General features: G+C 61.2%; 108 protein-coding genes (1 of these 108 only partly in view). 43 read left to right on the forward strand and 65 right to left on the reverse strand.

Annotated features, from left to right (window positions below):
* On the reverse strand, nt 1–298 hold a 298-nt coding region (locus AC097N_RS10115; RefSeq protein WP_479580833.1), incomplete at its 3' end, for a glyceraldehyde 3-phosphate dehydrogenase NAD-binding domain-containing protein.
* Nucleotides 299–366: 68 nt separating this feature from the next.
* The gene (tkt, locus tag AC097N_RS10120) at nt 367–2,364 is read right to left on the reverse strand and encodes a transketolase (RefSeq protein WP_479581068.1); all 1,998 of its coding nucleotides are present in this window, start codon (nt 2,362–2,364) and stop codon (nt 367–369) included.
* A 278-nt stretch (nt 2,365–2,642) separates the two neighbouring features.
* Between tkt and AC097N_RS10125 the strand changes: the two genes are divergently transcribed.
* Both AC097N_RS10125 and AC097N_RS10130 read left to right on the forward strand, forming a co-directional pair.
* Nucleotides 2,643–3,452, forward strand: a complete 810-nt coding sequence (locus AC097N_RS10125; protein ID WP_479581069.1) for a nucleotidyltransferase family protein — start codon at nt 2,643–2,645, stop codon at nt 3,450–3,452.
* Nucleotides 3,449–4,846 (forward strand): aminopeptidase P N-terminal domain-containing protein, encoded by a 1,398-nt coding sequence (locus AC097N_RS10130; protein WP_479580834.1) that lies wholly within the window; start codon nt 3,449–3,451, stop codon nt 4,844–4,846. Before AC097N_RS10125 ends, AC097N_RS10130 begins: the two co-directional genes overlap by 4 nt.
* Here the strand turns inward: AC097N_RS10130 and AC097N_RS10135 are convergent.
* On the reverse strand, nt 4,815–5,078 hold the full coding sequence (locus AC097N_RS10135; RefSeq protein ID WP_479580835.1) for a hypothetical protein: 264 nt from the start codon (nt 5,076–5,078) through the stop codon (nt 4,815–4,817). The two genes, AC097N_RS10130 and AC097N_RS10135, sit on opposite strands and share 32 nt — an antisense overlap.
* A gap of 214 nt (nt 5,079–5,292) precedes the next feature.
* Here AC097N_RS10135 and AC097N_RS10140 point away from each other — a divergent pair, with 214 nt between their 5' ends.
* Both AC097N_RS10140 and trhA read left to right on the forward strand, forming a co-directional pair.
* A complete protein-coding gene (locus AC097N_RS10140; protein ID WP_479580836.1) occupies nt 5,293–5,607 on the forward strand; it encodes an HU family DNA-binding protein in 315 nt (104 codons plus the stop codon).
* 177 nt (nt 5,608–5,784) lie between these two features.
* Nucleotides 5,785–6,420, forward strand: coding sequence for a PAQR family membrane homeostasis protein TrhA (trhA, locus tag AC097N_RS10145; protein WP_479580837.1), 636 nt, complete (start codon nt 5,785–5,787; stop codon nt 6,418–6,420).
* A 6-nt stretch (nt 6,421–6,426) separates the two neighbouring features.
* Here trhA and AC097N_RS10150 read toward each other — a convergent pair whose 3' ends face one another.
* Nucleotides 6,427–6,867 carry a DUF4864 domain-containing protein gene (locus AC097N_RS10150; protein WP_479580838.1) on the reverse strand — a complete coding sequence of 147 codons (441 nt, stop codon included), beginning with the start codon at nt 6,865–6,867 and terminating at the stop codon, nt 6,427–6,429.
* Nucleotides 6,868–7,362: 495 nt separating this feature from the next.
* Here AC097N_RS10150 and AC097N_RS10155 point away from each other — a divergent pair, with 495 nt between their 5' ends.
* Nucleotides 7,363–7,809, forward strand: a complete 447-nt coding sequence (locus tag AC097N_RS10155) for a hypothetical protein (protein ID WP_479580839.1) — start codon at nt 7,363–7,365, stop codon at nt 7,807–7,809.
* Nucleotides 7,810–7,813: 4 nt separating this feature from the next.
* Here the strand turns inward: AC097N_RS10155 and AC097N_RS10160 are convergent, their stop codons facing one another.
* Entirely contained in the window at nt 7,814–11,533 is a 3,720-nt protein-coding gene (locus AC097N_RS10160) for a response regulator (RefSeq protein WP_479580840.1), read from the reverse strand.
* Between the two features lie 73 nt (nt 11,534–11,606).
* Nucleotides 11,607–12,317: an aspartate/glutamate racemase family protein gene (locus tag AC097N_RS10165; RefSeq protein WP_479580841.1), complete on the reverse strand. Its 711-nt coding sequence runs from the start codon at nt 12,315–12,317 to the stop codon at nt 11,607–11,609.
* A 240-nt stretch (nt 12,318–12,557) separates the two neighbouring features.
* On the opposite strand from AC097N_RS10165, the gene AC097N_RS10170 reads away from it, so the two are divergent.
* Nucleotides 12,558–13,583, forward strand: coding sequence for a PEP-CTERM sorting domain-containing protein (locus AC097N_RS10170; protein ID WP_479580842.1), 1,026 nt, complete (start codon nt 12,558–12,560; stop codon nt 13,581–13,583).
* A gap of 71 nt (nt 13,584–13,654) precedes the next feature.
* Nucleotides 13,655–14,206 (forward strand): hypothetical protein, encoded by a 552-nt coding sequence (locus AC097N_RS10175; protein WP_479580843.1) that lies wholly within the window; start codon nt 13,655–13,657, stop codon nt 14,204–14,206.
* Here AC097N_RS10175 and AC097N_RS10180 read toward each other — a convergent pair.
* From AC097N_RS10180 to AC097N_RS10200, 5 genes are all read right to left on the reverse strand, one after another.
* On the reverse strand, nt 14,181–15,797 hold the full coding sequence (locus tag AC097N_RS10180) for an FAD-dependent oxidoreductase (RefSeq protein ID WP_479580844.1): 1,617 nt from the start codon (nt 15,795–15,797) through the stop codon (nt 14,181–14,183). The genes AC097N_RS10175 and AC097N_RS10180 overlap by 26 nt on opposite strands.
* A gap of 290 nt (nt 15,798–16,087) precedes the next feature.
* On the reverse strand, nt 16,088–18,625 hold the full coding sequence (locus tag AC097N_RS10185) for an NAD-dependent epimerase/dehydratase family protein (RefSeq protein ID WP_479580845.1): 2,538 nt from the start codon (nt 18,623–18,625) through the stop codon (nt 16,088–16,090).
* Nucleotides 18,626–18,636: 11 nt separating this feature from the next.
* Nucleotides 18,637–19,164 carry a CBS domain-containing protein gene (locus AC097N_RS10190; protein WP_479580846.1) on the reverse strand — a complete coding sequence of 176 codons (528 nt, stop codon included), beginning with the start codon at nt 19,162–19,164 and terminating at the stop codon, nt 18,637–18,639.
* Entirely contained in the window at nt 19,161–19,487 is a 327-nt protein-coding gene (locus tag AC097N_RS10195; RefSeq protein WP_479580847.1) for a plasmid stabilization protein, read from the reverse strand. The genes AC097N_RS10190 and AC097N_RS10195 overlap by 4 nt, the downstream gene beginning before the upstream one ends.
* 84 nt (nt 19,488–19,571) lie before the next feature.
* Complete coding sequence (locus AC097N_RS10200; RefSeq protein ID WP_479580848.1) at nt 19,572–19,931, reverse strand: hypothetical protein; 360 nt, start codon at nt 19,929–19,931, stop codon at nt 19,572–19,574.
* A gap of 497 nt (nt 19,932–20,428) precedes the next feature.
* Between AC097N_RS10200 and AC097N_RS10205 the strand changes: the two genes are divergently transcribed.
* Nucleotides 20,429–21,067 carry an alternative oxidase gene (locus AC097N_RS10205; protein WP_479580849.1) on the forward strand — a complete coding sequence of 213 codons (639 nt, stop codon included), beginning with the start codon at nt 20,429–20,431 and terminating at the stop codon, nt 21,065–21,067.
* Between the two features lie 163 nt (nt 21,068–21,230).
* Here the strand turns inward: AC097N_RS10205 and AC097N_RS10210 are convergent, their stop codons facing one another.
* The 5 genes from AC097N_RS10210 to AC097N_RS10230 all read right to left on the reverse strand — a co-directional run bounded on the left by AC097N_RS10210 (nt 21,231) and on the right by AC097N_RS10230 (nt 26,629).
* A complete protein-coding gene (locus AC097N_RS10210) occupies nt 21,231–22,787 on the reverse strand; it encodes a polyamine aminopropyltransferase (RefSeq protein WP_479580850.1) in 1,557 nt (518 codons plus the stop codon).
* Nucleotides 22,784–23,005, reverse strand: a complete 222-nt coding sequence (locus AC097N_RS10215; RefSeq protein WP_479580851.1) for a DUF350 domain-containing protein — start codon at nt 23,003–23,005, stop codon at nt 22,784–22,786. Before AC097N_RS10215 ends, AC097N_RS10210 begins: the two co-directional genes overlap by 4 nt.
* A 61-nt stretch (nt 23,006–23,066) precedes the next feature.
* Nucleotides 23,067–24,584, reverse strand: coding sequence for a DUF4178 domain-containing protein (locus AC097N_RS10220; protein WP_479580852.1), 1,518 nt, complete (start codon nt 24,582–24,584; stop codon nt 23,067–23,069).
* A 105-nt stretch (nt 24,585–24,689) separates the two neighbouring features.
* A complete protein-coding gene (locus tag AC097N_RS10225; protein WP_479581070.1) occupies nt 24,690–25,739 on the reverse strand; it encodes an SPFH domain-containing protein in 1,050 nt (349 codons plus the stop codon).
* Between the two features lie 65 nt (nt 25,740–25,804).
* Complete coding sequence (locus AC097N_RS10230; protein ID WP_479580853.1) at nt 25,805–26,629, reverse strand: GGDEF domain-containing protein; 825 nt, start codon at nt 26,627–26,629, stop codon at nt 25,805–25,807.
* Nucleotides 26,630–26,819: 190 nt separating this feature from the next.
* On the opposite strand from AC097N_RS10230, the gene AC097N_RS10235 reads away from it, so the two are divergent.
* The 7 genes from AC097N_RS10235 to AC097N_RS10265 all read left to right on the forward strand — a co-directional run bounded on the left by AC097N_RS10235 (nt 26,820) and on the right by AC097N_RS10265 (nt 32,509).
* Nucleotides 26,820–27,302, forward strand: coding sequence for a rubrerythrin family protein (locus AC097N_RS10235; RefSeq protein ID WP_479580854.1), 483 nt, complete (start codon nt 26,820–26,822; stop codon nt 27,300–27,302).
* Nucleotides 27,303–27,401: 99 nt separating this feature from the next.
* Complete coding sequence (locus AC097N_RS10240; protein ID WP_479580855.1) at nt 27,402–27,566, forward strand: rubredoxin; 165 nt, start codon at nt 27,402–27,404, stop codon at nt 27,564–27,566.
* Between the two features lie 18 nt (nt 27,567–27,584).
* On the forward strand, nt 27,585–28,778 hold the full coding sequence (locus AC097N_RS10245) for an FAD-dependent oxidoreductase (RefSeq protein WP_479580856.1): 1,194 nt from the start codon (nt 27,585–27,587) through the stop codon (nt 28,776–28,778).
* Between the two features lie 163 nt (nt 28,779–28,941).
* Nucleotides 28,942–31,275: an NADP-dependent malic enzyme gene (locus tag AC097N_RS10250; protein WP_479580857.1), complete on the forward strand. Its 2,334-nt coding sequence runs from the start codon at nt 28,942–28,944 to the stop codon at nt 31,273–31,275.
* A gap of 158 nt (nt 31,276–31,433) precedes the next feature.
* On the forward strand, nt 31,434–31,826 hold the full coding sequence (locus AC097N_RS10255; protein ID WP_479580858.1) for a guanyl-specific ribonuclease: 393 nt from the start codon (nt 31,434–31,436) through the stop codon (nt 31,824–31,826).
* A 39-nt stretch (nt 31,827–31,865) separates the two neighbouring features.
* Nucleotides 31,866–32,309 carry a barstar family protein gene (locus AC097N_RS10260; protein ID WP_479580859.1) on the forward strand — a complete coding sequence of 148 codons (444 nt, stop codon included), beginning with the start codon at nt 31,866–31,868 and terminating at the stop codon, nt 32,307–32,309.
* Nucleotides 32,288–32,509 carry a hypothetical protein gene (locus AC097N_RS10265; protein ID WP_479580860.1) on the forward strand — a complete coding sequence of 74 codons (222 nt, stop codon included), beginning with the start codon at nt 32,288–32,290 and terminating at the stop codon, nt 32,507–32,509. Before AC097N_RS10260 ends, AC097N_RS10265 begins: the two co-directional genes overlap by 22 nt.
* An 82-nt stretch (nt 32,510–32,591) precedes the next feature.
* Here the strand turns inward: AC097N_RS10265 and rsmA are convergent, their stop codons facing one another.
* The 3 genes from rsmA to AC097N_RS10280 are packed head-to-tail and all read right to left on the reverse strand — an operon-like array spanning nt 32,592 to nt 37,063.
* Nucleotides 32,592–33,374, reverse strand: coding sequence for a 16S rRNA (adenine(1518)-N(6)/adenine(1519)-N(6))-dimethyltransferase RsmA (gene rsmA, locus AC097N_RS10270; RefSeq protein WP_479580861.1), 783 nt, complete (start codon nt 33,372–33,374; stop codon nt 32,592–32,594).
* 11 nt (nt 33,375–33,385) lie between these two features.
* Nucleotides 33,386–34,720, reverse strand: coding sequence for a peptidylprolyl isomerase (locus AC097N_RS10275; protein ID WP_479580862.1), 1,335 nt, complete (start codon nt 34,718–34,720; stop codon nt 33,386–33,388).
* Between the two features lie 6 nt (nt 34,721–34,726).
* Entirely contained in the window at nt 34,727–37,063 is a 2,337-nt protein-coding gene (locus AC097N_RS10280; protein ID WP_479580863.1) for an LPS-assembly protein LptD, read from the reverse strand.
* Nucleotides 37,064–37,140: 77 nt separating this feature from the next.
* Here AC097N_RS10280 and AC097N_RS10285 point away from each other — a divergent pair, with 77 nt between their 5' ends.
* From AC097N_RS10285 to AC097N_RS10295, 3 genes are all read left to right on the forward strand, one after another.
* The gene (locus tag AC097N_RS10285; RefSeq protein WP_479580864.1) at nt 37,141–38,217 is read left to right on the forward strand and encodes an aminoglycoside phosphotransferase family protein; all 1,077 of its coding nucleotides are present in this window, start codon (nt 37,141–37,143) and stop codon (nt 38,215–38,217) included.
* A gap of 65 nt (nt 38,218–38,282) precedes the next feature.
* Nucleotides 38,283–39,029, forward strand: coding sequence for a 16S rRNA (uracil(1498)-N(3))-methyltransferase (locus AC097N_RS10290; RefSeq protein WP_479580865.1), 747 nt, complete (start codon nt 38,283–38,285; stop codon nt 39,027–39,029).
* Between the two features lie 98 nt (nt 39,030–39,127).
* Nucleotides 39,128–39,298: a hypothetical protein gene (locus tag AC097N_RS10295; protein WP_479580866.1), complete on the forward strand. Its 171-nt coding sequence runs from the start codon at nt 39,128–39,130 to the stop codon at nt 39,296–39,298.
* Nucleotides 39,299–39,458: 160 nt separating this feature from the next.
* Here AC097N_RS10295 and AC097N_RS10300 read toward each other — a convergent pair whose 3' ends face one another.
* Nucleotides 39,459–39,752: a DUF2249 domain-containing protein gene (locus AC097N_RS10300; RefSeq protein ID WP_479580867.1), complete on the reverse strand. Its 294-nt coding sequence runs from the start codon at nt 39,750–39,752 to the stop codon at nt 39,459–39,461.
* Nucleotides 39,753–39,858: 106 nt separating this feature from the next.
* On the opposite strand from AC097N_RS10300, the gene AC097N_RS10305 reads away from it, so the two are divergent.
* Entirely contained in the window at nt 39,859–41,028 is a 1,170-nt protein-coding gene (locus tag AC097N_RS10305) for an MFS transporter (protein ID WP_479580868.1), read from the forward strand.
* On the opposite strand, the gene AC097N_RS10310 is transcribed toward AC097N_RS10305, so the two are convergent.
* The 12 genes from AC097N_RS10310 to AC097N_RS10365 all read right to left on the reverse strand — a co-directional run bounded on the left by AC097N_RS10310 (nt 41,025) and on the right by AC097N_RS10365 (nt 53,775).
* Nucleotides 41,025–41,867, reverse strand: coding sequence for a lysophospholipase (locus AC097N_RS10310; RefSeq protein WP_479580869.1), 843 nt, complete (start codon nt 41,865–41,867; stop codon nt 41,025–41,027). The two genes, AC097N_RS10305 and AC097N_RS10310, sit on opposite strands and share 4 nt — an antisense overlap.
* Nucleotides 41,868–41,884: 17 nt before the next feature.
* Nucleotides 41,885–43,372: a M20 family metallopeptidase gene (locus tag AC097N_RS10315; protein WP_479580870.1), complete on the reverse strand. Its 1,488-nt coding sequence runs from the start codon at nt 43,370–43,372 to the stop codon at nt 41,885–41,887.
* 52 nt (nt 43,373–43,424) lie between these two features.
* Nucleotides 43,425–44,222, reverse strand: coding sequence for a 2-oxo-tetronate isomerase (gene otnI / locus AC097N_RS10320; protein WP_479580871.1), 798 nt, complete (start codon nt 44,220–44,222; stop codon nt 43,425–43,427).
* Nucleotides 44,223–44,228: 6 nt separating this feature from the next.
* Complete coding sequence (locus tag AC097N_RS10325; protein WP_479580872.1) at nt 44,229–44,921, reverse strand: class II aldolase/adducin family protein; 693 nt, start codon at nt 44,919–44,921, stop codon at nt 44,229–44,231.
* The gene (gene otnK, locus AC097N_RS10330; protein WP_479580873.1) at nt 44,918–46,201 is read right to left on the reverse strand and encodes a 3-oxo-tetronate kinase; all 1,284 of its coding nucleotides are present in this window, start codon (nt 46,199–46,201) and stop codon (nt 44,918–44,920) included. The genes AC097N_RS10325 and otnK overlap by 4 nt, the downstream gene beginning before the upstream one ends.
* Nucleotides 46,198–47,088 carry an L-threonate dehydrogenase gene (gene ltnD / locus AC097N_RS10335; RefSeq protein ID WP_479580874.1) on the reverse strand — a complete coding sequence of 297 codons (891 nt, stop codon included), beginning with the start codon at nt 47,086–47,088 and terminating at the stop codon, nt 46,198–46,200. The genes otnK and ltnD overlap by 4 nt, the downstream gene beginning before the upstream one ends.
* Before the next feature lie 104 nt (nt 47,089–47,192).
* Nucleotides 47,193–47,969: a FadR/GntR family transcriptional regulator gene (locus AC097N_RS10340; protein WP_479580875.1), complete on the reverse strand. Its 777-nt coding sequence runs from the start codon at nt 47,967–47,969 to the stop codon at nt 47,193–47,195.
* Nucleotides 47,970–47,997: 28 nt separating this feature from the next.
* On the reverse strand, nt 47,998–49,290 hold the full coding sequence (locus AC097N_RS10345) for a TRAP transporter large permease (RefSeq protein WP_479580876.1): 1,293 nt from the start codon (nt 49,288–49,290) through the stop codon (nt 47,998–48,000).
* Complete coding sequence (locus AC097N_RS10350; protein WP_479580877.1) at nt 49,287–49,799, reverse strand: TRAP transporter small permease; 513 nt, start codon at nt 49,797–49,799, stop codon at nt 49,287–49,289. The genes AC097N_RS10345 and AC097N_RS10350 overlap by 4 nt, the downstream gene beginning before the upstream one ends.
* Before the next feature lie 81 nt (nt 49,800–49,880).
* Nucleotides 49,881–50,852: a TRAP transporter substrate-binding protein gene (locus tag AC097N_RS10355; protein ID WP_479580878.1), complete on the reverse strand. Its 972-nt coding sequence runs from the start codon at nt 50,850–50,852 to the stop codon at nt 49,881–49,883.
* A 47-nt stretch (nt 50,853–50,899) separates the two neighbouring features.
* The gene (gene denD / locus AC097N_RS10360) at nt 50,900–51,961 is read right to left on the reverse strand and encodes a D-erythronate dehydrogenase (protein WP_479580879.1); all 1,062 of its coding nucleotides are present in this window, start codon (nt 51,959–51,961) and stop codon (nt 50,900–50,902) included.
* Nucleotides 51,962–52,026: 65 nt separating this feature from the next.
* Nucleotides 52,027–53,775, reverse strand: a complete 1,749-nt coding sequence (locus AC097N_RS10365; protein ID WP_479580880.1) for an IlvD/Edd family dehydratase — start codon at nt 53,773–53,775, stop codon at nt 52,027–52,029.
* Between the two features lie 132 nt (nt 53,776–53,907).
* Between AC097N_RS10365 and AC097N_RS10370 the strand changes: the two genes are divergently transcribed.
* Nucleotides 53,908–54,849, forward strand: coding sequence for a LysR family transcriptional regulator (locus tag AC097N_RS10370; RefSeq protein ID WP_479580881.1), 942 nt, complete (start codon nt 53,908–53,910; stop codon nt 54,847–54,849).
* 17 nt (nt 54,850–54,866) lie between these two features.
* On the opposite strand, the gene chrA is transcribed toward AC097N_RS10370, so the two are convergent.
* Entirely contained in the window at nt 54,867–56,261 is a 1,395-nt protein-coding gene (gene chrA / locus AC097N_RS10375) for a chromate efflux transporter (RefSeq protein ID WP_479580882.1), read from the reverse strand.
* Complete coding sequence (locus AC097N_RS10380) at nt 56,258–57,109, reverse strand: chromate resistance protein ChrB domain-containing protein (RefSeq protein ID WP_479580883.1); 852 nt, start codon at nt 57,107–57,109, stop codon at nt 56,258–56,260. Before AC097N_RS10380 ends, chrA begins: the two co-directional genes overlap by 4 nt.
* 330 nt (nt 57,110–57,439) lie before the next feature.
* Between AC097N_RS10380 and AC097N_RS10385 the strand changes: the two genes are divergently transcribed.
* Nucleotides 57,440–58,537, forward strand: coding sequence for a type I restriction endonuclease (locus AC097N_RS10385; protein WP_479580884.1), 1,098 nt, complete (start codon nt 57,440–57,442; stop codon nt 58,535–58,537).
* A 92-nt stretch (nt 58,538–58,629) separates the two neighbouring features.
* Here the strand turns inward: AC097N_RS10385 and metW are convergent, their stop codons facing one another.
* Both metW and metX read right to left on the reverse strand, forming a co-directional pair.
* Nucleotides 58,630–59,211: a methionine biosynthesis protein MetW gene (gene metW, locus AC097N_RS10390; RefSeq protein ID WP_479580885.1), complete on the reverse strand. Its 582-nt coding sequence runs from the start codon at nt 59,209–59,211 to the stop codon at nt 58,630–58,632.
* Nucleotides 59,208–60,398, reverse strand: coding sequence for a homoserine O-succinyltransferase MetX (gene metX / locus AC097N_RS10395; RefSeq protein WP_479580886.1), 1,191 nt, complete (start codon nt 60,396–60,398; stop codon nt 59,208–59,210). Before metX ends, metW begins: the two co-directional genes overlap by 4 nt.
* 320 nt (nt 60,399–60,718) lie before the next feature.
* Here metX and AC097N_RS10400 point away from each other — a divergent pair, with 320 nt between their 5' ends.
* From AC097N_RS10400 to AC097N_RS10410, 3 genes are all read left to right on the forward strand, one after another.
* Nucleotides 60,719–61,921 (forward strand): ammonium transporter, encoded by a 1,203-nt coding sequence (locus AC097N_RS10400; protein ID WP_479580887.1) that lies wholly within the window; start codon nt 60,719–60,721, stop codon nt 61,919–61,921.
* Between the two features lie 181 nt (nt 61,922–62,102).
* A complete protein-coding gene (locus tag AC097N_RS10405; RefSeq protein ID WP_479580889.1) occupies nt 62,103–62,228 on the forward strand; it encodes a hypothetical protein in 126 nt (41 codons plus the stop codon).
* 373 nt (nt 62,229–62,601) lie between these two features.
* Nucleotides 62,602–63,048 (forward strand): RNA recognition motif domain-containing protein, encoded by a 447-nt coding sequence (locus tag AC097N_RS10410; RefSeq protein ID WP_479580891.1) that lies wholly within the window; start codon nt 62,602–62,604, stop codon nt 63,046–63,048.
* Between the two features lie 110 nt (nt 63,049–63,158).
* Here AC097N_RS10410 and AC097N_RS10415 read toward each other — a convergent pair whose 3' ends face one another.
* The 4 genes from AC097N_RS10415 to AC097N_RS10430 are packed head-to-tail and all read right to left on the reverse strand — an operon-like array spanning nt 63,159 to nt 66,120.
* Entirely contained in the window at nt 63,159–63,935 is a 777-nt protein-coding gene (locus AC097N_RS10415) for an SDR family oxidoreductase (protein WP_479580893.1), read from the reverse strand.
* A gap of 24 nt (nt 63,936–63,959) precedes the next feature.
* On the reverse strand, nt 63,960–64,577 hold the full coding sequence (gene lptC / locus AC097N_RS10420) for an LPS export ABC transporter periplasmic protein LptC (RefSeq protein WP_479580894.1): 618 nt from the start codon (nt 64,575–64,577) through the stop codon (nt 63,960–63,962).
* The gene (locus AC097N_RS10425; RefSeq protein WP_479580895.1) at nt 64,574–65,119 is read right to left on the reverse strand and encodes a KdsC family phosphatase; all 546 of its coding nucleotides are present in this window, start codon (nt 65,117–65,119) and stop codon (nt 64,574–64,576) included. Before AC097N_RS10425 ends, lptC begins: the two co-directional genes overlap by 4 nt.
* Nucleotides 65,119–66,120, reverse strand: coding sequence for a KpsF/GutQ family sugar-phosphate isomerase (locus AC097N_RS10430; RefSeq protein ID WP_479580896.1), 1,002 nt, complete (start codon nt 66,118–66,120; stop codon nt 65,119–65,121). The genes AC097N_RS10425 and AC097N_RS10430 overlap by 1 nt, the downstream gene beginning before the upstream one ends.
* Nucleotides 66,121–66,164: 44 nt before the next feature.
* Between AC097N_RS10430 and AC097N_RS10435 the strand changes: the two genes are divergently transcribed.
* Both AC097N_RS10435 and AC097N_RS10440 read left to right on the forward strand, forming a co-directional pair.
* Nucleotides 66,165–68,150 (forward strand): monovalent cation:proton antiporter family protein, encoded by a 1,986-nt coding sequence (locus tag AC097N_RS10435; RefSeq protein WP_479580898.1) that lies wholly within the window; start codon nt 66,165–66,167, stop codon nt 68,148–68,150.
* A gap of 66 nt (nt 68,151–68,216) precedes the next feature.
* Nucleotides 68,217–68,771, forward strand: coding sequence for an adenine phosphoribosyltransferase (locus AC097N_RS10440; protein ID WP_479580900.1), 555 nt, complete (start codon nt 68,217–68,219; stop codon nt 68,769–68,771).
* Between the two features lie 15 nt (nt 68,772–68,786).
* Here AC097N_RS10440 and AC097N_RS10445 read toward each other — a convergent pair whose 3' ends face one another.
* From AC097N_RS10445 to rpmH, 6 genes are read right to left on the reverse strand one after another with little or no spacing between them, the layout of a single operon-like run.
* Nucleotides 68,787–69,485 carry a hypothetical protein gene (locus AC097N_RS10445; protein ID WP_479580902.1) on the reverse strand — a complete coding sequence of 233 codons (699 nt, stop codon included), beginning with the start codon at nt 69,483–69,485 and terminating at the stop codon, nt 68,787–68,789.
* Between the two features lie 46 nt (nt 69,486–69,531).
* The gene (gene mnmE / locus AC097N_RS10450) at nt 69,532–70,944 is read right to left on the reverse strand and encodes a tRNA uridine-5-carboxymethylaminomethyl(34) synthesis GTPase MnmE (protein ID WP_479580904.1); all 1,413 of its coding nucleotides are present in this window, start codon (nt 70,942–70,944) and stop codon (nt 69,532–69,534) included.
* A gap of 32 nt (nt 70,945–70,976) precedes the next feature.
* Entirely contained in the window at nt 70,977–72,689 is a 1,713-nt protein-coding gene (yidC, locus tag AC097N_RS10455; protein ID WP_479580906.1) for a membrane protein insertase YidC, read from the reverse strand.
* Nucleotides 72,686–72,958 (reverse strand): membrane protein insertion efficiency factor YidD, encoded by a 273-nt coding sequence (gene yidD / locus AC097N_RS10460; protein ID WP_479580908.1) that lies wholly within the window; start codon nt 72,956–72,958, stop codon nt 72,686–72,688. Before yidD ends, yidC begins: the two co-directional genes overlap by 4 nt.
* Nucleotides 72,955–73,389: a ribonuclease P protein component gene (locus AC097N_RS10465; protein WP_479580909.1), complete on the reverse strand. Its 435-nt coding sequence runs from the start codon at nt 73,387–73,389 to the stop codon at nt 72,955–72,957. The genes yidD and AC097N_RS10465 overlap by 4 nt, the downstream gene beginning before the upstream one ends.
* A 54-nt stretch (nt 73,390–73,443) precedes the next feature.
* Nucleotides 73,444–73,578, reverse strand: a complete 135-nt coding sequence (gene rpmH / locus AC097N_RS10470; protein ID WP_066096666.1) for a 50S ribosomal protein L34 — start codon at nt 73,576–73,578, stop codon at nt 73,444–73,446.
* A 265-nt stretch (nt 73,579–73,843) separates the two neighbouring features.
* Between rpmH and dnaA the strand changes: the two genes are divergently transcribed.
* The 7 genes from dnaA (at nt 73,844) to AC097N_RS10505 (ending at nt 82,374) form a co-directional block, all read left to right on the forward strand.
* Nucleotides 73,844–75,256: a chromosomal replication initiator protein DnaA gene (gene dnaA / locus AC097N_RS10475; protein ID WP_479580911.1), complete on the forward strand. Its 1,413-nt coding sequence runs from the start codon at nt 73,844–73,846 to the stop codon at nt 75,254–75,256.
* 95 nt (nt 75,257–75,351) lie between these two features.
* Entirely contained in the window at nt 75,352–76,458 is a 1,107-nt protein-coding gene (dnaN, locus tag AC097N_RS10480) for a DNA polymerase III subunit beta (protein ID WP_479580913.1), read from the forward strand.
* A 105-nt stretch (nt 76,459–76,563) separates the two neighbouring features.
* Nucleotides 76,564–79,167 (forward strand): DNA topoisomerase (ATP-hydrolyzing) subunit B, encoded by a 2,604-nt coding sequence (gene gyrB / locus AC097N_RS10485; RefSeq protein ID WP_479580915.1) that lies wholly within the window; start codon nt 76,564–76,566, stop codon nt 79,165–79,167.
* 97 nt (nt 79,168–79,264) lie between these two features.
* Nucleotides 79,265–79,636: a histone protein gene (locus AC097N_RS10490; RefSeq protein ID WP_479580917.1), complete on the forward strand. Its 372-nt coding sequence runs from the start codon at nt 79,265–79,267 to the stop codon at nt 79,634–79,636.
* Between the two features lie 206 nt (nt 79,637–79,842).
* On the forward strand, nt 79,843–80,727 hold the full coding sequence (locus AC097N_RS10495; protein WP_479580919.1) for a transglutaminase-like domain-containing protein: 885 nt from the start codon (nt 79,843–79,845) through the stop codon (nt 80,725–80,727).
* Nucleotides 80,728–80,777: 50 nt separating this feature from the next.
* The gene (locus AC097N_RS10500) at nt 80,778–81,203 is read left to right on the forward strand and encodes a CopG family transcriptional regulator (RefSeq protein ID WP_479580921.1); all 426 of its coding nucleotides are present in this window, start codon (nt 80,778–80,780) and stop codon (nt 81,201–81,203) included.
* Between the two features lie 61 nt (nt 81,204–81,264).
* Nucleotides 81,265–82,374 carry an extracellular catalytic domain type 1 short-chain-length polyhydroxyalkanoate depolymerase gene (locus AC097N_RS10505; RefSeq protein ID WP_479580922.1) on the forward strand — a complete coding sequence of 370 codons (1,110 nt, stop codon included), beginning with the start codon at nt 81,265–81,267 and terminating at the stop codon, nt 82,372–82,374.
* 118 nt (nt 82,375–82,492) lie between these two features.
* Here the strand turns inward: AC097N_RS10505 and kdpE are convergent, their stop codons facing one another.
* From kdpE to katG, 7 genes are all read right to left on the reverse strand, one after another.
* The gene (gene kdpE / locus AC097N_RS10510) at nt 82,493–83,209 is read right to left on the reverse strand and encodes a two-component system response regulator KdpE (protein ID WP_479580924.1); all 717 of its coding nucleotides are present in this window, start codon (nt 83,207–83,209) and stop codon (nt 82,493–82,495) included.
* Between the two features lie 27 nt (nt 83,210–83,236).
* Entirely contained in the window at nt 83,237–86,002 is a 2,766-nt protein-coding gene (locus AC097N_RS10515; protein ID WP_479580926.1) for a DUF4118 domain-containing protein, read from the reverse strand.
* A 69-nt stretch (nt 86,003–86,071) separates the two neighbouring features.
* On the reverse strand, nt 86,072–86,644 hold the full coding sequence (gene kdpC, locus AC097N_RS10520; RefSeq protein WP_479580928.1) for a potassium-transporting ATPase subunit KdpC: 573 nt from the start codon (nt 86,642–86,644) through the stop codon (nt 86,072–86,074).
* A gap of 38 nt (nt 86,645–86,682) precedes the next feature.
* Complete coding sequence (kdpB, locus tag AC097N_RS10525; RefSeq protein WP_479580930.1) at nt 86,683–88,770, reverse strand: potassium-transporting ATPase subunit KdpB; 2,088 nt, start codon at nt 88,768–88,770, stop codon at nt 86,683–86,685.
* A gap of 25 nt (nt 88,771–88,795) precedes the next feature.
* On the reverse strand, nt 88,796–90,595 hold the full coding sequence (gene kdpA, locus AC097N_RS10530) for a potassium-transporting ATPase subunit KdpA (protein WP_479580932.1): 1,800 nt from the start codon (nt 90,593–90,595) through the stop codon (nt 88,796–88,798).
* A complete protein-coding gene (gene kdpF, locus AC097N_RS10535) occupies nt 90,595–90,693 on the reverse strand; it encodes a K(+)-transporting ATPase subunit F (protein ID WP_422299164.1) in 99 nt (32 codons plus the stop codon). The genes kdpA and kdpF overlap by 1 nt, the downstream gene beginning before the upstream one ends.
* A gap of 235 nt (nt 90,694–90,928) precedes the next feature.
* Nucleotides 90,929–93,103 (reverse strand): catalase/peroxidase HPI, encoded by a 2,175-nt coding sequence (gene katG, locus AC097N_RS10540; protein WP_479580934.1) that lies wholly within the window; start codon nt 93,101–93,103, stop codon nt 90,929–90,931.
* Nucleotides 93,104–93,500: 397 nt separating this feature from the next.
* On the opposite strand from katG, the gene AC097N_RS10545 reads away from it, so the two are divergent.
* Nucleotides 93,501–93,968 (forward strand): CreA family protein, encoded by a 468-nt coding sequence (locus tag AC097N_RS10545; protein ID WP_479580936.1) that lies wholly within the window; start codon nt 93,501–93,503, stop codon nt 93,966–93,968.
* A 15-nt stretch (nt 93,969–93,983) separates the two neighbouring features.
* On the opposite strand, the gene AC097N_RS10550 is transcribed toward AC097N_RS10545, so the two are convergent.
* Nucleotides 93,984–94,412: a CBS domain-containing protein gene (locus AC097N_RS10550; protein WP_479580938.1), complete on the reverse strand. Its 429-nt coding sequence runs from the start codon at nt 94,410–94,412 to the stop codon at nt 93,984–93,986.
* Nucleotides 94,413–94,598: 186 nt separating this feature from the next.
* On the opposite strand from AC097N_RS10550, the gene AC097N_RS10555 reads away from it, so the two are divergent.
* From AC097N_RS10555 to AC097N_RS10565, 3 genes are read left to right on the forward strand one after another with little or no spacing between them, the layout of a single operon-like run.
* Nucleotides 94,599–96,185: a GGDEF domain-containing protein gene (locus AC097N_RS10555; protein ID WP_479580940.1), complete on the forward strand. Its 1,587-nt coding sequence runs from the start codon at nt 94,599–94,601 to the stop codon at nt 96,183–96,185.
* Nucleotides 96,186–96,201: 16 nt separating this feature from the next.
* On the forward strand, nt 96,202–96,780 hold the full coding sequence (locus tag AC097N_RS10560; RefSeq protein WP_479580943.1) for an NnrU family protein: 579 nt from the start codon (nt 96,202–96,204) through the stop codon (nt 96,778–96,780).
* Between the two features lie 27 nt (nt 96,781–96,807).
* The gene (locus tag AC097N_RS10565) at nt 96,808–99,480 is read left to right on the forward strand and encodes a bifunctional acetate--CoA ligase family protein/GNAT family N-acetyltransferase (RefSeq protein ID WP_479580945.1); all 2,673 of its coding nucleotides are present in this window, start codon (nt 96,808–96,810) and stop codon (nt 99,478–99,480) included.
* On the opposite strand, the gene AC097N_RS10570 is transcribed toward AC097N_RS10565, so the two are convergent.
* Together AC097N_RS10570 and AC097N_RS10575 are read right to left on the reverse strand one after the other, a co-directional pair.
* Nucleotides 99,473–99,685, reverse strand: a complete 213-nt coding sequence (locus tag AC097N_RS10570) for a DUF2788 domain-containing protein (RefSeq protein WP_479580947.1) — start codon at nt 99,683–99,685, stop codon at nt 99,473–99,475. The two genes, AC097N_RS10565 and AC097N_RS10570, sit on opposite strands and share 8 nt — an antisense overlap.
* Nucleotides 99,685–100,542, reverse strand: a complete 858-nt coding sequence (locus AC097N_RS10575) for a DUF2189 domain-containing protein (RefSeq protein WP_479580949.1) — start codon at nt 100,540–100,542, stop codon at nt 99,685–99,687. Before AC097N_RS10575 ends, AC097N_RS10570 begins: the two co-directional genes overlap by 1 nt.
* Nucleotides 100,543–100,672: 130 nt before the next feature.
* Here AC097N_RS10575 and AC097N_RS10580 point away from each other — a divergent pair, with 130 nt between their 5' ends.
* Entirely contained in the window at nt 100,673–101,038 is a 366-nt protein-coding gene (locus AC097N_RS10580; protein ID WP_479580951.1) for a glutaredoxin, read from the forward strand.
* Nucleotides 101,039–101,113: 75 nt separating this feature from the next.
* Here the strand turns inward: AC097N_RS10580 and AC097N_RS10585 are convergent, their stop codons facing one another.
* The gene (locus AC097N_RS10585) at nt 101,114–101,653 is read right to left on the reverse strand and encodes a Spy/CpxP family protein refolding chaperone (protein WP_479580953.1); all 540 of its coding nucleotides are present in this window, start codon (nt 101,651–101,653) and stop codon (nt 101,114–101,116) included.
* Between the two features lie 189 nt (nt 101,654–101,842).
* Between AC097N_RS10585 and AC097N_RS10590 the strand changes: the two genes are divergently transcribed.
* The 4 genes from AC097N_RS10590 to AC097N_RS10605 all read left to right on the forward strand — a co-directional run bounded on the left by AC097N_RS10590 (nt 101,843) and on the right by AC097N_RS10605 (nt 105,444).
* Nucleotides 101,843–102,739, forward strand: coding sequence for a recombination-associated protein RdgC (locus AC097N_RS10590; protein ID WP_479580955.1), 897 nt, complete (start codon nt 101,843–101,845; stop codon nt 102,737–102,739).
* Between the two features lie 110 nt (nt 102,740–102,849).
* Nucleotides 102,850–103,470 (forward strand): TetR/AcrR family transcriptional regulator, encoded by a 621-nt coding sequence (locus AC097N_RS10595; RefSeq protein WP_479580957.1) that lies wholly within the window; start codon nt 102,850–102,852, stop codon nt 103,468–103,470.
* A 96-nt stretch (nt 103,471–103,566) separates the two neighbouring features.
* Nucleotides 103,567–104,727, forward strand: a complete 1,161-nt coding sequence (locus tag AC097N_RS10600; protein ID WP_479580959.1) for an iron-containing alcohol dehydrogenase — start codon at nt 103,567–103,569, stop codon at nt 104,725–104,727.
* Between the two features lie 36 nt (nt 104,728–104,763).
* Nucleotides 104,764–105,444: a type 1 glutamine amidotransferase domain-containing protein gene (locus tag AC097N_RS10605; protein WP_479580961.1), complete on the forward strand. Its 681-nt coding sequence runs from the start codon at nt 104,764–104,766 to the stop codon at nt 105,442–105,444.
* Between the two features lie 101 nt (nt 105,445–105,545).
* On the opposite strand, the gene AC097N_RS10610 is transcribed toward AC097N_RS10605, so the two are convergent.
* The 8 genes from AC097N_RS10610 to AC097N_RS10645 all read right to left on the reverse strand — a co-directional run bounded on the left by AC097N_RS10610 (nt 105,546) and on the right by AC097N_RS10645 (nt 113,418).
* Complete coding sequence (locus AC097N_RS10610; RefSeq protein WP_479580963.1) at nt 105,546–106,361, reverse strand: GntR family transcriptional regulator; 816 nt, start codon at nt 106,359–106,361, stop codon at nt 105,546–105,548.
* Between the two features lie 329 nt (nt 106,362–106,690).
* Nucleotides 106,691–107,431, reverse strand: coding sequence for an aspartate/glutamate racemase family protein (locus AC097N_RS10615; protein ID WP_479580966.1), 741 nt, complete (start codon nt 107,429–107,431; stop codon nt 106,691–106,693).
* A 7-nt stretch (nt 107,432–107,438) separates the two neighbouring features.
* Entirely contained in the window at nt 107,439–108,146 is a 708-nt protein-coding gene (locus AC097N_RS10620; RefSeq protein WP_479580968.1) for a GntR family transcriptional regulator, read from the reverse strand.
* The gene (locus AC097N_RS10625; RefSeq protein ID WP_479580972.1) at nt 108,143–109,030 is read right to left on the reverse strand and encodes an ABC transporter permease; all 888 of its coding nucleotides are present in this window, start codon (nt 109,028–109,030) and stop codon (nt 108,143–108,145) included. The genes AC097N_RS10620 and AC097N_RS10625 overlap by 4 nt, the downstream gene beginning before the upstream one ends.
* Nucleotides 109,031–109,945 carry an ABC transporter permease gene (locus AC097N_RS10630; RefSeq protein WP_479580974.1) on the reverse strand — a complete coding sequence of 305 codons (915 nt, stop codon included), beginning with the start codon at nt 109,943–109,945 and terminating at the stop codon, nt 109,031–109,033.
* A 29-nt stretch (nt 109,946–109,974) separates the two neighbouring features.
* The gene (locus AC097N_RS10635; RefSeq protein WP_479580976.1) at nt 109,975–111,258 is read right to left on the reverse strand and encodes an ABC transporter substrate-binding protein; all 1,284 of its coding nucleotides are present in this window, start codon (nt 111,256–111,258) and stop codon (nt 109,975–109,977) included.
* A gap of 63 nt (nt 111,259–111,321) precedes the next feature.
* Nucleotides 111,322–112,365, reverse strand: a complete 1,044-nt coding sequence (locus tag AC097N_RS10640; RefSeq protein ID WP_479580979.1) for an ABC transporter ATP-binding protein — start codon at nt 112,363–112,365, stop codon at nt 111,322–111,324.
* Between the two features lie 147 nt (nt 112,366–112,512).
* On the reverse strand, nt 112,513–113,418 hold the full coding sequence (locus AC097N_RS10645; protein ID WP_479580981.1) for a LysR family transcriptional regulator: 906 nt from the start codon (nt 113,416–113,418) through the stop codon (nt 112,513–112,515).
* A gap of 160 nt (nt 113,419–113,578) precedes the next feature.
* Between AC097N_RS10645 and AC097N_RS10650 the strand changes: the two genes are divergently transcribed.
* Nucleotides 113,579–113,625, forward strand: the start of a protein-coding gene (locus tag AC097N_RS10650) for a Bug family tripartite tricarboxylate transporter substrate binding protein (RefSeq protein WP_479580983.1). 916 nt of this gene lie beyond the right edge of the window; only the first 47 of its 963 coding nucleotides appear in the window; it begins with the start codon at nt 113,579–113,581; its stop codon lies beyond the right edge, outside the window.

Raw genomic sequence — 113,625 nt, forward strand, 5'->3', positions numbered from 1 at the left:
GGCCGGTGGACTCCAACACGATGTCGGCGCCGATTTCGTTCCACTTCAGGTTGGCGGGGTCACGCTCTTGCGTCAGGCGGATTTTTTTGCCGTTGACGATGAGGGTGTTGCCGTCAACAGCGATGTCGCCCTTGAAGCGGCCGTGCACGGAGTCGTACTGCAGCATGTAGGCCAGGTACTCGGGCTCCAACAAGTCGTTGATGCCGACAATTTCGATGTCGCTGAAGTTTTGCACGGCGGCGCGCAACACGTTGCGGCCGATGCGGCCGAAGCCGTTGATACCAATCTTGATCGTCATCATTTTCTCCAAAAAGTTAAAAATTAAAACCTGAGCGGCCTACATAGCCCTGACTAAACGGAAACCACTTATTTGCGCAACACCTTTTCCACCGTGTCGGCCACATTCTCGGGCGTGAAACCAAAGAGCTTGAACAACACGGGGGCGGGGGCAGACTCGCCGTAGGTGTCGATGCCGACCACGGCGGCGCAACCGTATTTCCACCAGCCCTCAGACACCCCCATCTCAACCGCAATGCGGGGCACACCGGCCGGCAGCACGCTGATCTTGTAGGCGTCGCTTTGCTTGTCAAAGGTCGTGTTGCTGGGCATGGAGACCACGCGCACGGCAATGTTGCGGGTGGCCAGCACTTCTTGCGCCTTGAGCGCCAGTTGCACTTCGGAGCCGGTGGCAATGATGACGGCCTGGGTCTTTTTCTTCATGCCGACTTCAGACGGCTCAGCCAGCACGTAAGCGCCCTTGCTGATGTCAGCCAGGTTGGACTTGGGTGCGTAGTTGATGTTCTGGCGGCTCAAGAGCAGCGCGGTCGGCTTGGTCTTGTTCGACAGGGCCACGGTCCACGCCACGGCGGTCTCGGCCGTGTCACCCGGACGCCACACGTCCAGGTTGGGGATGAGGCGCAGGGAGGCCGCGTGCTCGATCGACTGGTGGGTCGGGCCGTCTTCGCCCAGACCGATGGAGTCGTGGGTGAAGACGTGGATGACCCGAAGCTTCATCAGCGCAGCCATGCGGATGGCGTTGCGGCTGTAGTCGCTGAAGGTCAGGAAGGTGCCGCCGTAGGGGATGTAACCGCCATGCAGCGCAATGCCGTTCATGATGGCGGCCATGCCGAACTCGCGCACACCGTAGTTGATGTGGCGTCCGCCATTGCCCTTGCCGCTGAAGGAGTCAAAGCGCAGGTTGGGCGTGCTCTTGGTGTTGGTCAGGTTGGAGCCGGTCAGGTCGGCCGAGCCGCCAAGCATTTCAGGCAGGGCGGCGGTGAAGGCTTCCAGCGCCAGCTGCGATGCCTTGCGCGAAGCGACGGTTTCCGCCTTGGTGTGGGCGGCGACAGCCGTGTCCACAGCCACCTGGTGGAAGTTCTTGGGCAGCTCGCCCTTCATGCGGCGCACCAGCTCTTTGGCCAGGTCCGGAAAGGCGGCTTTGTAGGCGGCGAACTTGTCGTTCCACGCCGCTTCAGCAGCGGCACCGGCGACCTTGGCGTCCCACGCGGCGTACACGTCTTTGGGGATAACGAAGGGCTTGGAAGGCCAGCCCAGTGCTTCGCGGGTGAGCGCGATTTCTTCATTGCCCAAGGGCTCGCCGTGGGCCTTGGCGGTGTTGGCGCGGTTGGGGCTGCCTTTGCCGATGGCGGTCTTGCAGATGATGAGCGTGGGCTTGTCGGCCGACGTTTTGGCGTCCGCAATGGTCTTGGCGACCAACTCGGCGTCATGGCCGTCGATGGGGCCGAGCACGTTCCAGCCGTAGGCGACAAAACGCAGGGCGGTGTTGTCGATGAACCAGGGCGCGACCTGGCCGTCGATGGAGATGCCGTTGTCGTCGTACAGGGCGACCAGTTTGTTGAGCTTCCACGCGCCAGCCAGGGCCGCGGCTTCGTGGCTGATGCCTTCCATCAGGCAACCGTCGCCCATGAAGGCGAAGGTGTTGTGGCTGATGACCTCATGGCCTTCGCGGTTGAACTCCTGGGCCAGCAGCTTTTCTGCCAGCGCCATGCCGACCGCGTTGGTGAGGCCCTGGCCCAGCGGGCCGGTGGTGGTTTCCACGCCGGGCGTCACGCCCACTTCAGGGTGACCGGCGGTTTTGCTGTGCAACTGGCGGAACTTCTTGAGTTCCGCCATGGGCAGCTTGTAACCGGTGAGGTGCAGCACGGCGTAAATCAGCATGGAGCCGTGGCCGTTGGACAGCACGAAGCGGTCGCGGTCGATCCAGTGCGGGTTGGCCGGGTTGTGCTTGAGGTGTGAGCCCCACAAAGCCACGGCCATGTCGGCCATGCCCATGGGCGCGCCGGGGTGGCCTGAGTTGGCGGCTTGCACCGCGTCCATGGCGAGCGCGCGAATGGCGTTGGCCATGTCCGCCTGGCTGGCAACGCTGGCGATGGTGGGCTGCACGGCAGCGGTCACGACGACCTCAGGGGCCGCTTGCTCGGTCTGTTCGACGGGTACCGCTAGCTCTGTGTGTTCTGTATTTGCCATCTGTGCCAACTCCGGGGTAGTTCTGGGGGTAAGGGGAAACCCGGGATTTTACCGGGCGCGCGAAACGGGCCGATGTTTGGCCTCTGTAACCGGCCCGATCTCGCGCGCTTTCCGTGCGTATAGTGGTGGTCATGACAAGACTTTCCTTCAAAGCCATGATCCTGGCCGCCGGCCGCGGCGAGCGCATGCGCCCGCTGACCGACACCACCCCCAAACCGCTGCTGCCCGTGCGCGGCAAACCGCTGATGCAATGGCCCATGGAGGCCCTGGCGCGGGGTGGCTTCACCCAACTGGTGGTGAACACGGCCTGGCTGGGGGAGCAGATTGCAGCACGGTTTAATGATGTTTTCGTGCCACAGCCCCCGTGGAACGGGGGGGAGCAGCTATTAAATCAAGAGCAAATCCACCTCACCTACTCGCATGAGGGGCGTGACTTTGGCGGGGCGCTGGAGACCGCAGGCGGCATCGTGCGCGCCTTGCCGCTGCTGTGTCCGCCCGGTTCAGAGACCGACCCCACCGAGGCCTTCTGGGTGCTGGCCGGTGATGTGTTTGCGCCCGATTTTGTGTTCAGCCAGGCCGCCGTGGACCGCTTTCTGGCCAGCAACCAACTGGCCCACCTGTGGCTGGTGCCCAACCCGCCGCACAACCGAAAAGGCGACTTTGGCCTGTCGCCAGAAGGCCTGGCGCTGAATCTCGCCGCAAGTGACCCGCAGCCGCGCTACACCTACTCCACCATCGGCCTGTACCGCCGGGCCTTGTTTGCGCCGCCATACTGCCCCATTCCCGCCGGCAACGCAGGGGGTGTGAAAGCCCCACTGGCACCGCTGTTGCGCGCCGCCATGGACAATGGCCTGGTGAGCGCCGAGCTGTACACCGGCGCGTGGACTGACGTGGGCACCCCCGAACGCCTGCACGCCCTCAACCACGACACACCCGTCCCGATTTCCGCTGGAGCCCAAGCATGAACCCATCGTCCTGTACACCCCACTACGCCCAACGCCGCGCCCAACTGGCCGCCCAGCTGGGCCAGGACGGGGTGGCCATCATCCCCACCGCCCCCGAACAGCAGCGCAACCGTGATGCGGATTTTTTGTTCCGCCACGACAGTTACTTCTATTACCTGACCGGCTTCAAAGAGCCGCAGGCCACGCTGGTGATCACCGGCGACGGCAAGAGCACGCTGTTTTGTGCGCCCAAAGACCTGGAGCGCGAGATCTGGGACGGCTTCCGGCTGGGGCCTGAGGCCGCACCGGCCGCACTCGGGGTGGACGCCGCATTCTCCATCCAGGACTTGGACACCCAGGCGCCCAAGCTGCTCGACAACCGCCATGTGGTCTGGTACCCGTTTGCTACGCACAAAGGGCTGGAAACCCGGGTGGACGGCTGGCTCAACAGCCTGCGCGCCCGCGTGCGTTATGGCGCCATGTGCCCCGACCAGCAACGCGACCTGTGCGGCCTGCTCGATGAGATGCGCCTGTTCAAGGACGCCAGCGAGCAGGACACCATGCGCCGCGCCGCGCAGATCAGCGCGGGCGCGCACATCCGCGCGATGCAACTGTCCGCCCGCATGCTGCGCGACGGCCAGGAGGTGCGCGAATACCACCTGGACGCCGAGCTGCTGCACGAGTTCCGCCGCCACGGCTCGCAGTACCCGGCTTATGGCTCCATCGTGGCCGCGGGCGCCAACGCCTGCGTGCTGCACTACCGCGCCGACGAAGGCCTGGTGCGCGACGGCGAGCTGGTGCTGATTGACGCGGGCTGCGAGCTGGATGGCTACGCCAGCGACATCACCCGCACCTTCCCTGCCAATGGCAAATTCACCGGCCCGCAGCGCGCGCTGTACGACCTGGTGCTGGCCTCGCAAGAAGCCGCTGTGGCCGCCACCCGAGCGGGCGCCCGCTTCACCGACCCGCACGAAGCCAGCGTGAAAGTGCTGGCGCAAGGCATGCTGGACGTGGGCCTGCTGGACAAAAACAAGGTGGGCAGTCTGGAGGACGTGATTGAAAACCGCGCCTACTTCCCCTTCTACATGCACCGCACCGGCCACTGGCTGGGCATGGATGTGCACGACTGCGGCGCTTACCTGGAGCCCTCAGAACTGGGACAGGTCAGCGAGCGCAAGGATGCATTGACCGGTGAAGTGATCATCAACCGCCCGGCGCGTGTGCTGCGCGCGGGCATGGTGCTGACGATTGAGCCCGGCATTTATGTGCGTCCCGCTGCGGGCGTGCCGGAGCAGTTTCACAACATCGGCATCCGCATTGAAGACGATGCCATCGTCACCGCGACCGGCTGCGAACTGATCAGCCGGGGTGTGCCGGTGAAGGCTAGTGAGATCGAGTCCCTGATGCGGGGATGAGCTGCGCCTGGAGCGCGGCAGCGCTTTCGCGCAAGGCGAACGATGAGGATTCCATGGCCAGACGGATCAATCCGGCGGCATAAGAGGGATCAGTTTCAAAGCGGGGCGCATCAATCCACCAGCCTTCGCCAGCCATCAACCACTTGAAATCCACCTCGGCCAGCATCGAAGCGCGCGAATCAGCGCCGCTGGTCAAGCGCGCATAGGCGCTTTGTTCTGTCTGTCTCAGCATGGTCACACCATCCTTGGGTTAAACGTATGCAAACACAACGCATGGGCCGGTCAAAAGGTGGACAAAACAAACCGCCGGCGTGAAAAAAAGCGTCAAGTCATCATTTGCGACCGGTTTGAGAGCGGCAAAAACACGTGGACAGCCGCCTTTTCACGGACTTTGGTGCCCTAACCATTAGAATCCGCGCTCCCCCAACTAATCCAAACATTCAAATATGAACCGCGCTGAACTCATCGAAAAACTGGTTTCCGAGAACGAATTGACCAAAGTGGCTGCTGGCCGCATTCTGGACACCCTCATTGACACCATCCAAACCGCTGTCAAAAAAGGCGACTCTGTGACCTTGGTCGGTTTTGGGACGTTCAAGTCCGTCAAACGCGCTGCCCGCACTGGCAAAAACCCCAGCACCGGCGCTGCGCTCAAGATTCCCGCAGGAACCGTGCCCAAGTTCACCGCTGGCTCCAAATTCAAGGATGCCGTGGACCCCAAGGCCGCTGCCCGCAAAGCCGCCAAAGCGGCTGCAAAGTAAGAAGCCCAGGCTCACAAAAACCGCACTGCTTGGCAAAGCAGGGCGGTTTTTTTTCGTCTCTGCAATCCCTCGGCGCTAGGCACCTTGTCACCCGGCGTTGCGCTTGTTACCCAATTTGCAGGCATTTGCCTCCCGTTAGACACACGGCCGTCATGTGCACGTGCAACAATCTCCAGCATGACCACACGTCCGCAAAGTCTGGGCGAAGAAATCGCCAACAGCGTCAGCCACGGCGTTACCTTGCTGGCCGCCATCGCGGCGGTCCCTTTCCTGATCGCGTCGGCCCGCAATGCAAGCGCTGCCAGTTTTATTGGCGCCATCGTTTTTGCGGCCACGATGGTATTGCTGTATCTGACATCAACCGTCTATCACGCCCTGCCGGCAGGGCGCGCCAAGCGTCTTTTCCTGAAGCTCGACCACGGCGCCATTTATCTTTTCATTGCGGGCAGTTACACGCCTTTCGCCTTGGGCGCTCTCGGTGGCGCCTGGGGCTGGACGCTGTTTGGGGTGGTGTGGTCGCTGGCGGCCATTGGCATCACGCTGAAGGCCTTTGACCGCTTGTCGCACCCGTGGCTGTCAACCGGTCTGTACCTCGCCATGGGGTGGCTGATCGTCATTGCGGCCGTGCCGCTGGGTGAACGTGTGCCACTGCCCGGCATCCTGTGGCTCGTGGGCGGCGGACTGGCCTACACCACAGGCGTGGTGTTCTTTGTGCTGGATTCCAGAATCAAATATTCCCACACGGTGTGGCATGGCTTTGTGGCTGCGGGCACTGGTTGCCACTTTGTGGCGGTGATGGGTTACGCAGCCTGAGACGTGTCAAGCCATGCGCCCCGTGGCGCCTTTGACGACGCACCCGGTGATCCGCCAAAGCCTGTTTTTTTGACGCTGCAGCGTATAAAAAGCCGTCCACTGCACATCGTTCTCATCCGTCAGTTGCACGGCCTGCACGGCACCCGCGTCCATCCTTTCGGGCTTGAAGAAGGACACGGAGACCGGCCGGTACACCACGGCATAATTTTCACGAACCATCGCCATGAAATGCTTCGCCGAGACCATGGATTGACGGATGTTGGGCGCTGCATAGGAAAACGCCTTGACGGCATCGTCCGCGGCAAAAGCGGCGAGTTGGCCCTGAACGACCTCACGCACGCTTTTTTCGTCTTTGGGCGTCAGCGTCGCGGCATGCACCGACACCGTCAAGACCAGCAGCGAAAGCGCCACCTTGAGGGCCCTCAGCAAGTGCCGAAGAGTTGCCATTCCCATGGGTCGCCTGGCATAGCGACTATCAAGTGCGGTATTCATCGTGCAGTCATTGAATGACCAGAATATGCTGGCCTTGAGATTTTGAGCCAGAGACGCCGATCCGCCAACAACGACGGGGATAACTACGTCGCAAGTGATGTCTTCAGGGTCGATCTGCCCATGCCCATCTGGCTTCAGCGGGGCACCGTGAAGGTCAGCGGCCCACCATCACACAGGCCATCTGACAGCACCAGCAAACTTGTAAGCCTGCGGGGTCTAATGACCAGACAGGAAGACAGGCGGGAGGGTACAAAAGATCATCCACACACTTTATCCCGTTCGCGCTCAGCCAATGCAAAACTCGCTTACACACCGTTACCCACTCCGGCGTCCGAGGTCCTAGAATGATTAAGAGCATTGACGGCGATACCGGTTGGCTCAACCTCTTTCTGCCATCACAGGCAAGACCTGCGCTTGACAAACATGCGCTCTTATCCAACTCATTGACACATGAAAAAATTCTTCCTTGCTGCGGCCCTGGTGACCTTGACAGGCGCTGCGCTGGCCGCTGACGTCGGCGTCTCGGTGAGCATAGGGCAGCCTGGCTTTTATGGCCGCATCGTCTTGGGCAACATGCCCCAGCCGCAAGTGATCTACAGCTCACCCGTGATCATTCAGCACGTGCCCATGGGCGTCGTGCGCCAGCCCATCTACCTGCACGTGCCACCGGGCCACGAGAAACACTGGGACAAGCACTGCCGCCGTTACAACGCCTGTGGCCAGCCGGTGTACTTTGTCCAGAACAACTGGTACCAGGATGTCTACGCGCCCAACTATCGCCAGGAGCATGGCGACCGACGTGACCACGAGGACCGTGGAGACCACGGTGACAACGGTCGCGGCCACGGCCACGGCAAGGACAAGTGGAAGAAGAACAAGGGCCACGGCAACGACTAGCCCGTCATGACGGCCTGGGCGAGTTGCGAGATATTTCCTCCAGGGTATGGGTTGTAATGGCAACTGCAGCGCGGAAGTCCGCGCGCAAGGTGGTGTGCAGAAAATTCGCGTCCGCATCCTTGACCAGCCCTTGCGCCGTCTTGGCCACGGCCTCCATGTAACTCGCACCCACCGTGCCGGACAGGCCCTTGAGCGTGTGCAACAGGCGGTCGGCATCGACCAGGTTGGCGCCCAGCAACAAGTCATCCAGCTGATCGGGCATGTGGGCAATTTCGTCCAGGTAGGACCGCAGTACGCGCGCATAGAGCGCACGGTTGCCGCCCAGACGGGCCAGCGCACCTTCCACATCCACCATGTGCGTGTCAAGGTATGGCGTGTCTTGAGGGGATCGCGTTTTGCCGTTGATCCTGAGGTGCGAGAGCAGCACCTTGACCAGGTGGTTCAACTCAAACGGCTTGCCCACATGGTCGTTCATGCCGGCCTGAAGACAAGCCTCGCGATCGGACGCCATGGCGTTGGCGGTCATGGCGATCACCGGCAGGTCCGGCAGGCCGAGCTCCCCGCGAATGGCCCGGGTGGCTTCATATCCGTCCATCACCGGCATCTGAAGGTCCATCAACACCGCATCAAAAGGAACCGTCGCATCGACGATGGCCGCCACCCCTTGCTGTCCGTCGGACGCGAGTGTGACCAGGGCGCCTTCGCCGCTCAGCAACTCCTGCACGACCTGCTGGTTGATCAGGTTGTCTTCAAACACCAGCAAGCGGATGCCCTCGAGTCGATGCGGCTTGGGCAGGTCTGCAGCGCCGCTCGCTCGGGCGCGGCTGCGCAGGTTGCTGCGCGCGGCTCGGGCATCGGTCACCGCGTCAAACAACATCGGCGCGGTGATGGGCTTGACCAGGAATCCGTGCAACCGCGCCTGCTCCTGCACCGTGCGCTGCGCGAGCATGTCGCGCCCATGCACGGTCACCATCACCAGCGTGGGCATCAAGCCGCCCGCTGACACCAAGGGGGGCAGGCGGTCAATGGTTTCCCAGCCGTCCATGCCCGGCATCTGCCAGTCCATCAACACCACCTGGTACGGTGCCTGTCCGGCCGCGTTGCGGGCGTTGATGCAGGCCAGTGCCTCGGGCCCACTGCCCACGGCGTCAGCCTGCCAGCCCAGCGACCGGACCTGGTTAAGCATGATCTCGCGGGCACTGGCGTTGTCATCCACCAGCAGCACATTCAGGGCCTCAAACGATCGCGTAAGTCCGGTAGGCGACGCTGACAGCACGTCTGCCACAGACAGGCTGACGGTGAAGTGAAAGGTGCTGCCTGCGCCTGGCGCACTCTCCAGCGCCAGCTCGCCGCCCATCATGTCAATCAACCGCCGACAAATGGACAGGCCCAGCCCGGTGCCGCCGAAGCGCCGGGTCGTGGACGCCTCGGCCTGCGAGAAACCCTCAAAAATATGCTGCTGGTTTTCCGGCGCAATGCCAATCCCGCTGTCGCGCACGGCGAAGCGCAGGGAGACCTCTTGCGCCGACCGTGCCAGCACCCGGACCTCAACCACCACCTCACCCTGCTCAGTGAACTTGATGGCGTTGCCGCCCAGGTTGATCAACACCTGCTGCAACCGCATGGCGTCGCCCACCAGCACCTCGGGTGTGGCGGGGTCGATATCAAACAGCACCTCTACCGGCTTCTGGCCCAGACTGGCCGCGAGAATGACCGAAAGGTCACGCAAGACCCGGTCCAACGAAAAAGGCTGCGACTCCAGCGCCATCTTGCCCGCGTCCATTTTGGAGAAATCCAGAATGTCATTGAGCAGACCCAGCAACGATTTGGCCGCTCCCTCGCTCTTGCTGGCGTAGTCCAGCTGGCGCACGGTCAGGTCGGTGTTCTGCAACAGCTTGAGCATGCCCAGAATGGCATTCATCGGCGTGCGGATTTCGTGGCTCATGTTGGCCAGGAACTGGCTCTTGGACTGCGACGCTGCCTGGGCGGCCTCGATCGCATTGAGCAGTTCGGTGATGTCGATCAGAAAGCCCACCGTATGACCCTCCGGTGTTTTTCGTTCGATCACGCGCAGGCTGCGTCCATCGTCCAGCCGCTGGATCAGGGTTGAATTGCCGGCCCGGTGCAAGGCCATGCGCTCAGTCACCCATTCGTCAACACGCCCGATAGCGGCCGCATACTGGCCCCGCTCAGCGCCCTGGCGAATGATGTCCTCAAACAAGGCCCCCGGCTGGATGAGATCCGCGGACAAGACATAAAACTCGCGGTATTTTTCATTGCAGTACACCAGCCGGTCATCCGGGTCATAAAGCACAAAGGCCTCATCGATCACATCAATGGCGTCGCGCAGCAGCTGTGCGCCGCGCTGGATCTCGGCCTCGGCCTGCTTGCGGGCCGTGATGTCGCGGATATAGGCAAAGTTGTATTCCAGGCCGTCGAATTCAAACCAGTTCAGGTCGACCTCGACCGGAATCGCCCGACCGTCGCGGTTGACCTGTGTCGTCTCAAAACACATGCGCTGGCGCTCGCGCAGTTCCTGCCAATGGCTGGGCCAGCGCTCTTTGGGAAAGTCGGGGTCGAGGTCTGTGATGGACATGCCCAGCAACTCGGCCTCGGTGTAGCCGTGCAGGTCGCAGGTGGCTTTGTTGACGCGCAAAATGCGGGCATCCTGACCAATCCAGAACGTGGGCAACGAGGCTTGTTGAACCGAAAACTCATGTAATTTCAGCGCCGCTTCCGTGCGGGCCCGTCGGCGCAATTGCCGCACCATGGACCGCGTGACGGCAAAAAGCCCCGCCAGCACGACAAAAAGAAACGCCCCCTCGCTCCAGACCCGTTTGCGCCAGGGCGCTAGGCTGTCGGTCAGGGATTGGCCCACGGTCACCACCACCGGAAAGTCCTTGAGCGCCCGGTAGCTGTAAACACGCTCCACACCGTCCGCCGCCACGATCTGGCGTACCGTTTTGGCATCGGCCGTGGGCAGGTGCTCCGTGAACATGGGGGCATGGAGCCAGCTATGGGCCAGCAGTTTTTCGCTGAGGGGCGCCCGCGCCAAAATCCAGCCCTGGCGGTTGAACAAGGTGACAAACCCGTTCTCGCCGACATCGATGGAGTCATAAAAACTCTGGAAATACGCCGGATTGAGCGTGCCCACCAGCACCCCCTGAAACCCGCCACCGGGGGAACTCAACCGCAAGCTCACGGGAAAGACCCAATCGCCGTTGATGCGGCTTTTGACCGATGCGCCAAACACCAGTCCTTGCGCGTTGGGCACCTGCTGCGCCAAAAAATAGTCGCGGTCCGCAAACGATGGCCGACCTTTGACGACCTCAGTCACGGTGGATAAAACGAAGTTTCCCTGGCGGTCAATCACCGAATACCCGCGCATCATTCCGTCCTTGGGAAGCAGGGCCAGCAAACGCTGCCGCATGGCCGCGGGATCGGCCGTGGCGGTGGCGCTGGTGTTCTGCAGTTCAGTGGCCGCCTGCTGCAGGGCCAGCTCAACCCGGTGCATGCTCTGGCGCGCATGCTCGGCAAGGACCTGGGTCAGGTTCTGCGTGTTCGCGCCAACAGAGGCAATCTCGTGGTTATATTCACGCCGCAGGTCACTGGCCACCAGCCCGCTCAACAAAAGCGCCACGATCACGGACAGCGCCATGATGGCCTGTTGCGGTTGCAAATGCCAGGCCCGGCGGCGGCCGCGCCCTGTTGTCGTATTGGTCATGCGGAATTCTAAGAGTTGCCGGGTCGGGTCTATCGCTTGAAATGCAGATGCTTTCCAGCATCACGCCTGTGTTTCATGACCGGATTCCACCGTCTGACAGGGCCCACTCTGCCGCCATGCGGGCATGAATGCCCGTGGTGTCGAACAGGGGCACGCTGGCGTCCTGCGGGCTGACGAGCAGTGATATCTCGGTGCACCCGAGGATGATGGCCTGCGCCCCCTGAGTCACCAGATCGGCCATGACACGTTGATATACCGCGCGCGATGCCGCCACGATCTGCCCCAGACACAACTCCTCGTAAATGATGCGGTGAACCTGGTCGCGGTCTGCGGACGCCGGGGTCAGCACTTGCAGCCCGTGACGGGTCTGCAGACGCTCGCGGTAAAAGTCCTGCTCCATGGTGAAGCGTGTCCCCAGCAAACCCACGGTCGTAAAACCCGCTTGCTGGATGGCAGCGGCGGTGGGGTCGGCAATGTGGAACAAGGGGATGCCCACCGCGGCCTCGATGGCCGGGGCCACCTTGTGCATGGTGTTCGTGCACAGCACGAGAAAGTCGGCACCCGCCGCCTGCAAGGACCGCGCGGCCTGCGCCAGCAACTCGCCCGCGGCAACCCAGTCACCCGCGTGCTGCAGGCGCTCCACCTCATGAAAGTCCACGCTGTAGAGGATGAGCTTGGCCGAGTGCAGCCCACCCAGATGCGCCTTGACGGTTTCGTTGATCTGGCGGTAGTAAGGCACGGTGGACTCCCAACTCATGCCGCCGATAAGGCCAATAGTCTTCACATGCGCTCCCTGTTAGGTGATGGTGAGGAGAATACCCGAGCCGTCTTTGGTGACGGCCAGCCCCGCTGCTGGAAATGACATGAGACTGATTTAGAGCATTCCCTGTCGGATTTCTTTACACAAATTGACGGCACACCTCGAAACAAGATGTAACTCGTTGATTTACATACGTCTCTTTCAGAGGCATGGTTATTGCATATTTTTGGTCTGAAAAATTCTTAATCACACAGGGACCCCACCATGCAATCACAGTTCAAAGAACAAAACCGGATGACGCAGATCGCACGTGCCGTTGTCAATAGCGGGCTTTTGCTCGGCTGCCTGGCCTTCGGCACGGCTGCCCAGGCCAGCATTAACTTCACATTCGACTACGGCGTCAACGATGGCGCGGTGGGCGGGTTTTGGGAAGGCAGCGGTCTGGGCGTCGCTCGTCAATCCGCCATGACGGACGCATCCAATGCGTTTGCCACCATGTTCGGCAGCCACTTCAGCAACACCGCCACCATCGTGCTGGCTGCCACAGCCACCAATCTGCCTCTTAGTAACAATCTGGCATCCGCTGGTAGCGCCGGTTTCACGACGGGTGTCGCAGGCTTCACCGTCGGAGAAGTTGTCAGGATCAAGGCGCTCACCGGAGTCGATGAGAACGGCTCGGCTGCCGACGGTAGCGTCAACGTGAACTTCGGTCAGCCCTGGAATCTGGGCGCAGGCGCGACGCCAACCACTCAGTATGATTTCTACAGCACGATCTTCCATGAGTTCACACACGCTCTTGGCTTCTCGTCATCCATCGCGCAAAACGGCAGTGCTTTAGCGCCCAACCAGTGGAGCCCGTACGACAAGTTTCTGGTCGACAAGAATGGTAACCAAGTGGTCAATTCCACAACCTTTGCGCTGAATCAGTCAGTCTGGGATGCCGCCAGTGTCGGCGGGGCCAGTCCGGCCAATGGCATGTTCTTCAACGGCAGTTTTGCCATGGCGGCCAACGGCGGCCAGGCGGTCGGTCTCTATACTCCGACGACTTGGGAAGGTGGCAGCAGTGTGTCGCACACGGACGACCAAAACCCCGCCATCTACGGCACCATGATGACCGCCCAAGGCCCCACCGGCCCTTGGCCACGTGACTACAGCGCCATCGAAGTCGGCATGATGCGCGACTTGGGCTACACGGTCACCGCCGTGCCAGAACCCGAAACCTATGCCATGCTGCTGGCTGGCTTGGCGCTTATCGGCTCCATTGCCCGTCGCCGTCGCAACGCCGCCTGACACGTTGGCGTACCATGACTGAGGGATCCCGGAAACGGGGTCCCTTTTTTCTTTCTACCGGAATCCAAACCATGCCGATCCAAATGAGGTGTCTGATCACCAGTCTGCTCATCTTCATGTCGGGCCTGACGGGGAGTTGTTCGATGGCGACAGAACGCAATGCGGGGACGGCAGGCCCGCCCGGGACGTACCGACTCGATGAGGTGCGAGTGCGTATCACGCAAGCACCTGGCCGCGCCGCTTCCACGAAAAATCACGTCCTCACACTGAACGGTACGGGCAGCGGCACGCTGGAACACAACAACCAAACCCTTGCGTTTCGGTATGAACCCAAGGCCTTGCTGGCCTTGCTGAATGATCTCTACCGCATCCGCTTTTTTGAGTTGCCAACAGACTACAGCGTCGGCCATTCTGTTGTTCTCAAAGACGATGGCACGATTGGCACACAGTTCCTGAAAATGACGGATGCGTCAAGCACAAGCATCTGCTTCTCACTGCCCTCCTATGAAAAATGCGTTACTTATGGTGCCAATGGCCCGCGAGAGTTGGAGATCATGGCTCAGCGCCTGCTGGACGACGCTGATCAACGGGTGAAGCTCAAGCCGCCCCATGCCCCATCGTGAAGGCCTCTTCAAACACCGAGTAGCCGGCCCAGTCGCTGTGGGCAAAGGTGAGGCGCTCGTGGGCGATCACCGAACGCTCTGTTTTTGATAGCTGCTTGCGCACGTACCACCTGGGCTGCAGGCCTATTTCATCTAAATTTCTCGGCACAGGCACCGCCATGGCGTGGCCGTAGCGGGTGAGGTCGATGTGGGTCGTTTTGCTGGCCAGATCGGGGTGCGCCACGGCCAACTCGGCCAGGATGTCGTCGCGCCACGCGCTCCACGGCTTCTCCAGCAACTGGCGCCGTCCCGCCACCGGGCCACCCGGCACATCGCCCAAGGCGCGGTAGTAGGTGAGCACCGTGGCGCCGGGCACCGGCTGCAGGCTCTGGTGCATGGCGTCCACATAGCCCAGGCCGGGCGCGCCGTACAGCACGTTGTCCCACGCGGGCGCGGGGCCGGGGCGGTCATGCAACGGAGCCTTGAGGTGGAGGTTGGCCACCAGCCAGGGCGCGTACCCAGTGCGCGCGGCGGTGTGGCGCAACCAGTCGGGCGCGTTCTCGACCACGCGGGCCGCTACCAACACCGGCAGCGCCACGATGGCGCGCCTGGCCTGCCAGCGCTCTACCGCCTGGGTGGTGGTGTTGAAGGCGTCCACCTCGACACCGTGTTTGAGGGTGGCAACGCGCAGCACCACGCGCCCGGTATGCAGGCGCTCCTGCAGGGGCGCGGCCAGGCGCTGGGTGAGCCAGCCGTTGCCCTCGGGCCAGGTGAGCACGCCCTCGCGCTCTGCAGCGTCCACGCCCGGCGCGTGAAAACCGTGGCGACTGGCAAAGTAATGGATGCCCGCCCACGCCGACACGGTGGCCATGCCCGCGCCATAGTCGTCACGGCAGCAGTAGTCCAGGTACCAGCGCAGGTGCGGGTCGGTGAGGCGGTGTTGATCCAGATACGCTACGAAAGTTATAGCTATAAGCGCACGCTGCACGGTGGCTAGAGGCCTGTTTGATACTGGAATAGCCCAGCGCGCCTGCTGCTGGGCCAGCGCCACCAACGCGGCAAACTTCTGGTATTGCACCAGCGTCTCGCGGCCCACCCCCTGCACCGGCAACAAGCCGTCTTGCCAGGCACCGTTGAAAAACAGGCGCTCCTGCGGGCTGTGGCACAGGTGGCGTTCGTCGTATTCCCAGCGGCCCGCCACACGGCGGCGCAAGCCCAATTCTTCGAGCAGGTCCTGCACCTCGGGCGCATCGTCGCCCGGCACCGGCAGGTAGTGCGCGCCCAGCGGACAGGCGATGCCCTTGACCGCGCCGCCCCGGCTGTTGCCGCCCACCGTGTCTTCCAGTTCCAGCAGGGCGAAGTCCTGGTTGCCGTTGAGGCGCAAGGCCCGCGCCGCGGCCAGCCCCGCCACGCCACCCCCAGCAATCAGCACGTCCGTCTTGTGCGTGGTGCTTGGTGCGGGCCAGGTTTTTTGCTCCCGCAACCAATGACCCCGCTCATGGTTGATGCCGGTGAAGCCGCCGGTGATGGCGTCAGGTTGGGCGCAGCCGATCAGGGGCAGGGCGGAGGCAGCCAGAAAGTGGCGGCGCTGAATGCCGCAAGACGTGTACATGCGTCCCTGAATCAGGCGGCCCTAAAGCCCCTGCGTGGCATGGCGCGCAGGGCTTGTAGTTCTCTTGTGCTCGGACGCATGGTGCTTTCTGTTGACGTGTTTCACCAGTTTATTGTGCCGTGAAAACGGGCATATCGACTGTCACAGCCACCGAAATCCAGGTTAGCGATGTTCCGGACGAACCGGCTCGTCCGAATTTTGTTGACAGGCACGTCGCAGCGCGTGGCCCTCGCGGTGACACACAAATCCACGCCAGCTTCGCAATTGTTGGGGGGCGGGACCTATGCGGGCTAGACCAACCAGCGATTCCAGTTGCCGTAGCGCTCTTGAATCGGTCCGCGGCGAATGCTGAGCAACACCAGCGCGAGCCCCATACCGATGGTGACGGCGGCTGTCACGCTGTCGCCATCGAACAGGAATGGCACGCTCATCAAGCCCACACCCAACAGCGCGTTGAGCGCCCGCGCGGGCCGGGCGACATCGGCCGCGGCGATGGAGACCACGGCCAGCACCAGCGAGCCAATGATGTGGTGCGCGTCGGCCAGGCGCCCATCCGCGCCCAGCGTCACACGCGTGAACAACAGCGACAGACCGATCACCCCGGCCAGTGCCATGTTCCAGGGCAGGCTGACGCCACCGCCGACCATGGCCTTCAGCACGGTGCCGGGGGGGCGGTCAAACTCATCGTCAGGGTCCTCCGCAGGCCTTGCATCACCAGTCACGGACATGTCGTCGGTGTCACCCAGGAACAGGACGCGCACCCAGGGCTTGCCGGCCTGGGTGCGGCGGCGCAGGAACTGGCAGGTGGCCAGCAACTCGTCGAGCGAGTAAGGAATCTGCAGCAGCACGGCCGCACCGCCCACCAATGCCAAGGTGCTCCAGGTGCCCAGCACGATTGGCTGGATGACGATGAAAAGAATCGTCGTCATGCCGAGCGGCACGATCATCAGGCCGAACAGCAGCACCAGCCAAGGCGCCGTTCGCCAGCGCTGGCGCGACCCCACCAGACCGGTGAGGATCTCCAGCAGGTAGGTGTAGCCACCGAGCGCCGCGTCGGACACCGGCAGCGCTGTCGACACCCAGGACGTGACGATCTCTTCGGTGCCGTTGCGCGGGTCGGTGGCAGAACCGTCAAAGAATGGGTCCCAGAGACCCGGGATGTGCCCCAACTGGTAGCCCGCCAAATAACGCGAGACATACAGGCCCAGGAGCGCCAGCACGATGATCGGCAAGCGCTGAGCCCAACCCGAGGGGTTGTAGCTCCAGCCGGGCGGCACGCTCGGCCCGGTCAGGGCCGCGACGGCCGAGGAGCCCGGCTCGGGCTTGCTGCACACGGCCAGGCCGAAGACGAGCGCGCCCACCAGCGTGTCCGACAGATAGGCCGCGGCATTGGCGGTGGACCAGAGGAAAGGCACTGCCATCACGGCTGCGCCGATGCCAGCGCACAGCCAGCGCGCCCACACCGCGCGCCACGACAGCGCGAGGCCTGCGGCGATCATCAGCAGCAGACCCAGGGTCATCTCGCTGCCGCGCAACAAGGGTTCCTGAACGCCGACCAGCAGTGGCTGCGTCAACAACCAACTACCCAGGCCGACGTTGACAAAGTGCGCCCAGCGCCAGGCACCATGCTCGGCCTGTCGTTGCGCCTCGTGGCGTGTGCGCAGCACGTCCGGGTTGTCATCACCCACGGGGGCGACGGGTGTCGTAACCCAGCCCGGCGCCAAAACGCCATTGGCGGTGTACCAGGCTGCCGGGTCGGCCTTCAGGCTCGCCACCAACTGCGGCAAGTCATCTGCCAAGTGGTGCCGGGGTGCCCAATCCAGCAGTATGCGCGCACGATGGATGTCGAGCGCGTAGTGATCGTCGGCCATGGCCACCATGAACGGCCGGATGAAGGGCGGCTTGCCGCCGTCGATGGCATCGGGCACCAAGGGTTCCAATTGACCCTGCACCCAGGCACCCGCCGCCGCCAGTGGCTTCGGAACCTGTAGCGTGGGCCAGGCATCCGCGCCATGCATCAAGTGGCCCAGGGTGTCCTGCAGCATGCCGTAGCCGACCGCCTCGGCCTCGCCAATCAGGATTTCGGTGCCGGTAGGCAGCAGCGCGCGCCGGTCCACGGCACGCAGCAGCGCGTCCAGCATGTCTTCGCGGTGCAGCGCCGACTGGCCGACCAGCGTACTACCGGAATACAGGTGGCTCTGAAGATCGCGCTCGTAGATGCGGGCCATTTGCTGTGACATGGTGGGCACCATGGTGTGCGCGTCGTAAACACCGGCAAAGCGAAGAATGACGCTGGGGATGTGCCCGCACTCCGTCCGCACCACGGCCTCAGCGGCGGCCTTCGATCTCGGGTAGGCCCAGGCCGGGGCGATGGGCTGCGTTTCATCGATGTGCTCGCCGGGGTGACAAGGCGCGTGCACGAGCATGGTGCTGGGGTACAGAAACTGCGCCACCTCGAAGCCTTGCAGGGCACGCAACAAACGCCGCGTCCCTTCAACATTGACCGACTGGTACAGCGGGTTGTCTTCGCCCGTGAAATCGAAGTAGGCGGCCAAGTGCACCACGCTGGCAATGCGCGAACCATAGGCATCACGAAACACCTGCAGCGCCGATACCACCGAGTCATCTGCGCTGAGGTCAACCGCAATGACCGGAAAATCGACACCATCGGGACCGCTGTCTGAGCCGCTCACGGCTCCGACCTCCTGGGCCTCGCGGTCCAGGCCGACAATCCGGTACTGAACCATCAAGGCCTTGGCCACGGAGTGGCCCAGGTTGCCGCTGGCACCGGTGATCAGAACGATGGGCTTGGCATGGGTGTCGCTCATGCTTTGCGTTTTCACTGGTAGCCGATGCCCATCACGTAGTTGCGCAGTAGCGCCTCTTCGTGGTTGCCGGCCGCCAGCAGTGCCCGTAGCCCGTCGCGGGCGTTCAGCACACCCAAGGGCTGGTTGTCGGTGCCGATCAGCAGCACGTGGAGAGGCCGCGCGCGTGCATCATCGCCAGCACATCGGACAGCAACTCCTGTTGTGAGCAGGTCGTGAATTCCTTCGTCATCACGTCGCCGGCACGGGTGGTAAAGAAGTCGGCCTGACCCAGCCCCAGGTGCCTGACGCAGGGTTTCTGTGATGGTGCCCATCGCAGCCCCTGCTTCATCACACACCACCACGACGCTGATTTGCGCGCCCGACAACCGCGCAGCCACTTCAACGAGCCGCGTTTCCGCAGGAACGGTGAGCAGCCGCGAACGGGCCACAGCTTCGATGCCGCTGACCAGCAACGGCGCCACAGCGCGGGCCTCGGCGGCCGCCACCGGCGGACTCTCGGGGCCGACGTTGCCAGGCGGGCGTGGAATCGGCGTCGTCATCGCGCAAGGGCAGCTTCAAGCTGCGCTTTGTTCATCGCGGAACGTCCCTTCAGACCGCGCTGTTTTGCCTCATTGCGAAGCTGAAGCATGGTTCGACCGCCTGGACCTTGGTGGGAGCGCAAGCCACCACGCCGACCCGCAGACATGTCGTTGATCGAAGAGACGCTGCTACTCACCGATTCACCGTGCTGCGCCCGCTCCTTGTTGACGACCCGCGCCGCGATCTCTTGGGCCACAGACTCACGCTTGCCGCCTTCAAGCAAGCTGTCCTTGATATGTGCGTACTGACGTTCGCGCTTGGCGCTCCAGGCTTTTTGTTGCATGACAGATCCTTGGGTGTTGGAATTGGGTAGGGAAATCCCGGCCACTTAGGAGACGAGCAAGAACAAGTTGGACTTCTCTTCAAGTTACTTTTGCTCGGTATCCGCGGGCGCTGTGTCGACGCTGTTCGAATCCTCTGGGCTCGCCGTGGCTCCAGCGGCGGCTCCTCCCAGTGCGCCAGCAACAGCACCCAGCGAGGCCCCGACCAAAACCCCCACTGGGCCGGCCACCGCAACTCCGATGACGGCACCCGTGGCCGCACCTGCCACCATGCCGCCACCCATCAGCACCGAGTTGGCCTCGCGCTCGGCTTCATGGGGTTTCAGCGGAGTCTGCGCCGCCGTATTCGGGTCCTGCGACGGAACGCCGTGGCCGGGGTTGGCCTGCTCGGCAAGGTCTTCATCGACAAGTTCGGTGTTCGACGGCGGGGTGGTCAATGGGTTCATATGCTTCTCCTGGTTCCGTTGAAGGTGGAATGAGCATGAGGCTCGGTCCGTAAACTGCGGATTGATGTTATGCCTTCGATAGCGGGCCTGTCGGTGCGCCAGCGCACGGTTAGTGATCAACGTGCACAGTTCTCGATAGCAGAATCAGCAATTCATCTGTGGAACTCCGTAGCCATCAGCCTGCTCGTGGCTATCTGTGCCTATGTTGGCTGGCGCACCGACAGATCGGTCCATGAGCGGTGCAATAGAAGCCCGAACTCTGTGGATTCAGACACGAGATTTGGTTCTTGAACTTTTTGTCAACTTCAATGAAAGAGGAAATTTATGAACAGCATCGTGTACATCGTCGGCTTGGTTGTTATTGTTATCGCAGCCTTGTCATTTTTTGGTTTGCGCTAGGCAACTCGGTGTTTGCACTGGGTCGGACTTCACTGGCAAATGGTTGAACCTGGCCAAAGCTCATGCGTGGCTGTCTTTGATGGTTCTGGACTGGACGTTTGATCGCGCAAGTTGTGACCGACGCTGAACTCATCCAACATCGAAAACCAACGGGTTTTCGCGATTGGTTCGCCTATGGTCTGGTCAAGTTCATGCGGTTTTTTGCCGACGCGTTTTTCGCAAAACGTTATGGTCATCGCGCAGTCGTGCTGGAAACCGTGGCCGCGGTGCCTGGTATGGTCGGCGGTGCGCTGCAACATTTGCGGGCGCTGCGTCGTATGGAAAGCGATCGGGGCTGGATCCGCGTGCTGCTGGACGAGGCCGAGAACGAACGCATGCATCTGATGACCTTCATCGAGATTGCTCGGCCCTCGCGGTTTGAGCGTCTGCTGGTTATGCTAGTGCAGGGTGCTTTCTATAACCTGTTTTTTCTGCTCTATGTGTTCTCGCCCAGAACCGCGCACCGGATTGTGGGTTACCTGGAGGAAGAGGCGGTTTCCAGCTACACCGAATACCTGGCAGGCGTAGACAATGGCACCTACCCGAATGTGCCAGCACCCCAGATCGCCATCGACTACTGGAAGTTGGCACCAGGCACCTTGCTGCGCGACGTCATCGTCGTGATCCGCGCCGATGAGGCGCACCACCGCGATGTCAACCACCAGTTTGCTGATGAACTGACACGTGGTCAAGCATGAACTGCCGTTCCATCGTTCAATTGATGGTTTTACTGTTTGGCTTGGGTAAACGCCATGCATCGGGATGCAACCCGGGGTACCAATTTATGTCAATAAGCGGACGGAGGCAGGAAATCTGAAATCATCCCTGCCAAAACCGGTTACGCCCCCTGCACAACCCGCTTCACTTGGCCACCTTCCCCCACTCCGCTTCGTAGGTGGTCACCAACACTTGGTTCGACAGCCGATTCACCTCAGCAGGCAGCCGCGCCATGTCGGCCGGAAAATCAAACAGGGCGGGCAGGCTGTGCGGCGTCAGAAAGCGCAGACCCGCGGGCAGGGCGGTGGGCAAGCGGTAGGGCCGGCGGCTGGCCACGATGTAGCCCCACTCGCCAAAGCTGGGCACATGCGCGTGGTAGGGCGTAGCGGTGAGGCCCACCGACTCGATGGTGGTCGTCACGGTCCAGAAACTCTGGCGCGCCACCAGCGGCGAGGTGGTCTGGATGACGGCGTAACCACTGGCCGCCAGGTGCTTGTCCAGCAAGGCGTAAAACGAGTTCGTATAGAGCTTGCCAATCGAGAAGTTGGTGGGGTCGGGAAAGTCCACCACGATCACGTCAAAGGTGTCGGTGTTGTGCTCCAGCCAGCTGAAGGCGTCGGTGTTGACGACCTGGACCTTGGGCGACTTCAAGGCGCCGCCGTTGAGTTGCACCAGCATGGGCTGGGTGGAAAACAGCCTCGTCATGGCCGGGTCCAGCTCCACCAGCGTGACGCTTTCCACACCGGGGTATTTGAGGATTTCGCGCACGGCCATGCCGTCGCCGCCACCCAGCACGGCCACCTTTTGGGGTACGCCGCCGGTGGCTGAAAACGCCGCCATCACCGGGTGCACCAGGGCCTCGTGGTAACGGTACTCGTCGCGCTGCGCAAACTGCAGGTTGCCGTTCAAAAACAGCCGGTAGCCCGCACGGCCTTCGCCCGGACCGTAAGTCACCACGATGCGCTGGTAGGGCGAGGTGCTGGCAAACACCACGCGGTCCTGGTACATCTTGTCTTCGGCCCAGCTGGTAATAACATCGGCCGCCACCATGCCGCCGGTCAGCGCGGCCAGCGTGGCGACGCAGGCCAACACATGGGCCTTGAACTGCCGCAGCTCATGGCGAAACAGCCACAACGCCCACACGGCCACCGACGCGTTCATCAGCCCGAATAGCAGGCCGGTGCGAATCAGCCCGAGCTGCGGCACCAGGATCAAGGGGAACGCGAGCGACACGGCCAGTGCGCCGAGGTAGTCAAACGTGAGCACCTGCGACACCAGGTCTTTGAGCGCCACGTTGCGTTTCAGGATGCGCATGACCAGCGGAATCTCCAGCCCCACCAGCGTGCCCACCGCCAGCACCAGCATGTAGAGCAGGAAGCGAAACGAGCCCGGCAACCACGCATTTGCTACAAAAAGCAGAGCTGGTAGCGCACCTCCCACCAGGGCTACCAGCAGTTCTATGCGTAAAAAATGTGCGGGCAACTGGCGCTCGAAAAAGCGCGACAAATACGACCCCACACCCATCGCAAACAGGTAGGTGCCAATGACGGTGGAGAACTGCAAGACCGAGTCGCCCAGCAGGTAGGACGCCAGGGCGCCTGCCGCCAGCTCGTACACCAGCCCGCAGGCCGCCACCACAAAAACCGAGGTGAGCAGCGCCACCTCGACCGGGCTGGGCCCGGCGGTATCCGCCCGGCTCACCCGTGAATGGCCGCTGCCACGATGATGCAAATGCCCAGCGACATGGCCGCCACCACCAGCGCAAGCGCCCGGTTTTGCTTCTCGACAATTTCTTCCCACAGGTTGTAGGGCGTGAGTTTGTCAATGATCACAAAGGTCAACAAAAAAATGATCACGCCCATCAGCGCAAACATGATGGAGCCCAAAAAAGCCCCTGTCTTCAACCATTCCATACCCATGGTGATCTCCTTCAAAAATATTGATTCAATGGCCGGCTCCAGGACCTGATTGGCGGGCACATCATTTGTGTCCGCCGCCGCTGGAGAAGCCGCCAAACGAGCCGCCTGAGCTGCGTACACCGCTGCTGCAATTCTCAACGCGCGGGTCACAGCTGGAGCAGCGGCTCATCAACACCATGAACAGCATGATGAGCAGAAACAAGCTCACGATGGTTCTGAAGCTCAGGCTCCGCGCGGCGCTGGCGGGACCCGCATCGCTGCGCTTGAGCAGCTCTTTTTTGTCGGTGAGCTTGAAGGCTGCGGCCACCGCATCGCTCTCGATCTGGCTGCCCACCGACCAGGTGATCTCGTGGGCCGACTGCTCCATTGACAAGAGACTTTTGCCGCTGGCGAAATCGCGATTCGAGCTTGTCTGCCCACGGCTCACCTGCCAGTAAAACTCGCCCGCCACATACGAGGTCTCGGCGTTGTAGCTTTCCTTGAGTGGGTAACGCGTGCCCAGGTACGTGGCGCTCTGGCGGTTGTCGCTCAGCACGGGTGCGCCCGTGGTGGGCTTGACCACGCTCCAGCCCTCGGTCGAATCGACCAGAAACATGAACCCGCGCTTCGCGTTAAACAGCAAATACTCTTCCCAGCCAAAGTGCTCGTCCGGATCGCTCGGGTCATGCCCCATGCGGTGCTGAAAACCCACTACCTGCCACAGCACGCCCTGCAGCGGCCCCTGGCTGCCCAGCGGAATCAGCGGCGACACCGGGTCGTCCTGCAAGGCGTGCCGGAGTTCGCCACCCACGCCCTGTGACAGGTCAATGAGGCTGCTGCACGCGCTACAGGTGATGCTCTTGCTGCTGGCCAGCATCACCGCCACAGGCGCACCGCAGTTGGGGCAGCTGAACTGGCGGCCTTGCTCGTCCTTGACCGATGCGTCGCGCAGACCGGAGAGCTTCAAGTCTTCCAGCAACACCGGCTTGCCCAGCGTCACGCTAGGCGGCTGGCTACCGTAGTCGATGCTCAGCACCGACTCGTCGCGGCCGATGTGGCCCGCGCCCTGGCTGCGCAACTCCACCATCGCAAACGGCTGGCCCAGCGGCGGCAGATGCGGCAATTCCCCCTGCGCCGACATCAGCGCCACGGGCTGGCTGGAGGCCACGCTGAACGACTGGCCGTTGATGGCCGTCGTCGCGCCGACCCGGAATGCCTCCGCCGCCGGCAAAGCGCGCTGCAGCGCCAGCGGTGTGCTGAACACATAGGCGCCGTTGTCTTCGCTCAAAAAAGAACTGCTGCCATCGGCCAACACCGCATGCCACTCGGTCCACGTGCCCTCGCCGTATTTGTATTGCAAGCGGCCCACCAGCGTGAAGGCCTTGCCGTTCCAGGTGCCGGAGGCCTGCAATTGCAGCGGGCTGTGGTCGTCAAACAGCTCGGCCATTTTGCCGATGCGTGACAGCGTCTCCCCCTGGCGCACTACCGTGCTTTGGCAATAGCCGCAGACCGCGTGCGTGGACTGCGCGCTGCGGAATTCAACCGGCGCGCCGCAGCCGGGGCAGGGTGCCCTGTAAGAGCGTTGGATAGCTGTGGCCAAGGAGGGCGGGGCGGTAAAGTGTTATGCGAAGGTAAAAGGAGGAGCCCAAAGGGCGGGGGACACGAAGCAGAACGCTTTGCTGTCCCGCCCGGCCCCGCCCTGCCACTACACCAGCTTTTTGAGCAGCTCGACTTTCTTGGCGTCAAACTCGTCCTGGGTCAGGATGCCCTTGGTTTTGAGCTCGCCCAACTTCTCCAGCGTGGCCATCACGTCCTCAGGCTTCACACCCACCACCTGCACAGCGGCGGCGGCAGGCGCAGCGCCCGCGCCTTGCAGACCGGCCTGCAGGTTGTGCGCCAGCACCTGGCCCAGGGCCACACCGGCGCCCAGGCCCATGGCGTCGCCTGCGATGCCACCACCGGCACCACCACCCGCAGCGCCTTCGGCAAATTTGGGAATGGCCTGCGCGGTCTGGTACTGCATGAACTTGCCCATGTCGTTGCCGACCATACCCATGCCGATTTTCTGGTCGAGAATTTTTTGCAGCTCTTCAGGCAGCGAGACGTTTTGCACCGTCATGCCTTCCAGCTTGAGGCCGATCTTCTCGAACTCAGGCGCGAGTTGTTGGGTGAGCGCTTGCGCAAACATCAGCTGGTTCGAGGCCAGGTCCAGAAACGGAATGCCGCTGGATGCAATGGCGTAGCTGATGTTCTGCAACACCAGGCCGCGCAACTGGCCGTCCAGATCGCCCACGCCATAGGTGTCACGCGTGCCCGAAATCTCGGTGTGAAAGCGCTTGGGGTCAGCAACGCGGAAGCTGTAGTTGCCAAAGGCGCGCAGGCGCACAGCGCCAAAGTCGGCATCACGGATGGTGATGGGCTGGGGCGTGCCCCACTTCTGGTCGACCTGCTGGCGCGTGCTGAAGAAGTACACATCGCTCTTGAACGGGGACTCAAACAGCTTGTCCCAGTTCTTCAGGTAGGTGAGCACCGGCAGGGTCTGCGTGGTGAGCTTGTGCGTGCCGGGGCCAAACACATCGGCCACCTGGCCCTCGTTCACAAACACGGCCATCTGCGACTCGCGCACCACCAGTTGCGCGCCGTTCTGGATTTCCATGTCGGCCATCGCAAAACGCCAGGCCAGCGTGCCATCCTGGCTTTCAGTCCATTGAATGATGTCAATGAACTGTTTCTTGAGGAAGTCCATCAATGCCATGTGCTGCTCCAGAGGGTGAAAGGGAGCGGGAATGATACCTGCGGCCATCAGGCGCAGCGCCTTATTCAGGTCGTCATCAGGGGCGAACAACGAAACCCGCCAGGTGCCACCTGGTTGCGTCCAGCACGCTTGGCCTCGTACAGCGCCTGGTCGGCGGTGTGCACCAGGGCATCCAGTGTCGCGGTGTGGCCGGGCTCGGCATAAGCCACCCCTACGCTGACCGTCACCCGCACCGCTTCGGACTGCACCTGCCACCCGGCCAGGCCCGCGACCGCCTCGCGCACCCGCTCCGCCAGCTGGTGCGCATGGTCACGGTGCGTGTTGGGCAGCAGCACCACAAACTCTTCACCACCCCAGCGGGCCAGCAGGTCCGTGGTACGCAACACCCGGGCGCAACACTGGCTGATGTCAACCAGCACCTGGTCCCCCACGCTGTGGCCATGCAGGTCATTGATACGCTTGAAATGGTCCACATCCAAAATCAGCAAGGCCGTGGGTAACTGGTGCCGCTGCGCCAGCTGAAACTCACGCTGCGCCGCCTGCCTGAAATGGCGCCGGTTGCGCAGGCCGGTGAGGCTGTCCGTCATGGCCAGGTTGTACGCCTGCTGCCGGGCGCGCTCCAGCGCAATCACCAGGGCAAAAATGATGCTGCCGCTGAACAAGGTCATCGGCAATGGAACCAGCAGGGATATGTAAAAAGCCGCCCCCATCTCCTGATGCCCGAGCAGGCGCAAAAAAACATACGTGAGCGCCAGTGAAACCAGGGAGACACCGGCACTGAAGACCAGCGTGGTCCGCAACACGCCCCAACGCTCGACACCCTGCGAAAAACGCCGCAAAAACGGCGTCAACCCGGAGAATTCCGAAGGCACAAGAGGGTGGTTTGGCATAGCCCATGATTATCCGGGGTCTTCGTTGCGCCCGTCAACGCGCTGACAACCACCGGTCACCCGGCCATGCCTGTCGCCCCTATCGATCGTTTAGCCAAATCCAATTGGCCCAGTCAATAGAAAATAACTACCATTGAGCCAATATCGATCCAAATCATCTATCGAAACTCTCACCCCACTGGAGCCCACCATGAGCACAACACAACGCCCCGAGATCAAGACTTTGGCCAACCTGGAGTCCGCCTTTGCCGGCGAGTCGATGGCGCACATCAAGTACCGCTACTTCGCCAAACTGTCCCGCGAAATGGGTGACGAAGAAACCGCGCGCGCCTTCGAGGCCACCGCCGACCAGGAAGTCATGCACGCCTTTGGCCATCTCGATTTGCTTTACCCCAAGGCCAGCATGACGCCCGCCAAGGCGCTGCAAATCGCCATTGACGGTGAAACCTACGAGTACACCGAGATGTACCCCGGCTTTCGCAAAACGGCCGAAGAAGAAGGCAACGCCGCGGCCGTGGTCGAGATGAGCGAACAGATTGAAGAAAGCAAAGTGCACGCCGCCCAATTCAAAGCCGCGCTGGAAAAAGCCCAAAAACGCTTCGCCGCGCTGGCCAAAGTGGAAGAACGGCACGCCAACCACTACAAAGCCCAGTTGGCCAAGATCACGGCCTGAGCGGTCATCACACGCTAACGCTATATATTTAATAGCTACTACCGCACGTTCCACCTGGGCTACAGCCTGATTTAATACTTATTTTGACTGGACATTGACATGAAAACCTACCTTTGCATTGTTTGCGGCTTCATCTACGACGAGGCCACTGGCCGCCCGGAAGACGGCATTGCACCTGGCACCGCATGGGCTGACGTGCCCGAGGGTTGGGAATGCCCGGACTGCGGTGTGGCCAAGGCCGATTTCGAAGCCATTGAAATCTGACCGCCTGAGCGAGACCCCATGACCCACCCCCTCATCATCATCGGTGCCGGACTGGCTGGCTGGACCACCGCACGCGAGTTCCGCAAGCTCGACAGCAACACCCCGGTGATGGTGATCACCGCCGACAGTGGCGATTTTTACGCCAAGCCGTCGCTGTCCAACGCGTTCAACCAGGGCCGCGCCCCGGCGCAGTTGGTCAGCACCCCGGCGGCCAAGATGGTGGAGACCTTGAACGTCACCCTGCTGGCCCACACCCGGGTGATGTCGATCGACCCGGCCACGCAGTCGGTGACCACACCGCAGGGCGAGTTCCGTTACAGCCAGCTGGTGCTGGCCACCGGCGCACAAGCGATCCGGGTACCCGTGCTGGGCACGGCGGCAGACCAGGTGCTGTCCGTCAACTCATTGGATGACTTTTCAGCCTTTCACGCCCGTCTGACGGGCGCAGACAGCTATGAAACCAATAGCACATTGCCCCGCAAAAAACACGTGCTGGTCATGGGCGCGGGCCTGATCGGCTGCGAATTTGCCAACGACTTGGCCGCCTCTGGCTATTCGGTCACCGTGGTGGACCCCTCCACCGGGCCGATGGCCACCTTGTTGCCCGCTGAGGCCAGCCTGCAATTGCGCGAAGCCTTGACCGGGTTGGGGGTGAGTTGGCAGTTTGGCACGACGGTCCAGGCCGTTCACCACGCGCTGCGCGCCGAGGGCGACCGCCCCGCCCTGCAGGTCGAACTGTCCAATGGCACGCTGGTGCAGGCTGACCTGGTGCTCAGCGCCATCGGCCTGCGGGCGGACACCACCCTGGCCCAGGCGGCCGGTCTGACCTGCGAGCGCGGCGTGCTGGCAGACGCACGCCTGCAAACCAGCGCGGCACACGTTTACGCCCTGGGCGACGGCGCGCAGTACGCCAGTGCGGGGAGCCGCACCTTGCCCTACGTCATGCCCATTATGAGTGCGGCCAAGGCACTGGCCGCCAGTCTGACGGGCCAGTCCACGGACGTCGTTTTCCCACTGATGCCGGTGGCCATCAAGACCCCGGCGCTGCCGATTGTGGTGGCAGCACCCGCCCCGGGAACGCCTGGCGCATGGACCTGTGCCGAAGCGGGCGTGTGGCAGTTCATCGACCTCCAGGGACAACAACGTGGTTTTGCACTGACCGGCAAAAACACCACCCGGCGCGCCGAACAGGCCAAACTGCTTGCTGCCTGACGGGCATAAAAGCATGCAAATTCGGCATGAAGTAAACGCCACTTTGCCCCTGTACGCACATTCCCGTATATCGATTGGCTTGCGCCAGGGCCTACAATTTCACTCCCTTACAGAAGCTGACAGGCTGACCGTTCGGTCATACTGGTTGCAGCAGGAGATAAAGATGCCCCACACCACGGCGAAAGCCGACGAAAAACGCGCCGAATTGCGCCGTGCCGCCCTCGAATACCACGAGTTTCCCACGCCCGGCAAGATCTCCATTGCAGCGACCAAACAACTGACCAACCAGCACGACCTGGCCCTGGCCTACTCGCCCGGCGTCGCCGCCCCGTGCGAAGAAATCGTCAAAGACCCCAACGCCGCCTTCAAATACACCAGCCGGGGCAACCTGGTGGCCGTCATCACCAACGGCACCGCCGTGCTCGGCCTGGGCGACATCGGCCCACTGGCTTCCAAGCCGGTCATGGAAGGCAAGGGCGTGCTGTTCAAGAAGTTCGCCGGCATTGACGTGTTCGACATCGAGATCGACGAGAAGCACGACCTCGACAAACTGGTCGACATCATCGCCTCGCTGGAGCCCACCTTCGGCGGCATCAACCTCGAAGACATCAAGGCACCCGACTGCTTCTACGTCGAGCGCAAGCTGCGCGAGCGCATGAAGATTCCGGTGTTCCACGACGACCAGCACGGCACCGCCATCTGCGTGGGCGCCGCCATTCTGAATGGCCTCAAAGTCGTCGGCAAAGACCCCAAAAAGATCAAGCTCGTGACCTCCGGCGCCGGTGCTGCAGCCCTGGCCTGCCTGGGCCTGCTGGTCAAGCTGGGCATTCCGCGCGAAAACATTTATGTCACCGACCTCGCCGGCGTGGTCTATGAAGGCCGCACCGAACTGATGGACGAAGACAAGATCGTCTATGCACAAAAGACCTCGGCCCGCACCTTGGGCGAGATCATCGAAGGCGCTGACGTGTTCCTCGGGCTCTCGGCCGGGGGCGTGCTCAAAAAGGAAATGGTCGCCAAGATGGCGGACAAACCGCTAATTTTTGCGCTGGCCAACCCGAATCCCGAAATCCTGCCGGAAGACGTCAAATCAGTCCGCAGCGATGCCATCATCGCCACCGGCCGTACCGACTACCCGAATCAGGTCAACAACGTCCTGTGCTTCCCCTACATCTTCCGCGGTGCGCTGGATGCAGGCGCCTCCACCATCACGCTGGAGATGGAAATTGCCGCCGTGCACGCCATTGCCGAACTGGCCCAGGCCGAGCAAAGCGAGGTGGTGGCCGCGGCGTATGCCGGTGAGCAACTCGCCTTCGGCCCGGAATACCTGATTCCCAAGCCTTTTGATCCGCGCCTAATGATGAAAATCGCGCCAGCGGTGGCCCAGGCAGCGGCCGACAGCGGCGTGGCGCTGCGCCCGATTCTGGACATGGACGCCTACCGCGACAAGCTGCAAACCTTTGTCTATGCCTCCGGCACGATGATGAAGCCCATCTTCAACGCCGCCAAGAAAGCGCTTAAAAAGCGGGTGGCGTACTGCGAAGGTGAAGAAGAGCGTGTCTTGCGCGCCTGCCAGATCGTGGTGGACGAGGGCCTGGCACGGCCAACACTGATTGGCCGCCCGCTGGTGATTGCCCAGCGCATCGAGAAATTTGGCCTGCGCCTGCGCGAGGAACTGGACTACGACGTGGTCAACGTCGAGCAGGACCGCCGCTACCGCGATTTCTGGCAGACCTACCACCGCATGACCGAGCGCAAGGGCGGCACGGCCCAGGTCGCCAAGATCGAGATGCGCCGACGCCTGACGCTGATCGGCTCCATGCTGCTGCACAAAGGCGATGTGGACGGCATGATCTGCGGCACCTGGGGCACCACCGCGATGCACCTGCACTACATCGACCAGGTTATCGGCAAACGCCCGGGCGGCAGCCCCAGCACGCCGCAGGACGTGCAGATCTATGCCTGCATGAACGGCCTGATGCTGCCGGATCGCCAGGTGTTCCTGGTTGACACCCATGTCAACTACGACCCGACGGCTGAAGAGCTGGCTGAAATCACGGTAATGGCGGCCGAAGAAATGATGCGTTTTGGCCTGCACCCGAAAGCGGCGCTGCTGAGCCATTCCAACTTCGGCTCCAGCAACCTGCCCAGCGCCATCAAGATGCGCCGCACGCTGGAAATACTGCGCGTCGAGGCGCCCTGGCTGGAAGTCGACGGCGAAATGCACGGTGACGTAGCGCTGGACGGTGCCGCCCGCAAGGCCCTCATGCCCAACAGCAGCCTGGAAGGCGACGCCAACCTGTTGGTCCTGCCCAACATCGATGCCGCCAATATTGCCTACAACCTGCTCAAAACCGCCGCCGGCGGCAATATTGCCATCGGGCCCGTCCTGCTGGGTGCGGCCAAACCGGTGCATGTGCTGACGGCCAGCACCACGGTACGCCGAATTGTGAATATGACAGCCCTCACGGTGGCTGACGCCAACGCGGTCCGCTAAGCGCCTCCATAAAAGCAAGCACTAACTTAGCTCCGTCAAAATCTGCAGGTGGATGCCTATTTATTGGGCAGCCACTTGCATTTTTTTTGTAAATACGCGACACTACACACCTTGAAATTACCGGGTAAACCCGGAGTAATCTGAGAGGTGTTTTTTTCATGTCGCGTCTAACAAGCCTCAAGTTAGTGTTCACTGGCTTGGTGTTCACGGCGGTTTTTGCGACCGGTTTGGCTCAGGCCAAGGGGCCCGTTATTCTGGATAACGATGCCACGATAACCGTCGCAGAGTTACCCCGTCAAGGCGTGCAAACCTATGAACTGGTCCGTCAGGGTGGTCCATTTGCACATGAAAAAGACGGTGTTGTCTTTGGTAACCGGGAGCGTTTGCTGCCAGCCCAAAAGCGTGGTTATTACCATGAATACACCGTAAAAACACCAGGCTCACGCAACCGGGGAGCCCGGCGCATTGTGTGTGGGGGTCAACCCACCACGCCAGACACTTGTTATTACACCGCCGATCACTATGCGAGCTTCCGCAAGATCGTGCCGTAATTTTGTTTAGTCATTATTGAAAGTGAAGCAGGAACGAATATGTCACTTACCCAAGAAACACCAGCAGCAAAGAGTGCTACTGCCGACGTGCCCTTGCGCGGCATCCGGCCCAACATCGTCCAGTCCATCCGTGCCTTTCGGGTTCAGGAGTTGCAGGACGCGGCCCAATCGCTGGGACAGCATTTTCTGTACGCCAATCTGGCCAACGCGCAGACCAAGCAGGATGTGCTTGATTTGATCGGCCAGCAGTTCATGCTCTCCGCGCACGTGGGCAAGAACTTTGACGCCCTGTATGACAGTATGACCGACCCGTTGCACAAGTCCGGCCCACAGCCCGGCTTTATCGCGGTGCTGGAGCACATTCCTGCGAACGCCAAGTTCGACAAGGAAGCGCGCGAGCAGTTGCTGGATATTTTCCGTGACGCATCGGACTATTGGGGGGACAGAAAAATACCCTTCCGATGTTTCTATTCTTTTCTGTAGCCCGTTCTGCACACACCAGCCAAGCAGAACGGGCGAACGAGGCAAAAGGCACTGACACCAGTGCTCAGGCCGTCTCGGGCATTGAATTGATGACGGAATCCGGCGAACGGATGCCGACCGACAAACTGTTGGACGTCTCCCCCCTGGCGCTGCGCATGAGCAGCCCCTTCAACGCAGGCTACTGGTTGACCGCCGCCTGATAGAACAACGGTCGGCGACCCGCGCCAAAATGAAAAAAGGCCCACTGCATAGTGGGCCTTTTTTATGGGCGCCGCGACGGGTTTAAAGGCTGTCGCTCTTGACCTGCCCTGCCAGGGCCACGTACTCAGCCACCGGCACCTCTTCAGCACGGCGCTGCACATTGAACTCGCCGGTGAAGCCCTTCTCCTGCAGCCAACGGCCCAGCGTGTGCCGCATCAGCTTGCGGCGCTGGCTGAAAGCCACCTGCACGATCTCGCTCAGCAGCTTCACGTCGACCGCCGCAGGGTGCTCGTGCGGCACCATGCGCACCACGGCGCTGTCGACCCGGGGTGGTGGGTCAAAACTTTCCGGCGGCACAAACAACACGTTTTCCATGGCGTAACGCCATTGCAGCATGACACTCAAGCGGCCGTAGTCCGACGTGGAGGGCTTGGCCACCATGCGGTCAATGACTTCTTTCTGCAGCATGAAGTGCTGGTCAGCGATGACATCCACAAACGCCAGCAAATGAAACAAAATCGGGGTGGAAATGTTGTAGGGCAGGTTGCCAACCACTCTCAATTTGATAGCTGGTTGCGCTTGTGCCACCTGGGCAAAGTCCACTTTCAGTACATCAGACTCGATGACCGTGAGCTGCGGGTGCTCGCGCAGGCGAACCGCGAGGTCACGGTCCAGCTCAATGACAGTGAGCTGGCCCAGGCGCTCGACCAAAGGCTGCGTGAGCGCGGCCAGGCCGGGGCCGATTTCAACCATGACGTCGCCAGGCTGCGGGGCAATGGCGTCGACGATGGCGTCAATGATGAGCCGGTCAGCCAGAAAATGCTGGCCAAAACGCTTGCGGGGAATGTGTTTGCCGTGTTTCACTGGGGCCTGACTTATTGGGGCGGCTCGCGCATTTCCACATAGGCACGGCCACGCAGGTCTTGCGCCCAGGTGGTGTAGGCCTCGTCGAGTTTCTTTTCGCGCAGCATGGCACGGACGGTTTCGCGCTGTTCACGCGGGTTCAAGGCGGCATTGCGGCGTTCGGTCAACTGGATCAGGTGGACACCAAACCGGGACACCAGCGGGTCGCTGATCTGGCTGGGCGCCAGTCGGCTCATCACCTCTTCAAACTCGGGCACAAACATGCCGGGGTTGGCCCAGCCCAAATCGCCCCCTTGGGAGGCGCTGCCGTCCTGCGAATTTTCCCGGGCCAGGGCGGCAAAGTCAGCCTGCCCCGCCACGATGCGTTTCTTGAATTCAGCCAGCTTGCTCTTGGCCGCGGCCTCGCTCAACTGCGGGCTGACCCGCAACAGGATATGGCGGGCCCGACTCTGGGTGACGGTCATGGCGGGCGAACCGGCACTCTTTTTCTCCAGCACTTTGAGCACGTGAAAACCAGCGCCCGAACGGACCAGGCCAGAAATTTCGCCAATGGCCAGTTGTTGAGTGGCGTCCAGAAACAAGGGCGGGTAGCGGTCGGCCGTGCGCAGCCCCAATTGCCCCCCATTGGTGTTGCTGGTCGCATCCGAATATTCAGTGACCAGGGCCACAAAGCTCTCCCCTGCGCGAGCCCGGTCCAGCGCGCGCTGGGCACGGGCCTGCAAGGCCGTGACCTGCTCGGGCGTGGCGGTCTCGGGTACCGACACCAGAATCTGCGCCAGATTGATCTCCTGTGAGGCGGGGTCCGTGTTGTTGCTTTGCTGTTCGCGCAAGTACTGGTCCACCTCCAGGTCCGTCACCCGGACGCGGGGTTCCACATCGCGCTCGCGCAGGCGGGTGAGCATCAGCTGGTCGCGCAACTGGTTGCGGAATTCGCTGAGCACCAGCCCGTCCTGGGCCAGGCGGCGATGCAGTTCAGGCACATCAATCTGGTTTTGACGGGCAATGTTCTGCACGGCCTGATCCACCGCAGCCTCGTCCACGCGAACACCGGTTTCCCGGGCCTGCTGTAACTGGGCTTTCTGGACAATCAGGCTCTCCAAGACCTGGCGAGTCAACACCCGGCTATCGGGTTTGGGTTGACGTTGCTGGGCCAGCTGTTGCGTCACGCGCAGCACCTCGCGGTGGACCTCGTTGTTGGTCACCGGCTCCGAATTGACGATGGCCACAATGAAGTCGGCCTGGCGCGGGACGCCGGTCTGGGCAGGCGCCAGGCTCTGCGCCTGCGACGTCAGGGAAGCCAAAATGGCAAGGGTTGCCACAGTCAGGGCTGTCAGGCGATGGGTCATGATGGATTATTCGTAATTGCTGAAACGGCTGGGGGAGCTGGTTTGCTCCCGCAGGTATTGATAACCGGGAATATTGTCTTTCAAGGTCTTCAGGGGGCTAACACCCAAACGGGTGAAACCGACAAACTCCAGCTGAAACATGATGCGCTGGTTGGCCGCGGAGGTGCTGACCTGCAACTGCTCCAGCACCACACGGCCCAGCCAGCAACCTGCATCGTACTCAAAGCCCAAAAAACCGTCGACCAGCTTGCGATCATAAAGGCTGTAGTTGAGGTGGCCCACGGTGTACCAGCGACCGTCTCCCTGCCCGCGACCCGCGCCAAGATCCTGCCCCCGGTCTCCCCACAGGTCATTGACCGGCCACTGCCAGCCCACATTCAACTGCTCGCTGAAATTACGCTGGTAGCTGTAGGACGCCGATAGGGTGCGGTAGTTCCCCGGGCTGTAACGCGCACCGATGGTCGAGCGCACCGACTGGGCGGTGGTCGGGTTGAACTGCACGGTCGAGTCAAAGGCCCATCGGGGGTCCCAGTTGACCGCTGCGCCCAGCAAGATGTCACTGAGCCGGTCATCCACCTTGGTGCCGCCCGGCAAGGTCACGTTCTGGTCCCGAAAACGAAAGCGCTGCGCCATGCCCAGGCGCACCGCCTCGGCACCCGTGTTGGGGTCCAGCAAGCGCGTGGTCACGCCCAGGGTGAGCAAATTGCTGTCGGAAATGCGGTCGTTGCCGACAAAGGCATTTTCTGTGTAAACGGTGGCGAAATTGAAGTCGCTGGCGCCCGAGTCGTAATTGGGCAAAAAGCTTTGGTCACGGTACGGCGTGTTGACAAAAAAGGCCCGGGGTTCGAGCGTCTGGCGAAAGCCCTTGCCAAAGTAGCTGGCGTCGCGTTCAAACACCAGGCCACTGTCCAGGCTGAAGGTCGGCACCACCCGGCTTGCCGTGGTGGCGCCGCTACTTAAGGCCGCATCAAACTGGTAGTTGCTCGCATGCAGTTGCAGCTTGGGGGTGATGAACCCGCCGGGAAAGAGCCACGGACGGCTGACCTGCATCAGCGAATACGCCCGCTGCGCATTGGGCTGCAGGGTCAGCGAACTGTCGGACTGAAAGCGCGTGAAGTCGGCCTCCATCGCAAAGTCAAGACCGCGGACGTTGTTGCGCGCATAACGGGTGGTGAGCTGGGGCAAGCGGTCGTAGGGCGGCGTGATGGGGGCCGTCACATCCTGCAAGGTTTGCCACTTGAGGGTGCGCACACTGCTGGAGAAATTTCCGTTGGTCCAGGCCACGGTGGCGTCGTTGGCCAGCAGACGCTGGGTCAACGAAGACGAGGTGCTGGTGAAGTCGCGCCAGTAATTGTCATCACTCACGCGGTTCAGCTTGAGATTCAGGCCCAGGCCATCGTCCGTCAACCGGCTGGCGAGCGGGTTGTTGACCAGCGCCTGATGCTCATAGGACAGGCCCCAGCGGTTGCGCTCACGCAACTGGTCGGCGGGCATCACGTCAAACCGGACCTGGCCCGAATAATCGGTCTCCAGGTAGCGGAATTCGCTGCCCAGGTTGACCCCGCGCTTGCTCATAAGCGTGGGCGTGATGGTCGCGTCCCGGTTGGGCGCGATGTTCCAGTAATAGGGAACGGACACCTCGGCGCCATTGACGTTGTCCAGCCCCAGGGTGGGGGGCATCAGCCCGGACTTGCGGCGGTCACTCAGCGGGAAGCTGATGTAAGGCACGGGCAAAATCGGCACGCCTTTGAAGCTGAGTACGGCCCCTTCGGCGGTGCCGACGTCTTCCTCGTTGTCAAGGCTGATGGTGGTGGCGCGCAAAATCCAGTCCGGCATCCAGCTCGGGCCGGGCACACGGCGGCAGGTCGTGAAGGTGGCGTTGTGGATGACGGCGCGTTGCTCGTCAATGAAGTCCACCCGATCGGCTTCGCCATGGGCGTCGTTCCTGGGGAACTGGTAGCTGGGGTGGTCGAAGAACCCCTCAAACGCGTCGACCTTGATCTCCAGCAAGGGGCCTTCATACACATTGCCGGCGCGGTTGATGAACACATTGCCCTTGGCGCTGGCCAGGTCGGTGGGCTGGTCGTATTGCAGCCGGTCGGCCTTGATGAGCATGTCGCCCCGTTGCAGTTCGGCATGGCCTTCCACCACGGTTTCCAGGTCGGGCCGGCCGTAGAGGCGTTCGCCGGAGACAAAAGTCGGTGAGGCACTGCGCGGGGCGGGAGGCACCTGCGCGCTGACCGAAGCGCCTTGCAGCCAAGCCCAGGCCACCAGGGCAATCGGGGTGGGAACAAAACGGACGCGCAACACCCTGTGTTTGAGGTCGGGCAGCAAAAAACGCATGGGGCAGGGCAGTAACGGGCAGGAAGACAAGTGGAAGGCGAACTGCGGAGCAGTCGGGTTTGTAGAATGGATTATCCATGAGCCAAGCAACACCCCCCGAATCCCCCCTCGCTGCCCCCGCCCTCTGGTCGGACGCGCAACGCGAAGCCTCTTTCACCGCCTGGCTGAACGCCGTGGCGCCGGTCCACGGTCTGCAGGTCGACTCCGTGCGCCTGGCCTCGGCCGACGCGAGTTTTCGGCGCTATTTGCGCGTCGACTCGGCGCGTGGCAGTTGCATCATCATGGATGCTCCGCCTGACAAGGAGGACTGCCGCCCTTTTGCCAATGTCGCCCGCCTGATGGCCCAGGCCCATGTCAAGGCACCCGAGGTGCTGGCCTGGGATGAGGCCAACGGCTTCATGCTGCTGACCGACCTGGGCGCCAAAACCATGATGCAGGTCATCAACCGGGACAACCCGCAAGCCAACTTCGCCCTGTACATGCAGGCGGTGGACGCCCTGATTGCATGGCAGCTGGCGTCCAGGCCCGACGTGTTGCCACCCTACGATGAAGCCCTGCTGCAACGCGAGCTGGCGCTGTTCCCCGACTGGTACCTGACAAAACACCGCGACGTGGCGGTCGAGGGCGACATGCGCCGCACGCTGGACGAGGCCTTCAAGCTCATCGTGGCCAACAACCTGAGCTGGCCCAGCGTCTATGTGCACCGCGACTTCATGCCCCGCAACCTGATGGTGTCCGGCACCGCGGGCGATGCCCTGGGCGTGCTGGATTTTCAGGACGCCGTGTATGGCCCCATCACCTACGACATTGCCAGCCTGATGCGCGACGCGTTTTTGAGCTGGGAAGAAGACTTCTGCCTCGACATCACCATCCGCTACTGGGACAAGGCGCGCCTGCCCGTGGGCGACGACTTTGGCGAGTTTTACCGGGGCGTGGAGTGGATGGGCCTGCAGCGCCACCTGAAAGTGGCCGGCATTTTTGCCCGCCTCACGCTGCGCGACGGCAAGCCGCAGTACCTGGCGGACACGCCGCGTTTTATCAACTACATCCGAGCCACGTGTGGGCGGTACATCCAACTCAAACCGCTGTTGCGCCTGATCGACCAGGTGGAAGGCATTGAGGCCGCCGAAGGCTATGCCTTTGGCCGGGTTTAAGAAGAATCGGGCTGTAGCCCAGGTATTACCTGCACATACAGCTATCAAAACAATAGCAACATCTCATGCCCCGTTTTTACTGCCCCACGCCCCTTGCCACCGGTGATCTGCTGGACCTGCCCGCTGGCGCCGCCCGCCATGTGCAGGTGTTGCGCCTGCAGCCGGGTGACACCATCACACTGTTCAACGGCGGGCCCGGCATCGTCAGCAGTGGCGGTGAGTTCGATGCGGTGATCCAGCACATGGGGCGCAGCGACGTGGGCGTGCAGATCGGCGCGCACCACGCCGTGGAGCGCGAAGCGGCGCATGAGGTCCATCTGGCGCTGGGCATGCCGGCCAATGACCGCATGGACTGGCTGGTGGAAAAAGCCACCGAACTGGGCGTGGCCAGCATCCAGCCCCTGATGACCGAGCGCAGCGTCTTGCGCCTGAGCGGCGAGCGCGCCGAGAAAAAAGTGGCGCACTGGCAAAGCGTGGCCATTTCAGCCTGTGAACAATGTGGCGGCAACCGGGTGCCGGTGATTCATGAGGTCATGGGCTTTGCCGCCTGGGCCAAGACCCAAACGGCGGCCAAAACGGGGCAGGCGCTGTTGCTGTCGCTGCGACCGGGCACGCAGGCTTTGCGTGACGCCGTCGCTGCGGCGGGCAACCCTGCCGGGTCCATGACTTTTCTGTCAGGCCCGGAAGGTGGTCTGGGCCCTGCTGAAGAAGAGCTGGCCCTGGCAGGCGGCTTCGCGCCCGTCACGCTGGGCCCGCGGGTGCTGCGCGCCGAGACAGCGGCCTTGACGGCCTTGGCGGCGCTGTTGGTGTAGTCACACGCCGTTTTCACGGCAATCCTTTTCGGATCTCTCCCGCCGACGCCCAAGAAGCATTGCGGTTCTGCAAGTCCGTGTTCGGGACTGCGTTCTCCATGCCCATCGGGCGTTTTGGGGACATGCCAAAGTCGCCCGATCACCCGTTGGCCGAGACGGATCGGCTGTTCAAGGCGCTGTCCGATGCTGGCAAAGTTGAAATGCCGCTGCAGGAGATGTTCTGGGGCGGCTACTTTGGCCACCTGACCGACCGCTTTGGCGTGGGCTGAACTGACCATGACCACTTTCCTGACCCTTGACGGCATGATGATGACCACGCCTCTCACAAACCCAAACTCTGCCAGACCTGCTCCATGAGCGCGACAAGGGGAGTCTCAAATTTCATGCAACGAAGTTGCCAGACCCTACGGACGAATCATGTGAGGCAGGTCAACCGCAGCAACCGCCACCCGAGCAGCAGCTACCGGACGACGCACGCGCGACGGTGGCACTTTTACCGATCTGGACACGCCACACGTACGGGCCTTTTTCCAGGTAACTCCAGCTGAATGAATCCGGGCTGCGCATCTGCAACTGCGCATTCAGGGGCTGGGGATCATGGTCATTGATCAGTTCCAGTGACTGCCCCGGCAACAAGGCTTCAACACGGCTGAAAATCAGCGGATGGCGCGCGGGGGGTGAAATCTGGCGCAGATCAATGGTGCTTGCGAAAGAAGTGGACATGGATGACCTTTAAAGATGCATTATTAATACATCAATAAATGTAGCAGCTTGTCCCGGCAAACCAGTGAAAATGCGAAGCACCTTTGCGCTGGATCAAATACGCCCCATGAACCGACAACTCTGGCTACTCGCCATCTGCCAGGGACTCTTCCTGACCAACAACGTCACCTTCATCGCCATCAACGGCCTGGTGGGCTTGAGCCTGGCACCGCTGGGCTGGATGGCCACCCTGCCCGTCATGGGCTATGTGGTCGGTGGCGCCCTGTCCACCGGGCTGGTGGCCAAGACGCAGCACCGCTTTGGGCGAAAGGTGTCGTTCCAGATGGGGTTGGCCGTGGCGTTGGGCTCGGCACTGCTGTGTGCCTGGGCGGTGGTCCACAAGGATTTCTGGCTGCTGTGCACGGCCACCGTGGTGGCGGGCTACTACAACGCCAATGCCGGGCTGTACCGCTTTGCCGCCGCTGAGCTGGCCCCCCCCGCCTGGCGCGAAAAAGCGGTGTCGCTGGTCATGGCGGGTGGCCTGATCGGCGCGGTGCTCGGGCCCAACCTGGCGCAGCAAACGCGCACCTTGATGAGCGTGCCCTTTGCGGGCGCTTACGTGGCGCTGGCCGTCGTCGCGCTATTGGCCATGGGGGTACTCAGCTTCATTGAGTTCCCGGCCCCGCTCCCCAAAAAATCAGGCACGGGCGGGCGCCCGCTGAAGGAGATCATGCGCCAACCCGCCTTCATCGTCGCAGCCGCCACGGGCGCGCTGGGCTACGGCGTGATGAACCTGCTGATGGCCGCCACACCCCTGGCCATGCAGCAGTGCAGCCTGCCTTTTTCAGACGTGGCGCTGGTGCTGGAATGGCATGTGATTGGCATGTTTGCACCGGGCTTTTTCACCGGCCATCTGATCAAACGTTTTGGCACCCTGCCCATCATGGGCGTGGGCGTGGCGCTCAACGCCCTGTGCATCGGGGTGGCGCTGTCCGGCGTTGAATTGCACCAGTTTTTGATTGCCTTGTTTTTTCTGGGCGTGGGATGGAATTTCCTGTTCACCGGCAGCACCACTCTGTCCCTGCAAACCTACACAGCCGAAGAAAAAGACCGGGCGCAGGGCGCCCTGAATTTCTTTGTCTTCGCCACACTGGCCCTGAGTGCGTTTGCATCCGGCGTGCTGGTCACCACCCGTGGCTGGACGCTGCTGAACTACGGCTCACTGGTACCCGTGGCGTTGACGGGCGCGGCACTGGTGTGGCTGGCGAGTCAGCAGCGCCGCGTGATGGCGGCTTAAAACCGCGCGTCAAGCCATTTTCTGAGCTCTGTCAACACCGGCTCCCGGTTGCGCTCATTGAAGATCTCGTGGTACAGCGCCTCAAAGCAGCGGCTGCTCACCACCTGCTTCGGCGCTGCAGCGGCAAAGGTCTGGCTGCCTGCCGGGTTGACCAGCTTGTCGGCCCCTGCGTACATCAACAGGGTCGGCACGCGCCAGGTGGGTGCCTGCGCCACCGTGGCGGGGCCGCCTGTGGCGATGAAGCGGGCCAGCCGACCCGAGATGCGGTCATGCACCGACTTGTCCGCCAGGTAGGCGGCCACCACCGCCGGGTCATGCGAAATCAGTGCGGGATCCAGGCCGTTGCCCACGCGCAAATTGGGCGCGATGCGAGGCACGACCGCCAGCATCAGCTTCTGCAAGGCATTGAGCCCCGGGTTCAGCGCCGGTGACGACAACACCAGCCCGTCCACAGGGCGCATGGCCAGCGCCACAAAGCGCGCCGCGACCAGGCCCCCCATGCTGTGCCCCAGCAAAATCAGGGGCCTCCGGGTCGCCATGCGGGCGCGGGTGCTGTCCACCATATCGGCCAAATCGTCCAGCAGGCGGGTGTCGCTGGGCAAGCCCCCGCGCGGTCCGCCCGACTCACCGTGGCCATACTGGTCATACCCCCGCACCGCAAACCCCCACTCGTTGAGGCGCCGGGCCAAGGCGTCATAACGGCCGACATGTTCCCCCAGGCCATGCACGATCAACACCATGCCGCGCGCGACGGTGCCGGGCTCCAGCGGCCAGTCCTGGACGGCGATGTTCTCGCCGTCCAGCGCCACAAAGGTGGACAAGGTTGAATCAGCACTCACCGTTCAGTCTCCGGGCATCAGCGCAACTGCGCGATGACCTGCGCCACCGCCGCGGTCAGCTTCTTCGCGTACGGCACGTGCAAGAACTCATTGGGCCCGTGCGCATTGCTCTTGGGGCCCAGCACGCCACACACCATCATCTGTGCTTTCGGGAAACCGGTGGAGAGCATGTTCATGAGCGGAATGGTGCCGCCCTGGCCGATGTAGCCACACGGCGCGCCAAAGTAGTCGCGGGACGCGGCGTTGAGCGCCTGCTCGAACCAGGGCGCGGTGCCGGGGGCGTTCCAGCCGGTGGCGGAACTCATGCCCTCAAAGGTCACGCGGGCCTGGTAGGGCGCGTTGTCTTCGAGCAGGGCCTTCAATTCCTGCACCGCGGTGGCGGCTTCGATGAGCGGAGGCAAACGCAGGCTGAGCTTGAACGCGGTGTAGGGCCGCAGCACATTGCCCGCGTTTTTAAAGTCCGGAAAGCCCTCGGCACCGGTCACGCTCAAGGTCGGCGCCCAGGTGCGGTTGAGCAGGGCCTGCACCGGGTCGGTGGTGGTGGGCAGGGCAAACTGGGTCGAACCACCGCAGTCGTAGTGCGCCCACGGAAAACGCTTGTACAACTCGTCCCCCAAAATGGCGGCCGTGGCCTGCGCCTGTACCATGCGGTCGGCCGGCACCTCGCAATGGAACGAGGCCGGCAGCAGGCGGCCGGTGGCGCTGTCTTCGAGCCGGTCCAGCACCTGGCGCATGATGCGAAAGCTCGACGGCACCAGACCACTGGCGTCGCCCGAATGCACGCCTTCGGTCAGAATCTCCACCTTCAACACGCCACTGGCCATGCCGCGCAAACTGCTGGTGAGCCAGAGCTGGTCGTAGTTGCCCGCACCCGAGTCGAGGCACACCACCAGCGCCACCTCGCCCAGGCGATCACGCAAGGCGTCCACGTAAGGCAGCAGGTCGTAGGAGCCACTTTCTTCGCACGTCTCGATCAGGCCCACGATGCGCGGATGCGCCACGTGCTGGCTCTTGAGCGCCTGGATGGCCGCGATGCTGGCATACACGGCATAGCCGTCATCGGCGCCGCCCCGGCCATAGAGCTTGCCGTCTTCATACTTGGGCGTCCACGGGCCGAGGTCGTTGCGCCAGCCGCTGAATTCGGGCTGTTTGTCGAGGTGGCCGTACATCAGCACGGTTTTGCTTGAGAGGGTGCTGGTGGAAGTGTCCGAGCCGCTGCCGGAGGAGGCGGGCACTTCAAAAAACAAGACCGGCGTGCGGCCTTCGAGCCGGATGATCTCCAGCGTCAGGCCGTCGACCTTTTGCGACTGCACCCAGGTGGCGGCGTCCCACATGACGGTGTCGAGGAACCCGTTTTTCTCCCAGTCGGCATCAAACATCGGCGACTTGGCGGGAATGCGAATGTAGTCTTCCAGACGGTGGACGATGTCGTCATCCCACGCCTGGCTGACCTCCCCCAGCGCTTGTGCGGCGTTCAATGCGGTCTCAGTAACTCGGGCATTCATGGGGGGCTCCTTCGTCAGTCAAACAATACAGCCCTCCATCATGCCACTGACGTCAAAGCCAGGGCTTGAGCCAGCCCAGCCCGGCCGAGGTGCCGCCGGGCTGCATGCCCCTGGCTGGGCGGTATTCGCAGCCCACCCAGCCGTCAAAACCCAGCTCGTCCAACACCGAGAACAGGTAGGGGTAGTTGAGTTCGCCCAGATCGGGTTCATGGCGCTGTGGCACGCCCGCAATCTGGATGTGGCCCACGTTCCCGGTGGGCAGGTAGTTGCGCAGCTTCATGGCCAGATCGCCTTCCACGATCTGGCAGTGGTACAGGTCCATCTGCACCTTGAGGTTGGAGGCGCCCACATCGGCAATCACCTGGTGCGCGTGGTCCTGGCGGTTCAGGAAGAAGCCCGGAATGTCGCGCGGGTTGATCGGCTCGATCAGCACGTCCACGCCCTGCTGGGCGGCCGCTTGTGCGGCCCAGCGCAGGTTGTCGATGTACGTGGGGTACAGCGCGGCGCGCTCGCTACCTGCGGGCAGTAAACCGGCCATGACGTGGATGCGCGGGCAACTCAGCGCTGCAGCGTACGCCAGCGCCTGCGCGATACCAGCGCGGAATTCTTCTTCACGCCCGGGCAGGCAGGCCAGGCCACGCTCGCCAGCGTCCCAGTCACCGGGCGGGGCATTGAACAGCACCTGCTGCAAGCCGTGCGCCTTGAGACGCGCGGCAATCTCGGCCTTGTCAAACGCATAGGGAAACAGATACTCCACCGCCTTGAAGCCGTCTTGCGCGGCGGCCTCGAAACGGTCCAGAAACTCAAGCTCCGGGTAGAGCATGGACAAGTTGGCTGCAAATTTGGGCATGGGGGTTCACCAGCAGGCGCCGAAGGTCTGGCGCAGTTCTTCAATTTGGGGTTCGGTCAGGGGCTCAGGCGGCACGGCACTGAAGCACATCAACCGGGCGGTTTCTTCCAGTTCTTCCAGCGTCGCCATGGCGGCGGCGGGCGAGTCGTGCCACACATTGGGGCCCAGACGCGATAGCATGACGGCGCGAATCGGCGTGCCCATCCGGCCGTAGCGTTCCATCGTCTGGGCCACCCGTTGCGCCGCGGCAGGGTCGCCGGGGCGGTGGTAGGGAATGACGGGCACATGGCCCACTTTCATCACAAAGTAAGGCGTGACGGCAGGCAGCAGCTCCGGCCACTCCTGCACCTCACGCCCTGGCGGGCGCAAGGTCAGCGCCACGCAGTGCGTGCTGTGGGTGTGGATCACACACCGGATTTTTGAGTCAAATTGGCCTGCAGCCCTGTAGATATGTGCGTGAAGCGCTATCGTTTTACTAGCACGATCGCCACTGAGCTGCTGGGCGTTCGCGTCCAGTCGGGCCAGCCGGACGGGGTCAAGAAAGCCCAGGCAGGCGTCCGTGGGCGTGATCAGGTAACCACCGCCCTCGGACTCGTCCAGCCGCACGCTGATGTTGCCCGCGGTGGCGTGCACATAGCCGCGCTCAAACAGGCTGCGACCCACGCGGCAAATTTCTTCTCTGGCCTGGCGCTCGTTCATGCCAGCCTCGTGAAGGCTTTGCTGAAGAAATCGTCGGTGCCAAAGTTGCCCGACTTCAGGGTGAGGTGCAGGCCGTCTGGGGTGGCCGCATCACTCTGGGCATGGCACCACGGCACGCCGGGGTCAATTTGCGGGCCAATCTTCATGTGCGAAATGGCCAGGGCCTGCACGCAGGCGCCTGAGGTTTCGCCACCCGCCACCACCAGCTGGCGCACACCGCGCTGCACCAGGCCACGCGCAATGGCGGCCAGCGTGCGCTCCACCAGCGCACCGGCAACGTCCACACCCAACTGCCCTTGTACCGACTTGACAGCGCTGGGGTCCGCTGATGAATAAACGAGTACCGGCCCCTGGGCCAGCCAGGGCTCGGCCCAGGCCAACGTCTGGGCCACCACGTCCACACCCGCCGCCTCTTGAACGACGATCTGCAAGGGGTCCAGCCCCAGGGCCGGGCGCCCGGTCTGGATGAAAGCCTGCACCTGCCGGTTGGTCACCAGCGAGCAACTGCCGGACACCACCGCTTGCAGACCCACAGGCGCGGGCAAGGCGCTGGCCGTGCTGGACGGCGCCAGACCAAAATTGGCAGCCAGGCCAATGGCCACGCCCGAACCGGCGGTGACCAGCGGCATGCCCTTGAGGGCGGGACCCAGGCGCATCAGGTCGTCATTGGAGATGGCATCCACCACCGCCATGCCCACGCCCTTGGCACGCAACTGGTCGATGCGGGCACGAATGGCGGCCTCGCCCTGCGCCACCACCTTGTAGTCAATCAACCCCACCTTGCGTTGGCTTTGCGCCTGCAGCACGCGCACCAGGTTGGCATCCGTCATGGGCGTGAGCGGGTGGTGTTGCATGCCGCTCTCGTTGAGCAGCACATCGCCCACAAACAAATGGCCCTTGAACACGGTGCGCTGGTTGTCCGGGAAGGCTGGCGTGGCGATGGTGAAGTCCGTGCCCAGCGCGTCCATCAAGGCCTCGGTCACGGGACCGATGTTGCCCTGCGCCGTGCTGTCAAAGGTGGAACAGTACTTGAAGTAAATCTGTTGCACGCCCTGCGCCTGCAGCCAGCGCAGCGCCGCCAGCGACTGCGCCACGGCATCAAGCACCGGCAAGGTGCGCGACTTGAGCGCCACCACCACCGCATCCGCATCCGAGTCCAGCGGCTGCACGGGCACACCGATGGCCTGCACCACGCGCATGCCGGAGCGCACCAGGTTGTTGGCCAGATCGGTGGCGCCGGTGAAGTCGTCGGCAATGCAACCCAACACTGTTTTTTTCATGGCTTCTTGGGCAACTCAATGCCGGGGAATATCTTGATGACGGCGCTGTCGTCCTCACGCGCAAAACCGGCGGTGGAGGCCTGCATGAACATCTGGTGCGCCGTGCTCGACAAAGGCAGCGGGAACTTGGTGGCGCGCGCCACATCGAGCACCAGGCCCAGGTCTTTCACAAAAATGTCCACGGCGGAGAGCGGTGTGTAGTCAGCCGCCAGCACATGGGCCATGCGGTTCTCAAACATCCAGCTGTTGCCCGCGCTGTGGGTGATGACGTCGTACAGCGCGGCAGGGTCCACGCCCTCGCGCAGGCCCAGCGCCATGGCCTCGGCCGCGGCGGCAATGTGCACGCCGGCGAGCAACTGGTTGATGATCTTGACCTTGCTGCCCGCACCGGCGCAGTCGCCCAGGCGGTACACCTTGGCAGCCATGGCATCGAGCAACCCGCCCACAGCCGCGTAAGCCTCGGGCCTGGCCGCGGTCATCATGGTCATCTCGCCGCTGGCAGCTTTGGCGGCGCCACCGGAGATGGGCGCATCAATGTAGAGAATGCCCAGGGCGGCCAGTCGCCCCTCCAGTGCGACGGACCAGTTGGGGTCAACGGTGGAGCACATCACAAACACGCTGCCGCGTCGCATGGCACTGGCACAACCGCCCTCGCCAAACAGCACGCTCTCGGTCTGCGCCGCGTTCACCACCACGGACACAATCACATCGCACTGCGCACCCAGCTCGGCCAGCGTCGCGCAAGCCACACCCCCTTCGGCGGCAAAGGCTTGGGCGGCTTCGCCGCGCACGTCAAACACACGCACGGTATGGCCACTGCGGCGCAGTGAACGCGCCATGCCACCCCCCATGGCCCCCAGGCCAATGACGCCTACATGGCTTGTCATACCTTGAATCCTCTCATGCTATTTTGTATGCTTATCATATAAATTGTGTCTTTATTGGGCATTCGGGAATACCCCAAAATCCTCCGCCTGACCCCGGCTGTCCATCAACGCTTCAGTGGCAAACCCGACACCAGGGGACGCGCCAACTGCACACCCGCCTGCTGCCAAAACGCCGGGTCAGCCTGCTCAATGCGCTGAATGGCGTTGTCCATGTGCTGCGCGGCAGCCGCGCGCGCGGCCCCTGCATCGCCCGCCTCAATCGCGCGGAAAATCACCTGGTGTTCATCACACACCTGCCGGGCAAAGTCGGTGCGTCGCGCTTCATTGGCGCGTGTCACCCGCGTGGCGCCCTGCAGGAACTGGCCCAGGTACTCCAGCGTGCCGATCAGGAAGGGGTTGCGTGCGGCATCGGCAATGGCGCGGTGGTACTGCACGTCCTGGTCCACCCCGTCGCCTCCGGCCTGCACCGCTTTGTCCAGCAACACAATGGATTTCTGGATGCGTTTGATATCGGCCTGCGTGCGCCGCAAGGCGGCCAGCCCGGCCACCTCGGCCTCCAGCGCACGGCGCACTTCCACCATCTGGATCACGGCTTTTTTGGAGACCGCCGACTTGGCATCAAAGTTCAGCGGCGAGAAGCCCTGCTCCTTGACGTACACACCGCTACCTTGCCTGGAGTCCACCAGCCCCAGCGACTTGAGCCGCGAGACGGCTTCGCGCACCACGGTACGACTGACCGAAAACTGGTCGACCAGCACCGCCTCGGTGGGCAGCTTGGCGCCTGCCAGCAGCCGCCCCGCCCGAATCTCGGCGGCCATGGCATCCGCCACCTGGTCCGACAAGTAGGCGCCGGGGGTGACGGGCTTGAATTGAGAAGTCATGTTGTTTTTGGCTTTACCGCGTCAATGCCTACTTAAAGCCCATCACATGGGGAAGCCAGGTGGAGAGGGCAGGCACAAAGGTCAGCAGGACGAGCACCACGCCATGCGCCCAAAGGAACGGCTTGAGCTCCCGCGTCAAATGCGACAGCGGCACCCGCGACACATTGGAGGTCACGAACAAGAGCCCCCCCACTGGCGGCGTGATCATGCCCAGCGTGAGGTTGAAGATGACCACCATGGCAAAGTGTGTCGGATCGATGCCCACCTTGGCAGCGACCGGCGCCAGAATCGGCACCAGCACCATGACACCTGGCAAGGGCTCAATGAATATGCCAAAGATCAGCAGGAATACATTGATAACGATCAGGAAGGACCAGGGACTCAGTTGCATGGCGCTGATCCAGTTCGCAGCCGTTTGCGGCACCCCCTCAATGGTCAACACCCAGGCAAATGAAGCCGACATCGCGATGATGATCAGTACCGATGCAGTCAACAGCGCCGAACGCCACAAAATATCAGGCACCGCGCCCCATTTGAGGGTGCCATACACGTACTTGCCACAAATCAAGGCATAAAAAACGGCCACCACAGACGCTTCTGTCGGCGTAAACCAACCCGCCCGCATGCCACCCAAAATAAGCACAGGCAGCAAAATAGCAGGCAGTGCGCGCCAGGTGGTACGCAGGATTTCGTCGCGGGTGGGATGCTCGCCGTCGCCCCGGTAATTGCGCTGTTTGGAGATGTGCCAATTCACGACACACATCGCCACGGCAATCAGGAGACCCGGCAGCAAACCGGCCACAAACAGGGCCCCCACCGACACATTGTCGTCAGCCAGCGCGTAGATGATCATGATGATCGAGGGCGGAATAATCGGGCCGACAATGGCCGTCGCCGCCGTCAGCGCTGCGGCATAGGCGCGGTCATAACCGGCCTTGTCCATCATCTTGATCATCATCGACCCGGGCCCTGCCGCATCCGCCAGCGCGGAGCCGGAAATGCCCGAAAAGAAGGTCAAGGCCACCACATTGGTATAACCCAGGCCACCGCGTTTGTGCCCCACAAACTGCCCGGCAAAACGCAGCAACACATCAGTCAGCGAGCCGCCACTCATCAACTCGGCGGCCAGGATAAAAAACGGCACCGCCATCAACGGAAAACTGTCAATGCCTGTGAAAGTTTCCTTGAGCAGCACCAGCATGGGATAGGCGTCGGAGATCAGCAATGCCGTCACGGTGGACAGGCCCAGGGCAAACGCCACCGGCACACCCAAAGCGAGATAGATGCAGACGGAAATCAGGAGAATGACACTGGCGCTCATAGGGAGGCACTCGCTGTCGCGTCAAAATGGCTGTCAGACGCAAACTCGCGCCGCAATACGTAGCTCTTCATGATCAGTAACCAGTGAACAAGGGTTAACAACATGCCGACCGGTAGTGCCGCATAGATAAAAGCGAACGAGATTTGGGTAGCGGGCGTGGTCTGGTACCGGGTGCGATCCAGGTATTCCCAGCCAAACCAGATACAAAAGACAAAAAATCCACTCAAGAGCAAGGCAATCAGCGCCCGCACAGCAATGGCGCCTTGGCGCGGCATGGCATCCTGGAGATTTTCCACAGCGATATGCCCGCCATAACGCAAGGTGGGGCCACACCCAATAAAAGTCAGCCAGATCATGAGGTGACGCGACACCTCCTCGGCCCATTCAATGGACTGGTTGGTGGTGTATCGCAGCACCACATTGGCAAAAATAATGACGGCCATGACGGCCAAAGTCACGATCAGCAGCCAGCGATTGACTGCCAAAAAGTGGTGTTCAAATTTTTTCAAAATAGATATTCCAGTGAGCCAAATACGCTGGCCGGTGCGATCGGGTGACCCATCGCACCGGCCAGTCAAGTTTGCAAGGAATTATTTGGCGTCCTGGATCTTGCGGATGTTGTCTGCACCGAACTCTTTGGCGTAGCTGGCGTAGGCAGGCTTGAGCGCATCACGGAAGGCCTGGCTATCGACCTTGGTGACGACGCTCATACCGTCTTTTTCAAGCTGAGCAATACCGTTGGCTTCATCATCGTTGACTTTTTTACGCTGGGCAGCGGCGGATTTCTTGGCGGCCTCAAAAAACACTTTTTTATCGGCCTCGCTCAGTTTGTTCATCAGACGTGGCGATGTGATGAGCAGTGCGGGTGAATACACGTGACCGGTCAAGGACAGGTGCTTTTGCACTTGCGAAAACTTGGATGCAAGGATCACCGGGATCGGGTTTTCCTGACCATCAACCGTGCCTTGTTGCAGCGCGCCAAACACCTCTGGAAAGGCCATGGGCGTGGGCAGAATGCCGAAGGTGCGATAACCATCCATGTGCACCTTGTTTTCCATGGTGCGCATCTTCAGGCCGGCCGCATCCGCAGGTTTGACAATGGCACGCTTGCTGTTGGTCATGTGACGGAAGCCGTTTTCCGTCCATGCCAGGGCCACCAGTCCCTTGGCAGGGAATTTGGTCAAGATGTCCTGGCCAATAGGGCCATCCATCACATGCCGTGCGTGATCGTAGTCACGGAACAGGAACGGAATGTCCACAATTTTGACTTCAGGCACAAAATTACCGACGGGGCCTGTGGAGGTATTCACGACGTCCAGGGTGCCGAGTTGCACGGCCTCGATCATTTCACGCTCACCACCCAAGGCACTGGAAGGAAACTGCTGGCACTTGTAGCGACCCTGCGTGCCTTTCTCAACCTCATCACAAAATACGGTTGAACCCACACCATAGTGGGACGTTGCCGCTACGGCGTAACCAATTTTCAACACGGTCTGCGCGCCAGCAGTCGCTACAAAACCTGCGGCCAAAGACAGGCCAATAACCAGCTTGTTCAATTTCATGTGATGTTTCCTGGGTTTTAAATCGTCAAAATTTGTATGACAACTTCTTATTGTTTATCGATTGAATGTTTAACCGCATCGGTGTTTTCCCTGACATATTCCAGGATGATTTCGTCGAAGCTGGCCTCCGGCAACAAGCCCAGACCGCGTGCCCGCTGTGCATGAATACGCGCAGGCCAGGTCTTGACGATGTTGTGGATGGCCGCGTCAGGCGTCCACTCAATCAGCGCGGCTGCGGCGGGGCCGGCCACGCGTTCCAGGGCGGCGGCCATCTCGGCGGGCGTCGTGGTCAATGCAGGCAGATTCAGGCCCGTGCGCGGGCCCCATTGCGCGTCAGACGCCTCGGCAGCACGGATCAGGCCCTGCACCGTGCGCGCCGGTGACGACAAGGCCACCGGCGTCCCGGGCGGCACCGGGCACACCGCTTTGACTCCGGCCAGTGGCTCACGCAGCATGCCGCTCAGAAAACTGGAGGCCGCGCCGTTGGGCCGCCCCGGCCGCACGCTGACGGTCATCAGGCGCACGTTGCGGCCCCGCACAAAACCTTTGCGCGTGTAGTCGGCCACCAGTTGCTCGCCAATGAATTTCTGGATGCCGTAGCTGCTCTGCGGTGTGGGCAGGGTGTTGTCTTCGAGAACCGGGGGCAGCGGCTGGGCAGGGGTGTCGCCAAACACCGCCAGCGAACTGGCAAACACCACCATGGGCTGGGTCTTGAGGGCGCGGCAGACGCCCAGCAGAGCCAGAGTCGCCGCAAAGTTGCTTCGCATGCCGAGGTCAAAGTCGGCCTCGCACTCGCCGCTGACGGCCGCAGCCAAATGAAAAATGATAGCAGTCTGCGCACTGACGACGGGGGCTACAGCCTCTTTATCTTCAAGAAGCTCATTCAGGTCGCCGAGGAGCACGGCCACGCGCGGGTCGGCTGCCAAATCATCAGGCGGCGCCGCGCGGTCCACGAGCGTGATGCGGCCAATGGCCACAGGCGCAGCGCCTGCCAGCGCGAGCTGTCCTTGCGCCAGCAGGGCGCGAGCCAGGCGCACGCCCAGAAAACCGGCGCCGCCGGTGATCACAACATCGCAGGGCGCCGTGGCTGGGGTGGGTGATGTCAACATGGGTGTTTCCTTGGTCAGTGGTTCGGCTCGCCATTATCAAAGCAGGCCACGCGCTTGGGCCAGGCTCAGTGTGAATGCTTGGGCACCTCGGCACCGCGGCAACCCACCAGGAAATCGAAGTCGCAGCCCTCGTCGGCCTGCAGCACACGGTCGATGTAGAGCTGCTGGTAGCCGCTCTTGGGGGCGGTGGTGGTCTGGGCCGCTTTGGCCTCCCGCTCGGCGTGGCGCTGCGCAATCTCGGCGTCGCTCACCTCCAGATGGAGCTTGCCTGCGGCACTGTCCAGTTCAATCCAGTCGCCATCGCGCACGATGGCCAGCGGGCCACCGGCGGCCGCTTCAGGCGCCACATGCAGCACCACCGTGCCATAGGCGGTGCCGCTCATGCGCGCGTCCGAGATGCGCACCATGTCGGTGATGCCCTGCGCCAGCAGCTTGGGCGGCAAGCCCATGTTGCCGACCTCGGCCATGCCGGGGTAGCCCTTGGGGCCACAGTTTTTGAGCACCATCACGGAGTTGGCGTCCACGTCCAGATCGGGGTCGCCAATGCGCGCCTTGTAGTGGTCAAAGTCTTCAAACACCACGGCCTGACCGCGATGCTTCATGAGCGCCGGGGTGGCGGCTGAAGGCTTCAGCACCGCACCGCGCGGCGACAGGTTGCCGCGCAGGATGCACATGCTGCCGTCGGCCACCAACGGGTTCTCCAAAGGCCGGATAACTTCTGCGTTGTGGATGGGCGCGTCCAACACGTTGTCCCAGATGGACTTGCCGTTGACCGTGAGCGCATTCTTGTGCGGCAGCAGGCCGCCCTCGCCCATGCGGCGCAGCACGCCGGGCAGGCCGCCAGCGTAGTAAAAGTCTTCCATCAAAAAGCGGCCCGAGGGCTGCAGGTCCACCAGCGTGGGGGTGCCCTTGCCCACATTCGTCCAGTCTTCGAGTTCCAGCGGCACGCCGATGCGCCCGGCAATGGCCTTGAGGTGAATCACGGCATTGGTCGAGCCGCCAATGGCCGCGTTGACGCGGATGGCGTTCTCAAACGCTTCGCGCGTCAATACCTTGGAGAGTTTCAGGTCTTCCCACACCATGTCCACAATGCGCATGCCCGACATGTGCGCCAGCACGTAGCGGCGTGCATCGACCGCCGGAATGGCCGCGTTGTGCGGCAGCGAGGTGCCCAGCGCCTCGGCCATGCAGGCCATGGTGGAGGCCGTGCCCATGGTGTTGCAGGTGCCCGCCGAACGCGACATGCCGGCCTCGGCCGACATGAACTCATTGAGCGATATCTTTCCGGCCTTGACCGCTTCATGCAGCTGCCACACCACGGTGCCCGAACCAATGTCGCGGCCCTCGTGTTTGCCGTTCAGCATGGGGCCGCCGGTGACGACGATGGTGGGAATGTCACAACTGGCCGCGCCCATCAGCAAGGCGGGCGTGGTCTTGTCGCAACCGACCAGCAACACCACAGCGTCCATCGGGTTGCCGCGAATGGACTCTTCCACGTCCATGCTGGCCAGGTTGCGCGTGAGCATGGCGGTGGGGCGCAGGTTGGACTCGCCATTGGAAAACACCGGGAACTCCACCGGGAAGCCGCCCGCCTCGGAAATCCCGCGCTTCACATGCTCGGCAATCTTGCGAAAGTGGGCGTTGCAAGGGGTCAGTTCCGACCAGGTGTTGCAGATGCCGATGATGGGCTTGCCCTGGAATTCATGGTCCGGGATGCCCTGGTTCTTCATCCAGCTCCGGTACATGAAACCATTTTTGTCGGCACTGCCAAACCAGGCGGCGGACCGCAAAGTGCGTTTTTTCGAGTCAGACATGTCAGTCTCCGTGAATCTGTTGTGGGAACAAGCGAAGAAATCTTAGGGACTATTCCCATACAAAACAAATGAATTAATATCTACAAACGATATTTTTTGGTGTATCGCATAAACCCCTTGGCACCCGTACCCATGAATGACCTTGACGCCGCGCGGCGCACACGCACCAAACTCAAAATCCGGCAGATGTTTTTGCTGATCGCGCTGGACGAGGCCCGCAACATGCACCAGGCGGCCGTGGAGACGCACATGAGCCAGCCCGCCGCCTCCAAGATGCTCAAGGACATTGAAGACTTGTTTGGTGTGCCCTTTTTCGAGCGCCTGCCCCGGGGCGTGAAGCCCACGCTGTACGGCGACACGATGATTCGCCACGTCCGCATGGCGCTGGCCAATCTCTCGCAAGGCCAGGACGCCATCGCCACGCTGCAGGCGGGGTTGACCGGGCAGGTGGACCTGGGCGTGATCATCACCCCGTCCATGACGCTGGTACCGCAGGCCATCACACGCACCAAAGCCGAAGCCCCGCGCTTGTGCATTGGCGTGGAGGTTGGCACCAGCCATGAACTGGTGGGACAGCTCAAGCGCGGCAAGCTGGATTTTCTGATCGCGCGCATTCTGGAGCAGGAAGACGAACAAGGCCTGGTGTACGAAGACCTGTCAGAGGAAACCGAGTGCGCCGTGGCGCGCCTGGGTCACCCGTTGCTGGCACGCCATGACCTCACGCTGCACGACCTGGCCAGCGCGGGCTGGATTTTGTCGCCGCGCGGCAGCATTCTGCGCCACCGGTTTGACATGATCTTTCGCCGCATGGACCTGGAGCCGCCGTCCAACGTGGTGGAAACCACGGCCATGTCGGTCATCAAAAGCCTGCTGCAGCAAACCGACTTCCTGCATGTGATGCCGGTGGACGTGGCGCGCTACTACGCGCAATCCGGCGAACTGGTGATGCTGCCCATCGAGCTGCCCTGCAAGATGGACAGCTTCGGCCTCATCATGCGGCGCGACCATGTGCTGTCGCCCGGCGCCCAACTGCTGCTCAAGCATGTGCGGGCCATCGCCGCAGAAATCTACTGAGGCGGTGGCCGCCGGTGTCAGGCCCAACCCGCCAGACGCAAGCCCAGCCCCGCCAGCGCGCAGGCCGCAATGACAGGAATCACCCCCACCTTGTAGCGCAGCAGGGCCACCGCAGCACCCGCCGCGAGCGCCAGCGCAGCCAGATCAAGTTTTGAGACAAAACTGCCTGTAGCGCCCGTCCTGTAAGCGATGTGCACTATGAAAAACAGAGCAAGATTGGCCATCACCCCCACCACCGCCGCGGTGATGGCCGTGAGCGGCGCCGTGAACTGCAGCTTGCCGTGGGTCGACTCCACCAGCGGACCGCCCGCCAGAATGAACACGAACGACGGCAAAAACGTGAACCACGTCACCACCGTGGCCGCCAGCGCCGCACCAAGGAACAGCGCGTCCGGCCCCAGCACCTGCTTGCTCCAGCCGCCCAGAAAGCCGACAAACGCCACCACCATGATCAGCGGGCCCGGCGTGGTTTCCCCCAGCGCCAGACCGTCCATCATCTGCGTGCCGCTGAGCCAGCCAAACTGCTCCACGCCGCCCTGGTACACGTAGGGCAACACCGCGTACGCACCGCCAAACGTGAGCAGCGCCGCCTTGGTGAAGAACCAACCCATTTGCGTGAGCGCACCGCTCCAGCCCTGCCACGCCACCAGCACCCCCATGGGCAAGAGCCACAGCAAGCCGCCCACCGCCAGCACGGTTGCCAGGCGTGATTTTTTGAAACGGGCATGCCCCGGTGTCGGCGTCGCGTCGTCGATCAGGGCCGGGCGATGCAACGGGTCTTGCGCCCTAGAAGTGCCATGCCCCCCTGCGCCCGCAAACTGGCCGGGCACCAGGCGCTGCCCCAGCCACCCCACCAGCGCAGCCCCCAACACCACCCACGGAAAGGGCACGTTGAATACCGCAATCGCTATAAAACTAATAGCTGTTACCGCAGGCAGGACGGGCGCCTTGGCCGGATTCTTTAAAACCTTCGAGCCAATGCGGTGCACCGCCTGCAACACAATGGCCGCCACCGCTGGCTTGATGCCGTAGAGCAGCCCCGCCACCCAGGGCACGTTGCCAAAAGCCACATAGACCCAGCTCAGCCCAATCAACAAAAACAGCGACGGCAGCACAAACAGGGCCCCCGCCGCGATGCCGCCCCAGGTCCGGTGCATCAGCCAGCCGATGTAGGTGGCGAGTTGCTGCGCCTCGGGCCCGGGCAGCAGCATGCAGTAGTTCAGCGCGTGCAGAAAGCGCCCCTCGGAGATCCAGCGTTTTTCTTCCACCAGCTCGCGGTGCATGATGGCAATCTGCCCCGCCGGACCGCCGAAGCTGATGAAACCGAGTTGAAGCCAGAACTTGAGGGCCTCGAAAAATGAGACCCCGGGCACGCCCGCCTTGTTGCCAGAAGTAGAAGTGGGTGCGCTCATGCGGGTTTCCAGTTGTGGGGTTCGTCGGTTCCGGCCACGGCATCGCGGCACCAGGCATACAGGGCGTCGTACACCGGCATCAAGGCCTCCAGCATCGCGGCGTCGTCAGGAATGTTGCGCGACATGCCCAGGGACACGGCCAGCAAGCCCGCCGCCTGCGGTGCCAGATCCAGGCGGTCGGTATCGGCGCCGCGCACGATGGTGGCCAGCAGGGCCAGCGCCGTGTCAGCCCCGAGCCGGTAGATGTCAATGAAGGCGTCAAAACTGCACCGTTCACCGCGGTGGGTGAACCGCGTGTCGGCCACCCCGGCGTTCACGTCATAGGCCGTGGCCTGCTGGCTCTCAGCCACGGCACGCACCTGCGACGTGGGCACGTACAGAAATTCGGCCCCTGCATCGACAAAACGGCGCACCAGCCACGGGCAGGCGATGCGGTCAATTTTGGGTCGCTCACGGGTCACCCAGCGGCTGGCGCTGCCTGTGGGCTTGGGGGCCAGGGGCAGGCCCAGTTCGCGCCATGCCTCGATGCCGCCTTGCAGAAATTGCGCGTTGAGGCCGCGCGCTCGCAAAGCCCGCATGGTGTTTTGGCTGACCTCGTGGCCATGAACGCAGTAGACCAGCACGGCAGCGGCCGCAGGCAAGGTGTCAACCCAGGCCTCCCACTGCAGCGGGTCCCGCCGCAAGGCGCCGGGCAAGGTGTAGCCGGAGGCGATGAACGAGTCGTTCTTGCGCACATCGATGACCAAGGGGGCATTGTGGTGTTGCAAGGCCTCGGCCAGCGCGCCAGGCGCGCAGGAAAAAGCCGACGCATCGGAAGACGAAATTGCAGACGTATTGGTGGTGTCCATGAAAAGTCCAGTGAAGGTTGCAGCGATTGGACGGGACACCGTCTTGGGTCTCTGAGGAGACCGATGCCGGGGAGCTGAAGCCCCGACTGAATCACTTTAGCACAGGCAAAGCGCCTGAAAGACATCCTAGCGTGCCACAAGCATTTGGGTAGATGCACACAAATAGCACGAATCCATCGTGCGGTTGCGTTGAATGCATTCGAATTCGGTAAAAACGGAAGAGCACCCATTTCCCTTGCGGGTTACATTCAGTGCGGCAAAAAGTGAAATTACCAATATTCACTTGATGCATTTTTCTAAATATTATTCAAATCCAAAGGGACGGTATTCATGGACTTCATTGATCAACTTCGTGCGCTTGCATCGCGTATTGCCAACACCAAAGACATCATTCAAACGGAGGAGGCAACAAAAAATGCAATGGTTATGCCCTTCATCCAAATCTTGGGATACAACGTTTTTGATCCCCTTGAAGTTACGCCTGAATTGATCGCTGATGTGGGAACAAAAAAAGGCGAGAAGGTTGACTACGCAATTTTGAAGGATGGAAAACCAATCATGCTTTTTGAATGCAAAAAGTCAGGGGCGGATTTGAACATCAATCATGCTGGCCAATTATTTCGATATTTTCACGTCACCGCAGCACGTTTTGGCGTCCTGACAAACGGACTCACTTACAGATTTTTCACTGATATTGAGCAGCCTAACAAAATGGATGAAAAACCATTTTTTGAGTTCAGCATTCTTGACTTCAAAGAGCGCGACGTTGAGGAGTTAAAGAAATTCGCAAAAGTTGCTTTCGATCTCGACACTATTCTCACCACTGCCAATGATCTGAAATACATGCGTGCGATTCAGAATCGCCTGGCTGAGTGGATGACAAATCCGTCTGAGGATTTTGTTAGGTTGGTTTCGTCTGAATTGCTAGGAAGCAAACGCTTCACACCTGCAGTCAAAGATCAGTTCACCCCGATCACCAAACGGGCTTTTGAGCAACTGATTGGTGAGCGAATCAATGAACGACTGAAGGTTGCAATGTCGCCAGAATCAGTTCCTATGGTTGAGTCATCACTCATCGTGACGCCCGTAACCAATTCCTCCGAACCACAAATTGCAACATCCGCAGAGGAAATTGAAGGTTTTTACGCTGTACGGGCCATTCTTCGAGGGCTAGTTGGCGCGAAGCGAATCGTAATGCGCGATGCCCAAAGTTATTGCGCCATTCTTCTTGACGACAACAATCGGAAGCCACTTTGCCGACTGCGGTTCAACAATACGCAGAAGCTCCGTATTGGACTATTCAATGAAAAGAAGGAAGAGGTACTGATGACACTTGAAAGTGTTGATGACATCTTTAACTACGCCGATCAATTGAAAGCAACGCTCTCTTTGCATAACTCAGATCAAGTGGTGACTGCGAAGGAATAGGACTACGGGTGCCGATGGCACCACGCCGAGGTGCCGTTCACATTTGCATGTGAAGTTGATTTCTTTGGCGGCATTCGATGCGGCCTATTTCTTCAGCGCGACAAGGTATAGACCGACGTCCCAGCCAGCAAATTCGGCGCAAAACGCACGGTGCGGCCGTCTTGCAGGCCGAAGCTGTCCATCACCTTCAGGCCGCTGCGTTCAGCCAGCACGCCCAGGTCGGCGTGGGTGCCCACCCGGATGTTGGGCGTGTCGTACCACTGGTAGGGCAGGCGGCGGGTCACGGGCATGCGCCCGCTCAGCACACTGAGGCGGTTGGGCCAGTGCGCAAAGTTGGGGAAGGCCACGATGCCCACCCGCCCCACACGCACGGTCTCGCGCAGCATGACCTCGGCGTTGCGCAGGTGCTGCAGGGTGTCGAGTTGCAGCACCACGTCAAACGAGGCGTCGCCAAACATGGCCAGGCCTTCGTCCAGGTTGAGCTGGATGACGTTGACGCCGCGCTTGACGCAGGCCAGCACATTGGCATCGTCGATCTCGACCCCGTAGCCGGTGCAGCCACGCGTTTGCTGCAAGTGCGCCAGCATGGCGCCGTCACCACAGCCGAGGTCAAGCACCCGCGCGCCCTGGGGCACCAGCTGGGCAATGGCGTGTTTGGTGGCGATGTCGGTCATTGGGCAACTCCCACTTCTTGGGCCACGCTATCAAAATAAGAGCTGATCACGCTGGTGTAGCGGGCGTCATCGAGCAAAAAGGCATCATGCCCGTGGGGCGCATCGATCTCGGCATAACTGACGTCGCGCCGGTTGTCGAGCAGGGCCTTGACGATCTCGCGGCTGCGTTTGGGTGAAAACCGCCAGTCGGTGGTGAAGCTCACCAGCAAGAACTTGGCGCTGGCGCGCGCCAGCGCATGGCTCAGGTCGCCGCCGTAGGTGCGGGCCGGGTCAAAGTAGTCCAGCGCCCGGGTGATCAGCAGGTAGGTGTTGGCGTCAAAGTACTCGGCAAACTTGTCGCCCTGGTAGCGCAGGTAACTCTCGATCTGGAACTCGGCCTCCAGCGTGCTGTAGAGATAGGCCCCCACGCTGTCCGCTTCGCGTGATGCGCGGCCCGGCGCGGCGGCGGCCTCTTGGCGCACCGCCGAGCGCAGCTGGCGCCCAAATTTCTCGTTCATCACGTCGTCGCTGAGGTAGGTGATGTGGCCAATCATGCGGGCGATGCGCAGGCCGCGTTTGGGCACAGTGCCGTGCTCGTAAAAATGGCCGCCATGAAAATCCGGGTCGGTCACGATGGCGCGGCGCGCGACTTCGTTGAACGCGATGTTCTCGGCCGTCAGGTTGGGCGCGCTGGCAATCACCACGGCGTGGCGCACGCGGTCGGGGTATTGCAGCGCCCAGCTCAGGGCCTGCATGCCACCGAGCGAGCCGCCCATCACGGCGGCCAGCGTCTGGATACCCAAGACGTCCAGTAAGCGGGCCTGGGCGTTGACCCAGTCTTCGACCGTGACCACCGGAAAATCAACGCCGTAGACCCGCCCGGTGTCGGGGTTCAGATGCATGGGGCCGGTGGAGCCAAAGCAGGAGCCCAGGTTGTTGACGCCAATGACAAAAAACTTCGTTGTGTCCAGCGGCTTGCCCGGGCCAATCATGTTGTGCCACCAGCCCTCGGACTTGTCCTGGCCCGCATACACGCCCGCCACATGGTGCGAGGCATTGAGCGCGTGGCAGACCAGCACCGCATTGGAGCGGTCGGCATTGAGGGTGCCGTAGGTCTCAAAACTCAGCGAATAGTCGCGTAGCTGCGCACCGCTTTGCAAGGGCAAGGCGGCCTCGAAGTGCATGGACTGTGGTGTAGCAATCAACATAAAAAAACCCGGCTGCGCTGAATGCGGAGCCGGGTGCCTGGTAGGGGTAGCGGTGGCCGTATTTAGCTGAATTTCGAAGCTCATCGGCTTCGGCGCCCGCAATCGTGGATCAAATCGGCGCTGGAGATAAGTATAAATCCAAGTGCGCGGGTCACGTCTCGCGGCCGGGACCGACCTGCTTTGAGCAGCCCATGCACCGTTCTGCACAACTATGAACTTGCAAAGCTCAATTTGGCTCGATTTTTGCTTTATTTTGGTGCGTTTTCATTTGCATACAAATAAACGCACCAATACAACTCAATTAATCCAAAGAGGTTCTCATGGAAGCACTAAAACAGGGCGCAGACACCCTGTTCATCCTTCTCGGCGCAGTCATGGTGCTGGCCATGCACGCTGGTTTTGCATTTCTGGAGCTCGGCACCGTGCGCCGCAAGAACCAGGTCAATGCGCTGGTCAAGATTCTGGTGGACTTTTCGGTCTCCACGGTGGTGTACTTCATCGTCGGTTACGGCGTGGCCTATGGCACCAGCTTCTTTGTCGGCGCCGAGGTGCTGGCGGCCAAAAACGGCTATGAGCTGGTCAAGTTCTTCTTTTTGCTGACCTTCGCGGCCGCCATTCCCGCCATCATTTCGGGCGGCATTGCCGAGCGCGCCAAGTTCTGGCCGCAGCTGATTGCCACAGCGGTGATCGTGGGTTTTGTGTACCCCTTCTTCGAGGGCATCGTATGGAACCAGCACTGGGGTGTGCAGGCCTGGATCAAGGGCCTGACCGGTGAAGAGTTTCATGACTTTGCCGGCAGCGTGGTGGTGCATGCCCTGGGCGGCTGGATTGCGCTGCCCGCCGTCATGCTGTTGGGCGCCCGCGCCAACCGTTACCGCAAGGACGGCGGTATCTCGGCCCATCCGCCCTCGAGCATCCCGTTTCTGGCGCTGGGGGCCTGGGTGCTGACCGTGGGCTGGTTCGGCTTCAACGTGATGAGCGCACAAACGCTGGACAAAATCTCCGGCCTGGTGGCCGTGAACTCGCTGATGGCGATGGTGGGCGGCACGCTGGCCGCGCTGGTAGTTGGCAAAAACGACCCCGGCTTTGTGCACAACGGCCCGCTGGCCGGGCTGGTGGCCGTGTGCGCGGGCTCTGACCTGATGCACCCCATGGGCGCCTTGGTGGTGGGCGCGGTGGCTGGCGGCATCTTTGTCTTCATGTTCACGCTCACGCAAAACAAATGGAAGATTGATGACGTGCTGGGCGTGTGGCCCTTGCATGGCCTGTGCGGCACCTGGGGCGGTATTGCTGCCGGTATTTTCGGTACCAAGGCCATGGGCGGTCTGGGCGGTGTCAGTTTGGGCGCGCAGTTCATCGGCACGGCCATGGGCGTGGCCTGGGCGCTGGCGGGTGGGCTGGTCGTTTACGGCCTGCTCAAAGCAACCCTGGGTTTGCGGCTGAGCCAGGAAGAGGAATACGACGGAGCCGACCTGTCCATCCACAAGATCAGTGCCTCGCCCGAGCGCGAAGCCAACTGGTGACTTAATGCTACTGAATTAATAGCTACTACTGCACAGTGAACGGGGGCTACAGCCCGATTAGCCTTAAAAATCAGGCCAAGCGCCCGCCCAGGCCCAACATCAGCAGCACGGACAAGGCCTCACGCAAGCGTGGCCGCAACTGGGCGCCAGGCGCAAATGCAGGTCGGCAGGGTCGTGCGCCATGAGCAGCGCGAAACTACGGGGGTCCGCGGCCCGGTTGGCCGCACTGGCGCACCTGTGCAGCCGCCCACTCGGCAGTCGCGACATCGGCAAGGTAGGGCTCGTTGGTTCATTTGAAGACGCCTAAGGATTGAAAATTCAATACAACCAGCTGGAACGATGTTGACGTGCGACGCTCAAGCAAACTGGTTGTAGCTTGGTCAGTGCGTTATCGTCTTTCTCACACCCGACGTCGGATTTTTGTGCGATTCAGAGTGCTCCACACCGCGCTCTCTTCGGAAAACACCTCTTCGGCAAAACCGCTTAGCACCAAATCCTGTCTTTCTTCAAAATAATTGGAGAAATTTAAAACTTGACGCATAATGCAGTCGTATTGTCGAAATATCGGCGGTATTAGTTTGCGGTGTTTAGTCAGTTTCGCGTCTGCTTTAAGTCTTCATTGGTTTGTTGTAGCGGTTTTAGACTCCATCGCGTTTTGAGTTATTTTGAGGAGTCCTTTCATGGGCAACAAACTTTACGTAGGCAACCTGCCTTATTCTTTCCGTGACGAAGACCTGCAACAAGCATTTGCAGCACACGGAACTGTCACCAGCGCCAAAGTCATGATGGAACGTGACACCGGCCGCTCCAAAGGCTTCGGCTTTGTGGAAATGGGCAGCGATGCTGAGGCACAAGCTGCTATCAACGGCATGAACGGTCAACAGTACGGTGGCCGCGGTCTCGTGGTGAACGAAGCCCGTCCAATGGAAGCACGTCCTCCCCGCACTGGCGGCGGCGGCTTCGGTGGTGGTGCTGGCGGTGGCGGCGGTGGCGGCGGTTACGGCGGCGGCGGCGCTGGCGGCGGCCGTAGCGGTGGCGGCGGTTACGGCGGCGGCGCTGGCGGCGGCGGCGGTCGTTCCGGCGGCGGCGGTGGCGGTGGTTACGGCGGTGGCCGTAGCAGCTACTAAGCACTCGACTGGCCTTGCGCCAACCGAAATTAAGGGCCCTTGCGGCCCTTTTTTCATGCCCAAAAACTTCAACTTCTCTTCTGGTTCACCTGTTTGACGGCGCGCTGCTTTCAGCCCCCCGTGTTGCGGGGCTTTCGCGGCCGACCCGCAAAGGCTTTGTCGAACACCACGTTGGGCAATAGGCGCAGCAGCTTGGCCACCACACCCATCTGCCATGGAATCACGAGATAACTCACACCCGCCTCAATCGCTTTGAAGGCCTTGTTGGCAAAGTCCTGCGGTTGCATCAAAAACGGCATCGAATACGCATTTTTTTGTGTCAACGGCGTGTCGATATACCCTGGACAAAGCGTCACCACACGGATGCCACTGCCGCGCAACTCACCCCGCAAACATTCGCAATAACTGATCAGGGCGGCCTTGCTGGGGCAGTTCGCGCCATGACCAGGAAAACCACGAATGCCATTGACGCTGCCTATGCCCACCAAGGCGCCCGCACCACGCTGGACCATCGCCGCCAGGAAGGGATGAAAAGTCGCAGCCGTCCCGGTGTTGTTGGTAGCAAAGGTTTTGGCCATTACGTCAAGGTCTGCGCGCTGCCCCGTGTCCACACCGATGCTGATACCCGCACAGGCAATCACCACATCCGGTACCCCCTGTTGCGCCAGACAGGCCTGGCCCGCCGCCACGATGCTGTCAGACACGGAGACATCAGCGCTATATATTTGATAGCGATCTTCGCTTATCTGGCGTGCGCTCACCCATGATTCGACTTCGTGTGTGCGCCGAGCTACCAGCGCCAGTGAATACCCTGCCTCATAGAAGCGCCAGGCCAGCGCCTGGCCGATGCCGCTGGAGGCACCGGTAATGAACACGAGACGGGACATCGGCGACCTCCGGACGTTTAGTGCTTATTTGGCGGGCTCAGGCACCAGCGTGCCTTTGACCCGTCCTCTGAGCTGAATCACCCGGCTGATGTTGTCAAACGACATTGAATCGGCGGTGAACTGGTCTTTGCCGCGTATCAACTCAACCGGCTTATCCGATTCAATTCGCTCGGTATTCATGAAAGCATGCAGATACTCACCACGGAATTCCACGCTGGGCTGGGTGCGCCCTGCTTTATCAACCGTCAGTTCACGCACCACCCGTGCATTGCCAATCAACTGGACCTCGGAGGCATCACTATTCGTCAGGGCGCGGCTGGCCGTTGCAGTGGTCAGACGGCCCTCGTCGTTGAACGAGCGAATACGGACCAAATCGATTTCAAGCGAATCGGTGTCTGGAAAGTGCCGCGCATCGGCGCCGAACACTTCACTCTTGAGGCGGCCCATCCCGTCAAAGGTTTTGACGGAAAACTTGCGCATGAAATAATCTGCATCGTGCCCCACCGCTGTTTCCTGCTCGGCGGGCAGCAGCATGGGCGTGCTTCGAACCAGCCAATAAGTGCCCAGCGCCAGCAGGCCCATGAGCAGCACCGGAAGGTACAGCGACAGGCGGTCCCACCCCGCTCGAATCAGCGTGATCACCGGGTAAATTCCTCCAGCAGGCTGGCGTACTTGCCACTGGCGACCAGCAACAAGTCACACAACTCTCGGGCGGCCCCATCGCCACCCCGTAGCCGCGTGACGTAGTGCGCTATCGCTTTGACTTCCTCATGGGCATTCTGCGGAGCACAGGCCAACGCACAGCGCCGCATCACCGGCAGATCGGGCCAATCGTCTCCCATCGCCGCGGCCTGGCGCCAATCGAGCCCCAGCGTCTTGAGCGTTTGCTCGGCCGCCGGACGTTTGTCTTCCGTGCCGAAATGCACGTGTTCAATGCCCAGTGCCTGAAGACGCACGCGCAGCGGTTTGGAGTCACGCCCGGTAATCACCGCGGGCGTGATACCCGCGCGCTGCAACAATTTAAGACCGTGGCCGTCCAGCGTGTTGAAACGCTTGATTGTTTCGCCTGCCTCGGTGAAATAAATACTGCCATCGGTCAGCACACCGTCCACATCAAAGAAAACGACACGAATACCTTGCGCCTTGAGCAGCAATTCGGGGGCGAAGTTCAGTGCAGGGTTCATCAAATCACCTTCGCCCGCATCAGGTCGTTGCTGTTGAGCGCACCGCAGAGCTTGCCTGTCGCATCCAGCACCAGTACGCTGGTAATACGGTGCAGTTCCATCAACTCGGCGGCCTCCACCGCCAGGGCGTCACGTGCCACCGTGCTGGGCTTGGCGTGCATCACTTGCTCTGCGGTACAGGCCCGCAGGTCCATCCCTTTCTCGACCAACCGGCGTAAATCACCATCGGTAAAGATGCCCAACACGGTCGAATCATCCGCCACGATCGCTGTCGCGCCCAGCCCCTTGACACTCATCTCGCGCATCAACTCACTGAAAGTGGCCTGGGGACCGACTTTGGGCACGTCATCCCCGGAACGCATCACATCACTGACATGCGTCAGCAGCTTGCGTCCCAGCGAACCGCCGGGATGCGATCGCGCGAAATCCTCCGCCTTGAAACCACGCGCATCGAGCAACGCCACGGCCAGTGCATCACCCATGGCGAGCTGGGCCGTGGTGCTGGCCGTCGGCGCCAGGTTCAAGGGACAAGCTTCTTTTTCAACCCCGCAGTTCAACACCACATCGGCGTGCAGGCCCAGGGAGGATCCCGCATTGCCCGTCATGGCAACCAGTGGCGCGCCCAGACGCTTGAGCACCGGCAGGATGGCTGTCAGCTCCGCTGACTCGCCGCTGTTTGAAATAGCCAACACCAAGTCGGCAGGCTTGATCATGCCAAGGTCACCGTGGCTCGCTTCCGCCGGGTGCACAAACATGGCGGGGGTCCCCGTGGATGCGAGGGTCGCTGCAATCTTGCGGCCAATATGCCCGCTTTTGCCCATGCCCATGACCACCACACGACCGCTCACGCCCAGCATCAGCTCCACCACGCGAGAGAAAGAATCATCCAGGTGCCGTTTCAAGCCCAGGACGGCGGCGGCCTCGATGTCCAGCGTTTCCCGGGCCAGACGAATGGCCTGCATCGGATTAAAAGGGGGAGACTTGGTTTGTTGACTTGTCATCCGTGCATTTTATCGGTGGGTCCGTGTCTTGCTAGTATCGAAGGATGAGCCCGCTCGAACTCACTCTCTTTTACCTCCTGGCAGCGGTGCTGGGTGTGGTGGCTTGCCGAACCCTGAAACTGCCGCCCATGCTGGGGTACCTGGCCGTGGGCGTCTTGATTGGACCCAATGCACTGGCGTTGGCAAAAAATGCCGAAGGTGTGCGCCATCTGGGTGAGTTCGGTGTGGTGTTCCTGATGTTCGTCATCGGACTGGAGTTCAACCTGTCCAAACTGCGCGCCATGCGCAACCATGTGTTCGGGCTGGGCTTTTTCCAGGTCTTGCTCACCATGCTGTGTGCCACGGCCGCCGCGTTGGGTCTGGCGTGGGCTGCGCCCCAACTGTGGGGCATGGGCTGGCAAACTGCGCTGGCACTTTCAGGCGCGCTGGCCATGAGCAGTACGGCCATCGTGGTCAAGCTCATGACCGAACGGCTGGAGATGGAGTCCGAGCACGGCAAGCGGGTCATGGGAGTGCTGCTGTTTCAGGATCTGGCGGTCGTGCCCTTGCTGGTGTTGATTCCGGCTTTGGGCGCCCCGGGGGAGCAACTCTTTGAAACACTGGGATTGGCGATGCTGAAGGCTGCCGGGCTGATTGCATTGCTGCTGGTTGGCGGGCCGCGCGTCATGCGCTTCTGGCTAACCGCAGTGGCAAGACGCAAAAGCGAAGAGCTGTTTGTGCTGAACCTGCTACTCATCACTCTGGGCCTGGCCTGGTTGACTGAGGTGGCGGGCTTGAGCCTGGCACTGGGCGCCTTCATTGCTGGCATGCTGATCTCGGAGACGCAATACAAACACCAGGTGGAGACCGATATCCGGCCCTTTCACGATGTGTTGCTGGGCCTGTTTTTCATCAGCATCGGGATGATGCTGGACTGGCGGCTGGTGTTGGAGCGTTGGTCCCTGGTGCTCTTGTTGGTGACTATGCCGGTGTTGTTCAAGGCGGCCCTGGTCACCCTGCTGGCACGCGGGCTGGGTGCCACCGCCGGGGTTTCATTGCGCACCGGGCTGTACCTCGCGCAAGCAGGCGAATTTGGGTTCGTGCTGCTCACACTGGCGCAGGAAAATTCCCTGGTACCGCCCGCTCTGTTGAACCCGATTCTGGCCAGCATGGTGCTCTCGATGCTGGCGACCCCGTTCATCATTCTGTACAACAACCGCATCGTCATGAAATTGGTCAGCAGCGAGTGGTTGCAACAGTCCTTGCAGATGACCACGATCGCCCGCAAGTCGATCAACGTGAACAAGCACGTCATCATTTGCGGCTACGGCCGTTGCGGCCAGAACCTGGCCCGCATGCTGGAGGGCGAAGGGATTCCCTACATGGCACTGGACCTGGACCCAGACCGTGTGCGCCAGGCTGCGGCGGCCGGTGACTCTGTGGTGTTCGGCGACGCCTCCCGGCTCCAGGCCTTGATGGCAGCCGGACTGGCCCGTGCCAGTGCGGTGGTCATCACCTACCTGGAAGTGCCGGGCGCCATGAAGGTGCTGTCCAACATCCGGGCCCACGCGCCGCAAGTGCCCGTGATTGTGCGCACACAGGATGACCATGACCTTGAAGCACTCCAACAGGCGGGCGCCACCGAGGTGGTGCCAGAGGCCATTGAAGGCTCGCTGATGCTGGCCAGCCATGCGCTGGCCCTGGTGGGTGTGCCCATGCGCCGGGTGATCCGCATTGTCCAGGACCAGCGTGATGCCCGCTACAACCTGCTGCGTGGTTATTTCCACGGTGCGGACGACGACTCCATGGAAGAACGCCATCAGGAACGCCTGTCCACCGTGACACTGTCGATGGGCGCAACATCCATTGGGAAGACGGTCAATGAACTCAGCCTGACATCTCTTGATGTCCGTCTTGTCAGCCTGCGGCGCAGCGACGGCAAAACCATCGCCGTTGATCGTGATCCGGTGATCAAAATGGGGGACACGCTGGTCCTGTCAGGCAAAGCCGAGATGCTGGCCATGGCCGAGCAGAAACTGCTGCAGGGCTGAATCGAGTCGGACCGCCTGAAACAGGCAAGAGGCACAATACGACTTCAAGCCCCAACCTGATGAGCCATGCAAAACCAAAGCGTCAACCAATACCTCCGAGATCACATTCGCACCGTTCCCGACTGGCCGGCGCCCGGGGTGCAGTTTCGTGACATCACGCCTTTGTTGCAGGAGGCCAAGGTCTTCAGGGTGTTGATTGACGCCTTTGTCCACCGGTACATGGACTCGACCGTCCGCCCCGATGTGGTGGCAGGGCTGGATGCCCGCGGCTTCATTCTGGGTGCGGTCGTGGCGTATGAACTCAACGTGGGCTTTGTGCCGATCCGGAAGAAGGGCAAGCTTCCCTTCACGACCGTGGAAGAAACCTATGAACTGGAGTACGGCAGTGCCACGGTTGAACTGCACACAGACGCCGTCAAGCCCGGAGACCGCGTGTTGCTGATTGACGACCTGATTGCAACCGGCGGCACCATGATGGCAGGCAAGAAACTGCTCGAAAAATTGGGCGCCATTGTCATGGAAGGCGCTGCCATCGTCGATTTGCCGGAGTTGGGCGGCTCAGACAAACTCAGGGCATCCGGTTTGTCACTTTTTACCCTGATTGACTTCGCGGGGCACTGACAGCGCAACTAGTTGTCAGGTCAAATCACCGTATTGGGTACCACTCAGCGGCGAAGTACGCCGATCAGGCGGCACCAGAAGGGTGTCTTCGAACTCTTCGGGCGGAGCCGGGTTGCGTCGCCCTGTGGTAACGATCTTGCCGGGCACCAGTTGATCAGATCCCTGAACCACCGTCCCCAGAGCGCGCTTGAAGGCCGCTACTTCTTCTTCCTGAATAGGTTCGTACGCAGGCGACTTGTGTTCCTCCGCATGAGTGGCCTGGGGCTGCCCCCGCGACAGGCCTGCGGTGACTTGCTCACTGATGCGCCAATACAGGGCCGTAATCAGCATGTCATGTCGCGCTTTGGCCATTTGTGCAATCAAGGCTTCAATTTCAGCCAGTCGCGCAGCGTCACAAACGGATGGATTGGCGAGATCCATCATGATCACATACTGTGATCCCTGCGAATCCAGCGAAAGTACCTTGAATTTGTAGGTGGCCGCCAGGACGCCCACACGGAGCATGGCATCACGCACCACACTGTAAATAAGTTCACGGCGCTCGAGACGGACGTTCTTGCGATTGTCAGCTAGACCCGTTGGCGAACTCCCGCCGTGCTTCATCTCCATTTGCGGGGATGAAGCACCGGGCATACGGGAATCGACATAGGCGGGCCCGTCGGCCACGTCAGTCTTGCCGCGAAACAGGATGAGGAACCGGTTGAATATCGACATTTGTTCTTTCAAGTCAACGCCACATGGTGATGCGGTCTCCGTATGACTATTTTCCGATACAGAATTGGGAGAATATCACCCCGAGAAGGTCGTCAGAGCTGAACTCACCGGTAATCTCGCTGAGCGCATTTTGGGCGAGGCGAAGCTCTTCGGCCAGCAGATCGAGTGACTGGGCCTGGGCCGCCAGATGCGCGCTGGCGTGCATCAAATGGTCGTCTACCCGGCGCAGCGCCTGGACATGCCGCTCCCGTGCAATGAAAATGCCCTCGGAAGTGGACTGCCATCCCGCGAGTTCAAGCAGCCGGCGCCTCAACGCGTCCAAACCCGCACCGGTTTTGGCAGACATCGTCAACCCGCCCTCATGAGCCGGCGCCGTGCCAGCCGCATCGGACTTGTTCCAAATATCGATCACGGCGACTCTTGAAGTGAGTTTTTGTGTCAAAGCCCTTGTAATCAAGGCGTCACCAGCGATGTAATCAATCGCATTGATACGGGTGAGATCATGCAGAAACAGCACGGCATCAGCCGTTTCGATAGCATCCCAGGCGCGCGCGATACCAATTTTCTCGACCTCATCATCGCTGTCGCGCAAGCCCGCTGTGTCGATCACATGCACGGGAACACCTTCAATCTGAATGGTTTGCTGCACCTTGTCACGCGTGGTGCCGGCAATCGGTGTCACGATCGCCAACTCGGCCCCAGCCAATGCGTTGAGCAAGGAGGACTTACCCGCATTGGGCTGCCCTGCGATGACGACCTTGATGCCCTCCCGAAGCAAGGCGCCCTGGCACGCCCGCTGCAACACGGCCTGCAGAATTTGCTGCAATTTTGATAGCTGTCCATGCGCGTCCGCCTTGCGCAAGAAGTCGATTTCTTCTTCGGGGAAGTCCAACGTTGCCTCCACCAGCATCCGCAAATGGATCAGCGCATCACGCAGAGCGTGAATTTCTTTGGAGAAAGCCCCTGTCAGGGAACGGCTGGCACTGCGCGCCGCGGCCTCGGTACTGGCATCAATCAGATCAGCAATCGCCTCGGCCTGTGCGAGATCAATCTTGTCATTGAGAAATGCCCGCTCCGAGAACTCCCCCGGGAGGGCCACCCGCAAACCGGGCAACCGGGGCAAATGACGCACGTTATCGAGTTCGGCGGCGGCTTCCATGCAACGGGCCAACAACAGCTGAAGCACCACCGGCCCGCCGTGCGCCTGCAACTCCAGGACATCTTCACCAGTGAAGGAGTGAGGAGCAGGGAAATAAATCGCCAAACCCTGGTCAATGGGGGACCCCGCCCCGTCAAGAAACACCGTATAAGTGGCTTCGCGGGCCTTGAGTGAGCGTGCCGTCAGGGCCTGAATGAGGCCTGCAATGTTTTTCCCGCTGACCCGCACAATGCCCACCGCACCCCGACCCGGGGCGGTGGCAATGGCGGCAATAGGATCTTGATGACGGGGAAGCGACACAACGACTCAGTGACCTCCAGCGGTCAAAACCATCAGAACTTGGGCAAATTGAACTGGGGTGGCACGCCCATGCGGGTGTTGATCACCCACTGTTGTGCGATCGACAACACGTTGTTGGTGATCCAGTACAGCACTAGGCCGGCCGGGAAGAAGAAGAACATGACGCTGAAGGCCAAGGGCATGATCCACATCATCTTGGCCTGCATGGGATCCGGCGGCGCGGGATTGAGGGCCGTCTGCAGCACCGTGGTCAGGGTCATGAACAAGGGAAGAATGTAGAAGGGATCAGGCGACGACAAGTCGTGAATCCACAAAACCCAGGGCGCATTGCGCATCTCAACGCTGGACAACAGGACCCAATACAGGGCAATGAAGACCGGGATCTGAATCATGATCGGGAAGCAGCCCCCCATCGGATTCACTTTTTCTTCACGGTAAATACGCATCATCTCTTGCTGCATTTGCTGCGGCTTGTCTTTCAGACGCTCGCGCATTTCCGTAATTTTTGGATTGATGGCCTTCATTTTGGCCATGCTGGCGTATGCCTTGGCGTTCAACCAATAAAAGGCGGCCTTCAGCAACAGCACCAAAGCCATGATGGACCAACCCCAATTGCCAATAAACGAGTGAATCTTGTCCAGCAGCCAATACAACGGCTTGGCCAGAATCGTGAGCCAGCCATAGTCTTTGACCAACTCTAGCCCGGGCGCCATGGCTTCGAGGACTTTTTCCTCCTGAGGTCCGGCAAAGAACTTGGACTCAACGGCCTTGGTGGTACCAGGCGCAATAGCATCCAGCGGCGTGATCATGCCAACGGCATACAGATTGGTATCCACCTTGCGCATGAACAGGTCACGCTTGATACCATCGCCCAACAACCATGCGCTAGCGAAGTAATGCTGAACCATGGCGACGTACCCGTTTTCAGCCGTCTTTTCGATATCAACCTTGTTTTTTTCGATGTCGGTGAATTCCACTTTCTGGTACTTCTTGGCATCGGTGTAGATCGCCGGGCCGGTGAAGGTGGAATAGAAAGAGGACTCGCCTGGCGGCTTGTTGCCATCACGCACCAATTGAAGGTACAACTGTGGTGCAACCGCTGTCGCGCCCACGTTGACCACCTCATGCTTGACCGCTACGGCGTAGGCGCCACGGGTCAGCGTGTACGTCTTCACCAGTTTGACCCCACCCAACTCGGGCGATTCAAAACGAACGATCAGGTCTTTGTTGCCGTCGACCAGGGCCCGATCGCCAGGCACCAGAGTCATCACGGTCTTGTGGGTTGGCAGCATACCGCCCGGCGTCGCAGAAATCAGGCCTGTTTGCGCCATGTAAATGCGATCCTTGCTGCTGTCCAGCAGAACAAAATTCCGGGACTTGTCAGCCATATCCACGTGCTTGACGAATTCAGTCTGGATGACGGATCCACCCTCAGTGTCAAAAGTCAGCTTGAGCACATCCGTCGTCACAACGACCTTCTCCCGCGGAGCAGCCACCACATTGGCCGCTATTTCGCCCGGGACAGCGTTCGCTGGCGTCTGCGTATTGCTGGTCGCAAGCACGGGTACAGGCACGCCCGTCGCTGCACTGGAAGCAGGCAGAGAAGGATTGGCGGCCACAGCAGTCTTTGCGGGGCCTGGGAAGAAGGTTGCTTTGTGGCCGTTGTATACCTGCCACTGATCCCACAGTAAAACCATGGAAAAGCCAAAAACCACCCACAAAATGGTGCGGCGAATATCGTTCATGAAGACTTCTTTTGATTGGAAGAGGGAATCAGCTGGGTAAAGAGCCGGGGGGTTTCGGTGGGCACAGGATCATGTCCGCCGGCACACCAAGGGTGACAGCGGGCAATGCGCGCCAATGTCAAATAGCCGCCAGCGGCTGCACCATGAAACTGTAAAGCCTGCAATGAGTACGCAGAACAAGTGGGCTCGAACCGGCATGAAGATCCCAGCCACGGACTGAGAAACAAGCGGTAACCCTTGACCAGAGCAATCAGCAAGGCTTTGATCATGGTGAACTCGATGGAACTGCCGGCAAGGCCTGGCGCACCGTCACCCTGGCAAACAACTGCTGCAACTCCAGACGCACAGCCGCCTTGAGCGCTTCGGACGTGGCACTCAAAAAATGGACACGATCGAAACCAGCACGCAAACGAACAACATGTGCAGCAACAGGCATAGCCGATTCAAAATCGGCACTGACCGCGTAAATCTGTCGCTTGATCGCGTTGCGGGTGACAGCTCGCTTCGCCCATCGCTTGGGCACCATGGCGCCCAACCACACCGCTTGCACAGCAAAAAGCGCCATGGAGGCATCGCCAGCACTCATGCTGACTGGGGCAGCATCAAGCGCCACACGATGCAAAGCAAAATGCGTTGTACGAGCCACGGTTCCGCCAGCCAGCACAGCCTGAAACTGGCTTCGCGTTTTCAGTCGCTGCAATTTAAAGCGGCGCCAAAACAACTGATCAGCTGCGCGCTTTTAGGGCAGTCAAATTCAGACTGCGAGACGCTTGCGGCCTTTGGCGCGACGAGCATTGATCACAGCACGGCCGCCACGGGTTTTCATACGAACCAGAAAACCGTGAGTACGGGCGCGTTTGATCTTGGAGGGTTGGTAAGTGCGTTTCATTTTGGAAATCCTAAAGGGCTCAATGTCGGCCCGCCACTGCTAGAAATTACTAAAAATGGGTGGGCCGCTGTCTTGTCACCCCTGAACACAATCAGGGGAACCGCGGATTATCGCAAATTTTCTCAATCGAGGCAACACCTTACACAAGATACCGATCGCTGCACCAAAGGTGCATGAGGTCGCATCAAGCTTGTGGATAAATTCTTGATAATTTACAATGGAAGGCACAGCAATTTATAACTATCCACAGAAGCTGATACCACCAATGACAGAGGGACAATTCGCCAGCCAGCCTGGCTCGACCGGCAATGGCGCAGGGCAAAGCCTGTGGCAAACCTGCATCGATCAACTTGCGCAAGAGCTTCCTGAGCAGCAGTTCAACACCTGGATAAAACCACTCACAGCGCGGGTCACCGACGACCTCACGAAAGTCACTATTTTCGTGGCCAACCGGTTCAAGCTGGACTGGATCCGGGCGCAGTACAGCAGCCGCATTTCCAACTTGCTTGAGAAGCTGTCTGGTCAATCAGTTCAGATAGAGTTAGCACTCGCTCCGCGGGAAATCGTTCCCAGAAGCCAGACCTCCCAGCGCTCGGTTGAACCTATCGCGATGGATGAAACCGTCGACGTGGGTGAAGACCGCGTCCCGGACAACCTCAAGAACCGCCTCAACACAGCCTTGACGTTTGACACCCTGATTGAAGGTACGGCCAACCGGATGGCACGCGCCGCTGCCATGCACGTGGCGGGTATGCCAGGGCACTTGTACAACCCGCTTTTTATCTATGGCGGCGTCGGTTTGGGCAAAACCCACTTGATGCATGCGGTGGGCAACCGGCTGCTGGCAGACAGGCCGTCTGCCAAAGTTCTCTACATCCATGCAGAACAGTTTGTCTCTGATGTGGTTAAGGCCTACCAGCGCAAGACTTTTGATGAATTCAAGGAGCGTTATCACTCCCTGGATTTGCTGCTGATTGACGATGTTCAATTTTTTGCCAACAAAGAACGCACCCAGGAAGAGTTTTTCAACGCGTTTGAAGCCTTGTTGGCCAAAAAATCACACATTGTGATGACGAGTGATACCTATCCGAAAGGTCTTACCGATATTCATGAGCGACTGGTGTCGCGCTTTGATTCCGGTTTGACCGTGGCCATTGAGCCCCCGGAACTGGAAATGCGGGTCGCCATTCTGATCAACAAAGCACGGGTCGAAGGCATTGAGATGCCGGAAGAAGTGGCATTTTTTGTCGCTAAAAACGTGCGCTCCAATGTGCGCGAGCTTGAAGGTGCCTTGCGGAAAATTCTGGCCTATTCCCGCTTCAACCAGAAAGAAATCTCGATTCTGCTGGCCCGTGAAGCGCTGCGCGATCTGTTGTCCATCCAGAACCGTCAGATTTCGGTGGAAAACATCCAGAAGACCGTGGCGGATTACTACAAGATCAAAATTGCGGACATGTACTCAAAGAAGCGGCCGGCCAGCATTGCCCGGCCGCGCCAGATTGCCATGTACCTTGCAAAAGAACTGACGCAAAAAAGTCTGCCTGAAATTGGCGAGCTGTTTGGAGGACGTGACCACACGACCGTGCTCCACGCCGTACGCAAAATTGGCGGCGAACGCCAGCAGATGACCGAACTGAACCAGCAACTTCATGTGCTTGAGCAGACGCTCAAAGGCTGATCCCCCTCATAAAAATGGGAAAATGCCGGTATTTGCCCAAACACGCTTGCCTGCGCGTTATTGATTTGAATGAAGACATTAAATAAGAGGTTGACATGATCGTCCTGAAGGCCACACAAGACAAAGTTTTAGCAGTTCTGCAATCAGTTGCCGGCATTGTTGAGCGTCGGCACACTTTGCCCATTTTGGCCAACGTCCTGATTCGCAAAACGGGCACCTCGCTGCAGCTCACCACCAGTGACCTGGAAATCCAGATCCGCACCTCCGCCGAGCTGGATGGCGATGTGGGCAATTTCACCACCACTGTGGGCGCCCGCAAGCTGATTGACATTCTGCGCACCATGCCATCGGACCAGACGGTGTCGCTGGAATCCAGCGCAGCCAAACTTATCCTCAAAGGCGGCAAGAGCAAGTTCACGCTGCAAACTATGGCCGCCGAGGACTTTCCACTGGTGCAAGAGGCCGCCAACTTTGGCCCGGTGTTCAGCGTGCCGCAAAAGACCCTGAAAGACCTGCTCAGCCAGGTGTCGTTTGCCATGGCGGTGCATGACATCCGCTATTACCTGAATGGCATTTTGTTCGTCGCCGAAGGCCAGCAGCTGAGTTTGGTGTCCACCGATGGTCACCGCCTGGCCTTTGCCTCGGCCACCCTGGATGTGGAAGTCCCCAAACAAGAGGTCATCCTGCCGCGCAAAACCGTGATTGAACTGCAGCGCCTGTTGAGCGACGCCGATGGTGCGATTGAAATGCAGTTTGCCAACAACCAGGCCAAATTCACATTTGACGGCATGGAATTCGTGACCAAGCTGGTCGAAGGCAAGTTTCCCGACTACAACCGCGTCATCCCCAAGAACCACAAGAACAGCATCACGCTGGGCCGTGCCGCCTTGCTCGCCACCTTGCAGCGCACGGCCATTTTGACCAGTGACAAGTTCAAGGGTGTTCGCCTCAATATTGACCCCGGCACCTTGCGTGTGGCGTCCAACAATGCCGAGCAGGAAGAAGCCGTGGACGAGCTCGATATTGATTACGGCGGCGACAGCATCGAGATCGGGTTCAATGTGACCTACCTGATTGACGCGCTCAGCAACATGAGCCAGGACATGGTCAAGCTGGAGCTGTCCGACGGCAACAGTTCGGCCTTGTTCACCATCCCCGACAACGCCACTTTCAAATACGTGGTGATGCCCATGCGGATTTGATGCCGCCAAGTTTGTAGCAATACAAAACCCAAACCCGCGATGAACGCAAAGTTCATTGCGGGTTTGGTCATTCAAGAGTTTGAGAAATTGTTAGAGAAGTTAGCCATGACCGAAGAAAACAAGCCAGTTCAACCCGCCGAAAACGGTGACGATGCCGTGCACACGGGAGAGGGAACCTCTGACAGCTCCAACTTCCAGCCGACCATTGATGCGCACCAGGTAGGCGCCTCCGAAGCCTATGGCGAGGGCTCGATCCAGATTCTGGAAGGGCTGGAAGCGGTACGCAAACGGCCCGGCATGTACATCGGCGACACGTCCGATGGCACGGGTTTGCATCACCTGGTGTTCGAGGTCGTGGACAACTCCATTGACGAGTCTTTGGCAGGCCACTGCGACGACATTCTGGTCACCATCCACTCCGACAACTCCATCAGCGTGGTGGACAACGGGCGCGGCATCCCCACCGGCATCAAGATGGACGACAAGCACGAGCCCAAACGCTCGGCCGCTGAAATCGCCCTGACCGAACTGCACGCGGGCGGCAAGTTCAACCAGAACAGCTACAAGGTCTCCGGCGGCCTGCACGGCGTGGGCGTGAGCTGCGTGAACGCGCTCTCCAAAATGCTGCGTCTGACGATTCGGCGTGATGGCAAAGTGCATGTGATGGAGTTCAGCAAAGGCTTTGTGCAGAACCGTCTCATCGAGACGGTCAACGGCGTCGAAGTCTCACCCATGAAGGTGATCGGTGATACCGAAAAGCGTGGCACGGAAGTTCATTTTTTGCCCGACCTGGAAATTTTTCAGACCAACTCTGACTTCCATTACGAGATTTTGAGCAAGCGCCTGCGCGAACTCAGCTTTTTGAATAACGGCGTGAAGATCCGCCTCAAGGACGAGCGCAGCGGCAAAGAAGACGACTTCTCCGGCGCAGGCGGCGTGAAAGGTTTTGTCAACTTCATCAACAAGGGCAAGACGGTGTTGAACCCCAACATCTTCCACGCCATGGGCGACCGCCAAAGCGACCAGAACACCAACATCGGTGTCGAAGTGGCGATGCAGTGGAACAGCGGCTACAACGAGCAGGTGCTGTGCTTCACCAACAACATTCCCCAGCGCGATGGCGGCACCCACCTGACCGGCCTGCGCGCCGCGATGACCCGCGTCATCAACAAATACATCGACGACAGCGAAATCGCTAAAAAAGCCAAGGTCGAAGTCACCGGCGACGACATGCGCGAAGGCCTCACCTGCGTGCTGAGCGTGAAAGTACCCGAGCCCAAATTCAGCAGCCAGACCAAAGACAAACTGGTGTCCTCCGAGGTGCGCGGTCCGGTGGAAGACATCGTGAGCAAGCTGCTGTACGACTACCTGCAAGAGCGTCCGGCCGATGCCAAGATCATCGTCGGCAAAATCATCGAGGCCGCACGCGCCCGCGAAGCGGCACGCAAAGCCCGTGACATGACGCGCCGCAAAGGCGTGCTCGACGGCATGGGCCTGCCCGGCAAACTGGCCGACTGCCAGGAAAAAGACCCGGCGATGTGCGAGATCTACATCGTCGAGGGTGACTCCGCCGGTGGCTCGGCCAAGCAGGGCCGCGACCGCAAGTTCCAGGCCATCCTGCCCCTGCGCGGCAAGATCCTGAACGTTGAAAAAGCGCGCTACGAAAAGCTGCTGACCAGCAACGAAATTTTGACGCTGATCACCGCCCTGGGCACCGGCATCGGCAAGGCTGGTGGCACTACTGGCAATGACGACTTCAACGTCGCCAAGCTGCGCTACCACCGCATCATCATCATGACCGATGCCGACGTGGACGGTGCGCACATCCGCACACTCCTGCTGACCTTCTTCTACCGCCAGATGCCAGAGTTGGTGGAACGTGGCCACATCTACATTGCACAACCGCCGCTGTACAAGGTCAAGGCCGGCAAGGAAGAGCTGTACCTGAAAGATGCCAGCGCCCTGGACGGCTTCTTGCTGCGCATTGCGCTGGTGAATGCCTCCGTGCACACGGGTGGCGACAAGGGCACCACGCTCAACGGCGACACGCTCGCCGAACTGGCGCGCAAGCACCAGGTCGCGCAATCGGTCATCGCCCGACTGCGTAACTTCATGGACGCCGAAGCGCTGCGCTCCGTCGCGGACGGCGTGGCCCTGAACCTGGACACCGTGGCCGACGCCGAGATATCGGCAGCCGAACTGCAAGCCAAACTGCCCGATGCCGAAGTGGCCGGTGAGTTTGACGTGCGCACGGACAAGCCCATTTTGCGCATCAGCCGTCGCCACCACGGCAACGTCAAGAGCAGTGTGCTCACCCAGGATTTTGTGCACGGCGCCGATTACGCCGCGCTCGCCGAAGCAGCCAAAACCTTCAAGGACCTGCTGGGCGAAGGTGCCAAGGTGATGCGTGGTGAAGGTGAGCGCCAGAAGGAAGAAAAAGTATCTGACTTCCGCGAAGCCATGGCCTGGCTGATTGCACAGGCCGAGCACGCCACCTCACGCCAGCGCTACAAAGGTCTGGGGGAAATGAATCCTTCGCAGCTCTGGGAAACCACGATGGATCCTACGGTTCGCCGTCTTCTCAAAGTGCAGATTGACGATGCCATTGAAGCCGATCGCGTGTTCACCATGCTGATGGGCGACGAGGTAGAACCCCGCCGGGAATTCATTGAAGCGAACGCATTGCGTGCCGGAAATATCGACGTTTGATTTGCAAAAATTCCGATTTTTCAGGCAATCAGAAATATTAGGGACAATATGGGCCTGGCAAAACTTTTCGCCAGGTTAAAAAATAGGAACTTCACAAATGGCAACTGCAAAGAAAGCGGCCCCAAAAGCTGCAACGACAACCAAGAAAGTAACGGCACCCGCGAAGGCACAAAAGCCTGTGGTCAAGGCCCCTGCGAAGAAGGCACCCGTGTCCAAGACCGCCAAGGCGATTGAAAAATTGACCGCGAACATTGCCAAGCTGACCGAGCGCAAAAACAAACTCGGCGTCGAGATCAATGCCTTGCGCGACGAACGCACAGCGCTGAAGGCAGCTCCCGCCGCTGCCGCGCCTGTGGCGGCTGCCAAGCCCAAAGCTGCTGTCAAAGCCGCCGCTCCTGCAAAGAAAGCAAAAGTTGCGACAAAGACTGCTGCCCCCGCCAAGAAGGCCAAGGCTGCTGCAAAGAAGTAATTTGCACGCGCGACGTTGTCGCTCAAAAAGAAAAGGCCCTGCGGGGCCTTTTCTTTTTGGCACATGCCAGCTGCTTGGTTGGCAGCCCCTCTGTGCGGCAACGAACAAACCGGGCATCACGGCCTGGCCTATCATGGGACGAACTCGATCGCGGTCCCGCGTGTCGGTTCCATCCCATCCTGGTGGATGCCTCAATGGAGATCTACATGAACGACGAACCGCACGATCCCTTCAACGAACGGCCCCCAACCTACCTGCAGCAACAGTCGCCCGCGGCCCATCTGCAAATTCGTGTGGGCTTCGAGATGGAGTACGAGTGCCCCGCTTCGACGCCCATGATTCTGGCCCTGAGCATTCACCACTCACGCGCACCCGACCTGGTGCGCCCGGACCTGCTCTTCACGAGCCCCGTGGTCGACGTCACCACCTACCGCGATCTGTTTGGCAACTGGTGCAGCCGCATCGTGGCGCCAGCGGGGCGGTTTGTGCTGAGCACCGATGCGCTCGTCAATGACACCGGCCTGCCCGACATCGTGGCCCCGTGGGTGACGCAAACACCGGTCGAGCAGTTGCCCGAGTCCACACTGGTCTACCTGCTGGGCAGCCGCTATTGCGAGACCGATCAACTCTCTGCCATTGCCTGGGCGCAGTTTGGCAACGGCCCCACCGGCTGGGCACGGGTGCAGGCCATCTGCGACTTTGTGCACCAGCGCATTGAGTTCGGCTACCACCACGCCCGGCGCACCCGCACTGCCTGGGAGGCCTACAACGAGGGCCAGGGCGTGTGCCGGGACTACGCCCACCTGGCCATCGCCCTGTGCCGCTGCATGAACATTCCGGCGCGCTACTGCACCGGCTACCTGGGGGACATCCGCATCCCGCCGATCCCCGGGCCGATGGACTTTGCAGGCTGGTTTGAGGCCTACCTGGGCGACCGCTGGTACACCTTTGATGCGCGCAACAACACACCACGCATCGGCCGCGTCCTCATGGCCCGCGGGCGTGACGCCTGCGATGTGGCGTTGGCCAGCACCTTCGGGCCGAACACGCTGCAGCGTTTCACCGTCTGGGCGGATGAGGTGATCGTTTAATAAAATTACCATCCATACGGATGGTAATGGGATGGTGTTAAGATGGCGTCATGAACAATAGCCCTGCTGTCGCACCCGTCAAAGCCAAAGTTGCCGATTCCGAGAAGATCACCATCAACCTCGGGTTTGTCGACCTGGGGCAGATCGATCTGCTGGTAGCCGAGAGTTTTTACGGCAACCGCACCGATTTCATCCGCACCGCCATCCGCAACCAGCTCGGCACCCACGCAGAAGCCGTCAGGCAGGTGGTGGCACGCAAAATGTTTGTGCTGGGGTTGCAGCATTTCAGCGCCGACGACCTGCGCGCCGTGCAGGACGCCCACCAGACCTTGCAGATACGCGTGCTCGGTCTCGCCACGATCGCACCTGACGTCACCCCTGAACTGGCCCTGGCCACCATCACCTCGATCGAGGTGCTGGGCGCACTGCAGGCCAGCCCGGCGGTAAAGGCCGCACTGGCCGGCCGCCTGCGCTGACCTGCACCGCACTGCCCGCCCTGATCCGCGCCGCTCCCCACCACCCCCCACGAAAGCTCGCATGAACCACACCCTCCAGGCCCTGATGCGCCAAGCCACCCAGTTGACTCAGTCAGGCCGCCTGACTGAAGCAACGCAAGCCATCCAACGTGCACTCCATGGTGACACTGCAGGCACGGCGCTGCACCCCGAGCCTGAAGCGTCAAGCCCCCAGGATTCACCGTTGATTCTGGACGGCTGCGTGTTCGAGGTGGATGCGCGCACCACCAACACCGGCGACTTCACCCGCGGCACACATACCCACGCCACCCTCACGCGCGGCTTCAAGCTCTATGTCCCGCCGGGCCAGGCGGGGCGGTCCTTGCCGCTGGTCGTCATGCTGCACGGCTGCACGCAAAACCCGGATGACTTTGCAGCCGGCACCGGCATGAATGAACGCGCGCGCGAACAAGGTTTTTGCGTGCTGTACCCGGAGCAGTCGCAAGACGCCAACCCGTCACGCTGCTGGAACTGGTTCAAGCACAACCACCAGAAGCGTGGCAGCGGCGAACCCGCCCTGCTCGCCAGCATGACGCAGATGGTCATACAAAAACACGGTATGGATGCCCGGCGCGTCTTCGTGGTCGGGCTGTCGGCCGGGGGCGCAATGGCGGCCATCGTGGCGGGCGCGTACCCGGAGATTTTTGCGGCGGTGGGGGTTCACTCCGGGCTGCCCAGTGGATCGGCCAGCAATGTGGCGGAAGCGCTCATGGTGATGAAGAGCGGTGAAGCCGGCATCAGCATGCCCGGCAAGGGCCAGCGTTTTGGCGCGGCGCACACCGCAGCACAGCAGGCGCACACGCAGACGGCCGTCCCCACCATCGTGTTCCACGGCGACCAGGACCAGACCGTGCATCCCCGCAACGGCGAGAAGGTGATTGCCGCGGCCTTGGGCAGTGCGACGACCCCCGCCAGTACAGCAGGCAGCGCGCGCGTCGAACAGGGTGTGTCGGCCCGCGGGCGGCGCTACACCCGCGCCATCCACCAGAGTGCGCAAGGCCGGGTCATGGCCGAACACTGGGTGGTGCACGGCGCCGGGCACGCCTGGTCGGGCGGCGACGCCAAAGGTTCGTACACCGACGCCCAAGGGCCCGACGCCACGCGGGAAATGCTGCGCTTCTTTCTGGGTTGACGGGTGACAACCGGCAAGCAGCGCAGACAAAATTTATATAAAAATGGGCTGTAGCCCAGGTGGGACATGCGGTAGTAGCTATCTATTTAATAGCAATATCAAAAACTCAAGTGACTTTTCAGGGTTCACGAAGCAGGCGATAGCCCACTGCGGTCTCCGTCAGCAAATGTCGAGGCTGGGCTGGATCGGCTTCGAGCTTTTGTCGCAGGTGCCCCATGTAAATCCGCAAATAATGGCTTTGCCCCGCATGCGAAGGACCCCATACCTCGCGCAGCAACTGACGGTGCGTCAGCACCCGGCCCACGTTGGCAATCAGCACTGCCAGCAAGCGGTACTCGATGGGGGTCAGGTGCACCTCCGCGCCGCTGCGCCGCACAATGCGCGCCGGTCGGTCCACTTCGACGTCGCCAAAGCGAAAGGTCGGTTCGGTGTCCCCCGATGCGTCTGTTGCGCCGTCGCCTGACGCGGTGCGTGGTCGGCGCAGGTTGGCGCGCACCCGAGCCAATAGTTCGCCCACACCAAATGGCTTGGTGAGGTAATCGTCGGCGCCGGCATCGAGCGCAGCAATCTTGTCAGCTTCGTCAGCCCGCGCCGACAGCACCACGATGGGCACGTTGGACCAGTTGCGCACGTCGCGGATCAGTTCCAGCCCGTCCCCATCGGGCAAGCCCAGGTCGACAACGAGCAGATCGGGTTTGCGGGTGCCTGCTTCCGTCAAACCCTTTTTGACAGTGTCGGCTTCGTGCACCTGCCAGCCCTCAGCTTCGAGTGCCGCGCGAACAAAGCGCCGAATCTGGGGTTCATCCTCAATGAGGACGGCAATGGGAGCAGGCATGTGGGGGATGGAAAAATAGTTTAAGGTTCAATCGTCGTCTGTAACGAAGAGTTCCGGCGGCGGCATGCGTGGCAGCGTGACGATGAATTCTGCACCACCACCCAAGGCTTGGGCGGCCGTGATGTGCCCGCGGTGGGCATCCACCACCGCCTTGCAGATGGCCAGCCCCAAGCCGACACCGGGCGTGGCCGATTCGGTCTTGCCGCGTGTGAACTTCTCAAACAGGGTTTGCTCCTGGCCTTTGCTCGAAGGCGGCAGGCCTGGCCCGTGGTCGCGTACCGTTATGACCAGTGTGGTGGGTGTGACCCGGGCGCTGACCAGAATGGGCCGGGTGTCGGGCGCCGCAGAAACACCATACTTGGCAGCGTTTTCGAGCAGATTCACCAGCACCCGTTCCATCAGCGCCGCGTCGAACTCCACCAGAGGCAAGTCGGCGGGCACGTCGGTTTGCACCATGGCATCGCCCAAGGCGTGGCGTGCTGCGCGGATGGCGCTGCCCACCAACTCTTCGACCGAGTTCCAGTCGCTGCGCAGGTTGACCTGGCCGCTTTGCAAGCGGGCCATGTCCAGCAGGTTGGTGACCAGCGCGTTGAGTTGTCGCGCCTCCTGGCTGATGGCGCGCGCCGAGGCGGCCTGGTCATTGGCCAGCGGTGGCGTCGAGTGTTCGAGCGACTCGGCCAGCCCCACCAGCGCGGTGAGGGGTGTGCGCACATCATGTGACATGGCCGCCAGCAGCGCGTTGCGCAGGCTTTCGGATTCCATCTGCACCACCGCCGCTTGCGCTACCTCCACATAGTGCACCCGCTCTATCGCAATGGCGATCTGGCGCGCCAGCGTCTCCAGTTGCTTAACCTGTTCGGGAATCACCAGCCAGCGGGGTTGAGCAGGCTTGAGTGCCAGCACGCCGCGAATCCGCATCGGCGCCTGCAAGGGAACGTAATGCCACGCGTGCGAAGGCAGGGTGGTGGTGGCCAGGCCGGCACGCTGCCCGTGGTGAAACGCCCAGTCGGCAATGCTGGCATCGATGGAGTCGGCCAGATCGTCACCCAGCACCAGCTGGTCGTTGGCATCGGTCAGCAGCACCCGGGCCTGGCCGCCAAAGGTACGCTGCACGGCGGCCTCGCCGAGTTCCACCACCTGGACGGCCTGCAGCGCGGCCGACAGGTCCCGAGTCAACTCAAACAGCGCCTGGGCGCGACGCTCGCGACTCGCTGAAATGCGGGCCGAAAAGCGCAGGCGCGCGGTAAGTTGTCCAATCATCAAGCCCACGCCGAGCATCACCGCAAACGTCACCAGGTATTGCACATCGCTGACCGCGAACGAAAAGCGCGGCTGCACAAAGAAAAAATCGAATGAGGCCACGCCCAGCACAGCCGCCAGGATGGCCGGGCCGCGCCCCAGCTTCACAGCCACCAGCACCACATACAGCAGGAACAGCATGACGATGTTGGCCAGGTCGATTCGGGTCAGCAACGGCCAGGCCAGCAGTGTGGTCAGCAGGCAGGCAGCGGCCGACCAGGCATAGCGGGGCCAGGCGTCGCGCCATGATGCGGCCTCTTCTTCCTCCCGGCCAGTGCGAGGCACGACCTGCGGCAGCCGGCGTGTACTGTCGGCCATACCCACCTCGACGAGGTCCAACTCCGGGGCCAGCATGGCGAGCTGGCGTGTGATGGTAGGGCGCATGACTCGCCACAGTGCTTGCCAGCGCGGCGTGCGGGGTCGGCCGGTGACCAGCGTGGCGCAGTTCAGGGTCTGCGCCTGCTGCAGAAGTTCGGCCGCCACATCATTCGCGGCGAGCACCGCAGTGCTGGCGCCCAGTTCTTCGGCCAGCTTGAGCACAGCCAGCGTGCGGTCGCGCACAGGGGATGGCAGGCGCTGCAGTGCAGGCGTTTCCACATAGACCGCATGCCAGCGCACGTTGAGCTGGCCGGCCAGCCGTGCAGCGCTGCGCACGGCATGCTCGGCCCCCTCATGGGGGCCGACACACACGAGGATAGCGCCGGAGGTGTTCCAGGCCGGCGCACTGGTGAGGGCGTGACCGGTCCCGGATTGCGATTGTTCGATGCGGTAGCTTCGCACGTCGTCTTCCACATGCTCAGCCGTGCGGCGCAGGGCAATCTCGCGCAGGGCGATCAAGTTGCCTTTACGAAAAAAATTCTGGGCTGCACGTTCGGCTTGTTGTGGCAGGTAGACCTTGCCGGCTTTGAGCCGGGCCAGCAGTTGGTCGGGCGTGATGTCCACCAGGATGATTTCATCGGCCCGGTCCAGCACGGTATCGGGTACGGTCTCCTGCACGCGGATACCGGTGATGGCACCCACTGTGGCATTGAGGCTTTCCAGATGCTGGACATTGAGGGCGCTCCACACGTCAATGCCGGCATCCAGAAGCTCTTGGATATCTTGCCAGCGCTTGGGGTGGCGCGAGCCCTCGGCGTTGCTGTGCGCCAGTTCATCAACCAGCAATACCGCCGGATGGGCGGCCAGTGCGGCGTCCAGGTCGAATTCAAACAGGGTGCGGCCGCGGTAGGGCACTTCGCGCAGCGGCACTTGTTTGAGGCCCGTCAGCAATTCGGCGGTTTCGCTGCGGCCATGGGTTTCGATCACACCGACCAGAACATCCCGTCCCTCCAGGTGCTCGCGCTGCGCCGCATTGAGCATCGCGTAGGTCTTGCCCACGCCCGCGCCGGCACCAAAGTAAATGCGCAACTTGCCGACACGTGCGCGCTCCCCTTCGCCTCGGAGGCTTTCAAGGAGTTGGTCCGGGTCCGGCCGGGCGTCTGGAAAACTAGCCATGCAATGCCATCTGTATCGGGGTCTTTTCAAGAGTACCTGATTGAGAATATCACCAGGTCAGCACGGTCCTCAACGAAGTGCCTCCAACGCCAGATTGAGCTTGAGTACATTGACTTGAGACTCACCGAGAAAGGGGAGGAGCGGCGTTTCGGCCTGCTGATCCACAAGGTTCTGAACCTTCTCCAATATCAGGCCGCGGGCTTTGGCCACTCGGGCCACCTGGAAGTGCGCCGCGGCGGGGCTGATGTGCGGGTCCAGTCCACTGGCGGACGCCGTGACCAGGTCAACCGGCACCGGTGCCGTGTTGCCAGGATCGGCGGCACGCAAGGCTTCAATACGGCCTTTGACAGCATCAGTGAGTGCCGGGTTCAGCGGGCCCTGATTGGAACCACTGGAAGCCGAGGCGTTGTAGGACATGGGACCCGTGGCTGAAGGCCGGCCCCAGAAGTGTTTCGGGTCGCTGAAGTTCTGGCCGATCAGGCTGGAGCCGACCGCTTTGCCGTCACGCAGAATCAGGCTGCCGCCTGCCTGTGACGGAAACAATGACTGCGCCAAACCGGTCGTCAAAAGGGGGTAGACCACACCGGTCACCACCGTGAGCACGGTGAACAGGACCAATGCAGGACGAAGAATGTTTTTCATGATGATTCCTTTAATTTGGTTGCTGGGGCAGCCTAGGCTCAGGCCAGATGCAATGCGACCAGCAACAGATCAATCGCCTTGATACCGATGAAAGGCACGATCAAGCCGCCCAAGCCGTAAATCAGCAGATTGCGGCGCAGTAGAACGGCAGCGCCCATGGCCCGGTACTTGACCCCCTTGAGCGCCAGGGGAATCAGGAACATGATGATCAGCGCGTTGAAAATCACTGCCGACAAAATGGCGGACGAGGGGCTACCCAGGTGCATCACGTTGAGGGCCGCCAACTGCGGATAGGTGGTCACAAAAATCGCCGGAATGATGGCGAAATACTTGGCCACGTCGTTGGCAATCGAGAAGGTGGTGAGCGACCCGCGCGTCATCAGCAAGGCCTTGCCGGTCTCTACAATTTCCAGCAGCTTGGTCGGGTTCGAGTCCAGATCGATCAGGTTGCCGGCTTCCTTGGCGGCCTGGGTGCCGCTGTTCATCGCCACCGCCACGTCGGCCTGCGCGAGGGCTGGCGCATCGTTGGTGCCGTCACCCGTCATGGCCACCAGCCGTCCCTCGGCCTGGTACTGGCGAATCAGCTTGAGCTTGTCCTCCGGCGTGGCCTCGGCCAGGAAATCATCGACGCCCGCTTCAGCCGCAATGGCCGCCGCCGTGAGTTTGTTGTCGCCGGTGATCATGATGGTCTTGATACCCATGCGGCGCAGCTCAATGAAGCGTTCCTTGATGCCTGCCTTGACGATGTCCTTGAGCTCCACCACGCCGAGCACGGTATGGCCATCGGCCACCGCCAGTGGCGTGCTGCCGCGGCGCGATACCTCCTCAGAAGCGCGAACCACTTCTGCCGGGACGCTGCCGCCGAGCGCCTCAATGTGTTTGCGAATGGCATCGACGGCACCTTTGCGCAATTGACGGACGCTGCCATCGGCTTGCGCCAGATCGATGCCACTCATGCGTGTTTGGGCCCTGAACGCAACCTCAGTGGTCGAGCCCATCACAGGTTGAAGAAAACCAAGCTTTTCCGCGAGTGCAACGATGCTGCGTCCCTCGGGTGTCTCATCGGCCAGCGACGCCTGCATCGCGCAGATACCGAGTTGGCGCTGTGTCACGCCCGGTGCACTCAGGAAAGCGGCGGCCTGACGGTTGCCGTGGGTGATGGTGCCGGTCTTGTCCAACAAAAGCACATCCACATCGCCCGCCGCTTCCACGGCACGGCCCGAGGTGGCAATCACATTGGCTTGCATCATGCGGCTCATGCCCGCCACACCGACGGCCGATAGCAAGCCGCCGATGGTGGTGGGAATCAGGCACACCAGCAAGGCGATCAGTGCGGTGATGCTGACCACCGAGCCAGCACCGGACGCACCGACGCTGAAAATAGAGAAAGGCAACAAAGTGACCGTGACGATCAAGAACACGATGGTCAACGCCACCAGCAAAATGGTCAGTGCAATTTCGTTCGGTGTTTTCTGGCGTTTGGCGCCCTCGACCATGCTGATCATGCGATCAAGAAATGATTCGCCGGGATTGACCGTGATGCGTACCACCAACCAGTCGGACAGCACGCGAGTGCCACCGGTCACCGCCGAGAAGTCGCCACCTGACTCGCGGATCACCGGGGCTGATTCACCGGTGATGGCACTCTCATCCACGGTGGCTACGCCTTCGATGACTTCGCCGTCCAGCGGAACCATGTCGCCGGTTTCAACCAGAACGACATCGCCTTTTCTCAAGTTTTCCGCTTCCTGGGGCAACCATGCCGCGCCGTGGAAAACCTTGCCCGCGGGCTCCTTGAATTTTTTGGCCCAGGTGCTTTTCTTCAGGCTGCGTAGCGATGCCGCTTGTGCTTTGCTGCGGCCTTCGGCCAGCGCTTCAGCAAAGTTGGCAAATAGCACGGTGAACCAGAGCCATAAGGAGACGGACAGGATGAAGCCCGCCGACTCTTCGCCCTGTCCCTGCATTGCCAGGAGGCCCAGCAAAGTCGTCAGGATGCTGCCGATATAGACAACAAACATCACGGGGTTGCGCCATTGCACACGCGGGTCCAGCTTGGTGAAGGATGCCTGGATGGCTGGTTTGATCAACACGGGATCAAAGAGCGTTAGAGAAGTTTTCGTTTTCATATCAGTTTCTCACTTATTCGGCGGTTCAATGACCAGGCCACAGCATCAAATGCTCAACCACCGGGCCCAGCGCCAGTGCCGGCACGTAATTGAGCAAGCCCACCAGCAGCACGGTGCCAATCAACAGCGTCACAAACAGCGGGCCGTGGGTTGGCATGGTGCCTGCCGTCACAGGCAGGCGTTTTTTGGCGGCCAGGGCACCGGCAATGGCCAGCACCGGCACGATCACGCCGAAGCGGCCGAACCACATGGCCAGGCCCAGCATCCAGTTGTAGAACGGTGTGTTGGCGGACAGGCCCGCAAACGCACTGCCGTTGTTGTTGGCAGCCGATGTAAAGGCGTAGAGGATTTCGGAGAAACCGTGGGCACCCGGGTTGGCAATGCCCGCCTTGCCGCTAGTTGCCAGCACGGCGATGGCCGTACCGGCCAGCACCACAATCGGCGTGACCAGAATGGCGATCGAGGTCAGCTTCATTTCATGCGCCTCAATCTTCTTGCCCAGGTACTCCGGCGTGCGGCCAATCATCAGGCCAGCAATGAACACCGCCAGGATGGCAAACACCAGCATGCCATACAGACCGGTGCCGACACCACCAAACACCACTTCGCCCAGCTGCATCATCACCATGGGCACCATGCCGCCCAGCGGCGTGAGGGAGTCGTGCATGGCGTTCACCGCACCACAGGAAGCGGCGGTGGTAATCACGGCAAACAGGCTCGACGCATTGATGCCGAAGCGGGTTTCCTTGCCTTCCATGTTGCCGCCGGACTGCAAGCTGCTTGCCGTCTGGTCCACCCCCAGGGGTGCCAGCAACGGATTGCCAACCTGCTCGGCGGGCGTGATGACAACGACGGCAATCACAAACATCACCGTCATCGCCGCCAGCACGGCCCAGCCCTGACGTTGATCACCGACCTCGCGACCGAAAGCAAAGCACAAGGCGGCGGGGATCAGGAAGATCGCCAGCATCTGCAGCAAATTGCTCAGCGCAGTCGGGTTTTCATAGGGGTGGGCCGAGTTGGCGTTGAAGAAACCGCCCCCATTGGTGCCCAGCATCTTGATGGCTTCCTGCGACGCGACCGGGCCCATAGCCAGTGTCTGCGTGGCGGCCTTCATGTCTTCCATGACCGGATTGCCCTTCTCATCTTTCAAAGGCTGACCATCCGGGCCATTTTTCGGCACTTGGTAGCTGTTGCTTTCCAGCGTAGTCACGTCCTTGTAGGCGTCAAAGTTCTGGATCACGCCTTGCCCGACCAGAACCACGGCGAACACCAGCGACAGCGGTACCAGCAGCCAGGTTGTGATGCGCGTCACGTCAACCCAGAAGTTACCGATGACGCCGGTAGAGCGGGTCGCAAAGCCGCGAATGAGCGCGAACACGACTGCGATGCCGGTCGCGGCAGATAAAAAGTTCTGAACCGCGAGCGCCAGCATCTGCGTCAGGTAACTCATGGTGGACTCACCAGCGTAGCCCTGCCAGTTGGTGTTGGTGACAAAGCTGATGGCGGTGTTGAAAGATGAGTCAGGCGACACCGCGGCCATGCCGGCCGGATTGAGCGGCAACCAGACCTGCAGGCGCTGCAGCGCATAGACAGACAACACGCCCAGCGCATTGAAGGCCAACAACGCCAGCGCGTACTGTGACCAGTTCATGGACTCCTTCGCGGAGGTGCCTGCCAGACGATACAAGGGTGCCTCCACCCGTTGCATCCAGACCGGCAGCTTGCCAGAGTTCAGGCGCGCCAGCCAGATGCCGAGCGGCCAGACCGCCACCAGCAATAAACCGAGGTAGAGGGCCAACAAGCCCCACGATGTGGTGCTCATCAGAATTCCTCAGCGCGGATCAGCGCATAGACCAGATAGGCGAGCAGCATGACGGCACACATGCCGCCAAAGCCATAAAGAACTTCGAGGCTGATCATGAACGGCCTCCTGCTGGTTTTTCGAGCTTTTTGAAGCCCCAGACCAGCAAGACCATCAGGCCCCACAGTCCGGCAGCTGCAGCAATAAATACGATGTCCATGAGCAACTCCTGAGTCAAATGAATGACTGAAGTTTGGCTACCGGAGCGTAAAAACGGGGATGAGATTAGTCAACCGCCTGTATAAAAACCGTAAAGATGGCATGCAGGTGACGGCGTGGGGTGTCTGCCAGGCCTCAGGCCAGATCGAAGCGGTCGGCGTTCATGACCTTCGTCCAGGCGGCACAGAAGTCGCGCACGAACTTCTCCTCGTTGTCGTCCTGCGCATAAACCTCGGCATAGGCACGCAAGATCGAGTTGGACCCAAACACCAGATCCACCCGGGTGGCTGTCCACTTGACTTCGCCTGTCTTGCGGTCGCAGATGTCATAGGAGTTTCGGCCAGTGGGCTTCCAGGTGTTGGCCATGTCGGTGAGGTTGACGAAGAAGTCGTTCGTCAGGGTGCCTGGACGGTCGGTGAACATGCCGTGGCGAGTGCCACCGTGGTTGGTGCCCAACACGCGCAGGCCACCCACCAACACGGTCATCTCAGGGGCGGTCAAGCCCATCAGCTGCGTGCGGTCGAGCATCAACTCTTCGACAGGGACCGCGTAGTCTTTCTTGACCCAGTTGCGGTAGCCGTCATGCACCGGCTCCAGCCCTTCGAACGACTCGACATCGGTCGCCTCCTGGGTGGCATCACCCCGACCTGGCGCGAACGGCAAGCTCACATCGCAACCCGCGGCCTTGGCTGCCTGCTCCACGCCGACGTTGCCGGCCAACACAATCACATCGGCCACGCTGGCGCCACTCGCAGCGGCAATGCCTTCGAGCACGCCAAGCACCTTGGCCAAGCGGGCAGGCTCATTGCCTTCCCAGTCCTTTTGCGGGGCCAGCCGGATACGGGCACCGTTGGCGCCACCGCGCATGTCTGAATCCCGGTAGGTGCGGGCGCTGTCCCAGGCAGTCGTCACCATGTCGCTCACGCTCAGACCGCTGGCTGCGATTTTTGCCTTCACCGCGGCCACATCAAAATCGGTGCGGCCAGCAGGCACAGGGTCTTGCCAGATCAGGTCTTCCTGCGGCACCTCGGGACCGATGTAGCGCGCCTTCGGGCCCAGGTCGCGGTGGGTCAACTTGAACCAGGCACGCGCAAAAACTTTCGAGAAATAGTCGGGGTCTTTGTAGAAACGTTCGGAAATCGCCCGGTACGCCGGGTCCATCTTCATGGCCATGTCCGCGTCGGTCATCATGGGCATGCAGCGGATCGACGGGTCTTCCACGTCCACCGGCATGTCTTCTGGCCGGATGTTCACCGGCTTGTACTGCCAGGCACCGGCCGGGCTCTTGGTCAGCTCCCAGTCGTAACCGAGCAGCAGCTGGAAGTAACCGTTGTCCCACTGGGTGGGGTGGGTCGTCCAGGCCCCTTCAATGCCGCTGGACACGGTGTCGCGGCCAATGCTGCGGGTGGTTTTGTTCATCCAGCCAAAGCCTTGTTCGTCGACGTCGGCGGCCTCTGGCGCGGAGCCCAGCAGCTTGGCATCGCCATTGCCGTGGGCCTTGCCAACTGTGTGCCCCCCGGCGGTCAGGGCCACGGTTTCCTCGTCGTTCATCGCCATGCGCAGGAAAGTCACACGCACGTCGTGGGCCGTCTTGAGCGGGTCAGGCTGGCCGTCCACGCCTTCCGGGTTGACGTAGATCAGACCCATCATCACGGCCGACAGCGGGTTTTCCAGATCGCGTTCGCCGGAGTAGCGGCTGTTCTCACTGCCGCTGGGGGCCAGCCACTCTTTCTCGGAGCCCCAATAGATGTCCTCTTCCGGATGCCAGATGTCGGCGCGGCCAAAGGCAAATCCGAAGGTCTTCAGGCCCATCGATTCATAGGCCACGTTGCCGGCAAGAACGATCAGGTCGGCCCAGCTGAGCTTGTTGCCGTATTTTTTCTTGATCGGCCAGAGCAGGCGGCGCGCCTTGTCCAGGTTCACGTTGTCGGGCCAGGAGTTCAGCGGCGCGAAGCGCTGGTTTCCCGTGCCGGCGCCGCCACGGCCGTCAGCGGTGCGGTAAGAGCCGGCCGAGTGCCAGGCCATGCGAATCATCAGGCCGCCATAGTGGCCCCAGTCCGCCGGCCACCACGCCTGGCTGTCGGTCATGAGGGCAGTCAGGTCTTTTTTGAGCGCGGCGACGTCCAGCTTTTTAACTTCTTCTCGGTAGTTGAAGTCCTCGCCCATGGGGTTGGTCTTGGTGTCGTGCTGATGAAGAATGTCCAGGTTCAGCGCATTCGGCCACCAGGCCATATTCGACTTGCCGGTGGCCGTGTTGGCGCCGTGCATCACCGGGCATTTGCCAGCCGTGTTTTGATTCTTGGGATCCATATTTATTTCCGTTCATGGCATCGTTGATTGAAATTCGCCAAGGTAAGCCGATCAAGCGGTGAAACGCTTGTCACCCCTGCAACCAGAATCAGTGTACCTATCGGAAAAGGCTTTACAGTCGTTTTTAACAATCGCCCCGATAGGCCAAGTCCGCTGGTAGAACAAGGCCGCTCAGATGAAGCGCATTGGCCTCGACCGCCGTCGGTCAGGCGTTCCCCCACGCGTTCGAGAGCTCACGACCCAGGTTTTTTCCGCTTTCTTTCAATGAGTTCAACAGGCTATTCCTTCCTCGAAAATAAGGGCCCACAAGACCATTCAAAAAGTCAGTTTCACGCTATGCCGTCGGGGAATCGATAACAATCCCCGCTTGAATCCTAAACAACCTGGACGTGTTTCGATGAAAAAAATTCTTGCCTGCCTTGCCCTGACCTCTGCCGCACTGGGCGCCATGGGTGAAACCATTGGTGACGTGAGCACCACCTTCAAGCTGCTGAGCCCCAATGACAAGATCGTGGTGGACGTGTTTGATGACCCCGCGGTTGACGGCGTGGCCTGCTACCTGTCGCATGCCAAAACGGGTGGGTACAAAGGCGCCCTCGGGCTGGCTGAAGATACGTCTGACGCGTCGGTGGCCTGCCGCCAGGTCGGACCCATCTCATTCAAGGGAAAGATTGATGCGCTGGACGAGGTGTTCAACTCCCGCTCCTCGTTCCTGTTCAAGCATGTTCGGGTCGTGCGCATGGTGGACCACAAGCGCAACACCCTGGTCTATCTGGTGTATTCCGACAAGCTGATTGATGGCAGTCCGAAAAACAGCGTCACGGCGGTGCCCGTGCCGGCAACGCAACCTATTCCGGTGAAGTAAAGGCCCCGAACCGCGCTAGCTGCTGATGTAACTTGTCAGCTGCGAGATCGTTTGCTCATGGTCCGCAATGATGTCGTCCATGATGTCGCGGATCGAAATCATGCCCAGCACCTGGGTGCCGTCCATCACGGGCAGATGGCGGATTTTTTTCTGGCTCATCAAGGTCATGCAGGCACGCGTACCGGTCTTGGGGGTCACGGTGATCACATCACGGGTCATGATCTCGGCCACGGTGGTTTCCCGGGAGTTCTTGCCTTGCAAGGCGACCTTGCGGGTGTAATCCCGCTCGGACACCACGCCGGCCAGCCTGCCCTGGTCCATCACGAGCATGGCCCCCACGCCATAGTCGGCCAGCAGGCGCAAGGCTTCAAACACCGTGACGCTTGGGCTGACCTCGTACAAGGTTGAACTACGGTTTTTCAGTAATTCCTGAACAGGTTTCATCGGGGCTCCCAATCATTGATGGACACGGATGACTCAGTGTAAACAAACTGTGCTGCAATGCAACAGAATCCGCGCTGGGCTGGGCGGATCAGGGCCGCAGTGCGCGCTCCCCTTAAATTTGGATGAAAATGGGCTACAGCCCCCGTTCCACGTGCGTAAGCAGCTACTAAATATATAGCAACAACCATGACCGACAAAAAGCCTTTTGAAATCGCACGCGAAACGCTCAAGCTGCTGACGGCGCGCAAACTGGCGCCCACCCCGGCCAATTACCAGTCCCTCTACAGTGAGGTGGCAGGCGTCCCCACCGAGCCCCCTTTTCCCGTGGACCGCCTGCGGGAGATTGCCCTGGCTCTGCCGACCAAAACGCCGGGGCAGCAAAAACAACGGGGCTTGCTCGACTCCGCCATCGGCAAGCTGAACTGGGACGGGGTCAAGAGTGCGCTGATGGCCTATGGCGGCTTCAGCCCCCCCGCCATTGAGCCAGCCCCCGGCATCCTCGCCGCTACGGCGCCGCCAGCGGTCACCGCAGCCGCCGTGTCGGTGGCTTCCCCTGCAGTGCCCGCGATGAGTGCGCCGGCCCTGACGGCTGACTTTCTGGAACAGATTGCACGACTGATCGAGTATTCATTGCCCGCGCTGGGCAATGACGACGAGCGCTTTTCGGAGCAAACCCAAACCTTGCTCAAAGCGATGCGTCAACCCGGCGCCGATGTGGTCGCGGTCAAGCAGATGCTGGGCAACTTTGGCCACCGCCTGTCGTTCGCCGCCGAAGACCAGGCCGAGATCAAGAACACCCTGCTCAAACTGCTGCACCTGATCATTGAAAACATTGGCGAACTCAGCATGGAGGACAGCTGGCTGCGAGGCCAGATCGATGCGCTGATGATCGCCTCCACGCCACCGCTCACCCTGCGCCGACTGGATGATGTGGAACACCGCCTGAAAGACCTCATCTTCAAACAGACCGAGGCCAAGGACCAGGCACTGGCGGCCCATGAAGACATGCGCCAGATGCTGGCCACCTTTATCAACCGTCTGTCACAGATGACCGAGTCCACCAGCGCCTACCACGGCCAGATGGAAGAGAATGCGCGCCTGATCGAGCAGGCAAAAACCATCACTGAAATTGCGCCACTGTTGAAAGATGTGGTGGGCGCCACGCGCACCATGGCGCACGACAGCCTGTCGGCACGCGACGAACTGCGCGGCATGCGTGAAAAAGCGCAGGCCACCGAAGTCGAGCTGGTCAAGCTGCACCAGGAACTGGACCGGGTGAGCGCCCTGGCCCGCCATGACCCCCTGACCGGCGCCCTGAATCGCAAGGGTCTGGAAGAATCTCTTGACCGTGAGGTGTCCAACTTCCGGCGCAAGGAAACACCTTTGTGCATGGCCATGCTGGACATTGACAATTTCAAGAACATCAACGACCGGCTGGGGCACGCCACCGGCGATGAGGCGCTGACGCATCTGGCTACCGTGGCGCGAGAAGTCATGCGTCCGCAGGACACGCTCTCGCGCTACGGCGGTGAGGAATTTGTCATTCTGTTGCCGGACACCCCCCTGGACCGGGGCATCGAAGCCATGACCCGTTTGCAACGCGAACTCACCAAACGTTTCTTTTTGACAGGGACGGAAAAGCTGTTGATCACCTTCAGCGCCGGTGTCGCGCAACTGGCCCCAAATGAAACGGGCCATGACGCCATCCGGCGCGCCGACCAGGCCATGTACCTGGCCAAACGGGCTGGTAAAAACCGCGTGCTGGGCACTTGATTTCACGAAGGCCTCTATGACATATCTGATTTTGGGTTTGCTGATTTTTCTAGGCGTGCACTCGGTGCGCATCGTGGCCGAAGACTGGCGAACCCGGACCCGCCATCGCATCGGTGCCCAGCCCTGGAAAGGGCTTTTCTCGGTTGCGTCATTGCTGGGCTTTGGCTTGATCGTCTACGGGTTTGGGCTGGCACGACAACAGCCGGTACAACTGTGGAGCCCACCCGTGGGCATGCGTCATCTGGCGTCCTTGCTGACTCTGGTTTCTTTTGTGTTGCTGGCGGCCGCCTATATCCCGGGCAACCGCATCAAGGCGCGTATTCACCACCCCATGGTGCTGGCCGTCAAAGTCTGGGCCCTGGCGCATCTGGTGGCCAACGGCAACGTCGCGCACGTGGTGCTGTTTGGCTCGTTCCTGGTGTGGTCCATTCTGGACTTCAGCGCGGCGCGACGGCGCGACCGCCTGGCCGGCACGCGTTATGCCGCAGGCAACGTGGGCGCCACGGTCATCACCGTCGCCGTCGGTGCCATCGCCTGGGGAGTCTTTGCGCTGTGGCTGCACGGCCTGCTGATCGGCGTGAAGCCGATGGGCTAACCACAAAAACAGGAGCGGGATTCCACCATGAGCATTCGCAACCTCGATTCTCTGTTCGACCCCGCCTCCATCGCAGTCTTTGGCGCCTCGTTGCGTCCAGGCAGCGTGGGCGCCACGGTGTGGCACAACCTCAGTGCGGGCAACTTCAAAGGCCAGCTGTTCGCCATCAACCCGCGTCACCGCGATCTGGCAGGCTACTCGGTGTTTGCCACGGCCTCCGATTTACCGACGGCGCCAGCGCTGGCGGTGATCTGCACGCCACCGGCCACCGTACCGGGTTTGATCAAGGAGCTGGCCCGCCTTGGTACGCGCGCGGCCGTGGTGCTGACCGCGGGCATGACCGCCGCGCAAAAGCAGGCCATGCTGGACGCCGCGCGGCCGCACCTGCTGCGGATCCTGGGACCCAACTGCATTGGCCTGTTGTCCCCGCACCAGGGCTTGAATGCCAGTTTTTCCCACATTGATGCCCAGCCGGGCGAACTGGCCTTTGTGTCACAGTCCGGCGCCCTGGTGACAGCCATGCTGGACTGGGCGCAGGGCCGGGGCATCGGGTTTTCACACTTTGTTTCGCTGGGTGAACACACCGACGTGGACTTTGGCGACATGCTGGACTACCTGGCCAGCGACCCCAAAACGCGGGCGATTTTGCTGTACGCCGAATCCATCGAATCGCCGCGCAAGTTCATGTCGGCTGCTCGGGCCGCGGCGCGCAACAAACCGGTGATTGTGGTCAAGGCCGGGCGCTCGCCCCAGGGCCAGCTGGCCGCGGCGTCGCACACCGGCGCCCTGGCGGGCTCGGACATGGTGTTTGACGCGGCCATCAACCGCGCTGGCATGCTGCGCGTCAATACATTGCAAGAGCTGTTCCTCGCGGCTGAAACCCTGTCGCGCTTTCGCACCAATGCCAGTGACACCCTCACGGTCCTCACCAATGGCGGCGGGGCCGGTGTCATGGCAGCAGACGCAGCGGCTTTTGCCAGGGTCAAGCTGTCGGTGATGAGCGAGGCAACACGCCACCAGCTCGATGCCGTGCTACCCGCCAACTGGTCCCGCAGCAACCCGGTGGACATCATTGGCGACGCGCCGGTAGCCCGCTACGAGCAGGCCCTGAAAGTGCTCAACGACGCCCCTGAGACCGGGGCCGTGCTCTTCATCCACGCGCCCACCGCCATCGTGCCCAGCGCCGACATTGCCTGCGCCCTGGTGCCACTGGCACAGCACCGCCCGGGGGAAGCCCCGCGCCTGATGAGCTGCTGGCTGGGCGACCAGGCCGTGGCCCAGGCACGCCAAGTATTTCAGGACGCCGGCATTGCCAACTTCGACACGCCGGAGCAGGCGGTGCGGGCGTTTTCCATGCTGGTCAACTACCGGCGCAACCAGACCGAGCTGACCGAGGCCCCACCGGCCACGGTACCGGGCCTGCGCCCGAATGTGGCAGCCATCCGCGCGGTGGTGCAAGCGGCCCTGGCCAGCGGTCGGGAGATGCTGACCGAACCCGAAGCCAAGGCCGTGCTCGAGGCCTGCCACATTCCGGTCGTGCCCACCCAGCGCGTGGGGGCGTCGCCAGAGGAGGCCGCCCGGGCGGCGTCAGGCATGGGTTTTCCGGTGGTGCTGAAAATTCTGTCTGACGATATCTCCCACAAGTCGGACGTGGGCGGCGTTGCCCTCAACCTGCAGGACGCGCATGAAGTTCGCGTGGCAGCACAAACCATGCTGGACCGCGTGCAACGGCAGCTGCCGCAAGCGCGCATCCAGGGCTTCACGGTGCAGGCCATGGTGCGCCGCGCGCATGCGCAGGAGCTGATTGTGGGCAGCACGATTGACAGCGTTTTTGGCCCCGTCATTCTGTTTGGCCAAGGCGGCACGGCCGTGGAGGTGATGGCGGACCGGGCCGTGGCTTTACCCCCGCTGAACGGGCAACTGGCCAGGGCGCTGGTCTCGCGCACCCGCGTGTCACGCTTGCTGGCTGGCTGGCGGGACACCCCCGCAGTGGATGAAGCCGCGCTGCATGGCGTGTTGGTGGCGGTGTCGCAATTGCTGGCGGAAGTGCCCGAGATTGCCGAGCTGGACATCAACCCGCTCATCGTCAATTTTGAAGGCGCCATGGCACTGGATGCGCGCATCCGCCTGAGCGCCAAAGCCCCGGCGGGTGAGGGACACTTTGCCATCCGGCCCTATCCGGCCGCGCTGGAGGAAACCGTGCAGTGGATGGGGCATGATTTGATGTTGCGGCCCATCCGCCCGGAGGATGAAGCGCTGCACATGGCGTTTTTGCAGACCCTGGACCCGCAAGACATCCGCATGCGGGTCTTCTACAGCAAGCGCACCATGGAGCGCAGCGAACTGGCGCGCCTGGTGCAGATCGACTACGCCCGTGAGATGGCTTTCATCGCCCTGACCACCGGGCCTGACGGCCTGCCCCAAACCCTGGGCGTGGTGCGCGCCATGACGGACCCGGACAACATCGAGGCCGAGTTCGGGGTGATCGTGCGCTCAGAACTCAAAGGCAGTGGTTTGGGTCTGCTGCTGATGCAAAAAATCATCGCCTACCTGCGCACGCAAGGCACGCAGCGCTTGGTAGCCACCGTGCTGGATTCCAACCAGCGGATGCTCAAGCTGGCCCGTGACCTGGGTTTTGTAGAGGATGTGTCGAAAAGAAACGGCGACGAAATAAAAGGGATTTACCTGCCGCTCACTTGATACCCATCGTCCACTGGATCAGGTACTTGGCCACAAAGCCGATCATGCCGAAACCCAGACCCAGAAAGATGATGAAGGTGCCAAACTTGCCAGCCTTCGACTCCCACGCCAGTTGTCCGATGATGAACAGCATGTAGAGCATGAATGCGCCCACCCCAAAGGTAAGCCCGAAAGTGGCAATCTGTGACTCGTCGTAGCCGAACATCAGCGCGACTCCTTTTTCTGTACATCCCGCTCAGGCAGGTTCGAGACATCCACCAGATCGCGGTAGGCATGCCAGCTGGCATGGCCCAGCATCGGAATGACAGCAATCAGCCCCAGCAGGGCCGAACCCAAACCCAGCAAGGTAAAGCCCAGGATGATCGCGGCCCAGAAAGCCATCGGCAAGGGATTGCTCAACACCACCCGCCAGCTGGTCAGCACCGCCTGCAGCAAAGTCACCCGCCGGTCCAGCAACAAGGGCATGGCCACGACAGTAGACGCAAAAATAGGCGCCGCCAGCACGCCCCCCATGGCCAGCCAGAGTTCAAACAGGAATCCATTTTTAGCCAGCATCACATGCTGGACAAACTCCAGCGGCGTGTTGATCGGCACCGGCGCAAACAGGGTGATGAGGGCCGCCGAGGTCAGCACCCAACCGGTGGCGGCCAGCGCCAGCAAGGCGCCGAACTGCACCAGGCACCAGTAGTCATTGCCAAATTTATTGAAGTGGCTGTTCTGCCAGTTCAGCCAGGTTCTGGTCACCACACGGACATGGGGTTTTTCACCGCGCTCGAGGGCCCGGCTCAAGGCATACAGGCTGGTCGCCAGCACAGGCGCCACCACCAGAAAGCCCGACAACGCCCCCGCCAGCAACCAGAAGCGGTCATGCGCCACCAGGAGGATGCCCGCCCCCACCAGGGCCAACGCCAGGCCATGGGCAAAACTGAGCCAGCCGCATTTGGCCATGTCGCGCCACGCCCAGACCAGCCAGTGCAAAGGCCGGGTTAACGTGACGGTTCGCACAGCAGGAATGGCTGGGCCAAGGGGCTTGGCAGTAACTTTGAGCAGTGGTGTGGGCATAGGAATTCGCAGTTTAGGCTCCGGCACCCCAGAATGACTTGATGTAGGTCAAGCCATGACAAGGCGCCCATGGCGGTGGCAAGGGCAGTGCGCCGCATAATGCGGACACCATCAACCCCAGGATATTGCCATGCCCCGCCCCCTACTTGACGAGTCACACATTCATCCCGCCATCCGGGAAAAAGTGGCAACGCATGAACAATCGATCATGCGCGAAGTTCAGGCCGCTGTCGCGCAGCATGCCGTGGTGGTGGTCGGCATGGGCTTCAACCCCTACCCCAAGAAGGCCCGCAAGGCGCTGGACGCCGCCGGTGTGGCCTATGAATACCTGGAATACGGCAACTATTTCAACAACTGGCGCCAGCGCAATGCACTCAAGCTGTGGACCGGGTGGCCCACGTTCCCCATGGTGTTTGTCAAAGGGGTTTTGGTCGGTGGCGCCAACGACCTGGCCAAGCTGATTGCCAGCGGCGAACTCAAAAAAATGTTGGCCTGACAAACAACAACGGTCCTGCCGAAACCAGTTCGACAGGACCGCCGATGAGCCTGATCGCCCACCTTGTTTGCCGGCTTATTTCTTGGGCTGGGCTGGCATGTTGCCGTCATGACGACCGCCATGGCGACCTTCAGCGCCATGGTGGCGCATGGCGCGGTCATCAAACGTTTTCTTCTGCTCCGGCGTCAGCGTGACGTAGAAGGCTTTGGTCGCCTCGCCGCGCTTGTCCATCGCCGTCATCATGTCGTTCATGTGCTGGGCACGCAGCGTCTTCATCTTGTCGATGCGCTCGGGCGTGGTGAGCTTGTCCATCTCGGCGCGGTCAGGGCGTTTGCCCATCATGTCGGCCGGTGGTTTCATGGCGGCGGTGTAGGTGGTCCAGGCACTTTCCTGGGCCGGGGTGATCTTGAGCGCGGCCTTGAGGTCGGCGTTGCGTTTGTCCGTCCGTGCCTGCATCTTGGCGGGGTCCATTTTGCCCATGCGCTCATGGCCACGGCCCTCGTGCATGCCTCCTGTGCCCCTCATCATGTCGCCTGCGGGCGCTTGTGAAAATGCGGCAAACCCGGCAGTGGCCAAGGCAACCGCAAGCAAAACGGGTTTAAAAACTGATTTCATGTGAACATCCTTTTGGAGTGAGTCTGATACACAGAACTTGGTATCAGGTTGGATGCAAGTCTGTGCGCCGTGTGTATCTGCCGCATGGCGCGTGATGAAAGGTTTGTAAAGTTGCGTTAAATATTGAAGCAGGCGGTTTGACGGAATCATCGATACTTATCGGGTTAAACCAATCGTAAAAGGGTGCAAGTGTTCAAGAACGTCATCGTGTATCGAATCGGGGCCGGATGGTCCGCGTCATTGGCGCAAATGGAAGAGAGCCTGGATGGGGCGCGTTTTGTGGAATGTGGTGCCAGCCAGGAAAAGTCCATCGGCTGGACAGAACCGCGCGGTGAGGCCCACGGCCCGCTGGTGGAGTCGGTCAGCGGACAGCTGATTTTCAAGCTGAAAATTGAAACCAAGGCGGTACCCGGCTCGGTGTTGACCCGCAAGGCCAAGGAGCGCACCGCCCAGATTGAGGCCACCACGGGCCGCAAGCCCGGCAAAAAGGAAATCAAGGAGATCAAGGAAGACATCAAGCTGCAGTTGATGCCGATGGCTTTCATCAAGGAGTCGACTGTTTTCGTCTGGATTGATCCGGAGGCCAGCCTGCTGGTGATTGACGCCGGCAGCCAGGGCCGCGCCGATGAAGTGGTGACCATGCTGGTGAAATGCCTGCCCGGTTTTGCAGTCGCCTTGGTGGACACCAAAATTTCGCCCACGGCCGCCATGTCGGAGTGGCTGATTACCCAGGAAGCACCTCAAGGCTTCACGGTAGACCGTGATTGCGAACTCAAGGCCGCCGACGAGTCCAAGGCCGTGGTGCGCTATGCCCGCCACCCGCTGGACACTGAAGAGGTCAAGCAGTACGTGGAAAGCGGCAAGCTGCCGACCCGCCTGGCCCTGACCTGGGACAGCCGCGTGTCCTTCATGCTGACCGAAGGCATGCAAATCAAGAAGCTGACGTTTCTGGATGTGGTGTTTGAAGGCAGCTCGGCCGGCAAGGACGACGGCTTTGACGCCGATGCCGCCATTGCCACCGGCGAACTGCGCAAATTGCTGCCTGATTTGCTGGAAGCGCTGGGTGGCGAGGCCATCGCCCCCTGACGCGGCGGATCTGGCCAGTGGGTCAGACCTCCTCCCCCAAAACCCGGCACGTCAAGGGGTTTGAGTTATCCCGTTACTAGACGACTGGTCTACTTTGGCATAATCACCCCATGGCGACCGACCCACTGACTGCAAAACATCACCTCCTCGACTGCGGGGAGCGCCTGATTGCGCGCAAAGGTTTTGTCGGCGTTGGGCTGGCCGAAATATTGACGGCGGCAGGCGTGCCCAAAGGGTCTTTTTACCATTACTTCAGCTCCAAAGAGCGCTTTGGTGAGGCACTGCTCACCCGCTACATTGACGGCTACCTGGTTCGCCTGGACGGACTTCTCAAATCGGGTTCAGGCAGCGCCCGCGAGCGCTTGATGCGGTACTGGTCGCACTGGAACGTGAGCCAGTGCGGCATGGGTGCTGACGGATGCGAGGCCGTGGAGGCCGGATCCAAATGCCTGATCGTCAAACTCAGCGCGGAGGTGGCGGATATTTCAGAAACCATGCGCCTGACCTTGCGGGACGGCACGGACCGGGTGGTGCAACGCCTTGCCCAGTGCCTGGAAGAGGCGCGCACGGACGGCTCCGTCTCGGCGGCGTTGTCGGCACCATCAACCGCCCTGACCCTGTATGAACTTTGGCTGGGTGCCAGCCTGCTGGCGAAATTGCGCCGCGACGGCTCCCCGTTTGACCACGCCATGACCAGCACCGAAAAGTTGCTCGGTCCGGGCACGCACTGACCAGCACCCTATCACCCGCCTCAATTTGCAGCATTTAACTAGTTGACCGGTCTACTTTTATACCTTTCACCCTCCATCACCCACCTCAGGACACCCATGAAGAACTTCGATTTCCACAACCCCACCCACATTGTTTTCGGTCAGGGCCGACTTACCGACCTGTCCACCCTGGTCCCGACCACGGCCAAAGTGTTGATCTTGGTCGGCGGCGCCAGTGCTGAAAAAACAGGCACGCTAGCCGAGGTGCGCCAAGCGCTGGGGGCACGCGCGCACAGTACCTTCAGCGGCATTGAGCCCAACCCGAGTTTCGAAACGGTTATGAAGGCCGTCCAATTGGTGCGCGAACAGAGCTTTGACTTCCTGCTGGCCGTCGGTGGCGGTTCGGTCATCGACGCCGCCAAGTTCATTGCCGCGGCCGTTCCCTTTGAAGGGGACCCCTGGGACATTCTGCTCAAACGCGGTGGCAACATCACCCGTGCACTCCCGTTTGGCACGGTACTGACGCTGCCGGCTACGGGTTCGGAAATGAACAACGGATCAGTCATCACCCGCCGCGACATCGGGGCCAAGTTGCCATTTCGCAGCCGCCATGTGTTTCCCCTGTTCTCCGTGCTGGACCCGACCAAGACCTACACCCTGCCTCTGCCGCAAATCGCCAACGGTGTGGTCGATGCTTTCGTCCACACCGTGGAGCAGTACCTGACCTACCCGGTGAATGCGCCGGTGCAAGACCGTTTTGCCGAAAGCCTGCTGCAAACTCTGGTGGAAATCGGTCCACGGCTGCTGGCAGCACCCGCGCCGGACTACGATGACCGCGCCAGCCTGATGTGGGCCGCCACCCTCGCGCTGAATGGCCTGATTGGCTCCGGCGTGCCACAAGACTGGGCCACCCACATGATCGGCCATGAGCTGACGGCCCAGCACAACATCGACCACGCTCGCACGTTGGCCATCGTGCTGCCCGCGATGTTGAACGAACGCAGCACACAGAAACACACCAAACTGCTGCAATACGGCGAACGGGTGTGGGGCATCCGCACCGGCAGCGAGGCCGAGCGCATCACCGCGGCCATCGACCAGACCCGTGATTTCTTTGAGCGCATGGGCATCCCCACGCGCCTGAGCGCTTACGGACTCGGCCACGACGCCATTGATGTGGTGATTCACCAGCTGGAAGAACACGGCATGACCCAACTCAGCGAGCACGGCGACGTGACGCCAGCGGTCAGCCGCCGCGTGCTCGAAGCCGCGCTGTAAACCCCCTCACCGACTCACTCATTGACTGGACACCCCATGAAAAAAATCCTGATGGTTTTAACCTCACACGACCAACTCGGCACCACCGGCGCCAAAACCGGATTCTGGCTGGAAGAGTTCGCCGCCCCCTATTACGTCTTCAAAGACGCGGGCGCAGCCGTCACGCTCGCGTCACCCCTGGGTGGCCAGCCGCCGCTGGACCCCAAGAGCGATGATCCCTCGTCCCAAACCGAGTCAACCCATCGCTTCAAGGCTGACCCGGCCACGCAGGGCCTCCTGGCCAACACCTACAAGCTGGCCGATATGGCGGCACAAGACTTCGACGCCGTGTTCTACCCCGGTGGTCACGGTCCACTGTGGGATTTGGCCGAAGATGCCACGTCCATCGCGCTGATTGAGACCATGCTGGCAGCTGGAAAACCCGTCGCCGCGGTTTGCCATGCGCCAGGCGTGCTGCGTCATCCCAAGTCGGCCAATGGCCAGTCGGTGGTGCACGGCAAGTCTGTGACCGGGTTCACCAACACCGAAGAAGAGGCCGTGGGCTTGACGAACGTGGTGCCGTTTCTTGTGGAGGACATGCTCACGCAAAACGGCGGCACCTATTCCAAAGTTGCAGACTGGCAACCGTATGTCGTGACCGACGGACTGCTGATCACCGGTCAGAACCCGGCTTCTTCAGAACCGGCGGCGCAGGCTTTGTTGCTGAAGCTGGCTTAAACGGCATAGCGGCTTGCATACCCCGCCAATTACGGATTATTTATCAGGACATTTATTTCCATAAGGATTTAATTGTCCGGCTTTTATGCGACTCCGGCTGATCAGGTTCTCATTTCCATGCGGTAGCTGAAACTGTCGCTGGCATGGACGTTGTCAGTCACCTCCAGCAGCTCGTTTTTATCGCTGTAGTAGCGGCGAATAATGCGCAGCCCGGCGGCGCCGGGCAGGGCATTCAGGTTGGCAGCGTCGTCCGCGTCCAGCAACACACCCCGTATTTCCTGCTCCACCCGAACAACAGCCCTACCGAACTCTTGCTCAATCATCGTGTGCACGGCGCCACGGCGTCCGCGCAGCTTGGACTCAATGCCGGTGAGCATCGGGTTCAGGTACAGCCGGGTCACGCTGATGGGACGGGTCGAACCCGCCGCCTGCTCGGCCACCGTGCCAGCCATTCGCAAGCCCATGCCGTAGATCCATTCCTGCCGCGCCTCCTCAATGCCAAACTCCAGTGTCTGCGCCTTGCTCAGGGCGATCTTGCCGATATAGACCAGGCGCAACTCTGTGCCCTGCGGGTACTGCCACAAGTCTTGCACTGAGGTGGTGGGCGGAGCGTAGTGGGCCGCCTCATGACTGGCCGTCACTATGGTCCCCACACGCTGGCGCCGAGTGACCATGCCGCTGGCCGACAGCATGCGCACCGCCTCGCGCGCTGTGAAGCGGCTGATCTTGAACTGCTCACATAGCTGTAGTTCTGTCGGCAAATGCGCACCTACCGGATAGATACCAGTCGCAATAGCGTTTTTAAGTTCGCGGGCTACCTGCAGGTAGCGCGGTTGAGTCTCGTCAGATGGTCCGGCAGGGGAGACAGGCGTGCCTTCATTCGGATCAGAAACCATGGGGGCGGAGATTAAGGTCATAAGCCCTATTTCATCATATGTCCGGTCTAAATTTTCTACTAGTGCGCCAAATTAGTTTTCAAATCTATTATTGACGAATAAATATAAATTCAAATTTTATAAGTTGACAATTTATTTCATTTCGTCCGCATAAATAGGCCGCACACCATCTCCAAATCATAGTTTTTTCACGCCGGCAGGGTTCAGTTGCGTCTTGGAAAGTAGCTGACGGTCAGATTCGCCTCTAAAAACCATGGCGAGGAAGTCTCAGTCCATACAAATCGCTTGTCACCCGCCAAGCGAGGCAAAGTGGGGGCTGGAAACCGGAAAGGCCGCGAACCGTCAACGAATCAAGCGGGCTGGCGGCCCCGCGCTGTCAATTCTGCGGAAAGATGCTGCCAATCCACGTCAAAACGGTCTGCCGCGCCATGCGTTGTGGTTTGGGTCCGCAACGCGTGACGCGTGCCCGCCAGCACACTGTCGATGACCGGCACGTTGACCAGCGGCTGCATCAAGGCGGCCAGGCCCGCCAGACCCGCGCCACCCAGAATGACAGATTGCGCGCCATAGTCCTGCGAGGCACGCCAGCAAGCCTGAGCCAGCAGCGCTTGCGCGGCCACAGGATCAGCCGCCAGCTGTGCGCCGGTGGGCGCCACGGTGTGGATGCCGGCCAGCAGGCTGCCGTAACCGAGCGACTGAGCCAGCCGCTCCAGCATGGGTTTCCAGCGCACGCCCCCCGTGACAATGGCAAACCGGCCACTCGCCGCGGCCTCTGCAAAAGCGGCCTCTGCCAGGCCGGTGACCGGAGCGGCGCTGGTCTCGCGCAAGGCCAGCAGCCCCGGGTCGCCAAAACAGCCAATCAGCACGGCGTCCGGTGTAGGCTCCGTACCCGCCAGTGCGGCAGCCCAGGCATCCAGCACCGCATGTCCGGCGATCAGGTAGCTGGCCTCACACGCAATGTAAGGCGCGCCAAAACGTGCCGTGACAGTGCGCACCTGGACGTCAGGCCCGGCTGCTTGCTGCGCATGCGCTTGCAGCAAGTGGCTGACACTGGCGGAGGTGTTGGGGTTGATGATCAGCAGCTGGCGCATCAGGGGGTCAGTGGTCTGCCAGGCCGAACAGGGAAATCAGATCCGGTGCGTCCGCCGCGTCGGTGGTGAACTGCAGTTGCGACTCCAGTTGCGCCAGATGCTCGCGCATCAGGCGGGCGGCCTCGCGCGGGTCCCGCAGGCGGATCGCGTCCAGCAAGGCGCGGTGCTCCCGGCAGCCACAGGCGGTGGCCTCGGCGCGCACCTGCTGGTGGCTATTGCTGTAAGTCATGAGAATGAGCGAGGTGCGCGACACCAGCTCGCGCAAGATGCGTCCCAGCGTCTGGTGATCCGACGCATTGGCAATGTGCAGATGAAAATCGCCCGAGAGCCGGATGGCGCGGCGCATGTCGCCGTTGGCGCGGGCCGCCTCCTCGTCAGCAATGCAGCGGGTGAGGGTGGCGATGTCGTCCTCCCCGGCGCTGGCAATGAAGCATTCGATCAGTGTGGGCTCGATCATGCGGCGCACCTCAAACACCTCCCGGGCCTCTTTCTCGGTGGGCTCGGCCACCACGGCGCCGCGGTTGGGGGTGAGGGTCACGATCTGCTCGTTGGCCAGGCGCACCAGCACCGGGCGAATGCGGGTGCGGGACACGCCAAAGGCCGTGGCCAGCTTTTCTTCAATCAGCTTGGTGCCGGGCGGCAGCCGGTGGTCCAGGATGGTGGCCACCATGCGCTCGTAAATTTCGTTTTCTGTCAGTGCGACAAATTCAGTCATGTTTCTCGCCTGTTACGCGGCTTTCTGGCCAGCAGTTTGGACAGGCCTACGGCCAGTCCCATCACGAGAAACGATACCACCATGGTGACCGTGCCCAGGGCGTAGATGGACGGCGTGGTGACGGTGGTGGTGAGCCCCTGCAATTCGAGGGGCAGCGTGTTCACATCGCCAATCGCCTGCGAGGTGCGGGCGATCTCGTCCCAGCTCAGCGTGAAGCCGAACATGCCGATGCCCACCACGGACGGGGCAATCAGCGGCAGCACCACATGGCGAAAGCCCTGCCACGGGGTGGCGCCCAGATCACGGGCGGCCTCTTCATAGGCCGGGTTGAACCGGTTGAAGATGGCAAACATGATCAGCAGACCAAATGGCAGCGTCCACGTCAGGTGCGCACCCAGCGCCGAGGTGAACAGCCCCAGCGAGGTGCCATAACCCTCCAGCGTCGTTTGCAGGCCCAGCGATTCGAGCGCCGCCTTGATTCCGGTGTCCAGCAGCCGGAACTCCAGGCCAATGCCCAGCGACACAATGATGGACGGCATGATCAGGCTGGCCACCACCACAAAGAACAGGGCGTTGCCCCCAGCCAGCTTTTTGCGAAAGGCCAGGCCGGCCAGCACCGAGAACACCACGGTGAACACCATCACGGCCAGGCCCAGGCCCAGCGACCGTTTCAGGGCGGCACCAATGTCCACCACCCCCAGCCCCTCGGCCAGCTTGACAAACCAGTGCCAGGAGAGGCCGCGCAGGGGAAAAGTCAGACCGCCTTCCGGCCCCTGGAAACTGAGCACCACGATGACCAGCATCGGCCCGTACATGAACAGCACGAACAAGGCAAAGAAGGCGGCCAGCAACCAGAAACCGGCAGAGTTGTGAGCACGCTTCATTCAGAGCTCCTTGCGAATGTCCACCAGCCGGGTCAGCGCCCAGATGATCATCAGCACAATGGCCAGCAGGATGACCGCATTGGCAGCGGCCAGTGGAAATTGCAGGTACGAGGTTTGCACCTGGATGATCTTGCCGATCGACGCGATCTGCTGCCCGCCCATCACACCGATGGTCACAAAGTCGCCCATCACGATGGTGATGACGAAGATGGAGCCGATGATGATGCCGGTGCGGCTCAGGGGCACGATCACGTTCCACAGCGTTTGCCAGGCGGTGGCGCCGCTGTCGCTGGCGGCCTCCAGCAGGCTGCGGTCGATGCGCATCATGCTGTTGAAAATGGGCACGATCATGAACATGGTGTAGAGGTGCACAAAGGCCAACACCACCGAGAAATCCGAGAACAGCAGCCACTCAATCGGCGTGTCCACCAGGCCCAGACCGACCAGGCTCTGGTTCACCAGACCATTGCGCCCCAGCAGCGGCACCCACGAAATCATGCGGATCACATTCGAGGTCCAGAACGGAATGGTGCACAACACAAACAGCAGCGTCTGCACACCGCTGGAGCGCACATGAAAGGCCAGAAAGTAGGACACCGCAAAACCGACCAACAGCGTGATCAGCCAGACCAGAAAACTGAACTTGAAGGTGGACAGGTAGGTCTTGAAGGTGACGCACATCTCGTGCGTGTTGCCGCAACCTTCAAAGATGGACAGGTAATTCTTGAACGTGAAACCGGGCAGCAACTCGTACTCATTGAAATCCCAAAAGCTGACCATCAGCACCAGCGCCAGCGGGATCAAGAAGAACAACACAAACACCGAAGTCAATGGCAGGGCCTGCCACCCGGCCGCCAGGCTGCGGCCCGGGGCAGAACCTGCCACGGGAAGTGAGGGAGAGGGGGCTGCACTCATGGGGGACTCACTTCCTTATTTTTTACCGATCAGGCAGCGACAAACTCATTCCATTTCTGGACCATGTAGTTGTTCTCGTCCATCACCGCGTTCCAGCAGGCAATGCCGCCCATGCGCGCTTCGTAGCTGCCGCCGTCGCGGATCTGGCCGGCCTTGGCCAGCACATCGCCGGTGGGGCTCTTGATGTCCTGGCTGGCGGCTTTGCCTTCCATCCAGTAGGCCCACTCGTAGGCGTCCATCTTGGACTTGGCGGTGTCGAGCACGGCGCTGTAGTAGCCCTGACGGTTGAGGTAGGCACCGGCCCAGCCGTCGAGGAACCAGTTGATGAACTCGTAGGCCCCATCGAGCTTGCGACCGGACAGCGTGGCGGGCAAGCCAAAACCGGCCGCCCAGGCGCGGTAGCCTTCCTTCAGCGGCTGGAAGTTGCAGGCAATGCCCTTGGTGCGCACGGCCGTCACAGCAGGACTCCACATGGACTGGATCACCACTTCGCCCGAGGCCATCAGGTTGACGGACTCGTTGAAGTCTTTCCACAGGCTGCGGAACTGGCCGGCCTTCTTGGCTTCAATCAGGGTCTTGATGGTGAGGTCAATTTCCTTCTTGGTCATGTTGCCCTTGTCGGGGTATTTGTAGAGGCCCATGGCTTCCACCACCATGGCGGCGTCCATGATGCCGATGCTCGGGATGTTCAAGATCGCGGCCTTGCCCTTGAACTCGGGGTTGAGCAACTCGGCCCAGGAATTGATCGGGCGCTTGATCAGGTCGGGGCGGATGCCCAGCGTGTCGGCGTTGTACACGGTGGGGATGAGCGACATGAACTGCGTGGGCGTCTTGGAGAACACCTTGCTCTTTTCGCCCTCCAGGTAAATCACCTTCTTGGGCGCCGTGCCCTGGTCGCCCACGGCCTTGCCGGCCACCATGCCGGTGGTGAACAGCGGGGTGATCTTGTCGGCGTTTTTGATGCGCTTGACGTCAATGCCCTTGAGGTTGCCGGTGGGCACGATTTTCTTGAGCGAGAAGTACTCGGTGTCGATCAGATCAAAGCTGTTGGGCGCGGTGACGGCGCGCTTGGTCACGTCGTCGGTGGTGACGGCGACGTACTGGATCTTGATGCCGGTGTCTTTTTCGAACTTCTCGCCAATGGCCTTGTCCTGGTTCACCGCGGTGCCCAGGTAACGCAAGGTGATTTTTTCCTGGGCGTGGATCGCCGGGAACATGCCGGCGGCCAGAATGCCAGCCGTGCCCTTGAGCAAGCTGCGGCGCGGCAGGCTGCCCAGGTTGTCTTTAACGGGATCAATGAGCGAGTCAGACATGGTGAAAACTCCTTGGGGTTAAACGCTTCTTGCGAAGACAGGGATGAAAAACAGGGGTGGCATTCAGGCCTGCAGGCGGTGCGCCGCAGTCGGCGCCCAGGACAGTTGCACGCTCTCGCCCAGTGCGTAAGGACGCGCGACAAACGCGGCCTCGGACACCATCACGGACAGGTCAGCCGTGCTGTTGGCGCTGGGTGTGGCACCGGCGTTCTGCAGCCCCAGCAGCACGTAGGTGCCCTGGTATTCGACGTCGGTGATGACGGCACGTTGGTTGTGCAGGCCGTCAGGGGCGGCCTCGCTGGCGGGGGCCACCTGCATGTGGTCGGTGCGCACGCCGATCTTGCCGTCCGGCGTCTCCAGCACGTTGTGCCCGCCCATGAAGCGCGCAACAAATTCGCTGGCCGGGTGGTTGTAGATCTCATGCGGCGAGCCCACTTGCTCGATCAGCCCGTGGTTCATCACCACCATGGTGTCGGCCAGTGCCATCGCTTCTTCCTGCGAGTGGGTGACGTGGATGAAGGTCAGCCCCAGTTCTTTTTGCCAGCGCCGCAGTTCGGCCCGCATCTGGATGCGCAAAAACGGGTCCAGCGCGGACAGAGGCTCGTCCAGCAAGAGCACACGCGGCTGGGTGATCAGGGCCCGGGCCAGCGCGACCCGCTGCTGCTGACCGCCCGACAGCTCGGCAGGCAGGCGGTCGGCCAGGTGCCCCATGGCCACACGCTCCAGCAGCTCCTGCGCCCTGGCGTGGCGCTCCTGCTTGCCGATGTTCTTCATCTTCAGGCTGAAGGCCACGTTGTCCAGCGCACTGAGGTGCGGAAACAGCGCAAAGCTCTGGAACATCATGGCGGTGCCGCGCTCGGCGGCGGGCAGGTCGGTGATGTTGCGGTTTTCCAGCAGGATGTCGCCGCTGCTGACCGACTCGTGCCCCGCGATCATGCGCAGCGTGGTGCTTTTGCCGCAGCCTGACGGCCCCAGCAGACAGCAGTAACTGCCGCTGGCAATGCGCAGGTTGATGGTGTCCACCGCGGGCTTGCCCTGCGCGTAGCGTTTGGTCAAGGCCACCAGTTCGATGGCGGCAAGGCTGGCATGGGGGGTGGCGGCATTCATGCCCACCCTGCTTGCAAAAGCTGTGCCAGCTTTGTGTACGGTTTAATCAATGAATTGTGTACAAAATAGCACAGTCATGGTGCCAAATTGGGGTGACCCGCGAACAAGGCTGGTGCACAAACCCGGTTCAGGGCCTCTGCGCAGCACTCACCCGGTAGTGCGCGTCAACTGGTGCGCCGCCCGGTGCAGGTGGGCAATGAAGTGACGCACCACGGGCGACACCACCGAGTCGCTCCGCACCATGGCCCCCACAGCCAATGGCAAGCCTTCTTCCACCACCGGCACGATGGACAGAAATGGCGCGGCCATGGGGTGGCTGGCAATTTGTTTGGGCATCAGCCCCACGTAATCCCCGGTGGCCACCAAAGAGAGCAGCGCGAGGGTGGAATTGACCACGGCCCCCACCGGCGGCGGTGTCAGGCCATGGGCCTCAAACAGCAGCTTGGCGTAGCCCGAATCGGTGGAGGTGCCGGTGTAAACCCATTTGGCGGTGGACAACTGCTGCAAAGAGCGGGCAAGGGCTCGCGGGCTGCCTTTTTGCACCACCACCACCATGGAGGTGCTCATCAGCGGTTCAATCACGAACTCCCCGGACGACAGGCCAACCGGTATGCCGCCCACGGCAATATCCACCTCGCCCGAGCGCAGCCGTTGCAGCTGGGCGATATACAGCTCCTCGCTCACGCGCAGCCGAATGTCGGGGAACTCGCGCCCGAAGGTGCGCAGTGTCTCGGGAATCAGCAGCATCACCGCCAGCGGCACCGCGCCAATGTTCAGCTCGCCCCGCATAGCGCCGCCCAGCTGGCTGATTTCGTCCACCGCCGAACCCAACTCCCGGGCCACCTTGAGGGCGCGCTCGTACAACACCTTGCCTTGCGCCGTGGGCAGCACGCCACGGGACGTGCGCATCAGCAAGGGCGCAGCCAGCTCCACTTCCAGCTCGCGAATCATCTTGCTCAAGGCCGGCTGGGACACGGCCAGGCGTTTGCCGGCGCCCCGCAAGCTGCCCTCTTCAATGGCGGCGACCAGCGCTTTCAGGGTGGACAGTTTCATGGTGTGTGGTGCTGTGTGGACAGACGGAAATCTACACCATGACAGCCCGGTTTGATAACCCCCGGTTATCGCGACCACCATTTCAACCTCTACCCGGAGGCGGATGATTTCCAGAAAATCCACGCCTGCATTGATCTAACACAAACTTCTGGAGACATTCATGATAAAAAAACTAGCAGCCGCACTGACACTGGGACTGACCTTGGT

This window comes from Rhodoferax sp. LS1R11 (genome assembly GCF_056521395.1).

Bases quoted from the DNA above. Each gene is read 5' to 3' on its own strand.
- tkt (WP_479581068.1), bottom strand. From the start codon at position 2,364: ATGGCCAACGCCATTCGCGCGCTCGCCATGGACGCGGTGCAAGCCGCC.
- AC097N_RS10125 (WP_479581069.1), top strand. From the start codon at position 2,643: ATGATCCTGGCCGCCGGCCGCGGCGAGCGCATGCGCCCGCTGACCGAC.
- AC097N_RS10130 (WP_479580834.1), top strand. From the start codon at position 3,449: ATGAACCCATCGTCCTGTACACCCCACTACGCCCAACGCCGCGCCCAA.
- AC097N_RS10135 (WP_479580835.1), bottom strand. From the start codon at position 5,078: ATGCTGAGACAGACAGAACAAAGCGCCTATGCGCGCTTGACCAGCGGC.
- AC097N_RS10140 (WP_479580836.1), top strand. From the start codon at position 5,293: ATGAACCGCGCTGAACTCATCGAAAAACTGGTTTCCGAGAACGAATTG.
- trhA (WP_479580837.1), top strand. From the start codon at position 5,785: ATGACCACACGTCCGCAAAGTCTGGGCGAAGAAATCGCCAACAGCGTC.
- AC097N_RS10150 (WP_479580838.1), bottom strand. From the start codon at position 6,867: ATGGCAACTCTTCGGCACTTGCTGAGGGCCCTCAAGGTGGCGCTTTCG.
- AC097N_RS10155 (WP_479580839.1), top strand. From the start codon at position 7,363: ATGAAAAAATTCTTCCTTGCTGCGGCCCTGGTGACCTTGACAGGCGCT.
- AC097N_RS10160 (WP_479580840.1), bottom strand. From the start codon at position 11,533: ATGACCAATACGACAACAGGGCGCGGCCGCCGCCGGGCCTGGCATTTG.
- AC097N_RS10170 (WP_479580842.1), top strand. From the start codon at position 12,558: ATGCAATCACAGTTCAAAGAACAAAACCGGATGACGCAGATCGCACGT.
- AC097N_RS10175 (WP_479580843.1), top strand. From the start codon at position 13,655: ATGCCGATCCAAATGAGGTGTCTGATCACCAGTCTGCTCATCTTCATG.
- AC097N_RS10180 (WP_479580844.1), bottom strand. From the start codon at position 15,797: ATGTACACGTCTTGCGGCATTCAGCGCCGCCACTTTCTGGCTGCCTCC.
- AC097N_RS10185 (WP_479580845.1), bottom strand. From the start codon at position 18,625: ATGAGCGACACCCATGCCAAGCCCATCGTTCTGATCACCGGTGCCAGC.
- AC097N_RS10190 (WP_479580846.1), bottom strand. From the start codon at position 19,164: ATGACGACGCCGATTCCACGCCCGCCTGGCAACGTCGGCCCCGAGAGT.
- AC097N_RS10195 (WP_479580847.1), bottom strand. From the start codon at position 19,487: ATGCAACAAAAAGCCTGGAGCGCCAAGCGCGAACGTCAGTACGCACAT.
- AC097N_RS10200 (WP_479580848.1), bottom strand. From the start codon at position 19,931: ATGAACCCATTGACCACCCCGCCGTCGAACACCGAACTTGTCGATGAA.
- AC097N_RS10215 (WP_479580851.1), bottom strand. From the start codon at position 23,005: ATGGGTATGGAATGGTTGAAGACAGGGGCTTTTTTGGGCTCCATCATG.
- AC097N_RS10225 (WP_479581070.1), bottom strand. From the start codon at position 25,739: ATGGCATTGATGGACTTCCTCAAGAAACAGTTCATTGACATCATTCAA.
- AC097N_RS10230 (WP_479580853.1), bottom strand. From the start codon at position 26,629: ATGCCAAACCACCCTCTTGTGCCTTCGGAATTCTCCGGGTTGACGCCG.
- AC097N_RS10235 (WP_479580854.1), top strand. From the start codon at position 26,820: ATGAGCACAACACAACGCCCCGAGATCAAGACTTTGGCCAACCTGGAG.
- AC097N_RS10240 (WP_479580855.1), top strand. From the start codon at position 27,402: ATGAAAACCTACCTTTGCATTGTTTGCGGCTTCATCTACGACGAGGCC.
- AC097N_RS10245 (WP_479580856.1), top strand. From the start codon at position 27,585: ATGACCCACCCCCTCATCATCATCGGTGCCGGACTGGCTGGCTGGACC.
- AC097N_RS10250 (WP_479580857.1), top strand. From the start codon at position 28,942: ATGCCCCACACCACGGCGAAAGCCGACGAAAAACGCGCCGAATTGCGC.
- AC097N_RS10255 (WP_479580858.1), top strand. From the start codon at position 31,434: ATGTCGCGTCTAACAAGCCTCAAGTTAGTGTTCACTGGCTTGGTGTTC.
- AC097N_RS10260 (WP_479580859.1), top strand. From the start codon at position 31,866: ATGTCACTTACCCAAGAAACACCAGCAGCAAAGAGTGCTACTGCCGAC.
- AC097N_RS10265 (WP_479580860.1), top strand. From the start codon at position 32,288: ATGTTTCTATTCTTTTCTGTAGCCCGTTCTGCACACACCAGCCAAGCA.
- AC097N_RS10275 (WP_479580862.1), bottom strand. From the start codon at position 34,720: ATGACCCATCGCCTGACAGCCCTGACTGTGGCAACCCTTGCCATTTTG.
- AC097N_RS10280 (WP_479580863.1), bottom strand. From the start codon at position 37,063: ATGCGTTTTTTGCTGCCCGACCTCAAACACAGGGTGTTGCGCGTCCGT.
- AC097N_RS10285 (WP_479580864.1), top strand. From the start codon at position 37,141: ATGAGCCAAGCAACACCCCCCGAATCCCCCCTCGCTGCCCCCGCCCTC.
- AC097N_RS10290 (WP_479580865.1), top strand. From the start codon at position 38,283: ATGCCCCGTTTTTACTGCCCCACGCCCCTTGCCACCGGTGATCTGCTG.
- AC097N_RS10295 (WP_479580866.1), top strand. From the start codon at position 39,128: ATGCCCATCGGGCGTTTTGGGGACATGCCAAAGTCGCCCGATCACCCG.
- AC097N_RS10300 (WP_479580867.1), bottom strand. From the start codon at position 39,752: ATGTCCACTTCTTTCGCAAGCACCATTGATCTGCGCCAGATTTCACCC.
- AC097N_RS10305 (WP_479580868.1), top strand. From the start codon at position 39,859: ATGAACCGACAACTCTGGCTACTCGCCATCTGCCAGGGACTCTTCCTG.
- AC097N_RS10315 (WP_479580870.1), bottom strand. From the start codon at position 43,372: ATGAATGCCCGAGTTACTGAGACCGCATTGAACGCCGCACAAGCGCTG.
- otnI (WP_479580871.1), bottom strand. From the start codon at position 44,222: ATGCCCAAATTTGCAGCCAACTTGTCCATGCTCTACCCGGAGCTTGAG.
- AC097N_RS10325 (WP_479580872.1), bottom strand. From the start codon at position 44,921: ATGAACGAGCGCCAGGCCAGAGAAGAAATTTGCCGCGTGGGTCGCAGC.
- otnK (WP_479580873.1), bottom strand. From the start codon at position 46,201: ATGAAAAAAACAGTGTTGGGTTGCATTGCCGACGACTTCACCGGCGCC.
- ltnD (WP_479580874.1), bottom strand. From the start codon at position 47,088: ATGACAAGCCATGTAGGCGTCATTGGCCTGGGGGCCATGGGGGGTGGC.
- AC097N_RS10340 (WP_479580875.1), bottom strand. From the start codon at position 47,969: ATGACTTCTCAATTCAAGCCCGTCACCCCCGGCGCCTACTTGTCGGAC.
- AC097N_RS10345 (WP_479580876.1), bottom strand. From the start codon at position 49,290: ATGAGCGCCAGTGTCATTCTCCTGATTTCCGTCTGCATCTATCTCGCT.
- AC097N_RS10355 (WP_479580878.1), bottom strand. From the start codon at position 50,852: ATGAAATTGAACAAGCTGGTTATTGGCCTGTCTTTGGCCGCAGGTTTT.
- denD (WP_479580879.1), bottom strand. From the start codon at position 51,961: ATGTTGACATCACCCACCCCAGCCACGGCGCCCTGCGATGTTGTGATC.
- AC097N_RS10365 (WP_479580880.1), bottom strand. From the start codon at position 53,775: ATGTCTGACTCGAAAAAACGCACTTTGCGGTCCGCCGCCTGGTTTGGC.
- AC097N_RS10370 (WP_479580881.1), top strand. From the start codon at position 53,908: ATGAATGACCTTGACGCCGCGCGGCGCACACGCACCAAACTCAAAATC.
- chrA (WP_479580882.1), bottom strand. From the start codon at position 56,261: ATGAGCGCACCCACTTCTACTTCTGGCAACAAGGCGGGCGTGCCCGGG.
- AC097N_RS10380 (WP_479580883.1), bottom strand. From the start codon at position 57,109: ATGGACACCACCAATACGTCTGCAATTTCGTCTTCCGATGCGTCGGCT.
- AC097N_RS10385 (WP_479580884.1), top strand. From the start codon at position 57,440: ATGGACTTCATTGATCAACTTCGTGCGCTTGCATCGCGTATTGCCAAC.
- metW (WP_479580885.1), bottom strand. From the start codon at position 59,211: ATGACCGACATCGCCACCAAACACGCCATTGCCCAGCTGGTGCCCCAG.
- metX (WP_479580886.1), bottom strand. From the start codon at position 60,398: ATGTTGATTGCTACACCACAGTCCATGCACTTCGAGGCCGCCTTGCCC.
- AC097N_RS10400 (WP_479580887.1), top strand. From the start codon at position 60,719: ATGGAAGCACTAAAACAGGGCGCAGACACCCTGTTCATCCTTCTCGGC.
- AC097N_RS10405 (WP_479580889.1), top strand. From the start codon at position 62,103: ATGAGCAGCGCGAAACTACGGGGGTCCGCGGCCCGGTTGGCCGCACTG.
- AC097N_RS10410 (WP_479580891.1), top strand. From the start codon at position 62,602: ATGGGCAACAAACTTTACGTAGGCAACCTGCCTTATTCTTTCCGTGAC.
- AC097N_RS10415 (WP_479580893.1), bottom strand. From the start codon at position 63,935: ATGTCCCGTCTCGTGTTCATTACCGGTGCCTCCAGCGGCATCGGCCAG.
- AC097N_RS10425 (WP_479580895.1), bottom strand. From the start codon at position 65,119: ATGAACCCTGCACTGAACTTCGCCCCCGAATTGCTGCTCAAGGCGCAA.
- AC097N_RS10430 (WP_479580896.1), bottom strand. From the start codon at position 66,120: ATGACAAGTCAACAAACCAAGTCTCCCCCTTTTAATCCGATGCAGGCC.
- AC097N_RS10435 (WP_479580898.1), top strand. From the start codon at position 66,165: ATGAGCCCGCTCGAACTCACTCTCTTTTACCTCCTGGCAGCGGTGCTG.
- AC097N_RS10440 (WP_479580900.1), top strand. From the start codon at position 68,217: ATGCAAAACCAAAGCGTCAACCAATACCTCCGAGATCACATTCGCACC.
- AC097N_RS10445 (WP_479580902.1), bottom strand. From the start codon at position 69,485: ATGTCGATATTCAACCGGTTCCTCATCCTGTTTCGCGGCAAGACTGAC.
- yidC (WP_479580906.1), bottom strand. From the start codon at position 72,689: ATGAACGATATTCGCCGCACCATTTTGTGGGTGGTTTTTGGCTTTTCC.
- yidD (WP_479580908.1), bottom strand. From the start codon at position 72,958: ATGATCAAAGCCTTGCTGATTGCTCTGGTCAAGGGTTACCGCTTGTTT.
- rpmH (WP_066096666.1), bottom strand. From the start codon at position 73,578: ATGAAACGCACTTACCAACCCTCCAAGATCAAACGCGCCCGTACTCAC.
- dnaA (WP_479580911.1), top strand. From the start codon at position 73,844: ATGACAGAGGGACAATTCGCCAGCCAGCCTGGCTCGACCGGCAATGGC.
- dnaN (WP_479580913.1), top strand. From the start codon at position 75,352: ATGATCGTCCTGAAGGCCACACAAGACAAAGTTTTAGCAGTTCTGCAA.
- gyrB (WP_479580915.1), top strand. From the start codon at position 76,564: ATGACCGAAGAAAACAAGCCAGTTCAACCCGCCGAAAACGGTGACGAT.
- AC097N_RS10490 (WP_479580917.1), top strand. From the start codon at position 79,265: ATGGCAACTGCAAAGAAAGCGGCCCCAAAAGCTGCAACGACAACCAAG.
- AC097N_RS10495 (WP_479580919.1), top strand. From the start codon at position 79,843: ATGAACGACGAACCGCACGATCCCTTCAACGAACGGCCCCCAACCTAC.
- AC097N_RS10500 (WP_479580921.1), top strand. From the start codon at position 80,778: ATGAACAATAGCCCTGCTGTCGCACCCGTCAAAGCCAAAGTTGCCGAT.
- AC097N_RS10505 (WP_479580922.1), top strand. From the start codon at position 81,265: ATGAACCACACCCTCCAGGCCCTGATGCGCCAAGCCACCCAGTTGACT.
- kdpE (WP_479580924.1), bottom strand. From the start codon at position 83,209: ATGCCTGCTCCCATTGCCGTCCTCATTGAGGATGAACCCCAGATTCGG.
- AC097N_RS10515 (WP_479580926.1), bottom strand. From the start codon at position 86,002: ATGGCTAGTTTTCCAGACGCCCGGCCGGACCCGGACCAACTCCTTGAA.
- kdpC (WP_479580928.1), bottom strand. From the start codon at position 86,644: ATGAAAAACATTCTTCGTCCTGCATTGGTCCTGTTCACCGTGCTCACG.
- kdpB (WP_479580930.1), bottom strand. From the start codon at position 88,770: ATGAAAACGAAAACTTCTCTAACGCTCTTTGATCCCGTGTTGATCAAA.
- kdpA (WP_479580932.1), bottom strand. From the start codon at position 90,595: ATGAGCACCACATCGTGGGGCTTGTTGGCCCTCTACCTCGGTTTATTG.
- kdpF (WP_422299164.1), bottom strand. From the start codon at position 90,693: ATGATCAGCCTCGAAGTTCTTTATGGCTTTGGCGGCATGTGTGCCGTC.
- katG (WP_479580934.1), bottom strand. From the start codon at position 93,103: ATGGATCCCAAGAATCAAAACACGGCTGGCAAATGCCCGGTGATGCAC.
- AC097N_RS10545 (WP_479580936.1), top strand. From the start codon at position 93,501: ATGAAAAAAATTCTTGCCTGCCTTGCCCTGACCTCTGCCGCACTGGGC.
- AC097N_RS10550 (WP_479580938.1), bottom strand. From the start codon at position 94,412: ATGAAACCTGTTCAGGAATTACTGAAAAACCGTAGTTCAACCTTGTAC.
- AC097N_RS10555 (WP_479580940.1), top strand. From the start codon at position 94,599: ATGACCGACAAAAAGCCTTTTGAAATCGCACGCGAAACGCTCAAGCTG.
- AC097N_RS10560 (WP_479580943.1), top strand. From the start codon at position 96,202: ATGACATATCTGATTTTGGGTTTGCTGATTTTTCTAGGCGTGCACTCG.
- AC097N_RS10565 (WP_479580945.1), top strand. From the start codon at position 96,808: ATGAGCATTCGCAACCTCGATTCTCTGTTCGACCCCGCCTCCATCGCA.
- AC097N_RS10570 (WP_479580947.1), bottom strand. From the start codon at position 99,685: ATGTTCGGCTACGACGAGTCACAGATTGCCACTTTCGGGCTTACCTTT.
- AC097N_RS10575 (WP_479580949.1), bottom strand. From the start codon at position 100,542: ATGCCCACACCACTGCTCAAAGTTACTGCCAAGCCCCTTGGCCCAGCC.
- AC097N_RS10580 (WP_479580951.1), top strand. From the start codon at position 100,673: ATGCCCCGCCCCCTACTTGACGAGTCACACATTCATCCCGCCATCCGG.
- AC097N_RS10585 (WP_479580953.1), bottom strand. From the start codon at position 101,653: ATGAAATCAGTTTTTAAACCCGTTTTGCTTGCGGTTGCCTTGGCCACT.
- AC097N_RS10595 (WP_479580957.1), top strand. From the start codon at position 102,850: ATGGCGACCGACCCACTGACTGCAAAACATCACCTCCTCGACTGCGGG.
- AC097N_RS10600 (WP_479580959.1), top strand. From the start codon at position 103,567: ATGAAGAACTTCGATTTCCACAACCCCACCCACATTGTTTTCGGTCAG.
- AC097N_RS10605 (WP_479580961.1), top strand. From the start codon at position 104,764: ATGAAAAAAATCCTGATGGTTTTAACCTCACACGACCAACTCGGCACC.
- AC097N_RS10610 (WP_479580963.1), bottom strand. From the start codon at position 106,361: ATGACCTTAATCTCCGCCCCCATGGTTTCTGATCCGAATGAAGGCACG.
- AC097N_RS10615 (WP_479580966.1), bottom strand. From the start codon at position 107,431: ATGCGCCAGCTGCTGATCATCAACCCCAACACCTCCGCCAGTGTCAGC.
- AC097N_RS10620 (WP_479580968.1), bottom strand. From the start codon at position 108,146: ATGACTGAATTTGTCGCACTGACAGAAAACGAAATTTACGAGCGCATG.
- AC097N_RS10625 (WP_479580972.1), bottom strand. From the start codon at position 109,030: ATGAAGCGTGCTCACAACTCTGCCGGTTTCTGGTTGCTGGCCGCCTTC.
- AC097N_RS10630 (WP_479580974.1), bottom strand. From the start codon at position 109,945: ATGAGTGCAGCCCCCTCTCCCTCACTTCCCGTGGCAGGTTCTGCCCCG.
- AC097N_RS10635 (WP_479580976.1), bottom strand. From the start codon at position 111,258: ATGTCTGACTCGCTCATTGATCCCGTTAAAGACAACCTGGGCAGCCTG.
- AC097N_RS10640 (WP_479580979.1), bottom strand. From the start codon at position 112,365: ATGAATGCCGCCACCCCCCATGCCAGCCTTGCCGCCATCGAACTGGTG.
- AC097N_RS10645 (WP_479580981.1), bottom strand. From the start codon at position 113,418: ATGAAACTGTCCACCCTGAAAGCGCTGGTCGCCGCCATTGAAGAGGGC.